Genomic DNA, 85,435 nt, shown 5'->3' on the forward strand with positions numbered 1-85,435 from the left:
AGAACTGGCACCGCGGCGAGGCGTGGTACCGGTCGCACTTCCCGACCACCCGGCAGCGGGCGGCCCTGGAGAACCGGCACGGCGGGCCGGCGCGGGCGGGGGAGGCGGCGCCGCTGTACATGTTCCATCCTCTCGCCGCGCAGCGGGTCGCCGCGCTGATGCCCGGGGTGCGGCTGATCGTGCTGCTGCGCGACCCGGTGGAGCGGGCGTACTCGCACTGGAAGGAGCGGCGCACCAACGGGGTCGAGCCGTTGGGCTTCGCCGAGGCGCTGGCCGCCGAGCCGGAGCGCACGGCGGGGGAGCGGGAACGCCTGATCGCCGAGCCGGAGTACTTCAGCGAGGCGTACGACTGGTACACCTACCGGGCCCGCGGGCGCTACCTGGAGCACCTGGAGCCGTGGCTGGAGCGGTTCGACCGCTCGCAGATCCTCTTCGTGCCCAGCGAGCAGCTCTACCGGGACGCCCGGGGCACCTATCGCCGGACGCTGGACTTCCTCGGCCTGCCCCCGCACGACCTGGGCGACTTCAAGGTCTACAACGACCGCCGGTCGGCGCCGCTGGACCCGGCGCTGCGCGCCGAGCTGACCGGCTACTACCGGCCGTACAACGCCGCGCTGCGGCAGCGGCTGGACCTTGATCTCGACTGGCCGGACGGGGTGGCGTGAGCGCGCGGACGGCGGCGACCACGGGCGACCCCCGCACCCGCACCGATGGGCTGGGCTGGGTGGTCCGGGCCCTGTTCCCCGACGACCGGGTGGGGGTGACGCTGGGCGACCAGCCGCCGGCCGGGCACCGGACGCACTCCCGGTACGCGGTGGTGCCCTCGGTGGAGCGGGCGCGGTTCCTGCTCCCGTTGGGCGCGCACCGGGCCACGGCGGCGTCCCTGCTGGCGTACAACGCCCTGCGTCCGGCGAAGGTCCGCGCGGCGCGGGCGGTGCTGGGCGGGCTGGCCCGGGCCGGCGCGGTGGACCTGGCGCCCTTCCCGCGGCTGACCGTGTCGGTGCCGGCCGGCGCCGACCCGACGGAGCTGCTGCTCGCCGAGCGGCTGGCCGCCGCCGCCGGGCAGTCCGGCTGGCTGGCCGCCTGCGGGGTACGCCCACCGGACCCGAACCACAAGCCCACGTTGCAGCTCTTCGGCTCCGACGGCACCCCCCGCGGGTACGCCAAGGTGGGCTGGAACCCGGCGACCCGGGCCCTGGTCACCGCCGAGTCGGCGGTGTTGCGGCAGTTGCCGCCGGTGAGCGGGGTCGGTGACCATCCGCTGGTGCCCCGGCTGCTGGGCGAGCTGGCCTGGGCCGGTCAGGCGGTGGCCGTGGTGGAGCCGCTCCCCGGCGACGTGCGCGGTGTCGGCGCCGACGACCCGCCACGGCTGGGGGCGCTGCTGGCGGTGGCCCGCCGGGGCGGCCTGCCGGCACCGCCGTTGCCACTGGCCGGCTCGCCGTTCCTGGCCCGACTGGCGGCCGAGGCGGCGCGGGCCGCCGACGTCGACCCGGTGGGGCAGCGGGCGCTGGCCGCCGTCGAGGCGTTGACCGCGCGGCACGGCACGACCACCGTCGAGTTCGGCCACTGGCACGGCGACTGGGTGCCGTGGAACCTCGGCCTGCACGCCGGGCGGTTGGTGGCGTGGGACTGGGAGCACAGCGGGCCGGACGTGCCGGTCGGCTTCGACCTGGCCCACGACGCCTTCCAACGCGCCCTGGTGCTGACCGGCGCTCCGGCCGCCGAGGCGGCCAGGGCCGTCGACGCGCACCTGGAGCGGCACGGCGACGGGTTGGGTCTCGGGCCGGCGCAGCGCGGGCTGGTCGCCGACGGCTACCTGCTGGAGATGTGGCTGCGCACCTGGCGGCTGGCCGACGCCGGTGCCGGGTGGAACGCCGCCCTGCACCCGGCGCTGCTGGACGTGCTGCGGAGTCGGTACGGGGCCTGACCCCCTCGGCGGGGCGACGGTGAGGGAGAAGGGCATCAACGGTGACCGGGTGGGGAGTCGCGTGAACACATCTGTCGAGGATCGGCCGGATCCTCCGGTGCTGCTGCTGGTCGGCTCCAGCGGCGGGCACCTGGCCCAACTGCTCGCCCTGCGCCCCTGGTACGAGGGCCGGCGCCGCCGCTGGGTCACCTTCGACACCCCGGACGCGGTGTCGTTGCTCGCCGGTGAGGAGGTGGTGCCGGCTCACCATCCGACCACCCGCAACGTGCGCAATCTGCTGCGCAACGCCCTGCTGGCCCGGCGGGTGCTGCGCCGGGGCGACGTCGCGGCGGTGATCACCACCGGCGCCGGGGTGGCGGTGCCGTTCGTGGTGCTGGCCCGGCTGCGCGGCATCCCCACCGTCTACATCGAGGTGTACGACCGGATCGACACCGCCACGCTCACCGCCCGCCTGTGCCGCCCGTTCCTGTCGGCGATGCTCGTGCAGTGGGAGGAGCAGCGCCGCCAGTACCCGGAGGCCACCGTCGTGGGGAACCTGCTGTGAACACCGAACCGACCGCGCCCGGCGCCGCTCCGGTCACCGCGCCGTCGCTGCCCCGGCAGCGGGACCGCCGCGCCCCGGCCCGCACCACGGTGCTGGTGGCCGTGGGTACCGACAAGCATCCCTTCGACCGGCTGGTCGGTTGGTTGGAGGAGTGGCACCGGGAGGTCGGCGACGCGGTGGCGTTGACCGTCCAGCACGGGCACACCCGGGCGCCCGCCGTGCCGGGGGCAGTGCCGTTCCTCGACCACGACGCGTTGCAGGCCGGGATGGCCGGGGCGGACCTGGTGGTCTGCCACGGCGGGCCGGCGACGATCCTGGAGGCCCGCCGGCACGGCCACCTGCCCATCGTGGTGCCCCGCGATCCGGGGCGTGGCGAGCACGTCGACGACCACCAGCAGCTGTTCGCCCGTCGGCTCGGGGCGGTGGGCAAGGTGGCGCTGGCCGAGACGCGGGAGGCGCTGTTCGAGGCGCTGCGGGCCGGCCTGGCCGACCGGGAGCGGTTCGCGGTGGCGGCCGACCCGACCGAGGTGGCCGCGCGCCGCGCGGCGGTGGACCGGGTCGGGGAGATCGTGGAGGGGCTGGTGGCCGCGTCGGCGCGGCGCCGGCCGTGGTGGCGACGCCGGCCGGACGCCGGCCGGGACGGAGGACGGAACCGATGAACCACCCCAGCGTGAGCGTGGTGGTCCCGACCCGGGACCGCCCGGAGCTGCTCCGCGCCGCGGTCGCCGCGATCCTCGCCCAGGAGCACCCCGGCGAGGTCGAGGTGGTGGTGGTGTACGACCAGTCCGAGCCGGACCGGTCGCTGGCGGAGCTGTCCCGGCCCGGTCGCACCGTCCGGGTGATCACCAACGGTCGTACGGCGGGGCTGGCCGGGGCCCGCAACTCGGGTGTGCTGGCCGCGGCCGGGGATCTGGTGGCGTTCTGCGACGACGACGACGAGTGGCTGCCGGGGAAGCTGGCGGCCCAGGTGGCTGCCCTCGCGGCGACCCCGGAAGCCGAGTTCGTCAGTTGCGGGATCCGGGTCAGCTACGACGGGCAGACCATCGACCGGGTGTTGGACCGCGACCGGGTCACCCTGGACGCCCTGCTGCGGGACCGGATGACCGAGCTGCACCCGTCGACCTTCCTGATCCGCGCCTCGGCGTTGCGGGACGGCTTCGGGCTGGTCGACGAGGAGATCCCGGGCAGCTACGCCGAGGACTACGAGTTCCTGCTCCGGGCCGCCCGCAGCGCGCCACTGGTCAACCTGCGCACCCCGTACGTGCTGGTGCGCTGGCACAAGCGGTCGTACTTTGCGCAGCGTTGGGACACCATCTCCGAGGCGTTGCAGTGGCTGCTGGAGCGTTACCCCGAGTTCGCCGGCCAGCCGGCCGGGCAGGCCCGGGTGACCGGGCAGATCGCCTTCGCCCGGGCCGCCTCGGGTGACCGTAGGGGCGCGCTGTCCTGGGCGGGGCGGACGATCCGCAGCAATCCGCGGGAGCCGCGGGCGTACCTGGCGCTGGCGGTGGCCGGTCGGGTGGTGGGCGCGGAGGCGGTGCTGCGCACCCTGCACAAGCGCGGCCGGGGGATCTGAGTTGGTTCCGGTGGGCGGGACGTGGTGGCCACGCCGCTGCCCCGCCCACCGGGCGTGACAGACTGACCCCCGTGTTGCGCTGGCTGACCGCAGGTGAATCGCACGGACCCGCCCTGGTGGCGATGATCGAGGGTGTCCCCGCCGGCATCGAGGTGACCACCACCGAGATCGCCGACGAGCTGGCCCGCCGCCGACTCGGCTACGGCCGGGGCGCCCGGATGTCCTTCGAGCGCGACGAGGTCGAGGTGATCGGCGGCCTGCGGCACGGGGTGACCCTGGGCAGCCCGGTGGCGATCCGGGTGGGCAACTCGGAGTGGCCGAAGTGGCAGACGGTGATGGCCGCCGACCCGGTCGACCCGGAGGAGCTGGCCCGGCAGGCCCGCAACGCGCCGCTGACCCGGCCCCGGCCCGGCCACGCCGACCTGGCCGGTATGCAGAAGTACGGCCACACCGACGCCCGGCCGATCCTGGAGCGGGCCAGCGCCCGGGAGACCGCCGCCCGGGTGGCCGCCGGGACGGTCGCCAAGGCCCTGGTGAAGCAGGCCCTCGGCATCGAGATCGTGTCGCACGTGGTGGAGCTGGGCCCGGTCGCAGCGAAGCCCGGCCTGCGGCCCACCCCGGCCGACACCGAGCGGATCGACGCCGACCCGCTGCGCTGCCTGGACCCGGAGGCCAGTGCCCGGATGGTCGCCGAGGTGGACGCCGCGAAGAAGGCCGCCGACACCCTCGGCGGCGTGGTCGAGGTGCTGGCGTACGGGGTGCCGCCGGGCCTGGGCAGCCACGTGCAGTGGGACCGCAAGCTCGACGCCCGGCTGGCCACCGCGCTGATGTCGATCCAGGCGATCAAGGGCGTGGAGATCGGCGACGGCTGGGAGCAGGCCCGCTCCCGGGGCTCGGCGGCGCACGACGAGATCGTGCCGACGGCCACCGGCGTGCGTCGGGTCACCGACCGGGCGGGTGGCCTGGAGGGCGGCATCACCACCGGTGAGCCGCTGCGGGTGAAGGCGGCGATGAAGCCGATCTCGTCGCTGAACCGGGCCCTGGCCACGGTCGACGTGACCACCGGCGAGCCGGCGACCGCGATCAACCAGCGGTCGGACGTGTGCGCGGTGCCGGCCGCCGCGGTGGTCGCCGAGGCGATGGTGGCGCTGGTGCTGGCCGAGGCGGCGACCGAGAAGTTCGGCGGCGACTCGGTGGCCGAGATCCGCCGCAACCTGGCGGCGTACCTCGACGCCCTGGTCATCCGGTGAGCGGCCGAATGCCGCTGACCGTCCGTGTCGAGGGGAGCGACCGGTGACCCGGCCGGTCTGCGTGCTGGTCGGGGCTCCCGGCTCCGGCAAGTCCACGGTCGGCCAGATGCTCGCCGAGGCGTTGGGGGTGTCGTTCCGGGACACCGACGCCGACATCGAGGCGATGGCCGGCAAGCCGATCCCGGAGATCTTCATCGACGAGGGTGAGGCGCACTTCCGCGCCCTCGAGCGGGCGGCGGTGGCGGCGGCGCTGGCCTCGCACACGGGGGTGCTCGCCCTGGGCGGCGGCGCGGTCCTCGCCGAGGAGAACCGCGCCGCGCTGATCGGGCACTCGGTGGTGCACCTGTCGGTCGAGCTGCCGGACGCGGTGCGGCGGGTCGGGCTGGGCGCCGGGCGACCGCTGCTGGCGATCAACCCGCGAGCCACCCTGAAGCACCTGCTGGACCAGCGTCGACCGCTCTACTCCGAGGTGGCCACCGCGACGGTGGTCACCGACGGGCGCACCCCCGAGGAGATCGCCGCGGAGATCGCCGCCCTGCTCACGGCGTGACTCCGGCGGCGATCTTCTCCAGCAGCCCGGCGAGCGCCGCGGGCTCGCTCAGCATCGGCCAGTGGCCGGTCGGCAGCGCGTGCAGGTCCGCGCCGGCCAGCTCGGCGAAGAACGGGTGTCCCTGCGCCATCATCGCGGTCACCACGTCCAGCGGGATGGTGCAGGCGACCAGCGCGGCCGGCATCGCCGACGTACCACCCGCCGCCGGTCGCGATGCGGAACCGGGCGCGCCGGTGCGCCGGACCGGGTCGGTCGCGGCCCGCAGCGGCTCCGGGGTGGACCGGCGGCGCAGTAGCGCCAGCGCGGCGTCGTCCAGTCCGGCCAGGCCGACCGCGTCGTCGGCCGGGTCCCAGGAGGGCGGCGGCAGCAGGTGCCCGTCGCCGATCACCGCGCGCAGCCGCTCCTGCTCCTGCGGCGGGTTGCTGTCGAACTGGGCCGTGCCGTCCGGCAGCGGGCCGCTGTCCACGTAGACGACCTTCGCGATCCGGTCCGGGATCCGGTCGGCGGCCTGGGTGACTGGCATCCCACCGCCGGAGTGCCCGACGAGCACCACGTCGTGCAGTTCCTCCATCTCGATCAGCGCGGTGAGGTCGGTGGTGTGGGTCTCCAGGCCGACCTGCGGTCCGGCCAGGTGGGCCCGCTCGGCCAACCCTGTCAGGGTCACCGGATACACCTCGTGCCCCCGCTCCCGCAGCGTCGCGGTCACGTCCCGCCACGCCCAACCGCCCAGCCAGAAACCGGGCACCAGCACGAAAGTCGCCATCTCAGATCACCCTCGGTTCGTCGTCCGGGCAAGACCGTAGGCTTGATTCCGGACAGGTTCCGCCCGGAATGCAGAGGTGCTCCGTGTCACATCCCGCCGGCCGGGTGCTCGGCATGCTGGAGCTGCTCCAGAGCCACCACCGACTCACCGGGGCGCAGCTCGCGGGGCGCCTCGGCGTCGACGAGCGGACCGTGCGCCGCTACGCCGCCACCCTGGTCGACCTCGGCATCCCGGTCACGGCCACCCGCGGCCGGTACGGCGGTTACCGGCTGCGTCCCGGCTACAAGCTGCCGCCGCTGATGCTCACCGACGACGAGGCCGTCGCGGTGCTGCTCGGGCTGGTCGCCGCGGAACGGCTCGGGCTCGGCACCGAGGAGCCGGCCACCGCCACCGCGTCGGCGAAGATCAACCGGGTGCTGCCCGCCGAGCTCGCCGAGCGGCTCGCCGCCGTGCAGGAGCATCTCGGCTTCACCCTGCGCCGTACCGACCCGGCCGTCCGTCCGGCCACCGGCACGCTGCTCGCGCTCGCCGAGGCCACCCGGGAGCGCCGCCGGGTGACCCTCGCGTACCGCTCCTGGGCGGGGGACGAGTCCCGGCGGGAGGTCGACCCGTGGGGGCTGGTCTTCCACGCGGGACGCTGGTATCTCACCGGCCACGATCATCTCCGGGGCGAGCTGCGCACCTTCCGGCTGGACCGGATCGACACGGTCGCCGTCGGGTCGACGGGGTTCACCGTGCCGGACGGCTTCGACGCGGTGGCCCACGTGTCCCGCGCGCTGGCCGCCGTGCCCTACGCGCACTCCGTCGAGGTGCTGCTGGAGACCGATCTCGTCACCGCCCGCCGTCGGATCCCGCCCAGCGTGGCCGAGTTGACCGTGGTGCGGGACGGGGTGCTGCTGCGCGGTCGGGCCGAGAACCTGGACGGGATGGCGCAGCTGCTCGCCGGCCTGGGCTGGCCGTTCACCGTGCTCGCGCCGGACGCGCTGCGAACCGCCGTCCGGGCCTACGCGGGCCGGTTGGCGGGCTGGGCCGAGCGGACGGTGCTCTGATCGGGGCCTGCGCCGGGTCGACGGGCCCCACCGGTCCGCTCGGGACGCCAGGTCACCAGCAGTGCCAGGGCCAGCAGGATCTCGGCCAGGTCGCCGCCGTAGTACATCAGCGTGGCCGCGGCCCGCAGCTGCTCCGGCGGCGCGGGAGTGTCGACCAGGCCGGCGTAGAGCAGCTGCGCCAGGGCGGCGTGCGCGGCCACCGCGATCCCGAGCACCACCAACCGCAGCGGCACGCCGGGCCGGTGGGGTCCCGGGTCGGGTCCGGCTATCGACCAGGTGAACAGGTATCCGCTGGCGAGGAAGTGCAGCAGCACCAGCCCGTGCAGCACCGGATGCTCCAGCGTGGCCCGGTACAGCGGGGTCAGGTGCAGCAACCACAACCCACCCGCGGTGAGCAGCAGCCCGGTGACCGGGTGCGCGAGCGCCCCGGCGGCCCGCTGGCGCAGCAGGCGCACCGCCGTCCGGCCGACCCGGCGCGGCACGGTGCGCAGGGCCAGGGTGCCGGGCGCGCCGAGCACCAGCCCCAGCGGGGCCAGCATGCCCACCAGCAGGTGTCGTCCCATGTGGGTGACCAGGTCGTGGCCGGGGAGCAGGGCGGCGGCCGCGAGCAGCGCGCAGCCCGCGCCGAAGCTCGCCGTCCGCCGGTGGTCCCACCCGCCGCGCCCCGGGTCGCGCAGGCGCAGGGCCGCCGCCAGATAGACCCAGAACACCAGCAGGGGTACGAGCAGCAGCGGCCCCACCCCGGTGCCGTGCCCGGGGTGCGTCACGGCCGGTCGGCGCAGAGGTCGACCACGGTGGCGCGGCGCTGCACCGCCCAGCCGGCGGCGACCAGCGCCGCCCCGAGCACCAGGAAGCCCACGTCCCAGGCGGTCTGGTGCGGGCCACCGTGGACGTGGTGGATGCCGAGCAGGTGGTGGTCGACGATCCCCTCGACCAGGTTGAACAGCCCCCACCCGACCAGCGCCCAGCCCCAGAGCGCGGGGGAGCGCCACAGCCGGCCGCGCGAGCGGGTCACCCGGGAGTAGAGCAGGGCCAGGCCGGTGAGGACCGCCACCCAGGTGACCACGTGGAACAGCCCGTCCCAGAGGGTGTTCATCTGCAGTCCGGACACCGTGTCCACCGGGTACGCCTTCACCCCGACGTTGTCGCTGCCGGTGCTGCTGAGCATGTGGTGCCACTGGAGCACCTGGTGCAGCACGATGCCGTCGACGAACCCACCGAGCCCGACGCCGAGGATGATGGCCGGCAGCCGGATGTCGGCGCCGTCGATGGTCGTGGTGGCCATGGGTACCTCCGTGGTCGTGGGCCGTCCCCTGGGCCGTGCCCCGGCCCCGCCGGGTCAAACGCCACCGGCGGGGCGGCGTCACGGCCCGTCGACCTGCGCGGCGCGCCAGCAGGTGGACAGCGCCCGCTCCGGCGGCCGGCGCTGCACTAGGCTGCCGGCGATGGACGAGGTGACCCGGATCCCGGTCGGCGGCGAGCGGCCTTACGACGTGCTGGTCGGACGCGATCTGCTCGACGAGGTGGTCGGGCTGCTGCCCGGCGCGACCCGGGTGGCGCTGCTGCACGCCCCGCCGCTGGCGAAGCTGGCCGACGCGGTCGCGACGCGGCTGCGTGCCGCGGGCGTGACGCCGCTGCTGATCGAGGTGCCCGACGCCGAGGCGGGTAAGCGGATCGAGGTGGCGGCCGACTGCTGGGACCGGCTGGGCGAGGCGGGGTTCACCCGTAACGACGCCGTGGTCGGGGTCGGTGGCGGCGCGGTGACCGACCTGGCGGGCTTCGTCGCGGCCTGCTGGCTGCGCGGGGTGCGCTGGGTCCCGGTGGCCACCTCACTGCTCGGCATGGTGGACGCGGCGGTGGGCGGCAAGACCGGCGTCAACACCGCCGCCGGCAAGAACCTGGTCGGCGCCTTCCACCCGCCGGCCGGGGTGGTCTGCGACCTCGCGACCCTGGACAGCCTGCCCCCGGTCGACCTGGCCGCCGGGCTGGCCGAGGTGGTCAAGTGCGGCTTCATCGCCGACCCGGTGATCCTGGACCTGGTCGAGGCGGACCCGGCCGCGGCGACCGACCCGGCCGGTCCGGTGACCCGGGAGCTGATCGAGCGGGCGATCCGGGTGAAGGCCGACGTGGTGGCGAGCGACCTGCACGAGTCGGGGCTGCGCGAGGTGTTGAACTACGGCCACACCCTGGCCCACGCCATCGAGAAGGTGGAGGGCTACCGCTGGCGTCACGGGCACGCGGTGGCCGTCGGCACGGTGTACGCGGGCACCCTGGCCCGGCTGGCCGGCCGGCTGGACGAGGCCACCGCGCGACGGCACCGCACCGTGCTGGCCGCGCTCGGGCTGCCGACCAGCTACCCGGCGCAGGCGTGGCCGCAGCTGCTGGCGGCGATGCGGGTGGACAAGAAGGCCCGGGGCAGCCGGTTGCGGTTCGTGGTGCTGGACGGGCTGGCCCGGCCGGCGATCCTGGACGGCCCGGACGACGAGTTGCTGGCCGAGGCCTACCGGGAGGTGGCCTCATGAGGGTGTACGTGCTGAACGGACCGAACCTGGGGCGGCTGGGCAGCCGGCAGGTCGACGTGTACGGCGTGACCAGCTACGCCGACCTGGCGGACATGTGCGCCGACGTCGGCGCGGAGCTGGGGCTGGACGTGGTGGTCCGGCAGACCGACGCCGAGCACGAGCTGATCGGGTGGCTGCACGCGGCGGCCGACGAGGGCGCCGCGGTGGTGCTCAACCCGGCCGCCTGGTCGCACTACTCGATCGCGGTGCGGGACGCCTGCGCGATGCTGCGCGGGCCGCTGGTCGAGGTGCACATCTCCAACATCCATGCCCGGGAGGAGTTCCGGCACCACTCGGTGGTCTCCGCGGTGGCGACCGGGGTGATCTGCGGGCTGGGCGTGGACGGCTACCGGCTGGCTCTGCACCACCTGGCGGCACGGCCGGCCAGCCAGGTCTCCTGAGCCTTCCGGGCACCGTGTCGTTGCGTGCCGTGCCGTCGGTTCGGGTATGCCGTCTGTCACACACGGTCACACTCGCGCGCCCGGCCGACGGCCCTACCCGCCGCTTTGCTCTGCTGCGGCCCACGCGACACCGCCAGGCACCAGCAGGGATCTGATCCGCGCGGAGGGCGGCCGGTCGGACCATGGGTCACCCCGGGTGACTGTTGCGTGGGTTGCAGCAGAGCAAAGGCGGGGGAGGGATGGGGCTGCGCGGCAGCCACCGCCGCCTCCTCTCCGGGGGACCACGGCGGGGGCGGATCGGGGTTCGACGCAGCTTGTAGACTTGTCAGGTCTGTCCGCCAATTGATGATCAAGGCAGGAAATGGCCTCCACCAACGACCTCAAGAACGGCCTGGTACTCAACCTCGACGGGGAGCTGTGGTCCGTCGTCGAGTTCCAGCACGTCAAGCCCGGTAAGGGTGGCGCCTTCGTGCGCACCACGCTGAAGAACGTGCTGTCCGGGAAGGTGGTCGACAAGACCTTCAACGCGGGCACCAAGGTCGAGACCGCCACCGTCGACAAGCGCACCATGCAATACCTGTACGCCGACGGCGAGGACTACGTCTTCATGGATCTGGAGACCTTCGACCAGATCACCGTCCCCGGCGGCACCGTCGGCGAGGCCGCCAACTACCTCCTCCCGGAGGCCGAGGCGACCGTCGCCACCCACGAGGGTGTGCCGCTCTACATCGAGCTGCCGACCTCGGTCGTGCTCGAGGTCACCTACACCGAGCCGGGCCTGCAGGGCGACCGGTCGACCGGTGGCAACAAGCCGGCCACCGTCGAGACCGGCGCGACCGTGCCGGTGCCGCTCTTCATCACCACCGGCGAGAAGATCAAGGTCGACACCCGCGACGGCCGTTACCTCGGCCGCGCCTGATGGCCGAGGCACCGAAGCAGCAGATGCCGGCGCGCCGCAAGGCGCGCAAGCGGGCGCTGGACGTGCTCTACGAGGCCGACCTGCGGGACCGTCCGCCAGTCGAGGTGCTGGCCGGCTACATCGAGCGGATCGAGAAGCCCCGCCCGGACCACCTGGGCTACGCGGTCAGCCTGGTCGAGGGCGTCGCCGCGCACCTGGACCGGATCGACGAGCTGCTGGGCAGCTACGCCGAGGGCTGGACGCTGGACCGGATGCCGGTGGTCGACCGGAATCTGGCCCGGATCGCGGTCTACGAGCTGCTCTACGTCGACGAGATCGACGACGCGGTGGCGATCAGCGAGGCGGTCGAGCTGGCCCGCCAGATGTCGACCGACGACTCGCCGCGCTTCCTCAACGGCCTGCTCGGCCGGATCGCGGAGTACGCCACCCGCTGACCGGTGAGCCGTAGCGACGACAAGGGGCCCGTGCCGACCGGCACGGGCCCCTTTCGGTACGCGGTGGATCAGGACGCGAAGAACGCCCGGGGGTCGGCGACCAGCACGCCGTGCTCGGTCAGCCGCTCGATCAGGCCCGACGGCGAGGCGTCGTAGACGATGGCCAGCGCGCGCAGGTCGTCGGCGCGGATGGAGAGCACCCGGCCGTTGTAGTCACCCCGCTGCTGCTGGATGGCGCGGGCGTACCGGGCGACGTAGGCCAGGTCCTCGGAGGCCTCGTCGTAGAGGCGCTCCAGGTCCAGCACGATCTTGCTGGTGGCCTCGTGACGCACGCCACTGCCGTCCGGCAGGAGCTCCGAGACGGGCACCCGGTAGAAGTCGGCCAGCTCGGCCAGGCGGGACACGGTGACGGCGCGGTCCCCGCGCTCGTACGAGCCGACCACCACGGCCTTCCAGCGCCCGTTCGACTTCTCCTCCACCCCCTGCAGGGACAGGCCCTGCTGCTGGCGGATGGAGCGCAGGCGGGCGCCCAGCGACTTGGCGTATTCAGAGGGCATTCGGACACTCCCAGTGCTGTGCTTTGGGGTTCTCCCAGCGATCGCTACGGAGCGTGACGGTACGGGGATTGCGACAACTGGTCAAGTGGCGCGGACCCGCCGGTTGCGGAGCGTGGGGGGAGTTGTCCCCATTTCACCGCCCTGATCCGGAGGTCAGTGCCGACGGCGGTCGACCCGGTGACCACTGGTAACGTGGCGTGAAGCCTCGGTCGGGCCGGACCCCGGACCGGCCGCAGGTGCCAGACGTCCTTTAACGACCCGTCCCGTGAGGCGGGGAAGGAGGTCCGCCGTGGCCTGCCCACCGGCTGCCCCGTCGTCGCCACCGCGACAACCCTCGGTGAAGGTGATCCTCGCCGCCACCGACGTGTCACGCGTGGTCGACCGCATCGCCCACCAGATCCTGGAGAAGACCCAGGGCGCCGCCGACACCGTGCTGCTCGGCATCCCCACCCGGGGCGCGCCGCTGGCGAAGCGGCTCGCCGCCCGGATCAGCACCTTCGAGGACGTGGCCGTCCCGGTCGGCGTGCTCGACATCACGCTCTACCGCGACGACCTGCGCCGGCACGCCACCCGCGCGATCGGTCCGACCCAGCTTCCGCCCGGCGGGATCGACGGCAAGCGGGTCGTCCTCGTCGACGACGTGCTCTTCTCGGGCCGGACCGTCCGGGCCGCGCTCGACGCCCTCAACGACCTCGGCCGCCCGGCCTCCGTGCAGCTCGCCGTCCTGGTCGACCGCGGGCACCGGCAGCTGCCGATCCGCGCCGACTACGTCGGCAAGAACATCCCCACCTCGCTCGCCGAGAGCGTGAAGGTCACCCTGGCCGAGACCGACGGCCTCGACGAGGTCAAGTTGTACGGGGGGACCCCCTCATGATCCGACACCTGCTCTCCGGCGCCGACCTGGACGCGGCCACCGCCACCCAGATCCTGGACACCGCCGCCGAGATGGCCACCGTCGCCGGTCGCGAGGTCAAGAAGCTCCCCGCGCTGCGCGGCCGGACCGTGGTCAACCTCTTCTACGAGGACTCCACCCGGACCCGGATCTCCTTCGAGGCCGCCGCCAAGCGGCTCTCCGCCGACGTGATCAACTTCTCGGCCAAGGGTTCCAGCGTGACCAAGGGCGAGAGCCTGAAGGACACCGCGCTCACCCTGCAGGCCATGGGCGCCGACGCGGTCGTCGTCCGACACCCCGCCTCCGGCGCGCCGCACCGGCTGGCCAACTGGGTGGACGGCTCCGTGGTCAACGCCGGCGACGGCACCCACGAGCACCCCACCCAGGCGCTGCTCGACGCGTACACGATGCGCTCCCGGCTGGGCCGGCTCGCCGGCCTGCACGTGGCGATCGTCGGCGACGTGCTGCACTCCCGGGTGGCCCGCTCGAACGTGCTGCTGCTGTCCACCCTCGGCGCCAAGGTCACCCTGGTCGGCCCGCCCACCCTCATCCCGGTGGACATCTCCGCCGCGCTCGCACCCGGCACCGACGTCTCCTACGACCTCGACACCGTTCTTCCGGGCGTGGACGTGGTGATGATGCTGCGGGTGCAGCGGGAACGGATGGGCGACTCCTACTTCCCCTCCGCCCGCGAGTACGCCCGCCGCTACGGCCTGGACGGCCCACGGCTGCGCCGGCTGCCGGAACACGCGATCGTCATGCACCCCGGCCCGATGAACCGGGGCATGGAGATCACGCCCGAGGTCGCCGACTCGCCGCGCTCCACCATCGTCGAACAGGTCGCCAACGGGGTCTCCGTGCGGATGGCCGTCCTCTATCTCCTGCTCGGGGGGAACAACCTGTGACCGCGTACCTGATCAAGAACGTGAGCGTCGTCGGCGCCGAGCCGACCGACCTGCTGATCCGCGACGGCGTCGTCGCGGAGACCGGCGTCGGCCTGGACGCGCCGGAGGCCACCGTGCTCGACGGCACCGGGCTGGTCGCCCTGCCCGGGCTGGTCGACCTGCACACCCACCTGCGCGAACCCGGCCGGGAGGACGCCGAGACCGTCGAGTCCGGCTCGCGGGCGGCGGCCCTCGGCGGCTACACGGCGGTCTGCGCGATGGCGAACACCTCGCCGGTCGCCGACACCGCGGGCGTCGTCGAGCAGGTCTGGCGACTCGGCCGCGAGGCCGGGCTGGTCGACGTGCAGCCGATCGGCGCGGTCACCGTCGGCCTGGCCGGTGAGCGCCTCGCCGAGCTCGGCGCGATGGCCGACTCCGCCGCCCGGGTCCGGATCTTCTCCGACGACGGGCACTGCGTCGCCGACCCGAAGCTGATGCGCCGGGCGCTGGAGTACGTCAAGGCGTTCGACGGGATCATCGCCCAGCACGCCGAGGAGCCCCGGCTCACCGAGGGCGCGCAGATGCACGAGGGCGAGGTCTCCACCCGACTCGGGCTGACCGGCTGGCCGGCCGTCGCCGAGGAGGCGATCATCGCCCGGGACGTGCTGCTCGCCGAGCACGTCGGCAGCCGGCTGCACGTCTGCCACGTCTCCACCGCCGGCAGCGTCGAGGTGCTCCGGCACGCCAAGGCGCGCGGGGTGAAGGTCACCGCCGAGGTCACCCCGCACCACCTGCTGCTCACCGACGAGAAGGCGGCCAGCTACGACCCGGTGTACAAGGTCAACCCGCCGCTGCGTACCGACGCCGACGTCGCCGCGCTGCGCGCGGCGCTGGCCGAGGGTGTGATCGACATCGTCGCCACCGACCACGCCCCGCACGCAGTGGAGGACAAGGAGTGCGAGTGGGCGTACGCCCGGCCGGGCATGCTCGGCCTGGAGACGGCCCTGTCGATCGCGCTGGACGTGCTGGGCCCGCAGTGGGACCTGATCGCCGAGCGGATGTCCCGCGCCCCGGCCCGGATCGCCGGCCTGGCGGGGCACGGCCTCGACCCGGCCCCCGGCGTCCCGGCCAACCTGACCCTGGTCGACCCGGCCGCCCGCCGCGTCATCGAGCCGGCGGAGCTGGCCAGTCGCAGTCGCAACACCCCGTACGCCCGCATGACGCTGCCGGGTCGCATCGTGGCGACCTTCCTGCGCGGCGAGCCGACGGTCCTGGACGGAAAGGCTGTCAGGTGAGCGCGAGGAGTGCAGCGAAGCGGAGCCCCGCAGTCGTGAACGAAAGGCCGGCACAGTAAATGGGAAAGCGTAGAGGCGCGATCCTCGTACTCGAGGACGGGCGGACGTTCCACGGCGAGGCGTACGGCAGCGTCGGGGAGACCTTCGGCGAGGCGGTCTTCAACACCGGCATGACCGGCTACCAGGAGACCCTGACCGACCCGTCCTACCACCGTCAGGTGGTGGTGCAGACCGCCCCGCACATCGGCAACACCGGCGTCAACGGCGAGGACGACGAGTCCGGCCGGATCTGGGTCGCCGGCTACGTGGTCCGCGACCCGGCCCGCATCGGCTCCAACTGGCGGGCCACCGGCGGGCTGGAGGACCGGCTGGCCGCCGAGGGCGTCGTCGGCATCGGCGGGGTGGACACCCGGGCGCTGACCCGGCACCTGCGCGAGCGGGGCGCCATGCGGGTCGGCATCTCCAGCGTCGACGACGACCCGCGCGCCCTGCTGGCCCGGGTCCGGCAGTCGCCGCAGATGGTCGGCGCGGACCTCTCCGCCCAGGTGAGCACCGCCGAGCCCTACGTCGTCGAGGCGCAGGGCGAGCACCGCTTCACGGTGGCCGCCCTGGACCTGGGCATCAAGCGCAACGTGCCGCGCCGGCTCGCCGCGCGCGGGGTCACCACCCACGTGCTGCCCGCCGGCTCCGGCATCGACGACCTGCTGGCCACCGGCGCGGACGCGGTCTTCTTCTCGCCCGGTCCGGGTGACCCGGCCACCGCCGACGGGCCGGTGGCGCTGGCCGAGGAGGTGCTGCGCCGGCGGATCCCCCTGTTCGGCATCTGCTTCGGCAGCCAGATCCTCGGCCGCGCGCTCGGCTTCGGCACCTACAAGCTGGGCTACGGCCACCGCGGCATCAACCAGCCGGTGCTCGACCGGGCCACCGGCAAGGTCGAGGTGACCAGCCACAACCACGGCTTCGCCGTGCAGGTGCCGGGGGCGCAGGCCGGGGCCGTCGTCCCCGACCAGGTGATCGACACCGGGTTCGGCGGCGTCCAGGTCAGTCACGTCTGCCTCAATGACAACGTGGTCGAGGGGCTGCGGGCGCTGGACGTGCCCGCCTTCACCGTGCAATACCACCCCGAGGCGGCGGCCGGCCCGCACGACGCGGACTACCTGTTCGACCGCTTCGCCGAGCTGATCGAGGGCCGTGCCCTCGACCAGCAGCCCAGTGAGGGCCGGACCCACAGCGAGGGGCGCACGAATGCCTAAGCGCGAGGATCTCAAGCACATCCTGGTGATCGGCTCCGGGCCGATCGTGATCGGACAGGCCTGCGAGTTCGACTACTCCGGCACCCAGGCCTGCCGGGTGCTGCGCAGCGAGGGGATCCGGGTCAGCCTGGTCAACTCCAACCCGGCGACGATCATGACCGACCCGGAGTTCGCCGACGCCACCTACGTCGAGCCGATCACCCCGGAGTTCGTCGAGCTGGTCATCGCCAAGGAGCGTCCCGACGCGCTGCTGCCCACCCTGGGTGGGCAGACCGCGCTGAACACCGCGGTCGCCCTGCACGAGGCGGGGGTGCTGGACAAGTACGGCGTCGAGCTGATCGGCGCCAACATCGAGGCGATCAACCGGGGCGAGGACCGCCAGCTGTTCAAGGACATCGTCGCCAAGGCCGGCGTACGTCTCGGCGTGGAGGAGCCGTCCGCGCTGACCCCGCGCTCGCGGGTCTGCCACTCGATGGACGAGGTCCGGGACACCGTCGCCGAGCTGGGCCTGCCGGTGGTGATCCGGCCGTCGTTCACCATGGGTGGCCTGGGCTCCGGCATGGCGCACACCGACGAGGACCTGGAGCGGATCGCCGGGTCGGGGCTGGCCGCCAGCCCGGTGCACGAGGTGCTCATCGAGGAGAGCGTCCTCGGCTGGAAGGAGTACGAGCTCGAGCTGATGCGCGACCGGCACGACAACGTCGTGGTGGTCTGCTCGATCGAGAACGTCGACCCGATGGGTGTGCACACCGGCGACAGCGTGACCGTCGCGCCGGCCATGACGCTGACCGACCGGGAGTACCAGAACCTGCGCGACCTCGGCATCGCCGTGCTGCGCGAGGTGGGGGTGGACACCGGCGGCTGCAACATCCAGTTCGCCGTCAACCCGGCCGACGGCCGGATCGTCGTGATCGAGATGAACCCGCGGGTCTCCCGTTCCTCGGCGCTGGCCTCGAAGGCGACCGGCTTCCCGATCGCCAAGATCGCGGCGAAGCTGGCCATCGGCTACACCCTGGACGAGATCCCCAACGACATCACCCTGAAGACCCCGGCGGCGTTCGAGCCGGTCCTGGACTACGTGGTGGTGAAGATCCCCCGGTTCGCGTTCGAGAAGTTCCCCGGCGCCGACCCGGAGCTGACCACCACGATGAAGTCGGTGGGCGAGGCGATGAGCCTGGGCCGCAACTTCACCGAGGCGCTGAACAAGGCCATGCGGTCGATGGAAACCAAATCATCTGGTTTCTGGACCGTCCCCGATCCCGAGGGCGCGACACGGGAGAACACCCTCGCCGCGCTGCGGATGCCGCACGACGGCCGGCTCTACGCCGTGGAGCGGGCGCTGCGGTTGGGCGCCTCGATCGCCGAGGTGGCCGAGGCGTCCGGCGGGATGGACCCCTGGTTCCTGGACCAGATCGCCGCGCTGGTCGAGCTGCGGGCCGAGATCGTGGACGCCCCGGTGCTCGACGCCGAGCTGCTGCGCCGGGCCAAGCGGGCCGGCCTGTCCGACCGGCAGCTGGCCGCGCTGCGCCCGGAGCTGGCCGCCGAGGACGGCGTGCGTACGCTGCGCCACCGGCTCGGGATCCGCCCGGTCTACAAGACGGTGGACACCTGCGCCGCCGAGTTCGAGGCGACCACCCCGTACCACTACTCCAGCTACGACTCGGAGACCGAGGTCGTCCCCTCGGACCGGCCGAAGGTGCTCATCCTCGGCTCTGGGCCGAACCGGATCGGGCAGGGCATCGAGTTCGACTACTCCTGCGTGCACGCCGTTCAAGCGCTGCGGGCGGTGGGCTACGAGACGGTGATGGTCAACTGCAACCCGGAGACCGTCTCCACCGACTACGACACCGCCGACCGGCTCTACTTCGAGCCGCTGACCTTCGAGGACGTGCTGGAGGCCTGGCACGCCGAGGACTCGTCCGGTCGGGCGGCCGGCGGCCCCGGCGTGGTCGGGGTGATCGTGCAGCTCGGCGGGCAGACCCCGCTGGGCCTGGCGCAGCGGCTGAAGAACGCCGGCGTCCCGGTGGTGGGCACCTCCCCGGAGTCGATCCACCTGGCCGAGGAGCGCGGCGCGTTCGGCGCGGTGCTGGCCCGGGCCGGCCTGCGCGCCCCGGCGCACGGCATGGCCACCTCGTACGACGAGGCGAAGGCGATCGCCGACGAGATCGGCTACCCGGTCCTGGTGCGGCCGTCGTACGTGCTGGGCGGTCGGGGCATGGAGATCGTCTACGACGACGCCACCCTGCGCGGCTACATCGGCCGGGCCACCGACATCTCGCCCGACCACCCGGTGCTGGTGGACCGCTTCCTCGACGACGCCATCGAGATCGACGTGGACGCGCTCTGCGACGCCGACGGCGAGGTCTACCTGGGTGGCGTGATGGAGCACATCGAGGAGGCCGGCATCCACTCCGGCGACTCGTCCTGCGCGCTGCCGCCGATCACCCTGGCCGGCTCGCACCTGACCGAGGTGCGCCGCTACACCGAGGCGATCGCCCGCGGGGTGGGCGTGAAGGGCCTGCTCAACGTCCAGTACGCGCTCAAGGACGACACGCTGTACGTGCTGGAGGCCAACCCGCGCGCCTCCCGGACGGTGCCGTTCGTCTCCAAGGCCACGGCGGTGCCGCTGGCCAAGGCGGCGGCCCGGATCGCGCTCGGCGCCACCATCGCCGAACTGCGCGCCGAGGGGCTGCTCCCGGCGAGCGGCGACGGCGGCACGATGCCGGCGGACGCGCCGATCGCGGTGAAGGAGGCGGTGCTGCCGTTCAAGCGGTTCCGCACCCCGTCGGGCAAGGGCATCGACTCGCTGCTCGGCCCGGAGATGAAGTCCACCGGTGAGGTGATGGGCATCGACACCAGTTTCGGTCACGCCTTCGCCAAGTCGCAGTCCGCCGCGTACGGGTCGCTGCCGACCGCCGGGAAGATCTTCGTCTCGGTGGCCAACCGGGACAAGCGTGGGATGATCTTCCCGATCAAGCGCCTCGCCGACCTGGGCTTCGAGATCGTCGCCACCACCGGGACGGCGGAGGTGCTGCGCCGGCACGGCATCGCGTGCGAGCAGATCCGCAAGCACTACCAGTCGGGTGAGGGGGAGGACGCGGTCTCGCTGATCCTCGGCGGTGACGTGGCCCTGGTGGTCAACACCCCGCAGGGCTCCGGCGCCAGCGCCCGCTCCGACGGGTACGAGATCCGCAGCGCGGCCGTGACCGCGGACATCCCGTGCATCACCACGGTGCCGGGTGCGGCGGCCGCGGTGATGGGCATCGAGGCCCGGATCCGGGGCGACATGCGGGTCCGTCCGCTCCAGGACCTGCACGCCTCGCTGCGGGCCGCCCAGTGATCTTCGAACGGGTGGTGCGGCCCCGGCTCTTCGCCCTCGGCGGCGGGGACGCCGAGGAGGCGCACGAGTGGACGCTGCGGCGGCTGGCCGTGCTCTCCGGCCGGCCGGCCGCGTTGGCGGCGTTGCGGGCCCGCTACTTCCAGCGGGCCCCGCGCACGGTGTTCGGCGTGGAGTTCCCCAACCCGGTCGGCCTGGCCGCCGGGATGGACAAGAACGGCGTCGCCCTGGCGGCCTGGCCGGCGCTCGGCTTCGGTTTCGTCGAGGTGGGCACGGTCACCGCGCACGCCCAGCCGGGCAACCCCCGGCCGCGGCTGTTCCGGCTGCGCGACAGCGAGGCCGTGGTGAACCGGATGGGCTTCAACAACGCCGGCGCGGAGGCGCTCGCCGCGCGGCTGTCGGCGCTGCCCCGCCCGATCGGGGTGCCGCTGGGCATCTCGCTCGGCAAGTCCAAGGTGACCCCGCTGGAGCAGGCGGTCGAGGACTACCTCGCCTCCTACCGCGCGCTGCGGGAGCACGGTGACTACTTCGCGGTCAACGTCTCCTCGCCGAACACCCCGGGCCTGCGGTCGCTTCAGGACCGGTCGCACCTGGACGCCCTGTTGGCCGCGCTGGTGGGGGAGAAGCCGGTGCTGGTGAAGATCGCCCCGGACCTCACCGAGCCGGCCATCGCCGAGCTGCTGCAGGTCTGCCTGGACCGGGGCGCGGCCGGGGTGATCGCCACGAACACCACGCTGGCCCGGGACGGGCTCGCCCCGGTCGACCGGGAGATCGGCGCGCAGGCCGGCGGCCTCTCCGGCCGGCCGCTGGCGGCCCGGTCCCGGGAGGTGGTCTCCTTCGTGCACCGGGAGACCGGCGGCCGGCTGCCGGTCATCGGCGTCGGCGGCATCCTCGACCCCGACGACGCCGCCCGGATGCTCGACGCCGGGGCCAGCCTGGTCCAGCTCTACACCGGCTTCATCTACCGCGGTCCGGCCCTGGTGCGTTCGGCCGTCCGGGCGACGGGCCGGACGGTGGTACCGGCGGCCGCACGGCGGTGACCCGGGAGCCGGACAGGTCCGCGGGGGAGAGGCCCGTCCGGCCGTCCGGGCCGCGCCCGCTGCGCGGGCCGGGCCCGCCGCCCGCCCGACGACATGAAGGAGACCCGATGACCCCCGAGGAGATTCTGGCCGGGGACCGGGCGCACGTCTGGCATCCGTACGCGACGCTGCCGCCGGGCAGCCCGCCGTACGTCGTGGACAGCGCGCAGGGGGTACGACTGCGGCTGGCCGACGGTCGGGAGCTGGTGGACGGGATGTCGTCCTGGTGGGCGGCGATCCACGGCTACCGCCACCCGGTGCTCGACGCGGCCGTGGTCGACCAGCTCGGCCGGATGAGCCACGTGATGTTCGGCGGGCTCACCCACGAGCCCGCCGTCCGGCTGGCCCGGACCCTGGTCGAGCTGACCCCGGCGGGCCTGGAGCACGTCTTCCTGGCCGACTCCGGCTCGGTCAGCGTCGAGGTGGCGGTCAAGATGTGCCTGCAGTACCAGCGGGCCGTCGGACGCCCGGAGCGCCGCCGGCTCGGCACCTGGCGGGGTGGCTACCACGGTGACACCTTCCACCCGATGAGCGTCTGTGACCCCGAGGGCGGGATGCACCACCTCTGGGGCGACGTGCTGCCCCGGCAGGTCTTCGCCCCGGTCCCGCCGGGCGGCTTCGACGACGAGCCGGACCCGGCGTACCTGGCGGCGCTGACCGACACGGTGCGCCGGCACGCCGACGAGCTGGCCGCGGTGATCGTCGAGCCGGTGGTGCAGGGCGCCGGCGGGATGCGCTTCCACCACCCGGGATACCTGCGGGCGCTGCGCGAGGTGACCCGGGAACACGGGATCCTGCTGATCTTCGACGAGATCGCCACCGGCTTCGGTCGTACCGGGCGGATGTTCGCCGCCGAGCACGCCGGGGTGACCCCGGACGTGCTCTGCGTGGGCAAGGCGCTGACCGGTGGTTACCTGACCCTGGCGGCCACCCTGTGCGCCCCGGAGGTGGCCGAGGGCATCTCCGCCGGTGGGGTGCTCGCGCACGGCCCGACCTTCATGGGCAACCCGCTGGCCTGCGCGGTCGCCAACGCCTCGCTGGACCTGCTGCGCGCCGGCGACTGGGCGGCCGAGGTGGCCCGGGTGGGCGCCGGGCTGCGGGCCGGTCTGGAGCCGCTGCGTGCGGCCCCCGGGGTCGCCGACGTACGTGTGCTCGGCGCGATCGGGGTGGTGCAGCTCGACCACGAGGTGGACCTGCCCCGGGCCACGGCCGCCGCGGTGGCCCAGGGGGTCTGGTTGCGCCCCTTCCGGGACCTGGTGTACGCCATGCCGCCCTACGTCACCGACGACGCCGACGTGGCCCGGATCGCGGCGGGGATCGCCGCCGCCGTCGAGGCCGGCTGACCGAGCACCGGCCACCACCGCACCGCAACGAGGAGTGAGGGACGTTCATGGAGAGTTTCGGGGCCCGGCTGCACCGGGCGGTCACCGAGCGGGGTCCGCTCTGCGTCGGCATCGATCCGCATCCGGGTCTGCTGGCCCGGTGGGGGCTGACCGACGACGTCCGGGGGCTCGACCGGTTCAGCCGGACGGTGGTCGAGGCGATCGGCGACCGGGTTGCGGTGGTCAAGCCCCAGTCGGCCTTTTTCGAGCGGTTCGGGGCCCGCGGAGTGGAAATTCTTGAGTCAACTATCCGACAGTTACGCGATGCCGGAGCCCTCGTTCTGCTTGACGTGAAACGCGGCGACATCGGGTCGACCGTCGCCGCGTACGCCGCCGCGTACCTCGATCCGGCCAGCCCGCTGTACGCCGACGCGGTGACCGCCAGTCCTTACCTCGGCGTCGGTTCGCTGGCCCCGATGTTCGACCTCGCCGCCACGCACGGCGGCGGCGTCTTCGTCCTGGCGCTCACCTCGAACCCGGAGGGCGCCGCGGTCCAGCACGCCCGCGCGGCCGACGGACGCACCGTCGCGCAGACCGTCATCGACGAGATCTCGCAGCTCAACCGCGGTGCGGAGCCGCTCGGCAGCTTCGGTCTGGTGGTCGGTGCGACCATCGGCGACACCGGGCACGACCTCTCCGGGGTGAACGGTCCGCTGCTGGCCCCGGGGCTGGGTGCGCAGGGTGCGACGGCGGCGGACCTCCGTACCGTCTTCGGCACCAGCCTCTCGTCGGTGCTGCCGTCGTACTCCCGGGAGGTATTGAACGCGGGCCCCGACACCGGTGCCCTGCGGGCCGCCACGGACCGGGTGCTGGCCGAGTGCCGCGCCGCCGTGACCGCCTCCTGACTGACTGATGGGTCGGTCACTTTCTGTTGATCATGGCGCGCCCACGTTGCCGAAAGCTCCGATGACCGCTAGTTTTCCCCGCGCTGGGAACCACGGACCCCTTTGGTTGCCAGCGACACCACGTTTCACAGATGCGGCGGCGCGTCCGGCCCGTCGCGATAGGGACCTGAGGAGAACTGGTGCCGCTCCCGTCACTGACCCCTGAGCAGCGCGCTGCCGCGCTCGAGAAGGCCGCGGAGATCCGCAAGGCCCGTGCTGAGCTGAAGGAGCAGCTCAAGCAGGGCAAGACCACCCTGGCCGCCGTCCTGGACCGGGCCGAGTCCGACGACGTCGTCGGCAAGCTCAAGGTTTCGGCCGTGCTCCAGGCGATGCCGGGTATCGGCAAGATCCGGGCCACCCAGATCATGGAGAAGCTCAAGATCGCCGACAGCCGTCGCCTGCGTGGCCTGGGCGAGCAGCAGCGCAAGGCGCTGCTTGGAGAGTTCGCCGCCAACTGAGCTGCGGCTACGTGTAGAAACAAGCAGTGAGCACGGATGGTGGGGCGCGCCCGGCGGCTCGGCTCACCGTCCTGAGCGGACCGTCAGGTACGGGTCGGGACGGTGTGGTCGGGTTGGTCCGGGCGCGTCTGCCGTCGGTGTGGGTGCCGGTGCCGGCCACCACCCGGCCGGCCGGCCCCGGCGAGTCCGAGGGCGTGGACCGGCACTTCGTCGACGCGCGCGACTTCGACCGGATGGTCGCCGCCGGGCAGCTGCTGGAGTGGACCCGGATCGGGCCGTACCGCCGGGGCGTGCCCCGGGAGCCGGTGCGGAGCCGGCTGGCCGCCGGGCAGCCGGTGCTGCTGCCGCTCGACCTTCCCGGCGCGCTGGCGCTGCGCGCGGCGGTGCCCGACGCCCGGCTGATCCTGCTCCTGCCCCCCGGGCACCGGCCGGACCCGACGGTCACGGCCGCCGCCGCACACACCGTCCGTCACGACCACACCGGGCGGGCCGTTGCCGAGCTGGTAGGCTTGCTCGGTTATTCCTTGCTGGCCCCGGCCCAGCCGCCGTCGCGCGGTTGAAGGGATCGGGCCGCGTTCGCGCGGTTACTTCAGACGCAGAGGTTCATTCGTGGGATCCATCGCCAACCCCGAAGGCATCACCAACCCGCCGATCGACGAGCTCCTCGAGAAGACCACCTCGAAGTACGCGCTGGTCATCTTCGCCGCCAAGCGCGCCCGCCAGGTCAACGCCTACTACAGCCAGCTCGGTGAGGGCCTGCTGGAGTACGTCGGCCCGCTGGTGGAGACCACCCCGCAGGAGAAGCCGCTCTCGATCGCCATGCGGGAGATCAACGCCGGTCTGCTCACCGCCGAGCCGACCGACCAGCCGTAACCCGCCCGCGCGTCGATGTCCGCCGAGATCGTCCTCGGGGTCGGCGGCGGCATCGCCGCCTACAAGGCGTGTGAGCTGCTGCGGCTCTTCACCGAGTCGGGCCACCGCGTCCGGGTCGTGCCGACCGCGTCGGCGCTGCGCTTCGTCGGAGCGCCGACCTGGGCGGCGCTGAGCGGCCAGCCGGTCGCCGACGACGTCTGGTCCGACGCGCACGAGGTGCCGCACGTCCGGCTGGGCCGGCGGGCCGACCTGGTGGTCGTCGCGCCGGCCACCGCGGACCTGCTCGCCAAGGCCGCCACCGGTCTCGCCGACGACCTGCTCACCAACACGCTGCTGACGGCCCGCTGCCCGGTGGTGCTCGCCCCGGCCATGCACACCGAGATGTGGGAGCACCCGGCGACCGTGGCCAACGTGGCCACGCTGCGCGCCCGCGGCGTACGCGTCATCGAGCCGGCCGTCGGCCGGTTGACCGGCGCGGACACCGGCAAGGGCCGGCTGCCCGACCCGGCCGAGATCTTCGCGGTGGCCCGGCGGGCGCTGCGCCGCGGTCTCGACGCCCCGGCCGACCTCACCGGCCGGTACGTGGTGGTCACCGCCGGCGGCACCCGCGAGCCGCTCGACCCGGTCCGCTTCCTCGGCAACCGCTCCTCCGGCAAGCAGGGCTACGCCTTCGCCCGCACGGCCGTCGCCCGCGGCGCCCGGGTCACCCTGGTCTCGGCGAACGTCGCCCTGGCCGACCCGGCCGGCGCCGACGTGGTCCGGGTCGGCACCACCGAGGAGCTGCGCAGGGCCACCCTGGAGGCGGCCGACGGCGCGGACGTCGTGGTGATGGCGGCGGCGCCGGCCGACTTCCGACCGGCAAGCTACGCGACCGGGAAGATCAAGAAGGCGGAGGACGGCAGCGCGCCCACCATCGAGCTGGTCACCAACCCGGACATCGCCGCCGAGCTGGGCCGTCGCCGCCGGCCGGAGCAGGTCCTGGTGGTGTTCGCCGCCGAGACCGGCGACGCCGAGGCCAACGGCCGCGCCAAGCTCGCCCGCAAGCGGGCCGACCTGATCGTCGTCAACGAGGTCGGGGTGGACAAGGTCTTCGGCGCCGAGACCAACGCGGCGACCGTCATCGGCGCGGACGGCTCGGTGCACCGGCTGCCCGAGCAGGCCAAGGAGGACCTGGCCGACGGCGTCTGGGACCTCGTGGCGACCCGGCTGGCGCAACCGTCCCAGAACCCGGGGGACTCGCCGTTCCACGAGTCACCCTAGAACCTGGTGACTAAACTGCCGCCGAGCGACCGTTCAAGAGTTTCCACATGTTTAGGAGTGCCGTGACACGTCTCTTCACGTCCGAATCGGTCACGGAAGGCCACCCGGACAAGATTGCCGACCAGATCAGCGACGGCATCCTGGACGCCCTGCTGTCCCAGGACCCGCACAGCCGGGTCGCGGTCGAGACCCTGATCACCACCGGTCAGGTCCACGTGGCCGGCGAGGTGACCACCAAGGCGTACGCGGACATCCCGACCATCGTCCGGGAGACGATCCTGGGGATCGGGTACGACTCGTCGAAGAAGGGCTTCGACGGGGCCTCCTGCGGCGTCAGCGTCTCCATCGGCTCCCAGTCCCCGGACATCGCCCAGGGCGTGGACAACGCCTTCGAGCTGCGTACCGGCGCGTCGGAGAGCGCGCTGGACGCGCAGGGCGCCGGCGACCAGGGGATGATGTTCGGCTTCGCCTGCTCGGAGACCCCCGAGCTGATGCCGCTGCCGATCGCGCTGGCGCACCGGCTGGCCCGCCGGCTCTCCGCGGTGCGCAAGGACGGCACCGTGCCCTACCTGCGGCCGGACGGCAAGACCCAGGTCACCATCGAGTACGACGGCCTGCGGCCGGTGCGGCTCAACACGGTGGTCGTCTCCAGCCAGCACGCCGCGGACATCTCGCTGGACTCGCTGCTCACCCCGGACGTGCGCGAGCACGTCATCGCCCCGGAGCTGGAGGGCCTCGGCCTGGACACCGAGGGCTACCGGCTGCTGGTCAACCCGACCGGCCGGTTCGAGATCGGCGGCCCGATGGGTGACGCCGGCCTGACCGGACGCAAGATCATCGTCGACACCTACGGCGGTTACGCCCGGCACGGCGGCGGCGCGTTCTCCGGCAAGGACCCGTCGAAGGTGGACCGTTCCGCCGCGTACGCGATGCGCTGGGTGGCCAAGAACGTGGTCGCCGCCGGCCTGGCCGAGCGCTGCGAGGCGCAGGTCGCGTACGCGATCGGCAAGGCCCACCCGGTGAGCCTGTTCATCGAGACGTTCGGCACCGAGAACGTGCCGGTCAGCTCGATCGAGAAGGCCGTCGGCGAGGTCTTCGACCTCCGCCCGGCCGCCATCATCCGGGACCTCAACCTGCTCCGCCCGATCTACCAGCAGACCGCCGCCTACGGCCACTTCGGCCGTGAGCTGCCCGAGCTGACCTGGGAGAGCACCGACCGGGCCGCCGACCTCAAGTCGGCCGCGGGAGCCTGACCGGCGCCAGGCACAGCGACCGGCGACCCGCGGACGGGTCGCCGGTCGCTCGCGTCTGCGTGGACGTGCCCCTGGCCCACCTGGACCGGCCCTTCGACTACCTGGTCCCCGCCGAGCTGGACGGGACCGCCGTCGCCGGGGTCCGGGTGAAGGTGCGCTTCGCCGGGCAGCTGGTCGACGGCTGGCTGCTGGAGCGGGTCGCCGAGTCCGACCACCCCCGCCTGTCGTACCTGGAGAAGGTCGTCTCACCCGAGCCGGTGCTCGCCCCGGAGATCGCCGCGCTGGCCCGGGCGGTCGCCGACCGGTACGCCGGCAGCCTCGCCGACGTGCTGCGGCTGGCCGTACCGCCCCGGCACGCCCGGGTCGAGAAGGAGCCCCGCGCCGACGACGACCGGCCGGCCCCGTTCGACGGACCCGTCGGGCCGCGCGGTTGGGGGGACTACCCGGCGGGGCCGGCGTACCTGCGGGCGCTCACCGAGGGCCGGGCCCCGCGCGCCGTCTGGTCGGCCCTGGCCGGCGAGGACTGGGCCGCCCGGTACGCCGACGCGGTGGCCGCCACCGTCGCCGGTGGCCGGGGCGCGGTCGTGGTGGTCGCCGACAACCGGGACCTGGACCGGCTCGACACCGCGCTGACCGCCGCGCTGGGCCCGGGGCGGCACGCCTGCCTCTCCGCCGCCCTCGGTCCGGCCCGCCGCTACCGGGCCTTCCTCGCCGCCCGTCGCGGCGACGTGCCGGTGGTGATCGGCACCCGGGCGGCGATGTTCGCCCCGGTGGACCGGCTGGGCCTGGTGGCCGTCTGGGACGACGGCGACGACCTGCACGCCGAGCCGCGCGCCCCCTACCCGCACGCCCGGGAGGTGCTGCTCACCCGGGCCCAGCTCGCCGAGGCCGGCGCCCTGGTCGGCGGGTACGCCCGCACCGCCGAGGCGCAACTGCTGGTGGAGACCGGCTGGGCGCGGGAGGTGGTCGCCGACCGGGCGACCGTGCGGGCGCGTACCCCGGCCATCGCGCCGACCGGCGACGACCCGCAGCTGGCCCGCGACCCGGGCGCGGCGACCGCCCGGTTGCCCAGCCTGGCCTGGACCGCGGCCCGGGACACCCTGCGCGCGGACGCCCCGGTGCTGGTCCAGGTGCCCCGCCGCGGCTACCTGCCCTCGGTCTCCTGCGCGGACTGCCGCACCCCGGCCCGCTGCCCGCACTGCGCCGGCCCCCTGGCCCTGCGCTCGCACGACGCCCCGCCGGCCTGCCGCTGGTGCGGCCGGGTCGCCGCCGCCTACGCCTGCCCGGAGTGCGGCGGCCGGCGGCTGCGCGCGGCGGTGACCGGCGCCCGGCGCACCGCCGAGGAGCTGGGTCGGGCCTTCCCCGGTGTGCCGGTGCGCACCTCGGGGCGGGAGGAGGTGCTGGCCACCGTGCCGGGCGGCGCCGGGCTGGTGATCGCCACCCCGGGCGCGGAGCCGGTGGCCGAGGGCGGGTACGGCGCGGTGCTGCTGCTCGACTCGTGGGCCCTGCTCACCCGGGCCGACCTGCGGGCCGGGGAGGAGGCGCTGCGGCGCTGGCTGGCCGCCGCGGCGCTGGCCCGCCCCGCCCCGGCGGGCGGCCGGGTGGTGGTGGTCGCCGACGGCGCGCTCGCCCCGGTGCAGGCGCTGCTGCGCTGGGACGCCGCCTGGTTCGCCGCCCGGGAGCTGGCCGAGCGGCGGGAGCTGGGCTTTCCCCCGGCGGTGAAGATGGCCAGCGTCACCGGGGTCGCCGACGCGGTGGCCGACCTGCTCGCCGGCGCGCCGCTGCCCGAGGAGGCGGAGCTGCTCGGCCCGGTGCCGGCCGACGACGACCGGGAACGGATGCTGGTCCGGGTGCCCCGGGCCCGGGCCGCCGCGCTGGCCGAGGCCCTGCACGCGGCGGCCGGCCGGCGCAGCGCCCGCAAGGCCGCCGAACCGGTCCGCCTCCAGGTCGACCCGCTCAGCCTCTTCTGAGCCCCGCCCCGGTCACCCAGCGTGATGCGTTTCGGGGCTTCTGCGGGACTTTGCCCAGCTGGCGGGGTCGACGCCGGACACCGTGTGCGGCTGGGGCGGGGGCCGAAGGTGATAGCATCGCCCGTCATGCCCGGGCGCGACGAGGGCGCAGGCCCGTCGGTTCGACGCCAAGTCGATGATGTCAGTCAGCCGGTGATCAGGGGTGGACCAGTCGTGACCGTTCGTCAATCGATCGTCTTCAACGGTGACCTCGGCAGCGGAAAGAGCACCGTCTCCGTCGAGATCGCCAAGCGGCTGGGGATGCGCCGGGTCAGCGTGGGCGACCTCTACCGGCAGATGGCCCAGGAGCGGCAGATGACCGCCCTCCAGCTCAACCTGCACGCCGAGCTGGACCAGGCCGTCGACGGCTACGTCGACCAGCTCCAGCGGGACATCGCCGCCTCCGGCGAACCGCTGGTGATGGACTCCCGACTGGCCTGGCACTTCTTCACCCATGCGCTCAAGGTGCACATGATCACCGAGCCCGCCGAGGCGGCCCGCCGGGTGCTGCTCGGCCGCTCCGGGCCGGCCGAGAGCTACACCTCCCTGGAGGAGGCGAAGGCCAAGCTCCAGGAGCGCAGCGAGAGCGAGCGCAACCGGTTCATCGTCCGCTACGGCGTCGACAAGGCCCGGCTGCGCAACTACGACCTGGTCTGCGACAGCACCCGGGCCACCCCGGAGCAGGTGATCCAGCACGTCGTCGACGCGTACGAGGGCCGGCTCGGGGCGGACGTGCTGCGCGACGCGCCCCCGCTGCTGCTGCTCGACCCGGCCCGGATCTACCCGACCGAGGACATCACCACGCTGCGCGGGCTCTGGGACTCGGAGTTCGTCGGTGAGGTCGCCGAGGGCGGCGACGAGGCCCTGGAGCCGTTGCGGATCGGCTACACCGGCGAGTACTTCTTCGTCGTCGACGGCCACCGGCGGCTCAGCGCCGCCCTCCAGAGCGGCTTCCCGCTGGTCCCGGCGCAGCTGGTGGCCGAGGCGGACGAGCCGGTGGTCGGCGGGATGAGCGCGGTGGAGTACTTCACCGCCCAGGTCCGCCCCGGCACCGTGCACGACTGGGCCGCCGCGCACGGCACGCACCTGCCGCTGCCCGCGCACGCCCTGCTCGCCGGGGACGCGGTCCTCGCCGGGGAACCGGGCGGCGTCTGAGCCGCAGCGGCGGCACGGGATCGCCGGATCGAGCGAACCGGAGCATGATGGGGGTTCGGGTCCGATTCCGGGGAGGCCGACCGTGGATCCTGCCGACGCCCTCGCGGAGCTCCTGTCGCCGTCGGGACGGGTGAACCCGTACCCGGTCTACGAGCTGCTGCGCGCGCACGGACCGGTGACCTCCGCCGGGCCGGTCTTCTTCGTCGCCACCGGGTACGAGGAGGTCGACGCGATCCTGCGGGACCCCCGGTTCGGGGTGCTGGACGACGCCCTGCGCGACCAGTTCCTGCCCGGCTGGCGGGAGAGCCCGGCCGTGCTCTCCATCTCCCGCTCCATGCTGCGGACCAATCCGCCGGACCACAGCCGGATGCGCCGGTTGGCCGCCGGGGCGTTCACCCCGCGGCGGATCGCCGCGATGCGCGACGTGGTGGTCGCCCAGGCCGACGAGCTGATCGACGGGATGCTGGCGCGGGGCCGCGACGGCGACCCGGTCGACTTCATGGACGACTTCGCCTATCCGCTGCCGGTCGGGGTGATCTGCGCGCTGCTCGGCGTCCCCACGGCGGACCGGGGGCTGTTCCGCAGGTGGGCCGGCGAGCTGACCGGCGTCCTGGAGCCGGAGATCAGCCCGGCGGAGCTGGCCATGGCCGACCGCGGCGCCACCGAGCTGCGCGACTACTTCACCGAGCTGGTCGCGGCCCGCCGCCGTACGCCGACCGACGACCTGACCAGCGCGCTGGTGCAGGCGCACGAGACCGGCGGCGCCCGGCTCTCCGGCGACGAGCTGCTGGCCAACCTGGTCGTGCTGCTGGTGGCCGGCTTCGAGACCACCACCAACCTGCTCGGCAACGGCCTGGTGGTGCTCCTGCAGCACCCGCGGGAGGCCGCGGCGCTGCGCGAGCACCCGGAGTTCGCCCCGGGCTACGTCGACGAGCTGCTGCGCTACGACTCACCCGTCCAGCTGACCTCGCGACTGAGCACCGAGTCGAGCCGGCACGGCGGGGTCGACCTGCCGGCCGGCAGCTGGCTGATGCTCAGCCTCGGCGCGGCCAACCGTGATCCGCGTCGCTATCCCGAGCCCGAGCGGTTCGACCCGTGGCGCCCCCAGATCCACCCGCTCTCCTTCGGCGCCGGCCCGCACTACTGCCTCGGCGCGGGACTGGCCCGGCTGGAGGCGCAGGTGGCCTTCCCGCAGCTGCTGCGCCGGCTGCCCGGCCTCGCCCTGGCCGGCGAACCGGAACGCCGGGTCCGGCTGACCCTGCGCGGGTACGCCACCCTGCCGGTCACCGTCGGCGATCCGGCGCCGGAGCCCGATCGTGGTACGCCGGCCGGGGCGGCCCGGGCGACTCCGTAGACTGGTACGGCACCGTCCGTCCCACCGAAGGAGTCTGCCCGCGTGACCGTCCAGCCCATCCGTCTGTTCGGCGACCCGGTGCTGCGCACGCCGGCCGACCCCGTGGTCGACTTCGACGTGGAGCTGCGCAAGCTCATCGCCGACCTCACCGACACGATGCGCGAGCAGAACGGCGCCGGCCTGGCCGCGCCGCAGCTCGGCGTGGGCCTGCGGGTGTTCACCTTCGACGTCGACGACGTGCTCGGTCACCTGGTCAACCCGGTCCTGGAGTTTCCGGACTCCGAGGAGCAGGACGGCCCGGAGGGCTGCCTGTCGATCCCCGGTCTCTACTTCGACACCAAGCGCCGGCAGAACGTCATCGCCAAGGGCTTCAACGGCTACGGTGACCCGCTCCAGATCGTCGGCACCGGCCTGATGGCCCGCTGCGTGCAGCACGAGACCGACCACCTCGACGGGGTGCTCTTCCTCGACCGGCTGGACCCGGCCGGCCGCAAGGCCGCCATGAAGGCGATCCGCCAGGCGGAGTGGTACGACGAGGCCGCCCCGCCCACGGTCAAGCTCAACCCGCACGCCGCCGGCAGCCCGTTCGGGCTGGGGCGGTGACCCGGTGCGTCTGATCTTCGCCGGTACGCCGGCCGTCGCCCTGCCCGCCCTGGACGCCGTCGCCGCCTCCGGCCACGAGCTGCTGGCCGTGGTCACCCGCCCCGACGCGCCCGCCGGTCGCGGTCGCGGCCTGCACCGCTCGCCCGTCGGCGCCTGGGCCGACGAACGCGGCATCGAGGTGCTCACCCCCGCCCGCCCCCGGGAGCCGGAGTTCCTGGACCGGCTGCGTGAACTGGCCCCGGACTGCGTCCCCGTGGTCGCCTACGGCGCCCTGGTCCCGCCGGTGGCGCTGGAGATCCCCCGGCACGGCTGGGTGAACCTGCACTTCTCGCTCCTGCCGGCCTGGCGCGGCGCCGCCCCCGTGCAGCACGCCGTGCTGCACGGCGACGAGCTGACCGGCGCCAGCGTCTTCCAGCTGGAGCAGGGCCTCGACACCGGTCCCGTCTACGGCACGCTGACCGACGAGATCCGCCCCACCGACACCTCCGGGGACCTGCTGGAGCGGCTGGCCCACTCCGGGGCCGGCCTGCTGGTGGCGGTGCTCGACGCGATCGACGCCGGCAGCGCCCGGGCCGAGCCGCAGCCCGCCGACGGGGTGTCGCTGGCCCCGAAGCTGACCGTCGAGGACGCCCGGGTGCGCTGGACGGAGCCGGCCTTCGCGGTGGACCGGCGGATCCGCGCCTGCACGCCGGCGCCCGGCGCGTGGACGACCTTCCGGGACGACCGGGTGAAGCTCGGGCCGGTGCGACCGGTGCCCGACGGACCCGAGTTGAAGGCCGGTGAGCTGCTGGTGGAGAAGTCCCGGGTGCTGGCCGGAACGGCCACCGGTCCGGTGCTGCTCGGCGAGGTGCGGGCGGCCGGCAAGAAGGCCATGTCGGCCGGCGACTGGGCGCGCGGCGTCCGGGTCAGCACCGGCGAGGTGTTCGCGTGACGGCGCCGTCCGAGCCCCGGGGCGAGCACTCCGCCGACCAGAGCCGATCGGCCGGTGGCCGGGGCGACGGTCCACGCGAGGGCGACCGGGGGCGGTCCTTCGACCGCGGCGACCGGTATCCGCGTGGCGAGCGCTCCGGCCCGCGTGGGGACCGCCCGTCCGGCGGGGACCGGCGTGGCGGCGGGCAGTTCGGCGGCGACCGGCGTGGCGCCGGCCGGCCGGTGCGGCCGGCGGTGGACCTGCCGAGGTACGTGGCCTACCAGGCGGTCGCGGCGGTGCACCGCGACGACGCGTACGCCAACCTGGTGCTCCCGGCGATGCTGCGCGAGGAGGGGCTGACCGGCCGGGACGCCGCGTTCGCCACCGAGCTGACCTACGGCACGCTGCGGCACACCGGCACCCTCGACGCGATCGTGACCGACGCTGCCGGGCGCGACGTGCAGCGGATCGACCCGCCGGTACGCGACGCCCTGCGGATCGGGGCGTACCAGCTCCTGCACACCCGGGTGCCGGCGCACGCCGCGGTCTCCTCCACGGTGGACCTGGTGCGTCAGGTCGGACCGGGCGCCACCGGCTTCGCCAACGCCGTGCTGCGGGAGATCACCACCCGGGACCACGACGCCTGGGTGGCCAAGCTCGCCCCGGACTCGGCGACCGACCCGATCGGGCACCTGGCGCTGGCGTACAGCCACCCGCAGTGGATCGTGCGGGCGTTCGCCGAGGCGCTCGGCGGGGACCTGGCCGAGACCGAGCGGCTGCTGATCGAGGACAACGAGCGGCCGCCGGTGCACCTGTGCGCCCGGCCGGGGCTGGCCGACCCGGTCGAGCTCGCCGACGAGGTGGGTGGCGCCCCGGGCGCCTTCTCCCCGTACGCGGTCTACCTCGGCGGCGGCGCCCCCGGCGACCTGCGGGCGATCGTCGAGGGACGCGCGCACGTCCAGGACGAGGGCTCGCAGCTGGTGGCGAACGCCCTGGCCAACGCCCCGCTGGACGGGCCGGACGGCCGGTGGCTCGACCTGTGCGCCGGTCCCGGCGGCAAGGCCGGCCTGCTCGGCGCCCTGGCCGCGCAGCGCGACGCCCGGGTGACCGCGGTGGAGGTGGCCGAGCACCGGGCCCGACTGGTCGAACAGGCCACCAGGGGCCTGCCGGTGGCCGTGCTGGCCGCCGACGGCCGCGAGGTCGGGGCGCACCCGAAGCTGCCCGAGGAGCACTTCGACCGGGTGCTGGTCGACGCCCCCTGCACCGGGCTGGGCTCGCTGCGCCGCCGGCCGGAGTCCCGGTGGCGGCGGCAGCCGTCGGACCTGCCCCCGCTGACCCGCCTGCAACGCGAACTGCTCGGCGCGGCGCTGCGGGCGGTCCGCCCCGGTGGCGTGGTGGCGTACGTGACCTGCTCGCCGCACACGGTCGAGACGCACGTGACGGTGACCGAGGCGGCCCGCCGCTCCGGGGTGCCGGCCGACTTCGTCGACGCCCGTCCGCTGCTGCCGGCCGGCATGCCGGGACTCGGTGACGGGCCGTCCGTGCAGCTCTGGCCGCACCGGCACGGCACCGACGCGATGTTCCTCGCCGTCCTGCGCCGTACCTGACCCGGGTGGCCCGGCCGCGGCGGCTCACCCTGCCGCGGCCGGCCGCCCCAGGTCGCACGGCCGGGCGTCGTGCACCCGGCGGGGGTGGCCCGCGGGTCAGATGGCGGGCAGGCCCGCGGGGCCGACGCCGCGCATCGAGCGGGTCAGCTTCCGGTCGTCGCTCCACAGGAAGCAGCGGATGCCCCGGTCGCCCTCCTCCCACTCGCGCTGCGAGGGGGGATAGAAGATCGACCCGGCCCGGTACGGCAGGTCGCTGTTGTTCGGCACGGCGGCGAAGGCGGCGATCAGGGCCATGCAGCGGCGGTGCACCTGCTGGGTGGCCCGGACGAACTGCGCCCAGCTCATGTCCCGTTCCAGGTAGACGCCGACGAACTCTGCGCGGTGCGGCTCGGTGCAGAGCACCGGCGCCATGTAGTTGAGGTTCTTCCCGATGAGCTTCGGGTCGAAGCAGCGGTGGGTCAGCGGGTTGTCGCCGATCATCGCCCCGCGCAGGCTGCCGGTGCGGTTGCGGGGCCGGGTGTTGTCAATGCTGTCGGTCTCGCTCAGGTCGCAGCGGAACCAGCGGGCGCCGGCCGCCCAGGCGGCCTGGGCGGGCAGCGCGATGTTCAGGGTCAGCCGGGCGGAGTGCCAGTCCCCGCCGAGCACCTCCCGGGCCCGCTGGTCGCACTCCGGCCGCGCGGTGCGCAGGGCGGGGGAGCCGGGTTCCGGCCGCCGCTCGGACTGCGCCGCCGCGCCGGTGAAGGTGCCGACGTGGATGGCCTCGGCCAGGTGGCTGCGGGCGCAGTCGACCGTCTCGTACGTGGCGGCCTGCACCACCGAGGTGATCCGGGGCAGGCAGGCGTCGGTGGCGGGGACGAACAGCGCCGGCGGCCGGAGCGCCGGCCAGTCGTCGGTGAGGTCACCGTCGGCGTGGTGCGGGCGTACGCAGCCGCCGAGCATCGCCGTCGTCGCGCCGGCCAGCGCCAGCGCCAGCGCCAGCAGCCACCGTCGCATCGTCCGCCCTTTCCGGGAATGACGGCCGGAACGCCGCGGCCCGGGTGCCGTCGTGCGCCACCGGGCGTGCAGCATATGTCACCGTCCTGCATGGAGTGTCGCCGTCTTTCAGTCGGTCGGCCAGTCACTGCTGACCTTTCGTCCGGGATTCGGCGAACGGGTCGGCCAATTCTGCACCAGTGGTGACGGCTGGATCACGGTACGTCCCGGGTGGTGCCGCGATGCTGCCCGGGGGTGACCGCGTTCGTACACTGGCCCGGTGACCGTACCGCCGCCGATCGTCGCGCCGAGCATCCTGGCCGCCGACTTCGCCCACCTCGCCGATGAGGTCCGTGCCGTCGAGAACGCCGCGGACTGGCTCCACGTCGACGTGATGGACAACCACTTCGTGCCCAACCTGACCATCGGGCTGCCCGTGGTGCAGAGCCTGCGGGCGGTGACCCAGCTGCCGTTCGACGTGCACCTGATGATCACCGACCCGCGGCGCTGGGCCCCCGGGTACGCCGACGCCGGGGCGTACAACGTCACCTTCCACGCCGAGGCGTGCGACGACCCGGTGGCCCTGGCCAAGGACCTGCGCTCCGCCGGGGCGAAGGCCGGGCTGGCCATCGACCGGGACACCCCGATCGAGCCGTACCTGGACCTGCTGCCCAGCTTCGACACCCTGCTGATCATGACGATCAAGGCCGGCTTCGGCGGGCAGCGGTTCATCCCGCACCTGCTGGACAAGGTGCGGGCCGCGCGCCGGCACGCCTCCGCCGGCCACCTCGAGCTGCGCATCGAGGTCGACGGGGGGATCGCCGCGGACACCATCGAGCAGGCCGCCGCGGCCGGCGCGGACGCCTTCGTGGCGGGCACCGCGGTCTACGGTGCCGACGACCCGGCCGAGGCGGTACGCCGGCTGCGGGGCCTGGCGGAGCGCGCGGCCGCCGGGGCCTGAGGTGGACGCGGCCGAGGACCGACCCGACGTCATCCTGGTCGTCGACGACGACGAGGACATCGCCCGCTTCGTCGAGTTCAACCTGCGGCTGCACGGTTTCGAGGTGATCCACGCCGGCGACGGCCAGGAGGCGCTCGAGGTGATCGAGCGGCAACGGCCGGACCTGGCCGTGGTGGACCTGATGATGCCCCGCATCGACGGCCTGGAGCTGACCCGGCGGCTGCGCGCCGACCCGATGACCTCGGCCCTGCCGGTGATCATGTTGACCGCCAAGGGGATGACCGTGGACAAGGTCCACGGGCTCAGCGCCGGCGCGGACGACTACCTGGTCAAGCCCTTCGACACCGCCGAGCTGGTGGCCCGGGTCGCCTCCACGCTGCGGCGGAACAAGGAGTTCCGGGAGGTCTCCCCGCTGACCGGCCTGCCGGGCAACAGCCGGATCCGCCGGGAGATCGCCGACCGGGTCCGCAACGGCGTCGACTACGCCGTCGGGTACGTCGACATCGACCGGTTCAAGAGCGTCAACGACCGGTACGGTTTCGTCCGCGGCGACGAGTTCATCTCGGCGCTGGCCCGCAGCCTGCACCGGGCGGTGGTGTCGATCGGCATCCCGCCGGCCTTCCTCGGCCACGTCGGCGGCGACGACTTCGTCATCGTCTGCGCCCCCGACCAGGTCCGCCCGCTGACCTCCCGGGCGGTGGTGGACTTCGAGAAGGCGGCCGACTCGCTCTACGACCCGCCGGACCGGGAACGCGGGTTCGTCGAGCTCAAGGACCGCCGGGGCAACATCCGCCGGGCCGCGCTGGTCACCCTCTCCATCGGCGTCTCGCTCTCCGACGCGGGCAAGCGGTTCAGCGATCCGCTGGAGGCGATCGCCGTGGCCTCCGAGATGAAGTCGGTGGCCAAGAGCCAGCCGGGCTCCTACGTCGCGGTGGACCGGCGCCGCGGCGTCACCTGAGCCGGAACCGGACATCTGTGAGCTAGCTCGCCTCGGTGGAGACGCGGGCCGCCGGGCGTGTAAGACTTCGGGGGTACCCACCACGCGCTGGCGGGGCTCGGTGAAATTCCGAACCGGCGGTGATCCACGGTCCGACCGTGGTAAGCCCGCGACCCGGACGGCTTCGGCCGTGCGGTGGACCTGGTGAGAATCCGGGGCCGACGGTTGGCGACGGCACCTTCGTCGCCAGAAAGTCCGGATGGGAGACAGCGCGCGGGACGGGGAGAGCCTGTGCGCCGGCTGCTGTCCAGCCGCCGTCCGGGCTCCCCGGGGCCGGCCACGCCGTCCCCGGATCTCCGCCGCCGCCTGCCCGCGGCCTCTTGGCCGTTGCCTCCCGTACCGCCCGCGCGCGGACCGGCGAGTGAGAGGGCAGGGCAGCGGCGATGGCGAGGTTCTCCGTCGACGAGGCGATGCTGCGTGCCGTCGCGCTCGCCGGCCGGGGGCTCGGCACCGCGAGCCCCAACCCGGTGGTCGGCTGCGTACTGCTCGATCCGGACGGCGAGGTCGTCGGCGAGGGGTTCCACGCGTACGCGGGCGGACCGCACGCCGAGATCGTCGCGCTCGCCCAGGCCGGTGAGCGGGCCCGGGGCGGCACCGCGGTGGTCACCCTGGAACCCTGCGACCACGTCGGACGTACCGGGCCGTGCAGCCTCGCGCTGATCCGCGCCGGGGTGGCCCGGGTGGTGATCGCCGTGCCCGACCCGAACCCGGTCGCCTCCGGCGGGGCGCACACCCTGCGCGACGCCGGCGTCCAGGTGGAGTTCGGGGTCCGCGCCGCCGAGGCCGAGGCCGGCAACGTCGCCTGGCTGACCTCCACCCGCCGCGGCCGGCCGTACGTGATCTGGAAGTACGCGGCCACCCTCGACGGCCGGTCCGCGGCGGTCGACGGCACCAGCATGTGGATCACCTCGGAGCCGGCCCGGATGGATGTGCACGCCCTGCGTGGCACCGTCGACGCGGTGCTCGCCGGGGTGGGCACCGTGCTCGCCGACGACCCCCGGCTCACCGCCCGCAACCTGCGCGACGGCACGCTGGCCATCCGGCAGCCGCTGCGCGTCGTGGTGGACAGCTCCGGTCGTACGCCCGCCGGGGCGCAGGTCCGCGACGCCGCCGCGCCCACCTGGATCGCCACCGCGGCGGAGGTCGGGGCCGGGCCGGACGGCCGGGTCGACCTGCCGGCGCTCCTGGCCGAGCTGCACCGCCGTGGCGTGCGCGCCGCGCTGCTGGAGGGCGGCCCCCGGCTGGCCGGCGCGTTCCTCGCCGCCGGCCTGGTCGACGAGGTCGTCGGCTACGTCGCCCCCCGGCTCCTCGGCGCCGGGCCGACCGCCCTGCTCGACGCGGGCGTCACCACCATCGCCGAGGCCATCGACCTGGAGATCACCGACGTCACCCGGATCGGTCCCGACCTGCGGGTCACCGCCCGGCCCCGGAAGAGGGAGAGCTGACATGTTCACCGGAATCGTCGAGGAGTTGGGCGAGGTCGTCGGGGTCACCGCGACCGGCGGGGACTCCGCCCTGGTCGCCGTCCGCGGCCCGCTGGTCACCTCCGACGCCCGACACGGCGACTCGATCGCCGTCAACGGCGTCTGCCTGACCGTGGTCGACGTCGACGGCGGGGTGTTCACCGCCGACGTGATGGGGGAGACGCTGCGCCGCTCCTCGCTCGGCGTGCTGCGCCCGGGCGCCCCGGTCAACCTGGAGCGGGCCGCCGCCCTGGGCAGCCGGCTCGGCGGCCACCTGGTCCAGGGCCACGTCGACGGGGTCGGCGAGCTCGTCTCCCGGGAGCCCGCCGAGCAGTGGGAGACGGTCCGCTTCCGGCTCCCCGCCCACCTGGCCCGGTACGTGGTGGAGAAGGGCTCGATCACCGTCGACGGGGTGTCGCTGACCGTCGCCGAGGTCGGCGACGACTGGTTCAGCGTCGGGCTGATCCCGACCACCCTCCAGCTGACCGTGCTGGGCGCGAAGAGCGTCGGCGACCCGGTCAACCTGGAGGTCGACGTCCTGGCCAAGTACGTCGAGCGGCTGCTCGGCGCCCGGGCCGGCGGGGGCGAGGGCTGATGGGCCCGCTCGGCTGGCTGCTCGACGCCCAGGTCCACGTCGCCGGTTCCCCGGTGCTGGTCCGGGAGATCGTCGGCAACGTCTTCGGGCTGGCCTCCGCCCTGTTCGGGCTGCGCCGGCTGGTCTGGGCCTGGCCGGTCGGCATGATCGGCAACGCGCTGCTGTTCACCGTCTTCCTCGGCGGGGTCTTCGCCACCCCGCAGGCGCACGACCTCTACGGGCAGGCCGGCCGGCAGGTCTTCTTCTTCGCGGTCAGCGTCTACGGCTGGTGGCGCTGGTCGCGCAACCGGCACGCCGGTGACGGGGACCAGCCGGCGGTGAACCCGCGCTGGGCCACCGGCCGGGAGCGGCTCGGCCTGCTCGCCGTCGCCGTCCTCGGCACCGCCGCCGGCTATCCGCTGCTCGCGGCGCTCGGCTCCTGGGGGCCGCTGCCGGACGCCTGGATCCTCACCGGCAGCCTGCTCGCCACGTACGGCATGGCCCGGGGCTGGGTCGAGTTCTGGGTGATCTGGATCGCCGTCGACGCGGTCGGGGTGCCGCTGCTGCTGCGGGGCGGCTTCTACCCCTCCGCGGCGATGTACCTCGTCTACGGCGCGTTCTGCGTCTGGGGCCTGGTCAGCTGGTGGCGTACCTCCCGCCGGATCTCCGCGCCCACCCACCCGATCCCGTCCACCTATTCGGAGGTCGTGGCATGACCAGCACGTTCGCCAGCATCGAGCAGGCGGTCGCCGACATCGCCGCCGGTCGTCCCGTCGTCGTGGTCGACGACGAGAACCGGGAGAACGAGGGCGACCTGATCTTCGCCGCCGAACTGGCCACCCCGGAGCTGGTGGCGTTCATGGTGCGGTACACCTCCGGCTACATCTGCGTCTCACTCACCGAGAGCGAGTGCGACCGGCTGGACCTGCCGCCGATGCACCACACCAACCAGGACCGGCGGGGCACCGCCTACACGGTGACGGTGGACGCCCGCGAGGGGATCAGCACCGGCATCTCCGCCGCCGACCGCTGCCGCACCATCCGGCTGCTCGCCGACGCGGGCACCGACCCGACCGACCTGTCCCGCCCAGGGCACGTGGTGCCGCTGCGGGCCCGCGAGGGGGGTGTGCTGCGCCGCCCCGGCCACACCGAGGCGGGCGTCGACCTGACCCGGCTGGCCGGGCTGCGCCCGGCCGGCGTGCTCTGCGAGCTGGTCAACGACGACGGCACCATGATGCGGGTGCCCGACCTGGAGAAGTTCTGCGCCGAGCACGAGCTGACCCTGGTCACCATCGCCGACCTGGTGGCGTACCGGCGGCGGCACGAGAAGCAGGTGGAGCAGGTCGCCGACGCCCGGATGCCCACCCCGTACGGGGTGTTCCGGGCGCTGGGCTACCGGGCCGAGCACGACCCGGCCGAACACGTCGCCATGGTGTACGGGGAGATCGGCGACGGGCAGGACGTGCTGGTCCGGGTGCACTCGGAGTGCCTGACCGGGGACGTGTTCGGCTCGCTGCGCTGCGACTGCGGCCCGCAGTTGCAGGCCGCGCTGGCCCGGGTCGCCCGGGAGGGGCGCGGGGTGGTGCTCTACGTCCGCGGGCACGAGGGCCGGGGCATCGGCCTGCTGCACAAGCTGCAGGCGTACCAGTTGCAGGACCTCGGCCGGGACACCGTCGACGCGAACCTGGACCTGGGCCTGCCGGCCGACGCCCGGGACTACGGCACCGGCGCGCAGATCCTCTACGACCTGGGCGTGCGGTCGATGCGGCTGCTCACCAACAACCCGGCCAAACGGGCCGGGCTGGAGGGGTACGGCCTCACCATCACCGGCCGTGAGGGGCTGCCCATCCGGTCCAACCCGGAGAACGTGCGGTACCTGCGCACCAAGCGGGAGCGGATGGGGCACCTGTTGGACGAGTTCGACGAACTGGGCGAGCAGACCGAGGCGCCGATGGGGCGCCCGGTCGCCGGCGACGAGATCGGAGCATAGACATGGCGGGATTCGGCGAGCCCGGGGTGGACGCGGTCGACGCCGCGGGGCTGACCGTGGGCGTGGTGGCGGCCCGGTGGCACGGCGAGCTGACCGACCACATGCTCGACCGGGCGGTGGCCGCGGCACAGGCGTGCGGTGCCCGCGCCGTGGCGGCCCGGGTGGCCGGCTCGGTGGAGCTGCCGGTGGTGGCGCAGGCCCTCGCGCGCCGCTGCGACGTGGTGGTCGCGCTCGGCGTGGTGGTCCGCGGTGCCACCGCCCACTTCGACTACGTCTGCCAGTCGGTGACCGAGGGGCTGACCCGGGTGGCCCTGGACGAGGGGAAGCCGGTGGCGCACGGGGTGCTCACCGTCGACACCATCGAACAGGCCCGCGACCGGGCCGGCCTGCCCGGCTCCGCCGAGGACAAGGGCTGGGCGGCGACCGTGGCGGCGCTGGACGCGGCGCTGACCATCCGCGGCCTGGACCGGGCCGGCCAGCGGGTCGGCTTCGGCGGCTGACCCCGACCGGTCGGCTCGGCCGGCCTGCGGCGGTCCGGCCTTCCCGGCCGGCGCCACCCTCTCGAACCGCGCCTGCCGGCGACGGAGGTGGCGTCCCGCGGCACCGCAACGGGTCACACCTCCCCTCATCCCCACCACCGAAAGCCGGGCAGCGCAGGACGGTGGCCGTCGTGAGTCACCTGTGCTCGCCGGGACGCCCGCAGATCGATCCCCGGGTCCGACCACCACTCACCGTGGGGAAGATGACGCGCCCGGACCCGGCGCGAGCAACCCCGCCGGCCGGCTGGAAGAATCGCGGCGTGAAGACGTTCGAGGAGTTGTTCGCCGAGCTGCAGGCCAAGGCCGCGGCCGGCACCCCGGGCTCCGGCACGGTCGCCGCCCTGGAGAAGGGGGTGCACTTCGTCGGCAAGAAGGTCGTCGAGGAGGCGGCCGAGTCGTGGATGGCCGCCGAGCACGAGGGGCCGGAGCGTACCGCCGAGGAGATCTCCCAGCTGCTCTACCAGGTCCAGGTGCTGATGCTGGCCAGCGGTCTCGAGCTCGAGGACATCTACCGACATCTGTGAGTGCGCCCACTCGTTGATCACACCCGATCGAAGGAGCACTCCGTCATGCTGCGTGTCGCCGTACCCAACAAGGGCGCCCTGGCCGAGAAGGCCGCCCAGATGCTGCGCGAGGCGGGCTACCGCCAGCGCACCGACCCGAAGGACCTCGTCTGCCGCGACGAGGCCAACGACATCGAGTTCTTCTACCTGCGCCCCAAGGACATCGCCACCTACGTCGGCTCCGGTGACCTCGACGTCGGGATCACCGGCCGGGACCTGCTGATCGACTCCGGCGCGCCGGCCGAGGAGATCGTCGACCTGGCGTTCGGCCGGGCCACCTTCCGCTTCGCCGCCCGCCCGCAGGACGTCGACGACGTCCGCGAGCTGGGCGGGCACCGGATCGCCACCGCGTACCCCGGGCTGGTCGAGCGGCACCTCGCCGAGCTCGGCGTCAAGGCCGACGTGATCCGCCTCGACGGGGCGGTGGAGAACGCCATCCGGCTCGGCGTGGCCGACGTGGTCGCCGACGTGGTGGAGACCGGCGCCACGCTGCGCCAGGCGGGTCTGGTGGTCTTCGGCGAGCCGCTGCTGCGCTCCTCGGCGGTGCTGGTCCGACGCGCCGGCGCCCCCGGCTGCGCCCAGGCCGACCAGCTGCTGCGCCGGCTGCACGGGGTGCTGGTCGCCCGGCGGTACGTGATGCTCGCCTACGACGTGCCGGCCGGTCTGCTCGACCGGGCCAGCTCGCTGACCCCGGGCATCGAGTCGCCGACCGTCTCCCCGCTGCACCGGGAGGGTTGGGTCGCCGTGCAGGCGATGGTCCTCCGCGACGACGTGCACCGGATCATGGACGAGCTCTACGACCTGGGCGCCCGGGCGATCCTGGTCACCAACATCCACGCCTGCCGGCTGTGAGGTCGCTGCCGTCGGCGGTCGCCCTGCCCGTGGTGGTGCTGGGCGGGGCGGCCGCGGCGGCGCAGGGGGCGGTCAACGCCGAGCTGGGGGAGCGGGCCGGCAACCCGGTGCTCGGTGCGGTGGTGAACAACCTCGGCGGCAGCCTGCTGATCCTGGTCGGCCTGGTCGCGCTCCCCTCGATGCGGGCCGGGCTGGTCGCGCTGCGCCGGGCCCGGTTGCCCTGGTGGGCGTACCTGGGCGGGCTCGGTGGGGCGGCGATCGTGGTGGTCGGCACGTACGTCGTACCCGTGCTCGGCGTCGCGGTCTTCACGATCGCGCAGGTGGCCGGGGGCAGTCTCGGCGGCCTGGCGGTGGACCGGGCCGGCCTGGCGCCGGTGGGGCGGCTGGCGCTGACCGTGCCCCGGGTGGCCGGCGCGCTGCTCGGCGTGGCCGCGGTGACCCTGGCCCAGCTGGGTCGCCCGGTCGGCGAGCTGGCGGTCGGGCTGGTGCTGCTCGCGGTGGGCGGTGGGCTGGCGGTCGCGGTGCAGACGGCGCTCAACGGTCGGGTCTCCGCCGCCGGCACGTCCTCGGCCGGGGTGGCCGTGAACTTCGCCACCAGCACCCCGGTGGTGCTGCTGGTGGCGGCCTTCGCGGGGGCGCTGAGCGGCGCGGCTCCGACCTGGCCGACCGACTGGTACCTCTACGCCGGCGGCCTGCTCGGGGTCGGCATCGTGGCGTCCCTGGTGGTGGGCGTCCGGGCGGTGGGGGTGCTGCGCACCGGGCTGGCCCTGGTGGCCGGGCAGCTCGCCGGGGCGCTCCTGCTCGACGTGCTGCTGCCCGGCGGGGCGGGGCTGCGGCTGCCGGTGCTGGCCGGCTCGGCGCTGACCCTGCTGGCCGTCCTGGTCGCCGGGGCGCGACCCCGCCGCCGGTCGGTTCGTGTGGCGGCCGAGCCCGCGGGCGAGTCGGATGGCAGACTGGTGGGGTGAACGACAGCGATCGGGTGAGCCTGCGACCACGCAAGATCCGGCTGGTGTGCTGGACGTCGGCGGTCGTCCTGGTCGTGGTCTTCAGCCTGGCGGCCACCTCGCTGACCGGCCGGACCGGCGACGGCTACGGCAGCTTCCAGCGTGGTGACCAGGTCGCCATGATCGGCCTGGGTGTGCTCGGCGCGCTCGGCCTGCTGCTCTTCACCCGGCCCCGGGTGGAGGCGGACGCCCGGGGCGTACGCGTGCGTAACGTGACCGGCTCCTACGACCTGCCGTGGGAGGTCGTCCGGGGGGTCCGGTTCGACCGGGGCGCGCCGTGGGCCAGCCTCGAGCTGCACGACGACGACCTGCTGCCGATGGTCGCCCTCCAGGCCGCCGACAAGGAGCGGGCCGTGGCGGGCGTACGCGCCCTTCGCCGGCTGCACCAGGCCCACCTGGCCACCCTCGGCGAGCGCGCCCCCGGCCGCTGACCGGCCCACCCGGACCCCGGCCGCCGGTGGGTGCCCGGTTTGGGGTGCGACGTCGGCAGGGTGTAGTGTTAGCGAGTCGACCAGGCTGCCCCCGTGTCTCACGAGTGGGCGGCCGTTGAAGCGGAGCGCCTGCTCCCACCCGCGTCGCCGACGAGGCGTCCGGGTCCGGTCACCGGTTCCGGGGACACCCCGGTCCCGGATGCGCGACCATGTGGTCGTGCCGACCGGTCGAGCGGGCCCTGGCATGTGCCGGGGCCTTCTGCTTTCCGGGTCGCTCCCACCCGGGAGCTCCCGCGGGTCGGCACCGCAGGAGACTTGACTCGAGGAGGCCACATCAGCGTCGAACCACGCGTGAACGAGCAGATCCGGGCACGTGAGGTCCGACTGGTCGGCCCTGAGGGTGAGCAGGTGGGCATCGTCCCGCTGGAGCGCGCCCTGCAGCTGGCCGCGGACGTCGACCTGGACCTGGTCGAGGTTGCGCCGATGGCGCGCCCGCCGGTGTGCAAGCTCATGGACTTCGGCAAGTTCAAGTACGAGAGCGCACTCAAGGCGCGCGAAGCGCGGCGTAACCAGCAGCAGACCGTCATCAAGGAAATGAAGCTCCGGCCGAAGATCGACCCGCACGACTACGAGACCAAGAAGGGTCACGTGGTGCGGTTCCTCAAGGCGGGCGACAAGGTCAAGGTGACGATCATGTTCCGCGGTCGCGAGCAGAGCCGCCCGGAGCTGGGTTACCGGCTCCTGCGTCGGCTCGAGTCCGAGATCACGGACCTGGGATACGTCGAGGCCGCTCCGAAGCAGGACGGCCGAAACATGATCATGGTTCTCGCTCCGCACCGGGCCGTCAAGGCCTCCGCGGTCGCCGCCACGGCGTCCCGCGGTGGACCGCGCGACCGGGCGGCGGAGGAGTCGGCCGCCCCGGCAGGTGGCGAGACCCCGGCGGCCGGCGAGACCGCAGCAGCCGGCGAGCCCGGCACGACCGCTGACACCAGCGGCCAGTAACAGGGGAGATACGTTCCACATGCCGAAGATGAAGAGCCACACGGGTATGGGCAAGCGGGTCAAGGTCACCGGCAAGGGCAAGATCGTCGCCCAGCAGGCCGGTCTCCGCCACAACCTGGAGAAGAAGGCCTCCACCCAGACCCGCCGGCTGACCGGCACGGTCGAACTGGCCAAGGCCGACACCAAGCGCATCAAGAAGCTGCTCGGCCGCTGACGCGCGCCACCTGAACCGAAGAAGGAGTTGAGATGGCACGCGTCAAGCGGGCTGTTAACGCCCAGAAGAAGCGCCGCGCCCTGCTGGAGACCGCGAGCGGTTACCGCGGTCAGCGCTCCCGGCTGTACCGCAAGGCCAAGGAGCAGGTGCTGCACTCGATGCAGTACGCCTACCGGGACCGTCGCGACCGCAAGGGCGACTTCCGGCAGCTCTGGATCCAGCGGATCAACGCCGGCGCCCGCGCCAACGGCATGACCTACAACCGGCTGATCCAGGGCCTGCGCCTGGCCGGCATCGAGGTCGACCGCAAGATCCTGGCCGACCTGGCCGTCAACGACGCCGCGGCCTTCGCCGCGATCGTCGAGCTGGCCCGCGCCGCCGTGGCGGCCGAGGGCACCGGTGGCGCAGCGGCCCAGGCCGCCTGATCCACCCCTGACAGCAGATCGAGGCGTCTCCCATGCAGTCACCATCGCGCGGGAGGCGCCTCGACGCCGTCTCCGGCCCGTTCACCCCGCGTACCCCCAGGGTCGTTGCCGCCCGCCGGTTGCAGCGCCGCCGGGACCGCGAGGCCACCGGCCGGTTCCTGGCCGAGGGCCCGCAGGCCGTCCGCGAGGCCCTGGCCCGCCCGGACACCGTGGTCGAACTCTTCGGTACGCCGGCCGCCCTGGACCGGTACGCCGACCTCGCCGCCTCGGCCGCCCGGGCCGACGTCCCGGTCTCCGAGGTGACCGACGAGGGGCTGGCCGCCCTCGCCGAGACGGTCGCCCCGCAGGGCCTGGTCGCCGTCTGCCGGCACCTCGACGTGCCCCTGACGACCGCCCTGTCCCGTTCCCCGCGCCTGGTGGCGGTGCTCGCCGAGATCCGCGACCCGGGCAACGCCGGGACCGTGCTGCGCACCGCCGACGCGGCCGGCGCGGCGGCGGTGGTCTTCGCCGGCGACGCCGTCGACCCGTACAACGGCAAGTGCGTGCGGGCCTCCGCCGGCAGCCTCTTCCACGTCGACGTGGTCCGCGCCCCGGACCCTGCCGAGGTGGTCGCCGCGCTGCGCGCCGCCGGCCTCGCCGTGCTCGCCACGACCGGGTACGGCGACGCGGACCTGGACGACCTGGCCGACGCCGGCCGGCTCGCCGCCCCGACCGCCTGGCTCTTCGGCTCCGAGGCGCACGGGCTGCCCGAACAGCTCACCGCCGCGGCCGACGAGCGGGTCCGGGTGCCGCTGCACGGGCGCGCCGAGAGCCTGAACCTGGCTGCGGCCGCGGCCGTCTGCCTGTACGCTTCGGCGAGAGCACATCGATGACCGCAGGTGACCTGCGGTGCTCCACCCACGAAGGAGAGCGTCCGCCCATGAACGCGCCACGGCGTTCGTTTAGCCAGCCCGCCGGTGTCGGCGGGCGGCGGGCCTGACCTGCTCCCTGCGTAACTCCCACCGGCGGGCTGCGGCACAGCCGCGCGTCCGTAGACTCGCCTAGCCGCCCGGAAGGGTCGGCGCCGCCGTGAGGGAGTGCCCGTACGCCATGAGCTACCGCAACGATCCGTACGACCCGAAGCAGGTCGCCCTGCTCGACCCGGCCGCACTGGCCGCCGCCGTGGCCGACGCCGAGCAGGCGTTCGCCGCCGCCGCCGACCCGGACGCGCTGACCGCGCTGCGCCCCGCGCACCTGGGGGACCGGTCCCCGGTGTCGCTGGCCCGCCGGGAGATCGGCGCCCTGCCGCCGGCCGCCAAGTCCGACGCCGGCAAGCGGGTCAACGAGGCCCGCCGCGCCGTGGAGGCCGCGTACGCGGCCCGCGCCGGAGTCCTCGAGCAGGAGCAGGCGGCCCGGGTGCTGGTCGAGGAGCGGGTGGACGTCACCCTGCCGTACGACCGGCGCCCGCGCGGCGCCCGCCACCCGCTCAACGTGCTGATGGAGCAGATCAGCGACCTGTTCGTCGGGATGGGCTACGAGGTGGCCGAGGGGCCCGAGGTCGAGCTGGAGTGGACCAACTTCGACGCGCTGAACATCCCCGCCGACCATCCGGCGCGCGGGCTGATGGACACCTTCCACATCGCCCCGCCGCCCGGCGCGGAGAGCTCGGGCCTGGTGCTGCGCACGCACACCTCCACCGTGCAGACCCGCGCCATGCTCACCCGCAAGCCGCCGATCTACGTGATCGTGCCGGGCCGGGTCTACCGGACCGACGAGATCGACGCCACCCACAGCCCGGTGTTCCACCAGGCCGAGGGGCTGGTGGTCGACAAGGGCATCACGATGGCGCAGCTGCGCGGCACTCTCGACCACTTCGCCCGGGCGATGTTCGGCGAGGGCGCGAAGACCCGCTGGCGGCCGCACTACTTCCCGTTCACCGAGCCGTCGGCGGAGTTCGACGTCTGGTTCCCGGAGCACCGGGACGGCCCGCAGTGGGTCGAGTGGGGTGGCTGCGGCATGGTCAACCCGCGGGTGCTGCGGGCCTGCGGGATCGACCCGGAGGTCTACTCCGGGTTCGCGTTCGGCATGGGCATCGACCGGACGCTGATGATCCGGCACGGGGTCAGCGACATCCGGGACCTGTTCGAGGGCGACGTCCGGTTCGCCCGGGCACTGGGCGCCGGGGCGGCGTAGGCGATGCGGGTACGTACAACGGAGACGGTGGTCTGAAGTCATGCGAGTTTCTGTCAGTTGGCTGCGGGAGTACGTCGACCTCCCGGCCGACCTGCCCGCCGGTGACCTGGAGCAGGCGCTGGTCGACCTCGGCATCGAGGTCGACTCGATGGTGGACCTGCGCAACACGGTCAGCGGGCCGCTGGTCGTCGGCAAGGTCCTGGAGATCGAGGAGCTGACCGGCTTCAAGAAGCCGATCCGGTTCTGCCGGGTCGACGTCGGGGCCGCCAACGGAACCGGCGAGCCGCAGGAGATCGTCTGCGGGGCGCGTAACTTCGCCCAGGGCGACAAGGTGGTGGTGATCCTGCCCGGCGGCGTGCTGCCCGGGAACTTCGCCATCGGGGCGCGCAAGACGTACGGGCGCAACTCCGCCGGCATGATCTGCTCGGCGCAGGAGCTGGGTCTTGGCGACGACCACTCGGGCATCATCGTGCTGCCCGAGCACACCCCCGCCTCGCCCGGTGACGACGCGCGGCCCCTGGTCGGGCTGGACGACGTGGTGCTGGAGCTGGAGGTCACCCCGGATCGGGGCTACGCGTTGAGCCTGCGCGGGCTGGCCCGGGAGCTGTCGTACGCCCTCGGGGTGGGGTTCGAGGACCCGGCCCGGCGGGAGGTGCCCGGCGCGACCGAGCGGCCCGCGTACCCGGTGGAGGTGCGCGACCCGGTCGGCTGCGACCGGTTCGCCGCCCGGATGGTGCGCGGCGTGGACCCCACCGCCGAGACCCCCGACTGGATGCGGCAGCGGCTCACCGTCGCCGGCATCCGCAGCATCTCGCTGCCGGTGGACATCACCAACTACGTGATGCTCTGCCTCGGCCAGCCGATGCACGCCTTCGACGCCGACCGGATCAGCGGGCCGCTGGTGGTCCGCCGGGCCGAGGCGGGTGAGAAGCTGACCACTCTGGACGGTGTGGCGCGGACCCTGTCCGAGGAGGACCTGGTGATCTGCGACGCCGGGCTGCCCAACGACCTCGCAGGCGAGGACGCCGGCGTCCCGATCTCGCTGGCGGCGGTGATGGGCGGCGAGACCAGCGAGGTGCTCGCCTCCACCACGAACGTGCTGTTCGAGGCGGCGCACTGGGACCGGGCGACCATCGGCCGCACCGCCCGCCGGCACAAGCTGTTCAGCGAGGCCGCCAAGCGCTGGGAGCGGGGCGTCGACCCGACGTTGCCGCTGGTCGCCCTGGAGTTCGCCGTACAGCTGCTGGTGACCCACGGCGGCGGCACGGCCGGCGACGAGATCCTGGACATCGACCACGTCCGGCCGCTGCCGGCGGTCGTCCTGCCGGTGGGCCTGCCGTCGGAGCGGATCGGCGTGACGTACTCGCCGCAGCGGGTGGTCGAGCTGCTGGAGCAGGTCGGCTGCACGGTCGTGCGCGGCGCGGACCGGCTGGCGGAGGACCCGGGCGAGGTCGGGGTCGCCGCCACCGGTGGCGCGGACGTGCTGACGGTCACCCCGCCGAGCTGGCGGCCCGACCTGACCGACCCGGCCGACCTGGTCGAGGAGGTGGTCCGCCTCGACGGGTACGACCGGGTTCCGTCGGTGCTGCCGACCGCGCCCGCCGGCCGGGGCCTGACCTGGCAGCAGCAGCGCCGCCGGGCCGTGGCCCGGTCGCTGGCCGAGCAGGGGTACGTCGAGGTGCTGGCGCACCCGTTCGTCTCCACCGAGCTGGCCGACCAGCTCGGCCTGCCGGCCGACGACCCCCGCCGGCCCGCCGTCCGAGTGGCGAACCCGCTGTCGGACGAGGAGCCGCTGCTGCGCACCACGCTGCTCGGCCCGCTGCTCGGCGTGCTCAGGCGCAACGTCGGCCGGGGCCTGCGGGACGTGGCGGTCTACGAGATCGGCGCGGTGTTCCACCCGCGTCCGGGGGTCGGCGCGCCGCCGGCCATGGGCGTGGACCGCCGGCCCACCGACGCCGAGTTCGCTGCCGCCGACGCGGTGGTGCCCGACCAGCCCCGGCACGTCGCCGTGGCGCTGGCCGGCGACATCGAGCCGGCCGGCTGGTGGGGCGCGGGACGCCCGGCCGGCTGGGCGGACGCGGTCGAGGCCGGCCGTACCGTCCTCGCCGCCGCCGGCATCCCGGCCGACCGGGTCGAGGTGCGCGCCGCCGAGCACGCGCCCTGGCACCCGGGCCGCTGCGCCGCGTTCGCCGTCGACGGCACGGTCGTCGGGTACGCCGGTGAGCTGCACCCGGCCGTGGTGGCGGCCCTGGAGCTGCCGCGCCGCACCTGCGCCATGGAACTGGACCTGGACGCGCTGCCGCCGGCCACGCTGGTGAGCGGTCCGACCATCTCCACGTTCCCGCCGGCGCTGATCGACGTGGCGCTGGTGCTCGACGAGTCGGTGCCGGCCGCCGAGGTCGAGCGGGCCCTCGCCGAGGGGGCCGGGCCGCTGCTGGAGGACGTCCGGCTCTTCGACGTCTACGCCAGCGAGCAGCTGGGTGCGGGCCGCCGGTCGTTGGCGTACAAGCTGACGTTCCGGGCCCCGGACCGGACCCTCGCGGGCGAGGAGGCGGTGGCCGCCCGGGACGCGGCGGTGGCCGTCGTCGCGGAGCGCTTCCGCGCCACCCTGCGCGGCGCCTGAGGTGCAAGCAGGGGCCCCTTCTTAACGCTTCCGGTATAGGAAGGGGCCCCTGTTAACACTCAGCCGGTGTACGGCAGGACGATCCGCGAGGAGTCACCGACGCCCAGGCTGGTCGGCGTGGCGCCGATGGCGTTCCAGACCTCGACGGTGACCGTGCCACCGGCCAGGTCGCCGTACGCCCCGCTGGCCGTACGCAGTCCCTGGCTCTGCCGGTAGTGCTCCCAGCCGGGCACCGGGTCGGTGGCGAAGTAGGCGTACGTCTCGCTGCGATCCACCGTGCCGTCGCCGGTGAGGTCGTACGAGATCCGCACCTGGACGCCGTCGCCGACGGCGGTGCTGGCGTCTACGGCGAGGTCGAAGGCGCTGGTGCCGCCGGTCCACGTGCCGGTGAGGCCGTGGGCGGTGAAGACCTGCGGATCGGCGGGCGTGCCGTCGTGGTTGCTCCCGGCGGCGGCCAGGGTGGTGACGCCGGCCGGCCCGGCGTCCGCGCCGAGACCGCCGCCGGCCAGCAGGTACCGGGTGGGCCGCAACGGCGTCGGGGCGGTGCTCGTGGACGGGCTGGGCGAGGTCGACGGGCTGGCGGTGGCGGTGGGGCTCGGCGGGGGACTGCTCGGGCCGCCGCCGGGACCGAACGGGCTCAGGTCGATGCCGGCCGCGCGCGGGTCGCCGTCGTGCACCAGCGACTCCTGGTTCTGTACGTCGTCGAAGGCGAACCCGTACGCCTTGCCGTCCACCATGTTGGCGTGCACGATCCGCGAGTAGTGGTTGGTGAGCGTGCCCTGGTAGAAGTCGGCCGGGCCACCGGAGGGCTGCACGTCGCGGGTGCCCAGCGTGGAGCGGTGCAGGGCCGCGCAGAGCGTCCGGGCGATCGGGCCGACCACCAGGTCGTTGGGGGCGGCGAGGGCGCCGTCGCAGTCCCACACGTCGGAGCTGGACGGCTTGCCGAACGAGGCGACCTGCCGTCCGGTCCCGTCGGTGAAGGTCATCGTCGTGCCGCTGGTCCGGCCGAAGTACCTCACGTCGGGTCGGTCGAGGAAGGGCGTCACGGTCAACGTCCTCGTCGCGTACGCGTTCCAGGCCGAGGTGATGTACGGGTCGAGGTAACCGGGGTCGAACAGGCCGGCGTCGGCGGCCTTGCCGGGGGACAGGACCCGCAGCACGGTGCCGTCGGCGCGGGTCTGCACCGACCCGCCCCAGCCGGGCTGGGCGCGTACCGCGTCGATGACCTTGTTCCGGCCGTCGTCGACGAGGGTGCCGGTGCTGCGGGTGGCGCCGTCGGCGCCGGTGACGCTGGCCGTGTGCGGCACGGCGAACATGTCGACCTGTGAGCTGTTGAGCCAGAGACCTGCGTCGTTGTAGGTGAACTCCGACCAGTCGAAGAGGATGTCGCGGTTCGGGTCCCCGGCGGCCCACGGGGCGGGCTGGACCAGGCCGTCGGGGGTGAGGAGGAACCTCAGCTTCTCGCCGAAGGAGAAGTAGATCCGGCCGGAGATGTTGCGGGGCACCTTCAGCACCGTGCTCGCGCCGAGGGCGGGGCCGGGGATGGACACGTCGGGCGCCGGGGTGGGGGGTAGGCCGCCGGCCGGCCAGGGCGTGAAGGTCCCGCCGGCGTCGACGTGGCCGAGCCGGCCGGAGTTCAGATCGACGCCGAGGACGTAGAGGTGCACGGCGTCGGCCCGCCCGGTGCTGTTGGTGACGGTGAACGGCAGCAGGCCGGGGCCGACGGCCCGGGCCAGGGTCGCCGCGCCGACGGAGGCGCCGACGGCGAGGACGAGCGCGACGAGGCCGCCCGTCAGTCTTCTGCGGATTCGCAACGGGACTCCTTCACCGCCGACCGGCCGGATCCGGCGGCGGGCGTGGTGATTTCGGGGTGGTTGGTGGTGTACGCCCTGGGATGCTGCTCCGGAGAGCGCTCTCACAGGATCGGATCTCCATGGGCTCCTGTCAATGCGGCCGCCGAGATGGCGCGGCAGCGCCCCCGGACGTGGTCGGCGTCACTCCCACATTTCCATGCGGAGCACCGTATGACCTTGCAGTGGTGCGCGGTCGCCGCTAGCCTTTGCTGCATAGTCATGCGGAGGTGAGTATGGGCATTCGAGTCGCGGTAGCGGGAGCGAGCGGTTACGCCGGCGGCGAACTGCTGCGCCTGGTCGCCGGTCACCCCGAGCTCGACCTGGTCGCCGCCACCGCCCACGCCCAGGCCGGCCAGCCGGTCTCGGCCGTACACCCGCAGCTCACCGGCCTGGACCTGGTCCTCGCCGCCACCGAACCGGCCACCCTGGCCGACGCGGACCTGGTCTTCCTGGCTCTGCCGCACGGCGCGTCGGCGGCGCTCGCCGCGGCCCTGCCCGAGACCGTCAGGGTGGTCGACCTCGGTGCCGACCACCGGCTGCGCGACGCCGACGGGTGGGCCCGCTACTACGGCGGCCCGCACGCCGGCGCCTGGACCTACGGCCTGCCGGAGCTGCCCGGGCAGCGGGCGGCGATCGCCGCCGCGCACCGGGTCGCCAACACCGGCTGCTACGCCGTGGCCACCACCCTCGCGCTCGCCCCGCTGATCGCCGCCGGCGCGGTCTTCCCCGCCGACGTGGTGGTGGTCGCCGCCTCCGGGACCTCCGGCGCCGGCCGGGCCGCCAAGGCCCACCTGATCGGCAGCGAGGTGATGGGCGACCTGTCGCCCTACAGGGTCGGCGCCCACCAGCACGTGCCGGAGATCAAGCAGGCCACCGGGGCGACCGGACTCTCCTTCACCCCGGTGCTCGCCCCCATGCCGCGTGGCATCCTCGCCACCGTCACCGCCGTGCCCGTCGGGGACACCGACCCGCACGAGGTGCTGGCGCAGGCGTACGCGGACGCGCCCTTCGTCCACGTGCTGCCCGAGGGGACGTGGCCGCACACCGCCGCCACCGCCGGCTCGAACAGCTGCCACCTCCAGGCCACCGTCGACACGGACTCCGGTCGGGTGATCGTGGTCAGCGCGATCGACAACCTGGGCAAGGGCGCCGCCGGCCAGGCCGTGCAGAACGCCAACCTGATGCTCGGCCTCCCCGAGACCACCGGCCTGTCAGCCTTCGGAGTTGCACCGTGAGCGCGAGGAGCGCAGCGCAGCGGAGCCCCGCGGTCGCGAACGAAAGGCAGGCCCAGTGACCGTCACGACCCCTCGCGGATTCCGGGCGGCCGGCGTCGCCGCCGGCCTCAAGGCCAGCGGCGCGGCCGACGTCGCCCTGGTCGTCAACGACGGCCCGGACGCCACCGTCGCCGGAGTCTTCACCGCCAACCGGGTGAAGGCCGCCCCGGTGCTCTGGACCCAGCAGGTCGTCCGCGGCGGCGTGGTCCGCGCCGTGGTGCTCAACTCCGGCGGCGCGAACGCCTGCACCGGCCCGGCCGGCTTCCAGGACACCCACGCCACCGCCGAGCACACCGCCGCCGCCCTCACCGGCAGCAGCCCCCGTCGCCGGCTCGGCGCCGGCGAGGTCGCCGTCTGCTCCACCGGCCTGATCGGCGAGCGGCTGCCCATGCCGAAGCTGCTGCCCGGTGTGCGCAGCGCCATCCGCGGGCTCTCCCGCGACGGTGGCGCCGCCGCCGCCGAGGCGATCATGACCACCGACACCCGGCCCAAGACCACCGTGGCGAAGGGCGCCGGCTTCACCGTCGGCGGGATGGCCAAGGGCGCCGGCATGCTGGCCCCGGCTATGGCGACCATGCTCTGCGTGCTCACCACCGATGCGGTGGCCGGGCCGGAGGCGCTCGACGCCGCGCTGCGGGCCGCAACCCGGCTCACCTTCGACCGGATCGACTCCGACGGCTGCATGTCCACCAACGACACGGTGCTGCTGCTCGCCAGCGGCGCCTCCGGGGTGGAGCCGACCGAGGTTGAGTTGGCGACCGCGGTCACCGCCGCCTGCCACGACCTGGCCCAGCAGCTGATCGCCGACGCCGAGGGCGCCACCAAGCAGATCGCCATCGAGGTGGTCGGCGCGGCGGGCGAGGGCGACGCCGTCGAGGTGGGCCGCTCGGTGGCCCGGAACAACCTGGTCAAGACCGCCCTGTTCGGCAACGACCCGAACTGGGGCCGGATCCTCGCCGCCGTCGGCACCACCGCCGCGGTGTTCGAGCCGGACGAGGTGGACGTCGCCGTCAACGGGATCTGGGTCTGCCGGGGCGGGGCCGCCGCCGAGGACCGCTCCAAGGTCGACCTGACCGGGCGGGACGTCACCATCCGGATCGACCTGCACGCCGGCGCCGACGCCGCGACGATCTGGACCAACGACCTGTCGCACGCGTACGTGCACGAGAACTCGGCGTACTCGACATGAGCCCCGATCTCGCCCTCGCCCAGACCAAGGCCGCCACGCTGATCGAGGCCCTGCCGTGGCTGGCCCGCTTCGCGGGCACCACCGTCGTGGTCAAGTACGGCGGCAACGCCATGGTCGACCCCGAGCTCCAGCGCGCCTTCGCCGCCGACATGGTCTTCCTCCGCTACGCAGGTCTCAAGCCGGTCGTCGTGCACGGCGGCGGCCCGCAGATCTCCGCCATGCTCGGCCGGCTCGGCATCGCCAGCGAGTTCAAGGGCGGCCTGCGGGTGACCACCCCGGAGGCGATGGACGTGGTGCGGATGGTGCTCGTCGGGCAGGTCGGCCGGGAACTGGTCGGCCTGATCAACGCGCACGGCCCGTTCGCCGTCGGCCTCTCCGGCGAGGACGCCGGCCTCTTCACCGCCGTGCGCCGCCCGGCGTACGTCGACGGGGAGCCGGTGGACGTCGGGCAGGTCGGTGACGTGGAGTCGGTGGACGGCTCCGCGGTGACCGACCTGATCGCGGCCGGCCGGATCCCGGTGATCTCCACGGTCGCGCCGGACGTCGACGGGGTGCTGCACAACCTCAACGCCGACACCGCCGCCGCCGCGCTGGCCATCGCCCTGGACGCCCGCAAGCTGGTCGTGCTCACCGACGTCGCCGGCCTCTACGCCGATTGGCCCGACACGTCCAGCCTGGTCAGCGAGATCAGCACCGACGACCTGGCGAAGCTGCTGCCGTCCCTGGAGTCGGGGATGGTCCCCAAGATGGAGGCCTGCCTGCGCGCGGTGCGCGGCGGGGTCCCGGCCGCGCACGTGGTCGACGGCCGGGTCGCCCACTCCACGCTGCTGGAGGTCTTCACCTCGGAAGGATTCGGAACGATGGTGGTGGCGGAATGAGCACCCTGGTGGAGCGCTGGGGCGCGACCATGATGGACAACTACGGCACCCCGCCGCTGGCGCTGGTCGCCGGCGCGGGCGCCGTGGTCACCGACGAGACCGGCCGGGAGTACGTCGACCTGCTCGGCGGCATCGCCGTCAACGCCCTCGGTCACGCCCACCCGGCCGTGGTGGCCGCCGTGTCCCGCCAGATCGCCACCCTCGGCCACGTCTCCAACCTCTTCGTCGCCGAGCCGCCGGTGGCCCTGGCGGAGCTGTTGCTGGCCCTGGCCGGCCGGCCCGGCCGGGTCTTCTTCGCCAACTCCGGCGCGGAGGCGAACGAGGCCGCGTTCAAGCTCTCCCGGCTGACCGGCCGCAGCCACGTGGTCGCCGCCAGCGGCGGTTTCCACGGCCGGACCATGGGCGCCCTGGCGCTCACCGGCCAGCCGGCCAAGGCCGACCCGTTCCGCCCGCTGCCCGGCGAGGTCACCCACGTCCGGTACGGCGACACCGCCGCCCTGGCGGCGGCGGTCACCGACGCCACCGCGATGGTGATCCTGGAACCGATCCAGGGCGAGAACGGCGTGGTCGTCCCGCCGGCCGGCTACCTGGCGCAGGCCCGGCGGATCACCGCCGCGCACGGCGCGCTGCTGGTCCTCGACGAGGTGCAGACCGGGGTGGGTCGCACCGGCCACTGGTTCGCCCACCAGGCCGAGGGCGTGGAGCCGGACATCGTCACCCTGGCCAAGGGGCTCGGTGGGGGCCTGCCGATCGGCGCCTGCCTGGCCTTCGGCCGGGCCGCCGAGCTGCTCGGCCCCGGCTCGCACGGCACCACCTTCGGCGGCAACCCGGTCAGCTGCGCCGCCGCCCTCGCCGTCATCGCCACCATCGCCAACGAGGGGCTGCTCGACCACGTCAAGCGGGTCGGGGAGCGGCTGCGCCGGGGCGTCGAGGCGCTCGGCCACCCCCTGGTCGCCGGGGTACGCGGCGCCGGGCTGCTGCTCGGTGTCGTGCTCACCGCCCCGGCCGCCACCCCGGTGGCGAACGCCCTGCGCGAGGCGGGTTTCCTGGTCAACCCGGTGCAGCCGGACGTGGTGCGGCTCGCCCCGCCGCTGATCCTCACCGTCGAGCAGGCCGACGCCTTCCTGGCCGCCCTCCCGTCGGCCCTCGACGCCGCCGCGCCGGCCGACCTCGCGCCGGCCGCCGCCCCGACGACGATGGAGACGAGCGCGTGATCCGGCACTTCCTGCGCGACGACGACCTCACCCCGGCCGAGCAGTCCGGCGTGCTCGACCTGGCCGCCCGGATGAAGGCGGACCGGTTCGCGTACCAGCCGCTGGCCGGGCCACGCGCGGTGGCGGTGCTCTTCGACAAGCAGAGCCTGCGCACCCGGTTCTCGTTCGACGTGGGCATCGCGGAGCTGGGCGGCCACCCGCTGGTGGTGGACACCCAGGTCACCCACTTCGGGCGGGGGGAGACCCTCGGCGACGCCGGTCGGGTGCTCTCCCGCTACGTCGCCGCGATCGTGCTGCGCACCCACGGCGACGACCGGATCGCCGAGGTCGCCGCGCACGCAGGCGTGCCGGTGGTCAACGCGCTCACCGACGCGTACCACCCGTGCCAGCTCCTGGCCGACCTGCTCACCGTCCGCGAGCGGTTCGGCGCCACCGCCGGGCGGACCCTGGCGTACGTCGGGGACGCGGCGAACAACATGGCCCACTCGTACCTGCTGGCCGGGGCGACCGCCGGCATGCACGTCCGGGTCGCCGGGCCGGCCGGCTTCCAGCCCGACCCGGAGATCGTCGCCCGGGCCGAGAAGATCGCCGGCGGCACCGGTGGCTCGGTGCGGGCGCTCACCGACCCGGTCGAGGCGGTCGGCGGCGCCGACGTGGTGGCCACCGACACCTGGACCTCGATGGGGCAGGAGTCCGACGGGCTGGACCGGCTCACCCCGTTCCGGCCGTACCAGGTGAACACCGCGCTGCTCGGCCACGCCCGGCCGACGGCGATCGTGCTGCACTGCCTGCCCGCCCACCGGGGCGAGGAGATCACCGACGAGGTGCTCGACGGGCCGCGCAGCGCCGTGTTCGACCAGGCGGAGAATCGCCTGCACGCCCAGAAGGCGCTGCTGACGTTTCTCCTGGAGGCATCCACCCCATGACCGCCCCGCTGAACCGTGCCGCCCGGCACGCCCGCATCGTCGAGCTGATCCGCGAGCAGGCGATCCACTCGCAGACCGAGCTGGCCGACCTGCTCGCCGGTGACGGCATCCAGGTCACCCAGGCCACCCTCTCCCGGGACCTCAAGGAGTTGGGCGCGGTCACCGCGCGCGGCGGCGACGGGCGGGGCGTCTACCTGATCCCCGAGGACGGCCACCGGCCGCTGCGCGACGCCGAGGCCGCCCCGGCCCGGCTGGTCCGGTTGCTGCGCGAGCTGCTCAACGGGGTCGACGCGAGCGGCAACATCGCCGTGTTGCGTACCCCGCCGGGCGCAGCCCACTACCTGGCCAGCGCGTTGGACCGGGCGGGCCTGCCCCAGATCGTCGGCACCATCGCCGGCGACGACACCATCCTCGTCGTGGCCCGCCAGGCCGACGGCGGGGCCGCGCTCGGCGACCAGCTCGCCGGGTGGGCCCGCCGGGAAGACAACGTTGAAGGGAGCACCACACCATGACCGAGCGGGTCGTCCTCGCCTACTCCGGGGGTCTCGACACCTCCGTGGCCATTCCGTACCTCGCCGAGCAGACCGGCGCCGAGATCATCGCGGTCGCGGTCGACGTCGGGCAGGGCGGCGAGGACCTGAACGCCATCCGGCAGCGGGCGCTGGACTGCGGCGCCGTCGAGTCCGAGGTGGTCGACGCGCGCGACGAGTTCGCCGCCGACTACTGCCTGCCGGCGATCCGGGCCAACGCCCTCTACATGGACCGCTACCCGCTGGTCTCCGCGCTGTCCCGGCCGCTGATCGTCAAGCACCTGGTGGCCGCGGCCCGCAAGCACGGCGGCACCATCGTGTCGCACGGCTGCACCGGCAAGGGTAACGACCAGGTCCGCTTCGAGGTCGGCCTGGGCGCGCTCGCGCCCGACCTCAAGATCGTCGCGCCGGCCCGGGACTTCGCCTGGACCCGGGACAAGGCGATCGCCTTCGCCGAGGAGAAGGGGCTGCCGATCGACGTGTCGGCGAAGTCGCCGTACTCGATCGACCAGAACCTGTGGGGCCGGGCCGTGGAGACCGGCTTCCTGGAGGACATCTGGAACGGCCCCATCGAGGATCTGTACTCGTACACCTCCGACCCGGCGCAGGAGCGGGATGCCGACGAGGTCGTGATCACCTTCGACGCCGGCGTGCCGGTCGCGGTGGACGGTGAGACGGTCACCCCGTACCAGGCGATCCTGGAGCTGAACCGGCGCGCCGGCGCCCAGGGCGTCGGCCGGCTCGACATGGTCGAGGACCGGCTGGTCGGCATCAAGAGCCGCGAGGTGTACGAGGCGCCCGGCGCGATCGCCCTGATCACCGCCCACCAGGAGCTGGAGGCGGTGACCGTGGAGCGGGACCTGGCCCGGTTCAAGCGCGGCGTGGACCAGCGCTGGGGCGAGCTGGTCTACGACGGCCTCTGGTTCTCCCCGCTCAAGGACAGCCTGGAGGCGTTCATCGACGACGCCCAGCGGCACGTCTCCGGCGAGGTGCGGCTCACCCTGCACGGCGGCCGGGTCACCGTCACCGGCCGGCGCTCCGAGGCCAGCCTCTACGACTTCGGCATGGCCACCTACGACACCGGCGACACCTTCGACCAGTCCCTGGCCAAGGGTTTCGTGCAGTTGTGGGGTCTGCCCAGCAAGATGGCCGCCGCGCGGGACGCCCGGCTGGGTGGCTCCTGAGCATGGGCACCACAATGGGCGGCGTGGACGACAAGAGCCTGACCGAGAACAGCGCCGCCACCAACCGGACGAGCCTGTGGGGTGGCCGGTTCGCCGGCGGCCCCGCCGAGGCCCTGGCCCGACTGTCGGTGAGTGTCCAGTTCGACTGGCGCCTCGCCCCGTACGACATCGCCGGCTCCCGGGCGCACGCCCGGGTCCTGGCCGGCGCGGGCCTGCTCGACCCGGAGGAACTGGGCCGGATCCTGGCGGCGCTGGACGACCTGGAGGCGGCCTGCGCCTCCGGGCAGTTCCGCCCCACCGTGGACGACGAGGATGTGCACACCGCGCTGGAGCGGGGCCTGCTGGAACGCCTGGGCAGCCTCGGCGGCAAGCTGCGCGCCGGCCGGTCCCGCAACGACCAGGTCGCCACCGACCTGCGGCTCTATCTGCGCGACCACGCCCGGGGCGTGGCCGCCCGGCTGGTCGAGCTGGCCGAGGCGCTGGTCGAACAGGCCGAACGGCACGTGGACACCGCCGCGCCCGGGATGACCCACCTCCAGCACGCCCAGCCGGTCACCTTCGGGCACTGGCTGCTGGCCCACGTGCAGCCGCTGCTGCGCGACCTGGAACGGCTGCGCGACTGGGACCACCGGGCGGCGGTCAGCCCGCTCGGCGCCGGCGCGCTGGCCGGCTCCGGGCTGCCGCTGGACCCGGTGGCGGTCGCCCGGGAGCTGGGCTTCCGGACCTCGTTCGCCAACTCGATGGACGCCGTCGCCGACCGGGACTTCGTCGCCGAGTTCCTCTTCGCCACCGCCATGATCGGCGTGCACCTGTCCCGCCTCGGCGAGGAGGTGGTGCTCTGGACGTCGCACGAGTTCGGCTGGGTCGAGTTGGACGACTCCTTCGCCACCGGGTCGTCGATCATGCCGCAGAAGAAGAACGCGGACATCGCCGAGCTGGCCCGGGGCAAGTCGGGTCGCCTCGTCGGGGGGCTGATGAGCGTGCTCACCATGCTCAAGGGCCTGCCGATGACGTACGACCGGGACATGCAGGAGGACAAGGAGCCGGCCTTCGACGCGGTCGACACCCTGGAACTGCTGCTGCCGGCCCTGGCCGGGATGATCTCCACCATGACGGTACGCGTCGACCGGCTGGTCGCCGCCGCACCGGTCGGCTTCTCGCTGGCGACCGAGGTGGCCGACTGGCTGGTCCGGCGGGGGGTGCCGTTCCGCGACGCGCACGAGATCACCGGCAGGCTGGTGGCGCTCTGCGCGGCCCGTGAGTGCGAGCTGGAGGAGGTCTCCGACGACGACCTGGCCGCGGTCAGCGAACACCTCGACCCGTCGGTACGCGACGTGCTCTCGGTGCGCTCGGCGCTGGCCGCCCGCACCACCCCGGGCTCCACCGGCCCCGGGCCGGTGGCCGAGCAGTTGGCCACCGCCGCGGACAAGCTGGCCGGTTGGCGGGAGTGGGCCGCCGAGCGGGTCGTACCCGGACGGTGAGCGTGGTCGCCGGTGCGCAGCGGGCCGGCGCGGCCGAACCGGTCGCGCTGGTCCGGTACCAGGGCCCGGCCGGCGACCACAACGACCGGGCGGTACCGGGCGCCGCGCTGGTGGCCGACGAGCTGGCCCGGCGGCTGCGGCTGCCGGTGACGGTGGTGGGGGAGCCGCGACCGGCGGCGCCGGCCTCGTGGGACGTCGAGCTGACCGTCGCACTGCCGGCGTTGCGGGAGCTGGCGGTGGCACAGGAGGCGATCCTGGCGGCCGGTCGGACGCCGGTGCTCGCTCTCACCCGCTGCGCGGCCGCCCTGGCCACCCTGCCGGCGCTGGCCCGGCACCGGCCGGACACCTGTGTGGTCTGGTTCGACGCGCACGGTGACCTCAACGTGCCGGACACCAGCGCCACCGGTTACCTCGGCGGAATGGTGATCTCCGGCGCCGCCGGCCGCTGGGACTCTCCGCTCGGTGCGGGCCTCGACCTGGCGAACGTGGTGGTGGTCGGGGCGCGGGATCTGGACCCGGACGAGCGGCGGCTGCTGACCGACGGGACGGTGGCATGGGCCCGGGTGGGCGTCGACCTGCCCGACCGGTTGCGGCGCTGGGTCGCCGGCCGGCCCGTCTACGTGCACCTCGACTGCGATGTCCTCGAACCCGGCCTGGTGCCGACCGACTACCGGGTGCCGGGTGGGCTGACCCTGGCCGACCTGGCCGGCGCCGCCGAGATGCTGGCCGGGCACGAGATCGTCGGCGTGGAGATCGCGGAGTTCGAGGCCGCCGACGAACGGGGGGCCGACGCCACGGTCGGTGACGCCGGCCCGCTGCTCGATGCGCTGTCCCCGCTGCTGGGGGCCTGAGCCCGCGATCAGAGCTGGGCGGAGTCGCGCATCGCCCAGAAGTTGCTCCGGTACTGGTCGTGGATGGCCGAGGAGTTGATCCGCAGCATCGCCTCGTCGTTCTCCCGCAGCGACGAGTCGTCGTAGTTGTGGCTGCCGGTGAAGACCCACTTGCTGTTCACCCGGCCGGCGTACGTCCCCTCGATCAGCAGGTACTTCGAGTGGACCAGCTCGCCGTCGGCCTTGTTGAGCTGGTAGGTCCTGATCCGCGGGTGGGTCAGCGCCGAGGCGCTGCCGCTGCTCGTCGTGCCGTAGACGATGTCCACCCAGCAGTTGGCGTTGGCCAGCGCGCGGAGCTTGTCGGCGATCGCCTCCCGGGTGATCTTCCACACGGCGATGCGGATCTTGGTGTAGCCGTCGACCGTGCCGTACCCGGGGTCGTTGCCCGGGCAGGTCACGTTGTTCAGGACCTCCACGATCGTGTCCGTGTCGGCGGTGCTGCCGGCGCGCGGGAAGAAGTACGACTTCACCGGGTCCGACGAGGTCATCCGGTAGTAGTCGCTGTCGTTGTGCAGCGCCCTGGCCAGGTCCCCGAAGTACGCCCGGTAGGCATCGTAGATCGGCCCGTTGTCCACGACGGTCACCGCGTTGTTCCAGTACCTGCCGGTGTTCAGCGAGGTCAGGTTCGCCGAGGACTGCACCAGCACCTTCGACGCCCCGCCGGTGGACGAGAACAGGTAGAACTTGTTGTGGTTGATCGGGTTGACGCTCGCCGGCGCGCCCGAGACGCAGGCCAGGTCGGTGGCGCAGACCTTCAGCCACGAGCCGGCCGTGGTGTCGGTGCCCAGCCCGGTCGTCGCGCTGGCCAGCGCCAGGGCCGGCGTACGGGTGCGGTAGGTGGCGTCGAGCACCACCCGCACCCGGACGCCCCGCTGCCGGGCGGCCCGGATCAGCGCGTCGGCGACCGGCTGCTCGTCGAAGGCGTACATGGCGACGCTGATCTCCGCGCCGGACGGGGTGCCGTCGATCAGCGAGACGATGTGGTCGACGATGACCCGTTCGCTGCCCGCCACCGTCGGGTTGTTGAAGATCGCCCCGGTGGTCGGCGTGGCCGCCGCGGCCGGGCCGCTGAAGGCGGTGGTGGTCAGCAGGACGGCGGCCAGTACCGCACCGATGAGACGCCTCACCTGTTCTCCTCACGTTCCGGCGCCGTGGTCGGCGCACCGGTGGCGAGCATAGGGGTAGGCGGTGTCCACTGTGGTCCGGTCGATCGGCGACCCCAGGCCCGGTCGCCGCAGAGCGCCAATGTCGCCGGCAGCAGCACCCCGCGGACCAGGGTGGCGTCGACCAGCACCGCCACCGCCATCCCCAGGCCGAGCATCTTGTACTCGACCGCGCTCAGGGTGAGGAAGACCGCGAAGACGGCGACCATCACGGTGGCCGCGCTGCTGACCACGCCCGCGCCGCGCCCCACACCCGCCACGATGGCGGAGCCGGGGGACGCGCCGGCCGCCCAGCGTTCCCGGATCCGGCTGAGCACGAACAGGTGGTAGTCCATGCTCAGCCCGAAGAGCAGGACGAACATGAACAGCGGCAGCCAGCCCACCACCCCGCCGTACGGGGTGAAGCCCAGCGGACCGGCCAGGTGCCCGTCCTGGAACGCCCAGGTGAGCACCCCGTAGGCGGCGCCGATCGACAGCAGGTTCAGCGCGATCGACACCAGCGGCACCGCCAGGGTCCGGAACGTCAGGGCGAGCAGCGCGAAGGCCAGCAGCAGCACCGCGCCGACCACCAGGGGCGCCCGCCCGGTCATCCGCTCGGTGAAGTCGTGGGCGAACGCCGTGCGGCCCATCACCGCGTGCTCGACCCCGTCCAGCCGGCCCATGGTGGCCGGCAGCACCTCGCCGCGCAGGGTGGCCAGCGCCCGTTCCGACGCCCGGTCGGTGCCCGACCCGGCCAGCGGCACCCGCACCACGAGCGCCCGGTCGACCGGGGTCACGGTGACCGGGCCGGCCAGCCCGGGCACGCCGGCGGCGATCCGCTCCCGCAGGTCGGCCACGGCGGCGTCGACCTCCGGCCGGCCGGCGACCGGTGTGCCGTCCGGGCGCCACAGCACCACCCGGGCCGGCGCGGCGGCGCCGGGGAAGTCCCGCTGCATGCGTACGGCGGCGTCGACGGTCGGCACGCTGCGGGGCAGGCTGTCCACCACCGCGGCGTCCTGCGGGTGCATCCGCAGCGCGGGCAGGGCCAGCGTGACCAGCAGCGCGGCCCCGGCGAGCGTCCAGAGCAGCGGGCGGCGGACCACCCGGACGGCCACCGCCGTCCAGAACCGGGACCCGGTGGCGGCGGTGCGCCGTCGGCCCGGCCAGGGCATCCGCAGCCGGTCCACCCGGTCGCCGAGCAGCGCCAGCAGGGCCGGCAGGGCGGTCACCGAGGCGAGCACGGTGGCGCCCACCACCAGCACGATGCCGAGCGTCGCACCCCGGTACGCCGAGATGCCGGTCAGCAGCAGCCCGCACAGGCACACCATCACGGTCGCCCCGGAGACCAGCACCACCCGTCCGGAGGTTCGGGCGGTGATCGCCAGGGCGGTGCCCAGGTCATGCCCGGCGGCCCGTTCCTCCCGCAGCCGGCGCAGGTTGAACAGGCAGTAGTCGACGCCGACCGCCATGCCGATCAGCAGCACCATCGGCGCGGTGACGCTGTTGATCGGCAGCCACTGGTCGACCACCTGGAGCAGGCCCAGCGTCGCGGCGACCGCGGTCAGGGTGAGCAGTAGCGGCACCGCGGCGGCCACCAGCGAGCCGAAGACGACCAGCAGGATCAGCACGGTCAGCGGCAGCGAGAGTTGGTGGGCGAGGGCGAAGTCGCCCTTGACGCCCTGGTCGACCGCGAGCGAGAGGCTGCGGTCGCCGGCCTGCGCCAGACGTACCCCTGGGTGCCGGCCGGCGACCTCGCCGACGGCGGCGGTGGCAGCGTCGTAGCGGGACAGCCGCTCGTCGAGGCCGCCGTCGACGGTGAAGCCGACCAGCAGCGCGCGTCCGTCGCGGGAGACCCGGTCCGGGTCGCCGACGGGGTCGGCCACCGTCACCCCGCCTGCGGGGAGGGTCCGCAGCGTGCGGACCAGGTCGGCCGCGGCGTTGCGTACGGTCGGGTCGGTGGTGGCCGGCGGCCCGGCGGGGTCGGTCGCCCGGACCAGCACGTTCTCCTGGATCGGCTCGTAGCCGGCCTGGGCGTCCAGCACCCGGCGCGCGGTGCCGGCCTCGCCGGGGTCCACCGGCGGCGCGCCGTCCCCGGTGACCAGGATCCCGGCGAGTACGGCCGCCGCGACCAGGACCAGCCAGCCGGCGATGGCCCGGGCCCGGTGCCGCACCGACCAGGCGACCAGGCGTTCGGTGAGCGGTCGCGGTCCGGCGGCCGGGGGAGGCGGGTACGGCGTCGATTTGCGTTCGCGCAGCATCGGCTGCTGTCCTTTCCGTGGACGGGTCGTCGCGTGTGAGAACTCGCCGTTGGCGAGGTGATGCCCGCCCGGCCGGGCCGTCGAGCTGCAACTCGACGGCCCGGCGTCCTTCGGGCGGTGGGTGATCCGCGGTCGCCGGGCTGCAACCCGGCGGGCGGTGGGCGTGGGGGAGCCGTTACTCGACGTCGCGCAGGACGCGCTCCACCGACGACATCCGGCCCTCGACCTCGCTCAGCCGGGCGCCGATCGCGGTGAGTTGTCGGGTCAGCTCCTCCTGGGCGCGCACCGAACTCTCGGCCAGGGCGCGGTAATCGGCGTCGCTGGCGGTGGCGACCCGGGTGCGCCAGCGCGGCGCGATCCGGGTGACCACCGCGACGAGCAGGACCGTGGCCAGGGTGAACATGCCGACGGTGCCGACGACCTCCGCCAACTCGTGTCCGTCCATCATCGGGTGCCTTTCTCTGCGTCGTCGGTGCTCAGGGTGGGGGCCGCCGCCGCGATGGCCTGCGGGGTGAGCCGGTAGGCGAACGGGGTGACCTCGTAGAACTTCATCGCCTTGCCGTCGGGGGAGAGTTCCAGCCGGGCGGTGACCAGGCCGGCCGCCTCCAGCTTGCGCAGGTGCAGCTGGAGCAGCGCCCGACTGATCCCGAGGTCGCGGGCGAGCCGGCTGACGTAGGTGCGCTCGCGGGTGAGCGCGGCGATCACCCGCAGCCGGTGCGGATTGGCGAGCGTGCCGAGCACCGTCAGCAGCTCGTCACCCGTCGGCTCGGCACTCACAGCGAAAACCTGCACATGCCAAGAAAAGCTAGCAGGTGTCGGCGCGCGGTGGTGCCCCCGCCGCGGGAAATCAGGGTCGGGTCAGGGTCGCTCGCGACGCGGCAACCGGGCCAGCACCGCGTCGTACGAGCCGTCGACCGCGTCGAGCAGGTCCTCGTCGGGGATCGCCCCGTCCAGCCGCAGCGCGTTCCAGCCGTACCGGCCGAGGTAGGGGGCGGCGCTGGCCTCGCCCGGGAACCGGTGCAGCCACTCGTCGGCCACCACCCGGTCCGGCCCGCACTTCGCCCAGACCCGGGGCTCACCGTCGGGCGCACCCAGGAAGGCGAAGATCCTGCTGCCCACCTTCACGACCTCGTCGGCCTCCCACGGCCGGTCCAGCCAGGCTCCCGGCTTGGCCAGGCAGTACGCCAGCAGCTCCTCGCGGGTCATCGCGCCCTCCCGTCGACGGTGTGCACCGAAGGCAGTCTGCCGTGCGCCTGTGACAACCGGGCGCTCGCCACGGCGGGCTCAGGCCGTCCGGGCCACCAGGCGTTCGTACCGCTGCTTGGCCGCCTGCGCGCTGCCCAGGCCCAGACCGAAGGCGATCGCCTGCCAGGTGAGGCCGCGCGCGCGGGCCATGGTCAACAGGCCGGCCTCGAGCGCGTCCACCTCGGCGCGGAGGTGGGGCACCAGGGTGAGCGCGGCGACGATGTCGTCGCCGTCGACGGGTTCCTCGTCGGACTCCAGCGCGGCCCCGCCGGCGGCGAGCGCGGTGACCAGGGTGACGGCCTCCCAGGGGTCGGCGACGTACGGGTTGGCCTGCCGGCGCCGGCGGGTCTCGGTGCCGGCGTGCCGTTCGGTGATCCGGTACAGGGCGGCGTAGGTGCGTTCGGCGCGGGCGCGGGAGGGGTCCGGGGTGGTGAAGGCGTCGTTCATGCCTCCATCCCACCCCATCAACGACCCGTTTTCAACCTTTCGTTGAAAATCTGTCGGACCCGCTCCACGGCCAGCCCGTACGCCACCCCGACCGCCAGCGCGGCGGCCAGCGCCAGCAGCGGCCGGTCCCGCAGGTGCGGGTAGACCTGCCAGTGGGTCAGGTAGACGTAGAGCGAGCTGCCGGCGAGCACCCCGGCCAGTCGGTTCACCGGTCCCACGCTCGGCACGGTGGGCAGCCAGACCAGCAGCGCGAACCCGGCGACGATCAGCGCCTCCCGGGCCGGCTCGCCGAAGAACCCCGGCACGGTGGCCGCCGCCGCCACGGTGACCAGCAGCCGCTGCGCGACGCCGCGGGCCCGGGCCGCCGCCCAGCCGAGGGCGAAGAGCCAGCACGCCACCACGCCGCCGGGCAGGTCGTAGCGGGCATCGAGGCCGAACACGTCGTACCGGCCGAGCAGGCCCAGCCCGGCGAGCGTGACCGGCAGCGCGAACGGGAACCGCCGCTCGCAGCGGTCCACCGCGGGCAGCGCGAGCAGGGCGCCGGTGCCCACCAGGACGTAGACCAGCCCCTCGATGAACCAGAAGTGCCACTCGGTGCGACCGTCGGCCGGCCCGACCAGGCTGTTGACCAGCAGCAGGGTGCTCAGCCGGTACTGGTCGGTGAGCAGCAGCACCGCCGCGATCCAGGCCATGGTGGGCAGCACGATCCGGGTCAGTCCGGCCCGGATCTGTCGCAGCCGGTCCCGCCGGTCGACGTCGGTGAGCTGGAACCGGGCGAAGTTGAACCCGGCCACCGCCAGCAGCAGGTGCGCGCCGCCGGTGAGGTGGAACAGCGGGATGTGCGAGCCGACGATCAGCACGATCGCCGCCGCCCGCAGGGCGACGCTGGTCTCCAGCGCGCGCCGCCGGGGTCGCGCGGCGGGCGGGGCGGGCAGCGCGGCGATCGGCAGCGTGTGCCAGTCCGGCGGGAGCTGCCCGAGGACCCGTTCCAGCCGGACCGACATCTCGACGTAGGACAGCGAGTCGCCACCCAGGTCGACGAAGCTGTGCTCGCCGGTGACGTCGGTGCGGTCCAGCACCTCGGCGTAGAGCCGGCACAGGTCGTCGTCGGCCCCGGTGGGGAGGGCGTTCGGCGTGGCGTCGGCCAGCGCCCGCAGCGCCGGGTGGTCGACCTTGCCGCTGGCCAGTCGGGGCAGCTCGGCCAGCGGCAGCACCCGGACGACCCGGGGCGGCAGGCCGATCTCGTCGGCGACCAGCCGGCGGACCCGCCGGGCGTCGGCCCCGCCGACCGCCGCGACCAGCAGTTCGTCGTCGGCGCCCAGGCAGGCCGCCGGCACTCCGTGCCGGGCGAGCAGCGCCTCGACGGCCTGCGGGTCCACCCGCAGGCCGAGGATCTTGGCGAACCGGCTGCGCCGGCCGACCAGCTCCCAGAGGCCGTCCGGGCCGCGGCGGGCCAGGTCGCCGGTGTGCAGCTCGGCGACGGTACGCCCCGACGCCAGGTCGGCCGGGCGCTCGGCGTAGCCGAGCATCACGTTGTCGCCGGCGTACACCAGCTCGCCGACGCCCTCGGGCTGGTCGGGCACGGGGGCCAGGCGCAGCGTGCCACCGGGGACCGGCACCCCGATCGCCTCCGGGCGGGTCAGGGCCAGGTCGGGCGGCAGGTACGCCATCCGCGCGGTCGCCTCGGTCTGGCCGTACATGACGAAGAGGTCCCAGCCGGCGCGCCGGCCCAGCTCGGCGTAGCGGCGCGCGGTCCCCGGGTCGAGTCGGCCGCCGGCCTGGGTGAGGTAGCGCAGGTGCGGCAGCTCCATCGCCGCGAAGCCGACCCGGTCCAGCAGCTCGAAGGTGTACGGCACGGCGGCGAACGTGCTGCCGCGGGCGGTGCGGAACAGCTCCCAGAAGCAGCGGTCGGCGACCGACAGGTCGGTGAGGATCAGCGCGGCACCCCGGGCCAGGTGGCTGTTGACCACGGAGAGCCCGTAGCAGTAGTGCAGCGGCAGGGTGGTCGCCGCCCGGTCGGTCTCCCGGATGCCCAGGTAGGTGGCGATCGACTCGGCGTTGGCCTGGATGTTCGTCGCGGAGAGCCGGACCAGCTTCGGTGAGCCGGTCGAGCCGGAGGTGCTGAGCAGCAGGGCCAGCTCCGGGTGCAGCTCGTGGGCGCTGCCGTCGCGGCGCTCGTCGATCCGCCATGCCCCGTCCACCGGCCCGATCACCACGTCGGGGTCGTACGCCTCGACCAGCGCCCGGGTCGCCGGTCCACCGCCCGGCACCAGCAGGACGGGGTGGCCGCCGTGCAGCCCGGCCAGGTACGCGACCAGCGCGTCGACGGTGTTCGCCCCGGCGACGAGGACCAGGCGCCGGGTGGTTCCGAGCCGGTGGGCGGTCTCCGCGACCCGGGCGGCGAGGTCGGCGTAGGAGAGGGTGCCGTCGGCGGTGACCACGGCCGGGCGGTCACCGTGGGTGGCCAGATCGCGGACGAACGGCACGGCGCCGGTGGCCGGCAGCAGCTCGGGCGGGGACGTCACGCCGACAGACTCTAAGGTAAGGCTGCCCTAATCTGTAGTGCCGGGGGCCGGTCCGGCGCACGCCGGGCGGCGTGGATCACGCCGCCCGGCGTGGCCTGGGACCGCCGCCGGGACCACCCGCCACGTGGTCCCGCCGACCTGTCGCTGCGGGGCCGGTCAGGCCTTCTGCAGCCGGGTCAGCTCCGCGTCCGAGGCGAAGCTGCACTCGTTGCCGAACGCGTCGCAGGCCTGGGCCTCCGCCGTGGCGTACACCTCGCGAGGCAGGAACCGCTGACCCTCCGCCGTCACGGTCACCACCAGGTTCTGAGCCGTACCGTCGCAGGTCAGCGGGACGCTGCCCCGGGCGGTGATGACGTCCTGACCGCGGGTCTGCCGCAGGTTAACGCCGACGTAGGAGATCGCCGGCGAGGCCCCCGAGCAGGTGATCGAGACCGGAACGTACGCCACGAGCCCGTTGCCGTCGAGGGTCAGCGGGCCGCCGATCTCGAACGACTGGATGAAGCCCGGGTCGGCCAGGGTGCCCGCCTCGGCGGCCTGGGCCGGGACGGCGAAGGAGGCTGCCGCGCCCAGGGCGAGGGCGACGGCGGCGAGCGGGGCGTGGATGCGGGACAGCTTCATGCGGAGGCCTTCCGAAGAGGTGGACGTCGCGTGCTGGCGACACCGGTTACACCACTTGCCCCCGGGTGCGGTTGCGTCGGCTGGCCGACACTTCGCCGCGCCCGGCGGATATCGTCGGTGGATGCCCAGCCCCGCCCTCCGGAGCCGAACCGCGTGACCGGGACCGACCTCGCCCCGCTGGCCCAGCTGCTCGCCGGGCCGGTGGTGCCGGCCGCCCGCGGCCTGCTCGGCTGCCTGCTGCACGCCGGTGACGTCACCGTCCGGATCACCGAGGTGGAGGCGTACGCGGGCACGGCCGGCGACCCGGCCTCGCACGCCCACCGGGGACGCACCCCCCGCAACGCGGTGATGTTCGGTCCCGCCGGGCACGCCTACGTCTACTTCACCTACGGCATGCACTGGTGCATGAACGTGGTGACCGGCCCGGACGGCGAGGCGTCCGCGGTGCTGCTGCGCGCCGGCGAGGTGGTCGACGGCCTCGACGTGGCCCGGCTCCGCCGTCCCGCCGTACGCCGGGAGGTGGACCTGGCGCGCGGCCCCGCCCGGCTCTGCGCCGCCCTCGGCATCGACCGCTCCGCGTACGGCCTCGACCTGCTCGCCGACGGCCCGGTGCGGCTGCGCCCGGCACCGGCCCCGGTGCCCGAGGCGGCGATCTCCGCCGGCCCCCGGGTCGGGGTGACCGGCGCGCACGACGTGCCGTGGCGGTTCTGGCTCACCGGCGACCCGACGGTGAGCGCCTACCGCCGGCACGTCCCGCGCGCCCGCCGCTAGACCGTCGGGCCGGGTCGCAAGGGCCACCCTCCGCCGCCCCGCCCGACGGAATAGTTGACTCGTCAAATATGTTGTCCGCGGGGTACAGGTCAGACCGACCCGGTCGGAGACGAGGAGCAGGTCATGCAGTTCGGGATCTTCACCGTCGGCGACGTCACCGTCGACCCGACCACCGGCCGGGAGCCGACCGAGCACGAGCGGATCAAGGCGATGGTGGCCATCGCGGTCAAGGCCGAGGAGGTCGGTCTCGACGTCTTCGCCACCGGCGAGCACCACAACCCGCCCTTCGTCCCGTCCTCGCCGACCACCCTGCTCGGCCACATTGCCGCCCGCACCGAGCGGCTGCTGCTCTCCACCTCGACCACGCTGATCACCACCAACGACCCGGTGAAGATCGCCGAGGACTACGCCATGCTGCAACACCTGGCCGACGGCCGGGTCGACCTGATGATGGGCCGCGGCAACACCGGCCCGGTCTACCCCTGGTTCGGGCAGGACATCCGCAACGGCATCCCCCTCGCCATCGAGAACTACGACCTGCTGCACCGGTTGTGGCGCGAGGACGTGGTCGACTGGAAGGGGCGGTTCCGCACCCCGTTGCAGTCGTTCACCTCCACCCCGCGCCCGCTCGACGGCGTACCGCCGTTCGTCTGGCACGGCTCGATCCGCAGCCCCGAGATCGCCGAGCAGGCCGCGTACTACGGTGACGGCTTCTTCGCCAACCACATCTTCTGGCCCGCCGAGCACACCCAGCGGATGGTCGGGCTCTACCGGCAGCGCTTCGCCCACTACGGCCACGGCACGCCCGAGCAGGCCATCGTCGGCCTCGGCGGCCAGGTCTTCCTGCGGCGCAACTCCCAGGACGCGGTCCGCGAGTTCCGGCCGTACTTCGACAACGCCCCGGTCTACGGGCACGGGCCGTCGCTGGAGGAGTTCACCCGGGAGACCCCGCTGACCGTGGGCAGCCCGCAACAGGTCATCGACCGGACGCTGGGCTTCCGCGAGTACGTCGGCGACTACCAGCGCCAGCTGTTCCTCGTCGACCACGCCGGCCTGCCGCTGAAGACCGTCCTGGAGCAGCTCGACCTGCTCGGCGAGGAGGTCGTCCCGGTGCTGCGCAAGGAGTTCGACGCGCTGCGTCCCGCGCACGTGCCCGAGGCGCCCACCCACGCCTCCCTGCTGGCCGCCCGCGACGCCGCCGCCATGGACGCCGTCCGATGAGTACGCGCACGCTGGCCGTGGTCTCCGCCGGCCTCTCCCAGCCCTCCTCGACCCGACTGCTCGCCGACCAGCTCGCCGCGGCCGCCCGCGACGAGCTGGTCCGGCGCGGCGCCCAGGTGGAGCTGCGGGTGATCGAGCTGCGCGACCACGCCCACGACGTGGTCAACCACCTGCTCACCGGGTTCCCGCCGGCGCCGCTGCGCGAGGCCCTCGACGCGGTGGCCGCTGCCGACGGCGTCGTCGCCGTCACTCCGATCTTCAACGCCTCCTACAACGGGCTCTACAAGTCCTTCTTCGACGTGCTGGACGACAGGGCGCTGGTGGACAAGCCGGTGCTGATCGGCGCCACCGGCGGCACCGCCCGGCACTCGCTGGCCCTGGAGCACGCCGTCCGGCCGATGTTCGCCTACCTGCGGGCGGTGGTGGTCCCCACCGCCGTCTTCGCCGCCGGTGAGGACTGGTCCGGCGGCGGCCCCGACGGCGCGCTGCGCGGCCGGGTGCTGCGCGCCGGCGCGGAACTGGCCGACCAGGTCGACCGGCGCCCGCCGGCCACCGGACCGGCCGACCCGTTCGCGCTCACCACCGACTTCGCCCAGCTGCTCGGCCGCCGCGACGACTGACCGGTCAGTCCGGGTACGGATGGGCGACCAGCACCGGGCAGTGCGCGTGCTGGAGCACCGTCTGGCTGACCGAGCCGAGCAGCATCCCGGCGAACCCGCCCCGACCCCGGGTGCCCACCACCAGCACCGACGCCTCCCCGCTCGCGGTCACCAGGCCCTGCGCCGGGGTGCCCGCCCGGACCGGGTGCTCCCGCACCGACAGCTCCGGGTGGCCCTCGCGGGCGGCGGCGGACGCCTCGGCGAGCAGCCGCACCGCCCGGGCGTGGTACGCGGCCTGCTCCTCCTCGACCTCCTCCGGCACCGGACGGTCCCCGTCCGGCGGTCCCACGTGCACCAGCACCAGCGCGTTGCCGCGCCGGGCCGCCTCGTCGGCGGCGTACCGGGCGGCCAGCGCCGCGGCCGGCGAACCGTCCACCCCCACCACCACCGGCCCGTCCACCGGGATCGGCTGCTCGTCGGGGCGGACCACCAGCACCGGGCAGTGCGCGTGCGCGGCCACCTGGCCACTGACCGAACCGAGCAGCAGCCCGGCGAAGCCACCCAACCCCCGGCTGCCCACCACCACCAGCTCGGCCCGGCGGGACTCCTCGACCAGCGTCGCGCCCGGCCCACCGGCCACCTGCCGCGCCGACACCCGCAGCCCCCGCCACCGCCCGGCCAGGTCGTCCGCCGTGCGCTGCACCATCCGCTGCGCCTCGTCCGTCGGCTCCGGCACCCCCAGGTCGTACGGGTTGAGCGGCACGCCGTAACCGAGCGGGTGCAGATAGCCGTGCACCAGCTCCAACGGCCGGCCGCGCAGGGTGGCGGCCCGCGCCGCGTGCTCGGCGGCGACCAGGCTGGACGGTGATCCGTCGACCCCCACCACGACAGGACGTTCCATGCGGCTCCCTCTCGCTCGGTTGCGGCCATTGTCGACCGGCTCGCCCGCCGGGTCGGGCAGATCGGGGCACGACGCGCCGCCGCGCACCCCGGTCCGGCCGTACCCCAGCTCCGGCCGGACGCGGCGACCGCGGACGCGACGCCGCGCCGGCCGGGGGAGCGGCCGGCGCGGCGCGGTCGATCGAACTCAGCGGCGACCGAGGTCCCGGCGGTGCCGGACGATCGCCAGCGGGCTGCGGGCGTGGTGCAGCAGGGCGTGGCTGACCGAGCCGAGCAGGGTGCCGGCCAGGCCACCGCGGCCGTGCGCGCCGAGCACGGTCAGCTGCGCGTCGGTGGACTCCTCGACCAGCGCCCGGGCCGCCGGGGCGGCCACCAGTTTCGTCCGCACCGGCACCTGCGGGTAGCGCTCGGCGAAGCCGGCCAGCGACTCGGCGAGCACCCGCTCCTCCTCGGCGCGCAGCTCCTGCGGGTCGTACACCATCGGCACGATGTCGCCCGGGCCGACCGCCGTCGGGTAGAGCCACGCGTGCACCGCGACCAGCCGGGTGTCGCGCTGCGCGGCCTCGGCGAACGCGAAGCCCAACGCCTCGGTGGAGAGCGCCGAGCCGTCCACCCCGACCACCACCGGGCCGTCGGCGCGGGCCTCGCCGCGGACCACCAGCACCGGGCAGTCGGCGTGCGCGGTGACGTGCACGGTCACCGAACCGATCAGCAGCTCCGCGAAGCCGCCAAGGCCACGGTGGCCGAGCACCAGCAGCGCCGCGTCCCGCGACTCACGCACCAGCACCGCCGTCGGGCCGCCGTCGCAGAGCCGACCGGTGACCGGCACCTCCGGGGCGACCTTGGTCGCCTCCTCCACCGCCTCGTCGACCGTACGCTGCGCCGCCGCGCGGACAGCGTCGTCGCTGCACACCACCGGCACCGGGCCGAGCGGCGTGCCGAGCAGCGGCCACCCGAAGGCGTGCACCACCCGCAGCGGCCGGTGCCGGTCCGCCGCCTCCCGGGCGGCCACCCGCACCGCCTCCAGTGCCGAGCCGGAACCGTCCACGCCCACCACCACGGGCGCACCCGTCCTGCTGGTCATCACGACCTCCTTCGTCCACCTCCAGCCTGCCCGCCGGCGACCCCCGCGGGCAGGGGCGTAGCGCCTTGCCGGGCCGGGACCAACGGCCCTGACCGGCCGGGCCCGGCCGGAGTGGGATGGAGCCAGGACGAGCGACAAGGAGGTCGACGATGTCCACCGTCACGACGTTCCGGGGCGGCACGATCGCGCCGTTCGACTGGACGAACCTCTCCTGGTTCCCGCTGCGGGCGCCGACGATCCGGGTCGAGGACCACCTCGACGGGGACCGGTACGTGGTGCGCGCCGAGCTGCCGGGGATCGACCCGGGCAAGGACGTCCGGATCACCCGTACCGGCGAGAACCTGCGCCTGGACGTGGTCCGGCGGGAGAGCCACGCGGACAAGGTCCGCTCGGAGTTCCACTACGGCTCCTTCTCCCGCCTGATCCCGTTGCCCGCGGGCGTCGAGCCGGAGACCATCGCCGCCCGGTACGCCGACGGCATCCTGGAGATCAGCGCCACCGTCGGCGAACCCGAGCCGACCCCGCGCGAGATCCCGGTGACCGTGGAGCACACCGGGAAGCGGTGAACCGAACCCGGGGCCCCGGCCAACCGCCACGCCCCGGTGAACCCGACCGAAGGGGCCCGGCCGCCGGCCGGGCCCTGACCGCCACCCGAGGAGCCCGCCGATGACCCCGCTGGAACTGCTCCGCGACCACCCCTTCCTCGCCGACCTGCCCGAGCGGTGGCTGCCGCCGCTGACCGCGTACGCCCGGCCGGTGGTGTGGCACCCCGGCCACCGGCTGTTCCGCGCCGGCCAACCGGCCGAACGGTTCTGGCTGATCCGCGGCGGCGAGGTGGCGCTGGACTTCCCGGTGCCCGGCCGCGGGGACGTCGGCATCGAGACGGTCGGCCCGGGCGGGGTGCTCGGCTGGTCGTGGCTCTTCCCGCCGTACCGGTGGCAGTTCGGGGCGGTGGCCGCGCGGCGCACCACGACGGTGGAGTTCAGCGCGGCCGGCGTACGGCGGCTGATGGCCGGCGACGACACCCTGGGCCGCGACCTGACCGGCCGGTTCATGGCCGTGGTGGTGGACCGGTTGCAGGCCTCCCGGGTCCGGCTGCTCGACCTGTACGGCTACCCGACCTCCTCGGCCGGTTGACCGGGCGGCGACGTCGACGGTGTCCCACCACGTCCCGCCGGTGAAACCCCGCGTCGGGTCGAGACCAGAGACCCCCGGCCGGGTCTCGGGACGCGGGTGACCGCCCCGGGCGGGCGTGGCCGTTGTGGGAGGACCACCACACCCGGCCGGGACGGTCGGTCGGTGGCGCCGCGCGCGGCGCGTACCCGGGTCAGCGTTCGATCACCAGCCTTCGGGCCCGCAGCACGCGAGCCCACCAGGGCCGGCGGCGGGCCGGCCGAAGCGCGGGCGCCCGGGTCCCGCGCAGGCTCACCCAGCCGCCGGGGCCCATGGTGACCGCGCCGATCGCCGGCGGCCGGCGGCGGCCCAGCACCGCCACCGCGGCGGTGAGCAGCGCGACGGCGGCCGCGCCGGCCGCCGCGGCGAGCACCTGGTCGGGGTCGTTGATCGACCGGTAGCGGACCTGGCCGCCGGTGAGCACGAACGCCCCCACGGCCCGGCCGTCGCGGGTCACCGGCACCAGCGCCGCGGCCGGCGTGCCGGGCAGCTCCAGCACCGGACCCACCGGGCGCGCCGAGGGTACGGCGGCGGCCGGCTCCGGCGCCGCCTCCACCGCCCGCCGGGGTGCCGGCGGTGCGGGTCGCCGAGCCGCCGGCCCAGCCGCGCCTCGACCTCCCGCAGGTGGGCCTTCACCTCCTCGAAGAGCCCGGCCGGCGGTGCCCCGGTGGCCAGGTAGACCCGGCAGGCGTCGGTGCTGACGGTGAAGCCCGGCGGCACCGGCAACCCGAGCCGGGTCATCTCGGCCAGGTTCGCCCCCTTGCCGCCGAGCAGGTCCGCCCGGCTCCGGTCACCCTCGATGAAGTCGTAGACGTACTTCTGCATGGTCCGGCCTCCTCGGCTGCGTCTCTCCTCTCTTGGTAGCCGGGCCGGCGGCGGCCCCGGCAGGGCCGGACGGGACATCGACCGGGCCGGAGGTCCCGACCGGGTCGGTGCGGCTGGGTATCCTCCGGCCCGTGACCAGTGAGCTGCGGCTGCGGCCGGTACGCGACGACGACCTGCCCGCCTTCTTCGCCCACCAGCAGGACGTGGAGGCGAACTGGATGGCCGCCTTCGGCCCCGCCGACCCCGCCGACCGGTCCGCCTTCGACGCGCACTGGGCGCGGATCCGCGCCGACCCGCGGATCGTCAACCGCACCGTGCTGGTCGGCGACGAGGTGGTCGGCTACGTGGCGGCCTTCCCGGTCGACGACCGGACCGAGGTCAGCTACTGGATCGACCCACGCCGGTGGGGTCGCGGCCACGCCACCGCCGCGCTGGCCGCGCTGCTGCGCGAGCTGCCGCAGCGGCCGGTGCGGGCCCGCGCCGCCAAGGACAACCGCGCCTCCCTCGCGGTGCTGCGCAAGTGCGGGTTCGTCGTGGTCGGCGAGGACTCCGGGTACGCCGCCGGCCGCGGCCGGCAGGTGCAGGAGTGGGTGCTGGAGCTGCCCGCCCACGGGGCTGACCAGCGCGACCACTAGTCTCGCGGGGTGAACTGGCTGGAACTCGTCGGCTGGGCCGGCTCCGCGCTGCTGGTCTGGTCCCTGCTGCAGACGCGCATCCTGCGGCTGCGCGCCCTGAACCTGATCGGCTGTCTGATCCTGATCGGCTACAACACCGCCGTGCAGGTGTGGCCGATGGTCGGCCTCAACGTGGTGCTCGCCGTGATCAACGTCTGGTACCTGCGCAGGATGCTCGCCACCCGGCACGACGAGCAGACCTACCAGGCGGTCGAGGTGGGCGTCGGCGACCAGTTCCTCGCCCACACCCTGCGGGTGCACGCCGCCGACATCGCCAGGTTCAACCCGGGCTTCGACTGGGACTCCCTCGGCGACGCCCGCTCGGCGTTCCTCGTGGTCAGCGCCGACGAGGTGGTCGGGGTGGTGCTCTCGCACGCCGAGGCGGACGGCGTGGCCCAGATCGACCTGGACTACGTCACCCCCCGGTTCCGGGACTTCACCCCGGGGGAGTTCGTCTTCCGGCGCAGCAGCCTCTTCACCGACCGGGGGTTCCGCCGGGTGGTCAGCCCGCCCGGGATGCGCTCCCCGTACTACCACCGGCTCGGTTTCCGGCCGGAGGGCGACGCGTACGTGCTCGACCTGCCCGCGCCGCAGCCCGCCTGACCCGCCGCCCACCCGGCCGGGTGGAGAGGATTCGCCGAGGCGTCGGCGGGGCACATGCACGGCTACGCTGGCCGGGTCCTCCGGCCGGCGCCGCCGTCCGTGGCGGTGACAGCGTGAGGGAGAGCCGGGCGTGCAGAGCTACTGGAGCCAACTGGCCCTGGTCGGAGTCCTGGTCATCGTGAACGCGCTCTTCGCGGGCAGCGAGATGGCGCTGGTCTCGCTGCGGGACAGCCAGCTCCAGCGGCTGGAGCGGACCAGCCGCGCCGGGCGTACGCTGGCCCGCCTCGCCAAGGACCCGAACCGGTTCCTGGCCACCATCCAGATCGGCATCACCCTGGCCGGCTTCCTGGCCTCCGCCGCCGCGGCGGTCTCGCTGGCCAAGCCGTTGATCCCGCTCTTCGGCTTCGCCGGCACCGCCGCCGAGACGGTCGCCATCGTGCTGGTCACCCTGGCGCTGACCTTCGTCACCCTGGTCTTCGGCGAGCTGGCCCCGAAGCGGATCGCCATGCAGTCCGCCGAGCGCTGGGCGCTGCTGGTGGCCCGACCGCTGGACATCCTGTCCACGCTCACCCGACCGGCCGTCTGGCTGCTCGGCGCCACCAGCGACATGGTCGTCCGGCTGTTCGGGCTGAACCCCAAGCACGAGCCCGACGAGATCGGCCCGGACGAGCTGCGCGACATCGTCGCCGGCAACCACGGCTTCACCAAGGAGCAGCGGACCATCATCGCCGGCGCGGTGGAGATCACCGACCGGCAGCTCAAGGCGGTCCTGGTGCCCCGGCTCCAGGTCTTCACCCTGGACAGCGGCACCACCGCGGAGGCGGCCCGGCTGGTGCTCGCCGCCACCGGCCACTCCCGCGCGCCGGTGGTCCGCCACGGCGGCCTCGACGATGCCGTCGGGGTGATCCACCTGCGGGACCTCGTCGGCGTCCCCGACGACCGGCCGGTCGATGAGATCGCGCGGCCGCCGATGCTGCTGCCCGACTCGTTGCCGGTGGTGAACGCGCTGCGCCAGTTCAAGACCGAACGGCAGCACATCGCCCTGGTGGTGGACGAGCGCGGCGCGGTCGACGGGATCGTCACCCTGGAGGACATCCTGGAGGAGATCGTCGGCGAGATCTACGACGAGACCGACCGGGACCTCGCCTCGGTCCGCACCGAGGCCGACGGCGCGCTGCTGCTGCCCGGCACCTTCCCGGTGCACGACCTGCCCGACCTGAAGGTCGAGCTGCCCGGCCGCCCGCAGGGCGACTACACCACCATCGCCGGGCTGGTCCTCACCTGCCTCGGCCACATCCCGACCGTCGCGGGGGAGAGCGTCATCGTCGACGGCTGGGAGCTGGAGGTGGCCGACATCGACCAGCGGGCCATCACCCGGGTCCGGTTGCGCCCGGCCCCCGCCGACCCCCCGGAGCAGGAGCAGAACGCGACCCCGGAGCTGGACGAGGCCCGTAGCTGACCGACCGGTCCGCGCCGGCGACCCAGCCGTCCCGGGCCGGGCGGCGCGGCCTCAGCGATCCTCGGCGGGCGGGGCAGCCTCAGCGGTCCCGGGCCGGGCGGCCGAACGGAAAGCCGGGCACCGGTGGCAGCAGCTGCACCCGGTCGGCGGGGAACTGGTGGGTGCTGCGCCCGAGCAGCCGGGCGGCCACCCGCAGCAGCCACGGGCCGGACGGGTGCAGCTCCGGCCCGATCAGCCGGTCGGTGACCCGGGTCCACCAGTGCCCGGCGACGATCACGTCGGTCACCCGCAGCCGCTCCGGTGGGAAACCGCCCCGGACCACCACGTCCACCACCCACCCGAGCCGTCGCCCGTGCAGGTCGTACGCCGGCCTGCCGAGCAGTTCACCCACTCGCACGGTCGGCCCCCGGGATCCGGTCGATGAGGTGCCGGCGCAACCAGGACTCCACCGGCGAGGGCGGCAGGTCGGCCACCGGGCAACGCAGCCGTACCGCGCTGTCCACCCGGGCGATCTGGGCCAGCGGTATCCGCAGCGGCGGCACGGGCGGCCGGTCGACGAAACGGTCGGCGACCGCCACCAGCAGCCGGCCCACCCGACCGCCGATCCGCTGCCCGAGCGCGCCCTGCCCGGTCAGCAGGAACTCCACGTACGGGTAGCCCTCCTCGTCGACGGCGAACGCGATGTCGTCGACCCGGCCGACCAGCCGGCCGTCGGAGTCGACGATCTGCCGGTCGAGCAGCTGCTTGGCGAGCTGGAGTCTCACTGTCCCATCCTCGTGATGATCGCCAACGGGATCGCCGCCACCGAGGCGGCGACGATGAGCAGCAGGAACAGCGCGCCGAGCAGGTTGTTCCACCGCCCGTTGACCCGGTCGCCCAGGTAGCCGCGGTCGTTGGCCACCACCAGGATCGGCAGGTACGTCAGCGGCAGCACCACCGCGCTGAGTACCAGCATGTACTCGGTGAGCTGCACCGGGTCGACGGCGGTCATCAGCATCAGCACCCCGAGCAGCACGCTGACCAGCAGCACGCTGTGGAACCGGGCCGCCTTGCGGGGGCTGACCCGCTTGCCCCACTGCCAGCCGAAGTACTGCGCGGCGGCGTACGCGGCCGACAGCCCGGTCTCCAGCGCGGCGCCGAAGGTGACCGCGAAGAACGCCAGCACCGCGACGGCCAGCCCCACTCCGCCGAGGGCCGTCACCACCGGCCGCGCCACCTGGTCGAGGCTGTCCACCGACGTCCCCGACGGGTGGTACGCGACAGCGGCGACGGCGATCAACGACAGCGCCAGGAAGCCACCGACCGGGAAGCCGATCAGCACGTTGGAGCGGGCCGCGGCGAGGTCGGCGGCGCTCCAGTTCTCCTCCACCCCGCCGGAGGAGAAGAAGAAGACCTCGTACGGGCTGACCGTGGAGGCGAACAGCGCCACCGCCACGAACCAGTACACCGACCAGCTCTCCCCGCCCGAGCTGACGTGCAGGCTCTGCTGGCCGAGCCGGCCCCAGTCGGTGGGCAGGGCGAACAGCGCCACGGCGAAGACCAGCAGCGCCAGCCCGGCCAGCCCGAAGACCCGCTCCATCAGCTCGAAGCGCATCCGCCACAGCACCAGCCAGACCGCCACGGCGGCCACCGGCACCCAGATCAGGTAGTGGATGCCGGAGGCGAGCTGCAACGCCAGCGCCACCCCGCCCAGTTCCGCGGCGAGGGTGAGCACGGTGACCAGCCAGGAGGCCACCAGGTTCAGCAACGCCACCCGCGGTCCCAGCCGCTCCCTGACCAGGTCGAACACCGCGCGGCCGCTCACCGCCGCGATCCGGCCGGCCATCTCCGCGTACGCGCAGATGCCGAGCACCCCGACCAGGAGCACCCAGGCGTGCGCCATGCCGAAGCGGGCGCCGGCCTGGCTGGCGGCCACCAGGTCGCCGATGTCGACGAAGCCCCCGATCGCGGAGAGGATCCCGAGGGTGGCGGCCAGCAGCCTCCTCACGGCGCATGGCGGTCGGGTGTCATCGCCGTGACGATATTCCGTACGAACCGGTCAGGTTGCGGCATTGCGCAACATCGCGCCGGCCGGTCCCCGGCCGGCAGCCGGTCAGGCGGGGGTCAGGTTCTGCAGGCGTACCTGGCCGCGGGCGACCAGCCGCTCGTCGGCGTCGGTGATCTCCACCAGCCAGAGCTGCTGGCTGCGGCCCCGGTGCACCGGGGTGCCGACGGCGGTCAGCTCCCCGTCCCGCACCGCGCGCAGGAAGTCCGTCTGGTTGGACACCCCGACCACCCGGCCCCGCTCGCCCAGCCAGAGCGAGCCGCCGATGCTGGCGGCGGTCTCCACCACCGAGCAGTACACGCCGCCGTGCTGGATGCCGAACGGCTGGTGCAGCTCGGGGCGGACCTGCCACCGGATGACCACCCGGTCACCGCTGACCTCGTCCAGCTTCAGCCCCAGCAGGGCGACGAAGCCCCCGGTCAGGTCCGGCATCTCCACGGCTGCTCCTCCTCGCTGGTGTGCGAGCCGACAGCCTAGCGGCGACGGTCGTCGGCAAACCCGGTACGGCCCCGGCCCGGTGATGGGGGAGAATCGGTGACCGTGACCGACAGCAAGCGCCCGCACGGGCGGGACTCCCTGACCGAAGACCTGCGGTGGCGGGGCCTGATCCAGGACTCCACCGGCCCCGACGAGCTGCGTGGGCTGCTCGACGGTGGGACGGCCACCTTCTACGTGGGCTTCGATCCGACCGCGCCCAGCCTGCACGTCGGCCACCTCATGCAGGTCGCCACGGCCCGCCGGCTCCAGCTCGCCGGGCACCGGCCGCTGCTGCTGGTCGGCGGGGCCACCGGGCAGATCGGCGACCCCAAGGAGAGCGCCGAGCGGACGCTCAACCCGCCGGAGGTGGTGGCCGGCTGGGTGCAGCGGATCCGTGACCAGCTCGCCCCGTTCGTGTCGTACACCGGGGAGAACGCCGCCCAGCTGGTCAACAACCTGGACTGGACCGGCCAGATGTCGGTGGTGGAGTTCCTCCGCGACGTCGGCAAGCACTTCCCGGTCAACAAGATGCTGGCCCGGGAGGTGGTCAAGGCCCGGCTGGAGAGCGGCATCAGCTTCACCGAGTTCAGCTACCAGCTGTTGCAGGCCAACGACTTCTTCGAGCTGCACCGGCGGCACGGCTGCCAGCTCCAGTACGGCGGCTCCGACCAGTGGGGCAACATCACCGCCGGCGTCGACTACGTCCGTCGGCGCGGCGCCGGGCCGGTGCAGGCGTTCACCACCCCGCTGGTCACCCGGGCGGACGGGACGAAGTTCGGCAAGACCGAGGGGGGCGCGGTCTGGCTCGATCCGGAGATGACCAGCCCGTACGCCTTCTACCAGTTCTGGGTCAACGCCGACGACCGGGACGTGACCCGTTACCTGCGCTACTTCAGCTTCCGGAGCCGCGAGGAGCTGGAGGAGCTGGAGAAGGAGACGGCGGAGCGACCGCAGGCGCGGCTGGCCCAGCGGGCGCTGGCCGAGGAGTTGACCACGCTGGTGCACGGCGAACGGGAGATGGTGCAGGCCGTCGCCGCGAGCCAGGCGCTCTTCGGTCGCGGGTCGCTGGAGGAACTCTCCCCGGAGACCCTGCGCGCGGCGCTCACCGAGGCCGGGCTGGTGCACCTGACGGAGTTGCCGGACGTCGCCGGCCTGCTCAAGGAGTCGGGCCTGGTGCCGAGCATGAAGGAGGCCCGTCGGGTGATCACCGAGGGCGGCGCGTACGTCAACAACGTCCGGGTGACCGAGGTGGACGCGGCGGTCTCCCCGGCGGACCTGCTGCACGGCCGGTACCTGGTGCTGCGTCGTGGCAAGCGCTCGTTCGCCGGTGTTGAGCTGGGCAGATAGTCCGACGTCGACGGTGTGACGGGGGACGCCCCCGGCGGATTTGACGATCAATCCGCCGGGGGCGTAACTTTCTCTCTGTCAGCGCGGAACGGACGAAACAGGCGAAAGACCTGGGAGGCCGGAGCGCCGAGACAACCCCCGAAGTCCGACGGTTCACTCCGGCGGGAAGAGGGACCGGGCGATGCCCCGGATTCGCCGCGAGGCGGATTTGGTGAGGCGGAGTCGACCGGGTAAGGTTGTCGACCGGCAGGGAAACGGACGAGCTCGCGGGAAACCGCAGGGCGGCCGGCCTGCCAAAACCACGAAGCGCCCGGCGCTAGCCGGTCAAATTGTGGTGCCCGGAATACGGGTGGAAGCATGACAAACCGCGAAACACCGGTTTGACACGGCGGAAACCACCGGGTAACGTAGTAAAAGTGCCCGGCGCGAGAGCGGCGGGGACGCGGACGAAATGCCCCGGACGGGGTCCTGCTGATGCGGGGCTGCTGGATGGTGTGTGGTTGTTCTTTGAGAACTCAACAGGGTGCTTGATAAGCCAGTGCCAATTATGATTTATACCCCGGACTGGCGACCTTTCTTCGGAGGGGTTGTTGGTTGGGATTCCTTTGGCAACACTTTTGTTGTCAGGATGATTGTTCAACAAGTTTTTGTTGGAGAGTTTGATCCTGGCTCAGGACGAACGCTGGCGGCGTGCTTAACACATGCAAGTCGAGCGGAAAGGCCCTTCGGGGTACTCGAGCGGCGAACGGGTGAGTAACACGTGAGCAACCTGCCCTAGGCTTTGGGATAACCCCGGGAAACCGGGG

The 85,435-nt window shown here is 74.0% G+C and carries 87 protein-coding genes, 1 rRNA gene, 1 pseudogene and 1 riboswitch (1 of these 90 only partly in view); of the genes and pseudogenes, 67 read left to right on the forward strand and 22 right to left on the reverse strand.

From position 1 onward, the window contains the following. The 7 genes from GA0070564_RS19275 to GA0070564_RS19305 all read left to right on the forward strand — a co-directional run. Positions 1 to 665, forward strand: partial view of a sulfotransferase domain-containing protein gene (locus GA0070564_RS19275; RefSeq protein ID WP_091610093.1) — the 3' portion only. It extends 238 nt beyond the left edge of the window; the window shows 665 of its 903 coding nt (coding positions 239-903); the start codon falls outside the window, past its left edge; the stop codon is at positions 663 to 665. Then, positions 662 to 1,927: a hypothetical protein gene (locus GA0070564_RS19280; RefSeq protein ID WP_091610095.1), complete on the forward strand. Its 1,266-nt coding sequence runs from the start codon at positions 662 to 664 to the stop codon at positions 1,925 to 1,927. Before GA0070564_RS19275 ends, GA0070564_RS19280 begins: the two co-directional genes overlap by 4 nt. A gap of 61 nt (positions 1,928 to 1,988) precedes the next feature. Continuing rightward, the gene (locus GA0070564_RS19285) at positions 1,989 to 2,471 is read left to right on the forward strand and encodes a glycosyltransferase family 28 protein (protein WP_091610099.1); all 483 of its coding nucleotides are present in this window, start codon (positions 1,989 to 1,991) and stop codon (positions 2,469 to 2,471) included. Beyond that, positions 2,468 to 3,130 (forward strand): glycosyltransferase, encoded by a 663-nt coding sequence (locus GA0070564_RS19290; RefSeq protein WP_425412499.1) that lies wholly within the window; start codon positions 2,468 to 2,470, stop codon positions 3,128 to 3,130. Before GA0070564_RS19285 ends, GA0070564_RS19290 begins: the two co-directional genes overlap by 4 nt. Continuing rightward, complete coding sequence (locus tag GA0070564_RS19295; RefSeq protein ID WP_091610103.1) at positions 3,127 to 4,044, forward strand: glycosyltransferase family 2 protein; 918 nt, start codon at positions 3,127 to 3,129, stop codon at positions 4,042 to 4,044. Before GA0070564_RS19290 ends, GA0070564_RS19295 begins: the two co-directional genes overlap by 4 nt. A gap of 71 nt (positions 4,045 to 4,115) precedes the next feature. Continuing rightward, positions 4,116 to 5,294, forward strand: coding sequence for a chorismate synthase (aroC, locus tag GA0070564_RS19300; protein ID WP_091610106.1), 1,179 nt, complete (start codon positions 4,116 to 4,118; stop codon positions 5,292 to 5,294). A gap of 43 nt (positions 5,295 to 5,337) precedes the next feature. Beyond that, complete coding sequence (locus GA0070564_RS19305) at positions 5,338 to 5,844, forward strand: shikimate kinase (RefSeq protein ID WP_281182173.1); 507 nt, start codon at positions 5,338 to 5,340, stop codon at positions 5,842 to 5,844. Here the strand turns inward: GA0070564_RS19305 and GA0070564_RS19310 are convergent. After that, positions 5,834 to 6,607 carry an alpha/beta fold hydrolase gene (locus tag GA0070564_RS19310; RefSeq protein ID WP_091610107.1) on the reverse strand — a complete coding sequence of 258 codons (774 nt, stop codon included), beginning with the start codon at positions 6,605 to 6,607 and terminating at the stop codon, positions 5,834 to 5,836. The two genes, GA0070564_RS19305 and GA0070564_RS19310, sit on opposite strands and share 11 nt — an antisense overlap. Before the next feature lie 83 nt (positions 6,608 to 6,690). Here GA0070564_RS19310 and GA0070564_RS19315 point away from each other — a divergent pair, with 83 nt between their 5' ends. After that, positions 6,691 to 7,656, forward strand: coding sequence for a helix-turn-helix transcriptional regulator (locus GA0070564_RS19315; RefSeq protein WP_091610110.1), 966 nt, complete (start codon positions 6,691 to 6,693; stop codon positions 7,654 to 7,656). Here GA0070564_RS19315 and GA0070564_RS19320 read toward each other — a convergent pair. Together GA0070564_RS19320 and GA0070564_RS19325 are read right to left on the reverse strand one after the other, a co-directional pair. Then, a complete protein-coding gene (locus tag GA0070564_RS19320; protein ID WP_218104967.1) occupies positions 7,611 to 8,423 on the reverse strand; it encodes a cytochrome c oxidase assembly protein in 813 nt (270 codons plus the stop codon). The genes GA0070564_RS19315 and GA0070564_RS19320 overlap by 46 nt on opposite strands. Next, on the reverse strand, positions 8,420 to 8,941 hold the full coding sequence (locus GA0070564_RS19325) for a DUF2243 domain-containing protein (RefSeq protein ID WP_091610112.1): 522 nt from the start codon (positions 8,939 to 8,941) through the stop codon (positions 8,420 to 8,422). Before GA0070564_RS19325 ends, GA0070564_RS19320 begins: the two co-directional genes overlap by 4 nt. Before the next feature lie 160 nt (positions 8,942 to 9,101). Here GA0070564_RS19325 and aroB point away from each other — a divergent pair, with 160 nt between their 5' ends. The 4 genes from aroB (at position 9,102) to nusB (ending at position 11,971) form a co-directional block, all read left to right on the forward strand. Continuing rightward, positions 9,102 to 10,178 carry a 3-dehydroquinate synthase gene (aroB, locus tag GA0070564_RS19330; RefSeq protein ID WP_091610398.1) on the forward strand — a complete coding sequence of 359 codons (1,077 nt, stop codon included), beginning with the start codon at positions 9,102 to 9,104 and terminating at the stop codon, positions 10,176 to 10,178. Beyond that, a complete protein-coding gene (aroQ, locus tag GA0070564_RS19335; RefSeq protein WP_091610115.1) occupies positions 10,175 to 10,618 on the forward strand; it encodes a type II 3-dehydroquinate dehydratase in 444 nt (147 codons plus the stop codon). The genes aroB and aroQ overlap by 4 nt, the downstream gene beginning before the upstream one ends. A 361-nt stretch (positions 10,619 to 10,979) precedes the next feature. Beyond that, a complete protein-coding gene (gene efp / locus GA0070564_RS19340; protein ID WP_053655444.1) occupies positions 10,980 to 11,537 on the forward strand; it encodes an elongation factor P in 558 nt (185 codons plus the stop codon). A 23-nt stretch (positions 11,538 to 11,560) separates the two neighbouring features. Next, positions 11,561 to 11,971 carry a transcription antitermination factor NusB gene (gene nusB / locus GA0070564_RS19345; protein WP_176730748.1) on the forward strand — a complete coding sequence of 137 codons (411 nt, stop codon included), beginning with the start codon at positions 11,561 to 11,563 and terminating at the stop codon, positions 11,969 to 11,971. A 68-nt stretch (positions 11,972 to 12,039) separates the two neighbouring features. Here the strand turns inward: nusB and bldD are convergent, their stop codons facing one another. Continuing rightward, positions 12,040 to 12,528: a transcriptional regulator BldD gene (gene bldD, locus GA0070564_RS19350; protein WP_088970952.1), complete on the reverse strand. Its 489-nt coding sequence runs from the start codon at positions 12,526 to 12,528 to the stop codon at positions 12,040 to 12,042. Positions 12,529 to 12,817: 289 nt separating this feature from the next. Between bldD and pyrR the strand changes: the two genes are divergently transcribed. From pyrR to GA0070564_RS19445, 19 genes are all read left to right on the forward strand, one after another. Continuing rightward, positions 12,818 to 13,402, forward strand: coding sequence for a bifunctional pyr operon transcriptional regulator/uracil phosphoribosyltransferase PyrR (gene pyrR / locus GA0070564_RS19355; RefSeq protein WP_091610119.1), 585 nt, complete (start codon positions 12,818 to 12,820; stop codon positions 13,400 to 13,402). After that, complete coding sequence (locus GA0070564_RS19360) at positions 13,399 to 14,325, forward strand: aspartate carbamoyltransferase catalytic subunit (protein ID WP_088970954.1); 927 nt, start codon at positions 13,399 to 13,401, stop codon at positions 14,323 to 14,325. Before pyrR ends, GA0070564_RS19360 begins: the two co-directional genes overlap by 4 nt. Beyond that, positions 14,322 to 15,599, forward strand: a complete 1,278-nt coding sequence (locus GA0070564_RS19365; RefSeq protein WP_091610121.1) for a dihydroorotase — start codon at positions 14,322 to 14,324, stop codon at positions 15,597 to 15,599. The genes GA0070564_RS19360 and GA0070564_RS19365 overlap by 4 nt, the downstream gene beginning before the upstream one ends. 59 nt (positions 15,600 to 15,658) lie before the next feature. Beyond that, positions 15,659 to 16,852: a glutamine-hydrolyzing carbamoyl-phosphate synthase small subunit gene (gene carA / locus GA0070564_RS19370; protein ID WP_091610123.1), complete on the forward strand. Its 1,194-nt coding sequence runs from the start codon at positions 15,659 to 15,661 to the stop codon at positions 16,850 to 16,852. Continuing rightward, positions 16,845 to 20,192 carry a carbamoyl-phosphate synthase large subunit gene (gene carB, locus GA0070564_RS19375; RefSeq protein ID WP_091610125.1) on the forward strand — a complete coding sequence of 1,116 codons (3,348 nt, stop codon included), beginning with the start codon at positions 16,845 to 16,847 and terminating at the stop codon, positions 20,190 to 20,192. The genes carA and carB overlap by 8 nt, the downstream gene beginning before the upstream one ends. Beyond that, positions 20,189 to 21,229: a quinone-dependent dihydroorotate dehydrogenase gene (locus GA0070564_RS19380; protein ID WP_091610127.1), complete on the forward strand. Its 1,041-nt coding sequence runs from the start codon at positions 20,189 to 20,191 to the stop codon at positions 21,227 to 21,229. The genes carB and GA0070564_RS19380 overlap by 4 nt, the downstream gene beginning before the upstream one ends. 107 nt (positions 21,230 to 21,336) lie before the next feature. Next, positions 21,337 to 22,611, forward strand: a complete 1,275-nt coding sequence (locus GA0070564_RS19385) for an adenosylmethionine--8-amino-7-oxononanoate transaminase (RefSeq protein WP_091610129.1) — start codon at positions 21,337 to 21,339, stop codon at positions 22,609 to 22,611. 47 nt (positions 22,612 to 22,658) lie between these two features. Continuing rightward, positions 22,659 to 23,495, forward strand: a complete 837-nt coding sequence (pyrF, locus tag GA0070564_RS19390; protein ID WP_091610132.1) for an orotidine-5'-phosphate decarboxylase — start codon at positions 22,659 to 22,661, stop codon at positions 23,493 to 23,495. A gap of 179 nt (positions 23,496 to 23,674) precedes the next feature. Next, positions 23,675 to 23,992 (forward strand): integration host factor, actinobacterial type, encoded by a 318-nt coding sequence (mihF, locus tag GA0070564_RS19395; protein WP_088970961.1) that lies wholly within the window; start codon positions 23,675 to 23,677, stop codon positions 23,990 to 23,992. A gap of 26 nt (positions 23,993 to 24,018) precedes the next feature. Next, positions 24,019 to 24,552: a nucleoside/nucleotide kinase family protein gene (locus tag GA0070564_RS19400; RefSeq protein ID WP_091610135.1), complete on the forward strand. Its 534-nt coding sequence runs from the start codon at positions 24,019 to 24,021 to the stop codon at positions 24,550 to 24,552. A 49-nt stretch (positions 24,553 to 24,601) separates the two neighbouring features. Next, a complete protein-coding gene (rpoZ, locus tag GA0070564_RS19405; RefSeq protein WP_007075826.1) occupies positions 24,602 to 24,865 on the forward strand; it encodes a DNA-directed RNA polymerase subunit omega in 264 nt (87 codons plus the stop codon). A gap of 15 nt (positions 24,866 to 24,880) precedes the next feature. Beyond that, complete coding sequence (gene coaBC, locus GA0070564_RS19410) at positions 24,881 to 26,125, forward strand: bifunctional phosphopantothenoylcysteine decarboxylase/phosphopantothenate--cysteine ligase CoaBC (RefSeq protein WP_091610137.1); 1,245 nt, start codon at positions 24,881 to 24,883, stop codon at positions 26,123 to 26,125. A gap of 47 nt (positions 26,126 to 26,172) precedes the next feature. Next, positions 26,173 to 27,378 carry a methionine adenosyltransferase gene (gene metK, locus GA0070564_RS19415; RefSeq protein ID WP_091610139.1) on the forward strand — a complete coding sequence of 402 codons (1,206 nt, stop codon included), beginning with the start codon at positions 26,173 to 26,175 and terminating at the stop codon, positions 27,376 to 27,378. Between the two features lie 59 nt (positions 27,379 to 27,437). After that, complete coding sequence (locus GA0070564_RS19420) at positions 27,438 to 29,348, forward strand: primosomal protein N' (protein ID WP_091610141.1); 1,911 nt, start codon at positions 27,438 to 27,440, stop codon at positions 29,346 to 29,348. A gap of 213 nt (positions 29,349 to 29,561) precedes the next feature. Next, positions 29,562 to 30,542 (forward strand): AAA family ATPase, encoded by a 981-nt coding sequence (locus GA0070564_RS19425; protein WP_091610144.1) that lies wholly within the window; start codon positions 29,562 to 29,564, stop codon positions 30,540 to 30,542. Between the two features lie 82 nt (positions 30,543 to 30,624). Beyond that, entirely contained in the window at positions 30,625 to 31,896 is a 1,272-nt protein-coding gene (locus GA0070564_RS19430; protein WP_091610147.1) for a cytochrome P450, read from the forward strand. A gap of 42 nt (positions 31,897 to 31,938) precedes the next feature. After that, positions 31,939 to 32,499 (forward strand): peptide deformylase, encoded by a 561-nt coding sequence (gene def, locus GA0070564_RS19435; protein ID WP_091610149.1) that lies wholly within the window; start codon positions 31,939 to 31,941, stop codon positions 32,497 to 32,499. 4 nt (positions 32,500 to 32,503) lie between these two features. After that, on the forward strand, positions 32,504 to 33,430 hold the full coding sequence (gene fmt, locus GA0070564_RS19440; protein ID WP_091610151.1) for a methionyl-tRNA formyltransferase: 927 nt from the start codon (positions 32,504 to 32,506) through the stop codon (positions 33,428 to 33,430). Beyond that, the gene (locus GA0070564_RS19445) at positions 33,427 to 35,016 is read left to right on the forward strand and encodes an RsmB/NOP family class I SAM-dependent RNA methyltransferase (RefSeq protein WP_091610154.1); all 1,590 of its coding nucleotides are present in this window, start codon (positions 33,427 to 33,429) and stop codon (positions 35,014 to 35,016) included. The genes fmt and GA0070564_RS19445 overlap by 4 nt, the downstream gene beginning before the upstream one ends. Before the next feature lie 96 nt (positions 35,017 to 35,112). Here GA0070564_RS19445 and GA0070564_RS19450 read toward each other — a convergent pair whose 3' ends face one another. Then, complete coding sequence (locus tag GA0070564_RS19450; RefSeq protein WP_091610157.1) at positions 35,113 to 36,009, reverse strand: septum formation family protein; 897 nt, start codon at positions 36,007 to 36,009, stop codon at positions 35,113 to 35,115. 259 nt (positions 36,010 to 36,268) lie between these two features. On the opposite strand from GA0070564_RS19450, the gene rpe reads away from it, so the two are divergent. The 17 genes from rpe to pheT all read left to right on the forward strand — a co-directional run bounded on the left by rpe (position 36,269) and on the right by pheT (position 51,798). Then, entirely contained in the window at positions 36,269 to 36,949 is a 681-nt protein-coding gene (gene rpe / locus GA0070564_RS19455; protein WP_091610160.1) for a ribulose-phosphate 3-epimerase, read from the forward strand. After that, positions 36,879 to 37,907: a GGDEF domain-containing response regulator gene (locus tag GA0070564_RS19460; RefSeq protein ID WP_176730740.1), complete on the forward strand. Its 1,029-nt coding sequence runs from the start codon at positions 36,879 to 36,881 to the stop codon at positions 37,905 to 37,907. Before rpe ends, GA0070564_RS19460 begins: the two co-directional genes overlap by 71 nt. Positions 37,908 to 37,989: 82 nt before the next feature. Further along, positions 37,990 to 38,161: riboswitch (FMN riboswitch) on the forward strand. Positions 38,162 to 38,329: 168 nt separating this feature from the next. After that, a complete protein-coding gene (gene ribD, locus GA0070564_RS19465) occupies positions 38,330 to 39,391 on the forward strand; it encodes a bifunctional diaminohydroxyphosphoribosylaminopyrimidine deaminase/5-amino-6-(5-phosphoribosylamino)uracil reductase RibD (protein WP_091610163.1) in 1,062 nt (353 codons plus the stop codon). Position 39,392: 1 nt separating this feature from the next. Further along, the gene (locus GA0070564_RS19470; protein WP_091610165.1) at positions 39,393 to 40,004 is read left to right on the forward strand and encodes a riboflavin synthase; all 612 of its coding nucleotides are present in this window, start codon (positions 39,393 to 39,395) and stop codon (positions 40,002 to 40,004) included. Further along, entirely contained in the window at positions 40,004 to 40,699 is a 696-nt protein-coding gene (gene pnuC / locus GA0070564_RS19475; RefSeq protein WP_091610167.1) for a nicotinamide riboside transporter PnuC, read from the forward strand. The genes GA0070564_RS19470 and pnuC overlap by 1 nt, the downstream gene beginning before the upstream one ends. Beyond that, on the forward strand, positions 40,696 to 41,973 hold the full coding sequence (locus tag GA0070564_RS19480) for a bifunctional 3,4-dihydroxy-2-butanone-4-phosphate synthase/GTP cyclohydrolase II (protein WP_091610172.1): 1,278 nt from the start codon (positions 40,696 to 40,698) through the stop codon (positions 41,971 to 41,973). Before pnuC ends, GA0070564_RS19480 begins: the two co-directional genes overlap by 4 nt. 2 nt (positions 41,974 to 41,975) lie before the next feature. Further along, positions 41,976 to 42,473 (forward strand): 6,7-dimethyl-8-ribityllumazine synthase, encoded by a 498-nt coding sequence (gene ribH / locus GA0070564_RS19485; protein WP_091610175.1) that lies wholly within the window; start codon positions 41,976 to 41,978, stop codon positions 42,471 to 42,473. A gap of 299 nt (positions 42,474 to 42,772) precedes the next feature. Beyond that, positions 42,773 to 43,036 (forward strand): phosphoribosyl-ATP diphosphatase, encoded by a 264-nt coding sequence (locus GA0070564_RS19490; RefSeq protein WP_091610178.1) that lies wholly within the window; start codon positions 42,773 to 42,775, stop codon positions 43,034 to 43,036. A 45-nt stretch (positions 43,037 to 43,081) separates the two neighbouring features. Continuing rightward, a complete protein-coding gene (gene hisG, locus GA0070564_RS19495; protein WP_091610180.1) occupies positions 43,082 to 43,927 on the forward strand; it encodes an ATP phosphoribosyltransferase in 846 nt (281 codons plus the stop codon). After that, complete coding sequence (locus GA0070564_RS19500; protein ID WP_091610182.1) at positions 43,924 to 44,892, forward strand: DMT family transporter; 969 nt, start codon at positions 43,924 to 43,926, stop codon at positions 44,890 to 44,892. Before hisG ends, GA0070564_RS19500 begins: the two co-directional genes overlap by 4 nt. Continuing rightward, a complete protein-coding gene (locus GA0070564_RS19505) occupies positions 44,889 to 45,362 on the forward strand; it encodes a PH domain-containing protein (RefSeq protein WP_091610185.1) in 474 nt (157 codons plus the stop codon). The genes GA0070564_RS19500 and GA0070564_RS19505 overlap by 4 nt, the downstream gene beginning before the upstream one ends. A gap of 351 nt (positions 45,363 to 45,713) precedes the next feature. Beyond that, complete coding sequence (gene infC, locus GA0070564_RS19510) at positions 45,714 to 46,364, forward strand: translation initiation factor IF-3 (protein ID WP_091610187.1); 651 nt, start codon at positions 45,714 to 45,716, stop codon at positions 46,362 to 46,364. A gap of 19 nt (positions 46,365 to 46,383) precedes the next feature. Next, positions 46,384 to 46,578: a 50S ribosomal protein L35 gene (rpmI, locus tag GA0070564_RS19515; protein ID WP_091309655.1), complete on the forward strand. Its 195-nt coding sequence runs from the start codon at positions 46,384 to 46,386 to the stop codon at positions 46,576 to 46,578. A 32-nt stretch (positions 46,579 to 46,610) separates the two neighbouring features. Beyond that, a complete protein-coding gene (gene rplT / locus GA0070564_RS19520; RefSeq protein ID WP_088970983.1) occupies positions 46,611 to 47,003 on the forward strand; it encodes a 50S ribosomal protein L20 in 393 nt (130 codons plus the stop codon). A gap of 32 nt (positions 47,004 to 47,035) precedes the next feature. After that, a complete protein-coding gene (locus GA0070564_RS19525) occupies positions 47,036 to 47,875 on the forward strand; it encodes a TrmH family RNA methyltransferase (RefSeq protein WP_091610189.1) in 840 nt (279 codons plus the stop codon). A 217-nt stretch (positions 47,876 to 48,092) separates the two neighbouring features. Then, positions 48,093 to 49,175: a phenylalanine--tRNA ligase subunit alpha gene (pheS, locus tag GA0070564_RS19530; RefSeq protein ID WP_091610192.1), complete on the forward strand. Its 1,083-nt coding sequence runs from the start codon at positions 48,093 to 48,095 to the stop codon at positions 49,173 to 49,175. 40 nt (positions 49,176 to 49,215) lie between these two features. Beyond that, positions 49,216 to 51,798 (forward strand): phenylalanine--tRNA ligase subunit beta, encoded by a 2,583-nt coding sequence (gene pheT, locus GA0070564_RS19535; protein ID WP_091610195.1) that lies wholly within the window; start codon positions 49,216 to 49,218, stop codon positions 51,796 to 51,798. A 59-nt stretch (positions 51,799 to 51,857) separates the two neighbouring features. Here pheT and GA0070564_RS19540 read toward each other — a convergent pair whose 3' ends face one another. Next, on the reverse strand, positions 51,858 to 53,612 hold the full coding sequence (locus GA0070564_RS19540; protein WP_091610197.1) for a beta-1,3-glucanase family protein: 1,755 nt from the start codon (positions 53,610 to 53,612) through the stop codon (positions 51,858 to 51,860). Between the two features lie 272 nt (positions 53,613 to 53,884). Here GA0070564_RS19540 and argC point away from each other — a divergent pair, with 272 nt between their 5' ends. From argC to GA0070564_RS19585, 9 genes are read left to right on the forward strand one after another with little or no spacing between them, the layout of a single operon-like run. Then, complete coding sequence (gene argC, locus GA0070564_RS19545) at positions 53,885 to 54,886, forward strand: N-acetyl-gamma-glutamyl-phosphate reductase (RefSeq protein WP_091610199.1); 1,002 nt, start codon at positions 53,885 to 53,887, stop codon at positions 54,884 to 54,886. Positions 54,887 to 54,941: 55 nt separating this feature from the next. Then, positions 54,942 to 56,114, forward strand: coding sequence for a bifunctional glutamate N-acetyltransferase/amino-acid acetyltransferase ArgJ (gene argJ / locus GA0070564_RS19550; RefSeq protein ID WP_091610202.1), 1,173 nt, complete (start codon positions 54,942 to 54,944; stop codon positions 56,112 to 56,114). Then, positions 56,111 to 56,992, forward strand: coding sequence for an acetylglutamate kinase (gene argB, locus GA0070564_RS19555; RefSeq protein ID WP_091610204.1), 882 nt, complete (start codon positions 56,111 to 56,113; stop codon positions 56,990 to 56,992). Before argJ ends, argB begins: the two co-directional genes overlap by 4 nt. Beyond that, positions 56,989 to 58,206: an acetylornithine transaminase gene (locus tag GA0070564_RS19560; RefSeq protein WP_091610206.1), complete on the forward strand. Its 1,218-nt coding sequence runs from the start codon at positions 56,989 to 56,991 to the stop codon at positions 58,204 to 58,206. The genes argB and GA0070564_RS19560 overlap by 4 nt, the downstream gene beginning before the upstream one ends. Continuing rightward, the gene (gene argF / locus GA0070564_RS19565; RefSeq protein WP_091610208.1) at positions 58,203 to 59,132 is read left to right on the forward strand and encodes an ornithine carbamoyltransferase; all 930 of its coding nucleotides are present in this window, start codon (positions 58,203 to 58,205) and stop codon (positions 59,130 to 59,132) included. The genes GA0070564_RS19560 and argF overlap by 4 nt, the downstream gene beginning before the upstream one ends. Continuing rightward, positions 59,129 to 59,644 (forward strand): arginine repressor, encoded by a 516-nt coding sequence (locus GA0070564_RS19570; protein ID WP_091610210.1) that lies wholly within the window; start codon positions 59,129 to 59,131, stop codon positions 59,642 to 59,644. Before argF ends, GA0070564_RS19570 begins: the two co-directional genes overlap by 4 nt. Then, on the forward strand, positions 59,641 to 60,846 hold the full coding sequence (locus GA0070564_RS19575) for an argininosuccinate synthase (protein ID WP_091610212.1): 1,206 nt from the start codon (positions 59,641 to 59,643) through the stop codon (positions 60,844 to 60,846). Before GA0070564_RS19570 ends, GA0070564_RS19575 begins: the two co-directional genes overlap by 4 nt. 14 nt (positions 60,847 to 60,860) lie before the next feature. Beyond that, a complete protein-coding gene (gene argH, locus GA0070564_RS19580) occupies positions 60,861 to 62,327 on the forward strand; it encodes an argininosuccinate lyase (protein WP_091610214.1) in 1,467 nt (488 codons plus the stop codon). Beyond that, positions 62,324 to 63,178 carry an arginase family protein gene (locus GA0070564_RS19585; RefSeq protein WP_091610217.1) on the forward strand — a complete coding sequence of 285 codons (855 nt, stop codon included), beginning with the start codon at positions 62,324 to 62,326 and terminating at the stop codon, positions 63,176 to 63,178. Before argH ends, GA0070564_RS19585 begins: the two co-directional genes overlap by 4 nt. A gap of 8 nt (positions 63,179 to 63,186) precedes the next feature. Here the strand turns inward: GA0070564_RS19585 and GA0070564_RS19590 are convergent, their stop codons facing one another. The 8 genes from GA0070564_RS19590 to GA0070564_RS19625 form a co-directional block, all read right to left on the reverse strand. After that, positions 63,187 to 64,344 (reverse strand): phospholipase D-like domain-containing protein, encoded by a 1,158-nt coding sequence (locus GA0070564_RS19590; protein WP_091610219.1) that lies wholly within the window; start codon positions 64,342 to 64,344, stop codon positions 63,187 to 63,189. Next, a complete protein-coding gene (locus GA0070564_RS19595) occupies positions 64,341 to 66,617 on the reverse strand; it encodes an MMPL family transporter (RefSeq protein WP_091610221.1) in 2,277 nt (758 codons plus the stop codon). Before GA0070564_RS19595 ends, GA0070564_RS19590 begins: the two co-directional genes overlap by 4 nt. Before the next feature lie 175 nt (positions 66,618 to 66,792). Beyond that, positions 66,793 to 67,065 (reverse strand): hypothetical protein, encoded by a 273-nt coding sequence (locus GA0070564_RS19600; RefSeq protein ID WP_141714817.1) that lies wholly within the window; start codon positions 67,063 to 67,065, stop codon positions 66,793 to 66,795. Further along, positions 67,062 to 67,394 carry an ArsR/SmtB family transcription factor gene (locus tag GA0070564_RS19605; RefSeq protein ID WP_218104969.1) on the reverse strand — a complete coding sequence of 111 codons (333 nt, stop codon included), beginning with the start codon at positions 67,392 to 67,394 and terminating at the stop codon, positions 67,062 to 67,064. The genes GA0070564_RS19600 and GA0070564_RS19605 overlap by 4 nt, the downstream gene beginning before the upstream one ends. Before the next feature lie 81 nt (positions 67,395 to 67,475). Beyond that, positions 67,476 to 67,823, reverse strand: coding sequence for an MmcQ/YjbR family DNA-binding protein (locus tag GA0070564_RS19610; protein WP_091610229.1), 348 nt, complete (start codon positions 67,821 to 67,823; stop codon positions 67,476 to 67,478). A 78-nt stretch (positions 67,824 to 67,901) separates the two neighbouring features. Next, positions 67,902 to 68,309, reverse strand: a complete 408-nt coding sequence (locus GA0070564_RS19615; RefSeq protein WP_091610231.1) for a DNA-binding protein — start codon at positions 68,307 to 68,309, stop codon at positions 67,902 to 67,904. Between the two features lie 17 nt (positions 68,310 to 68,326). Continuing rightward, positions 68,327 to 70,834: an AMP-binding protein gene (locus GA0070564_RS19620; protein ID WP_091610234.1), complete on the reverse strand. Its 2,508-nt coding sequence runs from the start codon at positions 70,832 to 70,834 to the stop codon at positions 68,327 to 68,329. Positions 70,835 to 70,990: 156 nt separating this feature from the next. Next, the gene (locus GA0070564_RS19625; protein ID WP_091610236.1) at positions 70,991 to 71,452 is read right to left on the reverse strand and encodes a hypothetical protein; all 462 of its coding nucleotides are present in this window, start codon (positions 71,450 to 71,452) and stop codon (positions 70,991 to 70,993) included. A gap of 153 nt (positions 71,453 to 71,605) precedes the next feature. On the opposite strand from GA0070564_RS19625, the gene GA0070564_RS19630 reads away from it, so the two are divergent. The 3 genes from GA0070564_RS19630 (at position 71,606) to GA0070564_RS19640 (ending at position 74,064) form a co-directional block, all read left to right on the forward strand. Further along, positions 71,606 to 72,223 (forward strand): DNA-3-methyladenine glycosylase, encoded by a 618-nt coding sequence (locus GA0070564_RS19630; RefSeq protein WP_091610239.1) that lies wholly within the window; start codon positions 71,606 to 71,608, stop codon positions 72,221 to 72,223. A gap of 123 nt (positions 72,224 to 72,346) precedes the next feature. Further along, on the forward strand, positions 72,347 to 73,444 hold the full coding sequence (locus tag GA0070564_RS19635; RefSeq protein WP_091610242.1) for an LLM class flavin-dependent oxidoreductase: 1,098 nt from the start codon (positions 72,347 to 72,349) through the stop codon (positions 73,442 to 73,444). Continuing rightward, positions 73,441 to 74,064, forward strand: coding sequence for a CE1759 family FMN reductase (locus GA0070564_RS19640; protein WP_091610244.1), 624 nt, complete (start codon positions 73,441 to 73,443; stop codon positions 74,062 to 74,064). Before GA0070564_RS19635 ends, GA0070564_RS19640 begins: the two co-directional genes overlap by 4 nt. Positions 74,065 to 74,068: 4 nt before the next feature. Here the strand turns inward: GA0070564_RS19640 and GA0070564_RS19645 are convergent, their stop codons facing one another. Together GA0070564_RS19645 and GA0070564_RS19650 are read right to left on the reverse strand one after the other, a co-directional pair. Further along, a complete protein-coding gene (locus GA0070564_RS19645; protein WP_091610247.1) occupies positions 74,069 to 74,944 on the reverse strand; it encodes a universal stress protein in 876 nt (291 codons plus the stop codon). Positions 74,945 to 75,130: 186 nt separating this feature from the next. Further along, the gene (locus GA0070564_RS19650) at positions 75,131 to 76,027 is read right to left on the reverse strand and encodes a universal stress protein (RefSeq protein WP_091610250.1); all 897 of its coding nucleotides are present in this window, start codon (positions 76,025 to 76,027) and stop codon (positions 75,131 to 75,133) included. Positions 76,028 to 76,176: 149 nt separating this feature from the next. Between GA0070564_RS19650 and GA0070564_RS19655 the strand changes: the two genes are divergently transcribed. Both GA0070564_RS19655 and GA0070564_RS19660 read left to right on the forward strand, forming a co-directional pair. Beyond that, entirely contained in the window at positions 76,177 to 76,593 is a 417-nt protein-coding gene (locus GA0070564_RS19655; protein ID WP_091610253.1) for an Hsp20/alpha crystallin family protein, read from the forward strand. A 100-nt stretch (positions 76,594 to 76,693) separates the two neighbouring features. Then, a complete protein-coding gene (locus tag GA0070564_RS19660; RefSeq protein ID WP_091610255.1) occupies positions 76,694 to 77,164 on the forward strand; it encodes a cyclic nucleotide-binding domain-containing protein in 471 nt (156 codons plus the stop codon). Between the two features lie 190 nt (positions 77,165 to 77,354). Here GA0070564_RS19660 and GA0070564_RS19665 read toward each other — a convergent pair whose 3' ends face one another. Then, positions 77,355 to 77,699, reverse strand: a complete 345-nt coding sequence (locus GA0070564_RS19665) for a hypothetical protein (protein ID WP_245670107.1) — start codon at positions 77,697 to 77,699, stop codon at positions 77,355 to 77,357. Positions 77,700 to 77,779: 80 nt separating this feature from the next. Further along, positions 77,780 to 78,025 (reverse strand): annotated as a pseudogene (locus tag GA0070564_RS19670) (PEP/pyruvate-binding domain-containing protein); the annotation flags it as partial. Positions 78,026 to 78,156: 131 nt separating this feature from the next. Here GA0070564_RS19670 and GA0070564_RS19675 point away from each other — a divergent pair. From GA0070564_RS19675 to GA0070564_RS19685, 3 genes are all read left to right on the forward strand, one after another. After that, on the forward strand, positions 78,157 to 78,660 hold the full coding sequence (locus GA0070564_RS19675) for a GNAT family N-acetyltransferase (RefSeq protein WP_091610403.1): 504 nt from the start codon (positions 78,157 to 78,159) through the stop codon (positions 78,658 to 78,660). A gap of 9 nt (positions 78,661 to 78,669) precedes the next feature. Next, positions 78,670 to 79,302 carry a hypothetical protein gene (locus tag GA0070564_RS19680; RefSeq protein ID WP_091610258.1) on the forward strand — a complete coding sequence of 211 codons (633 nt, stop codon included), beginning with the start codon at positions 78,670 to 78,672 and terminating at the stop codon, positions 79,300 to 79,302. A 130-nt stretch (positions 79,303 to 79,432) separates the two neighbouring features. Then, positions 79,433 to 80,761, forward strand: a complete 1,329-nt coding sequence (locus GA0070564_RS19685; RefSeq protein WP_091610260.1) for a hemolysin family protein — start codon at positions 79,433 to 79,435, stop codon at positions 80,759 to 80,761. A 79-nt stretch (positions 80,762 to 80,840) separates the two neighbouring features. Here the strand turns inward: GA0070564_RS19685 and GA0070564_RS19690 are convergent, their stop codons facing one another. From GA0070564_RS19690 to GA0070564_RS19705, 4 genes are all read right to left on the reverse strand, one after another. Further along, positions 80,841 to 81,158, reverse strand: a complete 318-nt coding sequence (locus GA0070564_RS19690; RefSeq protein ID WP_091610261.1) for a PRC-barrel domain-containing protein — start codon at positions 81,156 to 81,158, stop codon at positions 80,841 to 80,843. After that, entirely contained in the window at positions 81,145 to 81,525 is a 381-nt protein-coding gene (locus GA0070564_RS19695; RefSeq protein ID WP_091610263.1) for a hypothetical protein, read from the reverse strand. Before GA0070564_RS19695 ends, GA0070564_RS19690 begins: the two co-directional genes overlap by 14 nt. Beyond that, positions 81,522 to 82,748 carry an NRAMP family divalent metal transporter gene (locus GA0070564_RS19700; RefSeq protein ID WP_091610267.1) on the reverse strand — a complete coding sequence of 409 codons (1,227 nt, stop codon included), beginning with the start codon at positions 82,746 to 82,748 and terminating at the stop codon, positions 81,522 to 81,524. The genes GA0070564_RS19695 and GA0070564_RS19700 overlap by 4 nt, the downstream gene beginning before the upstream one ends. A gap of 105 nt (positions 82,749 to 82,853) precedes the next feature. Continuing rightward, positions 82,854 to 83,237 (reverse strand): PaaI family thioesterase, encoded by a 384-nt coding sequence (locus GA0070564_RS19705; protein WP_176730750.1) that lies wholly within the window; start codon positions 83,235 to 83,237, stop codon positions 82,854 to 82,856. A gap of 108 nt (positions 83,238 to 83,345) precedes the next feature. On the opposite strand from GA0070564_RS19705, the gene tyrS reads away from it, so the two are divergent. Together tyrS and GA0070564_RS19715 are read left to right on the forward strand one after the other, a co-directional pair. Beyond that, complete coding sequence (gene tyrS / locus GA0070564_RS19710; protein ID WP_091610405.1) at positions 83,346 to 84,629, forward strand: tyrosine--tRNA ligase; 1,284 nt, start codon at positions 83,346 to 83,348, stop codon at positions 84,627 to 84,629. A gap of 647 nt (positions 84,630 to 85,276) precedes the next feature. Then, positions 85,277 to 85,435: ribosomal RNA gene (locus GA0070564_RS19715) — 16S ribosomal RNA — on the forward strand; the annotation flags it as partial.

The organism is Micromonospora mirobrigensis (genome assembly GCF_900091555.1).
GTDB lineage: Bacteria > Actinomycetota > Actinomycetes > Mycobacteriales > Micromonosporaceae > Micromonospora > Micromonospora mirobrigensis.

Bases quoted from the DNA above. Each gene is read 5' to 3' on its own strand.
- GA0070564_RS19360 (WP_088970954.1), top strand. From the start codon at position 13,399: ATGATCCGACACCTGCTCTCCGGCGCCGACCTGGACGCGGCCACCGCC.
- GA0070564_RS19525 (WP_091610189.1), top strand. From the start codon at position 47,036: ATGCAGTCACCATCGCGCGGGAGGCGCCTCGACGCCGTCTCCGGCCCG.
- GA0070564_RS19575 (WP_091610212.1), top strand. From the start codon at position 59,641: ATGACCGAGCGGGTCGTCCTCGCCTACTCCGGGGGTCTCGACACCTCC.
- argH (WP_091610214.1), top strand. From the start codon at position 60,861: ATGGGCGGCGTGGACGACAAGAGCCTGACCGAGAACAGCGCCGCCACC.
- GA0070564_RS19570 (WP_091610210.1), top strand. From the start codon at position 59,129: ATGACCGCCCCGCTGAACCGTGCCGCCCGGCACGCCCGCATCGTCGAG.
- GA0070564_RS19310 (WP_091610107.1), bottom strand. From the start codon at position 6,607: ATGGCGACTTTCGTGCTGGTGCCCGGTTTCTGGCTGGGCGGTTGGGCG.
- GA0070564_RS19470 (WP_091610165.1), top strand. From the start codon at position 39,393: ATGTTCACCGGAATCGTCGAGGAGTTGGGCGAGGTCGTCGGGGTCACC.
- GA0070564_RS19325 (WP_091610112.1), bottom strand. From the start codon at position 8,941: ATGGCCACCACGACCATCGACGGCGCCGACATCCGGCTGCCGGCCATC.
- GA0070564_RS19650 (WP_091610250.1), bottom strand. From the start codon at position 76,027: ATGACCAGCAGGACGGGTGCGCCCGTGGTGGTGGGCGTGGACGGTTCC.
- GA0070564_RS19640 (WP_091610244.1), top strand. From the start codon at position 73,441: ATGAGTACGCGCACGCTGGCCGTGGTCTCCGCCGGCCTCTCCCAGCCC.
- carB (WP_091610125.1), top strand. From the start codon at position 16,845: ATGCCTAAGCGCGAGGATCTCAAGCACATCCTGGTGATCGGCTCCGGG.
- ribH (WP_091610175.1), top strand. From the start codon at position 41,976: ATGGCGGGATTCGGCGAGCCCGGGGTGGACGCGGTCGACGCCGCGGGG.
- rpmI (WP_091309655.1), top strand. From the start codon at position 46,384: ATGCCGAAGATGAAGAGCCACACGGGTATGGGCAAGCGGGTCAAGGTC.
- GA0070564_RS19645 (WP_091610247.1), bottom strand. From the start codon at position 74,944: ATGGAACGTCCTGTCGTGGTGGGGGTCGACGGATCACCGTCCAGCCTG.
- GA0070564_RS19625 (WP_091610236.1), bottom strand. From the start codon at position 71,452: ATGAAGCTGTCCCGCATCCACGCCCCGCTCGCCGCCGTCGCCCTCGCC.
- GA0070564_RS19635 (WP_091610242.1), top strand. From the start codon at position 72,347: ATGCAGTTCGGGATCTTCACCGTCGGCGACGTCACCGTCGACCCGACC.
- metK (WP_091610139.1), top strand. From the start codon at position 26,173: ATGTTTAGGAGTGCCGTGACACGTCTCTTCACGTCCGAATCGGTCACG.
- GA0070564_RS19610 (WP_091610229.1), bottom strand. From the start codon at position 67,823: ATGACCCGCGAGGAGCTGCTGGCGTACTGCCTGGCCAAGCCGGGAGCC.
- GA0070564_RS19600 (WP_141714817.1), bottom strand. From the start codon at position 67,065: ATGATGGACGGACACGAGTTGGCGGAGGTCGTCGGCACCGTCGGCATG.
- argC (WP_091610199.1), top strand. From the start codon at position 53,885: ATGGGCATTCGAGTCGCGGTAGCGGGAGCGAGCGGTTACGCCGGCGGC.
- bldD (WP_088970952.1), bottom strand. From the start codon at position 12,528: ATGCCCTCTGAATACGCCAAGTCGCTGGGCGCCCGCCTGCGCTCCATC.
- GA0070564_RS19655 (WP_091610253.1), top strand. From the start codon at position 76,177: ATGTCCACCGTCACGACGTTCCGGGGCGGCACGATCGCGCCGTTCGAC.
- aroQ (WP_091610115.1), top strand. From the start codon at position 10,175: ATGAGGGTGTACGTGCTGAACGGACCGAACCTGGGGCGGCTGGGCAGC.
- pyrF (WP_091610132.1), top strand. From the start codon at position 22,659: ATGGAGAGTTTCGGGGCCCGGCTGCACCGGGCGGTCACCGAGCGGGGT.
- GA0070564_RS19295 (WP_091610103.1), top strand. From the start codon at position 3,127: ATGAACCACCCCAGCGTGAGCGTGGTGGTCCCGACCCGGGACCGCCCG.
- GA0070564_RS19385 (WP_091610129.1), top strand. From the start codon at position 21,337: ATGACCCCCGAGGAGATTCTGGCCGGGGACCGGGCGCACGTCTGGCAT.
- pnuC (WP_091610167.1), top strand. From the start codon at position 40,004: ATGGGCCCGCTCGGCTGGCTGCTCGACGCCCAGGTCCACGTCGCCGGT.
- argB (WP_091610204.1), top strand. From the start codon at position 56,111: ATGAGCCCCGATCTCGCCCTCGCCCAGACCAAGGCCGCCACGCTGATC.
- GA0070564_RS19480 (WP_091610172.1), top strand. From the start codon at position 40,696: ATGACCAGCACGTTCGCCAGCATCGAGCAGGCGGTCGCCGACATCGCC.
- ribD (WP_091610163.1), top strand. From the start codon at position 38,330: ATGGCGAGGTTCTCCGTCGACGAGGCGATGCTGCGTGCCGTCGCGCTC.
- nusB (WP_176730748.1), top strand. From the start codon at position 11,561: ATGCCGGCGCGCCGCAAGGCGCGCAAGCGGGCGCTGGACGTGCTCTAC.
- hisG (WP_091610180.1), top strand. From the start codon at position 43,082: ATGCTGCGTGTCGCCGTACCCAACAAGGGCGCCCTGGCCGAGAAGGCC.
- GA0070564_RS19595 (WP_091610221.1), bottom strand. From the start codon at position 66,617: ATGCTGCGCGAACGCAAATCGACGCCGTACCCGCCTCCCCCGGCCGCC.
- GA0070564_RS19450 (WP_091610157.1), bottom strand. From the start codon at position 36,009: ATGCGACGGTGGCTGCTGGCGCTGGCGCTGGCGCTGGCCGGCGCGACG.
- pheT (WP_091610195.1), top strand. From the start codon at position 49,216: ATGCGAGTTTCTGTCAGTTGGCTGCGGGAGTACGTCGACCTCCCGGCC.
- carA (WP_091610123.1), top strand. From the start codon at position 15,659: ATGGGAAAGCGTAGAGGCGCGATCCTCGTACTCGAGGACGGGCGGACG.
- efp (WP_053655444.1), top strand. From the start codon at position 10,980: ATGGCCTCCACCAACGACCTCAAGAACGGCCTGGTACTCAACCTCGAC.
- aroB (WP_091610398.1), top strand. From the start codon at position 9,102: ATGGACGAGGTGACCCGGATCCCGGTCGGCGGCGAGCGGCCTTACGAC.
- GA0070564_RS19660 (WP_091610255.1), top strand. From the start codon at position 76,694: ATGACCCCGCTGGAACTGCTCCGCGACCACCCCTTCCTCGCCGACCTG.
- GA0070564_RS19560 (WP_091610206.1), top strand. From the start codon at position 56,989: ATGAGCACCCTGGTGGAGCGCTGGGGCGCGACCATGATGGACAACTAC.
- rplT (WP_088970983.1), top strand. From the start codon at position 46,611: ATGGCACGCGTCAAGCGGGCTGTTAACGCCCAGAAGAAGCGCCGCGCC.
- GA0070564_RS19705 (WP_176730750.1), bottom strand. From the start codon at position 83,237: ATGCCGGACCTGACCGGGGGCTTCGTCGCCCTGCTGGGGCTGAAGCTG.
- pheS (WP_091610192.1), top strand. From the start codon at position 48,093: ATGAGCTACCGCAACGATCCGTACGACCCGAAGCAGGTCGCCCTGCTC.
- GA0070564_RS19615 (WP_091610231.1), bottom strand. From the start codon at position 68,309: ATGAACGACGCCTTCACCACCCCGGACCCCTCCCGCGCCCGCGCCGAA.
- coaBC (WP_091610137.1), top strand. From the start codon at position 24,881: ATGTCCGCCGAGATCGTCCTCGGGGTCGGCGGCGGCATCGCCGCCTAC.